Source organism: Leucothrix mucor DSM 2157, assembly GCF_000419525.1.
Taxonomy (GTDB): domain Bacteria; phylum Pseudomonadota; class Gammaproteobacteria; order Thiotrichales; family Thiotrichaceae; genus Leucothrix; species Leucothrix mucor.
In genome coordinates, this window is record NZ_ATTE01000001.1 from 2,014,142 (window position 1) to 2,129,484 (window position 115,343).

A 115,343-nucleotide genomic window follows, 5' to 3' on the forward strand; every position below is an offset into this window, starting at 1 on the left:
GCGAAAATGGCGGTCATGGGTGATAACGGCTCGGGTAAAAGTACCTTCTTACGCTGCCTGATGAATGAATTGGATGCTAATGACGGCGTGATCAAATGGTCTGAGAATGTATTGATCGGCTATTGCCCACAAGACAGCAGCCGTGAGTTTGACAATGACCTGACGATTTTCGATTGGATGTCTCAGTGGCGCACCGCCAAGCATGACGATCTGAAAGTACGTGCCATGTTAGGCCGCTTACTATTCACTGCCGATGATGCGAACAAGAAAGCCCGCGTCTGCTCGGGTGGTGAGAAAAACCGCTTATTATTTGGCAAGCTAATGATGATGGACACCAATGTGTTAATCATGGATGAGCCAACGAACCACTTGGACTTAGAAGCCATCGAAGCATTGAATGCTGGTTTGAAACATTATGACGGCACGCTGATTTTCGTCAGCCATGACCGTGAGTTTGTTTCATCGCTGGCAACGCGTATTCTGGACATTAAAGACCGCAAGTTGGTCAACTTCCAAGGTACTTACGAAGAATATCTGGCACACCAAAACCACAGTCGGAAAGTCGTCGCTTAAGCCATGCTTGTCGCTGTCATTTGTATTGCCGCCGTTTTCGGTGCCTTTATCGCTGTGTTGCTTAAACGCTTAGCCGAAGGCAAAAACGCGCAGGCTATTATCGATGATGGCGACCCGAATCACCCCGATACCACGGTGATTCATGCCATTGAACCAAGCTCGACCGATGTGAAAACCTTGTACCAAGTATTTAGCTGGGGCCGCGAAGCCACGGCTGAATACTTGTATTACGGGGAAATTGATAGCGCCTATTTACAGGAAGATGGCACCGGCAACTTAGACGGTACGCGCTTTTATGCCGAGGTCAGCGTTAGCTTTGAAGCCGATGCGTTACAAGCTGAGCAGGGAAATCTGCAAAACTACCGTCGCGCAGGCGTTAAAATGCCACGCTTCTCATTAGATACTGAATTGGGTTATGCCGATTTCAGCAATCTGGTACCGTCTGATTTTGTCAGCAGCTCACCGCGACCCGGCTATGCCAGTTTGTTGGCCATTAGCGATGTGGATTACAGTGTGTTTGAAATTAATGAGGTGGCAGGGAATGCATCCTTTAGATATGTATGCATTGAGCCTGAGCGGGTTACCACCATCTATCTGCAAGCTGGCGAACAGTTTGCCACTGTGGATTGGATGTACAACCACTTCCAAGAACTCGTAGAGAAATACCAAAGCCTGCCGATGCACACTTACACCGGCGCGACTCGCGAATAACTCGCCTCAGCTGACCCAATCACCGGGGTCAACCCGATAATAATTTTTCAACTCCGCAAACAAAGCTGGGTGCTTCGCTAGTAGCTGCTTTGGCTTTTCAAAAAACGTCTCAGTGACTACTGCAAAAAACTCTGCTGGCTCGGTTGCACCGTACTGATCAATCAATGTTTCATCGCCATGATAAGCTGCCTGCCGTAACCGCTCAAATTCCGTAGTCAGTACAGTCGCCCAGCGTTTGGATCTGGCAGAACTTCCTAAAAATGGTGCGCCATTGGTTGCGCCCGTTGCATGATCGAGTTGATGCGCAAACTCATGGATTGCTACATTAGCGCCATCATCGAATTTTTGATTGCCACGCAACACATCATCCCACGATAAAATCACCTTACCATTACTCCACGACTCACCCAGTAAGCCACGCTTTTGCGAAAAGGCTAAGCCGGCCGAATCACGCGTTTCACGCTCAACCAAAAAAGCATCGGGATACACCAGAATGTAACGCAAGCCAGAGTACACATCAGTGTTCCGATTCAGCAGTAGTAAGCAGGCCGAAGCCGCAATGGTGACCCGCACTTCATCGGTAATTTCAAAATCAGCACAGCCAATAAACTGCTTATCATGCAAAAAGCGCTTAATCCGCTGCTTCATTTGCAGCTGCAAATCGGTGGGCATTCGGCGAAATACCGGAAAGTTATGCCGCAGGGTTTTACGCCATTCTTCGGGGAATGGTTCATTCATCGCTTTGTAAAGCTTGTACCGAGGCCAAGCAAAGGCGGCAATCGCACCAAGCACAATCAGTGCCATTAAGATGGTCGATGTATCGGGCATATCAGTATCCTGTTTCGGCACATTATTGCGCCCTATGCCCAGATAATTTTGTCGCCATCTACCGTTTTCAAGGCCATGGCCGATCAGTGGCTATTCAACACCCTATTCAAACCACTAAGGTTGCTCTTCACGCCCATCGGCATAGCGCGCAAAACGACCTTGTGTTTTGCCATGTGATTGCTCCGCTTCAGGCCACGGCCAACCGCCAAACTGAGTCGCTTGATAGTCTGCAAAGGCTTGTTGTAGCTCGGCTTTATTGTTCATGACGAACGGGCCGTATTGCGCAACCGGCTCGTTAATGGGGCGACCCTGCAGCAGTAACAATTGCGCCCCCTGCTCACCGGCTTTTAGTGCAACGCTTCTATCTGAGATTAAATCGATGCAATGATTAAGTGGTATGAATTTTTCATCCAAGGAAAGCCCCGCACCATCGTAATAATAGAGTCGACGATTCAAACCCGATGAGGCGGCTGGCAAGGTCCACTGTGCATTGGCATCCATATCGATAATCCAGACGGCAACTTCATTATCCGCACCGCTGGCCCAAGAGTCTGGCGGAGGCGCTAAGGCATTCAGCCCTTCCAAATCCCCAGCCACAATTTTTACTCGTGTTTCGCGTTGGCTCTCATCCTGTGAAACTAGTTGTGGTGTTTGCTCACTCCAGAACATTGTAAAATGCGGCTCGACCATTTTATTGACCGAGGGTAGATTCAACCAGATTTGAAATAGCTCCAACGGGTTGGGCTCGGCCTCATCTAACAAAGGAAACATTTCAGCGTGTTGCACGCCTTTACCGGCAGTCATCCATTGCGTATCTCCATTGCCATAACGACCGGCTGCGCCCATTGAGTCCGCATGATCAATCAAGCCTTGTGTGGTAACAGTAATTGTTTCAAAACCACGATGCGGATGCGCCGGAAAGCCCGGCATCGTCTGACCATGATACATCCGCCAATCATCACCATTGCTTGGCATAAAATCCTGACCCAACTGATGGCCTTGCAAAGACGCATCAGGCCCTAATTGCGCATTAGCTTTTGGGTAAAAATCCAGATGATGCACGCAAAAAAGAAACGGATCAGGCGTTTGCCAAATCGGCTCTAATGGCATAGTTTTAACAATCGTATCTGGCATATGCGGCATCCCTAATTTTCAATAAAATGTACTACACTTGATTTAACTATCTTTACAGGCCTAACCTATGAAAGCAATTACCCCGATATTATTGAGCCTCGCACTTCTGGCCCCACTTAGCGGCACAGCGGCAGAGCAAAAAATCGACTTGGCACGAGTGGTGAGCGCTGCCACGGGAGACTGGAATAAGGATGGCATGATGGATCGTGCCTTTTTGGTCGCACCAGCAGGCAATGATGATTCGGACGTAGCGCTGCATATCTATCTTGGCGAGCAAGGATCTCCTCTGCCAAAGCTTGAGATTGTTAAGCCCAATTTAGTCTGGTCGGGCGCCATGTGGGGAACAACGCCATCGCTAACGATAGGCAAATCCGGCTCGCTGGAAGTGCATAGCCAAAATGAAGCGATCGGGCGTAATCGCTGGAGCCAAAAGTTGACGCTGGCTTACCGCAAAGGCGCATTTGTGGTCGCAGGCTACACGTATAACTCTTACGATACGCTGGATTTGAGCGCCGGCTTAAGCTGCGATGTTAACTTGTTAACAGGCGGCGGAATCAAAGATAAAAAGTCATTCAAGATCGCAGGTAAAATGACTAAATTGGCAGACTGGTCGGAAGCTCAGGTACCCGCTCAATGTCAGGAATAAACACCAGCTGAACAGACTCCCGGAGTACCACCGTTAGGCTAGTGGTACTCCCCTTGAAGCCGAATAAGTATACACTGCATCTGTTGGAAATTTTTAAGACCTCGCCCACCCCAAGCAGGCCATCAAACCCAAGATGAGAGTGTTAGCCATGAAGATAAGTGCCCATCGCCACCAGAACCAACAATGTAGTATTTTTAATAACTATTTAAAGTTAGTCGGCGAGATTGAAGAGTCAAATACCCTGCAACCACTGGAACAATCAAAACTACGAACCCTGAAAAAACTGCTAAAAAAACACCGCTGTAATGCTAACAATCGTAAATACATAAGTATTTGATCACTAAAAAGTGACAACGTTGACAACTAGAATATAAAAAAGCGGATGGCTCAAAAAACCACCCGCCAAGCTTACTAAGCGCCAAAAATTAACGCGTGATTAAGCCGTAAAATAATCATTCGTCTTCTCAAATACGCTACCGGATAGCGGATGCCGCTCAATGCTTAATACATCCACCAGCTTCTGTGTTTGTTGAATAATCTGCGGCAATTTCTCCTTCTCATCCAGTAACAACCAAATGCAACTGCGCGCGCCCTGCTCGCTGGCAATAGGCATCACCATAATGCCTTCCAGATTGTATGAACGGCGCGAGAACAAGCCACACACATGCGACATCACACCGGCATGGTTATTGACAATTAGCTTTAACACCGACTTGGTTGGAACTGCTGCCGACGTTGTATTTGAATCCATGATTTGTGCACTCATTATGCCTCTCCTCCGATCATATCGCGGTTTGCACCACCCGGTGCCACCATTGGGTACACCATCTCTGTTTCACTAATTGGAATATTGATTACGCAAGGACCATGTTCCAGCAAGGCTTCGCGCAGATCAGCTTCCGGATCATCCGATTGGCCAAGATCAATCCCCTTAACGCCCATCGACTGAGCCGTCATTGCAAAGTTAACGCCTTGCTGAAACTTTACTGAGCTTAAGTTCTTATCATAAAACAAGGTCTGCTGCTGGCGAACCAAGCCCAGATGGCCGTTATTTAGGATAATGATTTTTACATCCAGATTTTCTTCAGCGGCTGTTGCCAACTCCTGAATATTCATCATGATGCTGCCGTCACCGGAGAAACAAATACTCTTCTGCTCAGGCTGAGCCAAGGCAATACCAATCGCGGCTGGTAAACCAAAACCCATGGTACCTAAGCCGCCGGAGCTAACCCACTGGCGCGGACGGTTGATGGGATAAGCCTGTGCAACCCACATTTGATGCTGACCAACGTCAGTGCTGATATTGGCGCTATCATCCAGCATTGAAGCCACTTTTTTGATCGCACCATAAGGGCGGAACAACTCATCCGAACCATCCAAAATTAAAGGGTGCGCTTCTTTTAACTGCTCAACACGCTGCTGCCATAATGGACGCTCAACCGCTTCCAGTTGCTCATTGGCAATCGTCAATACTTCACCAACATCGGCCAAGATAGACAGCACTGGATTCTTAATTTTGCCGATTTCACTTTGGTCGATATCAACATGCACAATTTCAGCATTCGGGCAGAAGGCTTCAACTTTACCCGTGGCGCGGTCATCAAAGCGTACGCCCAAGCCAATCAGCATGTCGCACTCTTCTAGGATGTAGTTGGTGTAACGAGCACCGTGCATTCCTAACATACCCAGCGATAAACGATGGTCCGCTGGCAAAATCCCCAAGCCCATAAAGGTTTGAACCGTTGGAATATCTAACTTCTCAGCAAACTCACGCAGTAACGCCGATGCGCCGGAGTAAACAATACCGCCACCAATCATCAGTACTGGACGATGTGCTTCACGAATCTTCGCCAACATCGCTTCAACTTCCTGCACATCAAAATCGGGTGCTGGAATCGCAACACCTGGCTCTGGCCACTCGGTTACATCGATCAGCTGATTCTGAACATCTTTCGGTACATCAATAGAAACCGGACCGGGACGACCGGATAGCGCAATACTGAATGCCTCTGGAATCACTTGTAATAACTCTTCAGCCGAGCGAACAACCCAGTTATGCTTAGTGATTGGCAGCATCAACCCGAAGGTATCGATTTCCTGAAAGGCATCGGTACCAATCATTTGCTGAGGAACCTGACCGGTAATCGCAATTAAGGGAACAGAGTCCAGATTCGCATCAGCTACCGCTGTGATCAGGTTGCTGGCGCCAGGGCCAGAGCTTGCAAAACAAACCTGTGCCTGACCCGTTACCCGTGCCATACCCTGAGCAATAAAGCCTGCGCCCTGCTCATGACGAGCCAGTACGTGCTTGATATTGCTGCCCACTAAAGAGTCATACATTGGCAAATTGGCACCACCGGGAATACCGGCAATGTGCGTGATGCCCTGACGTTCCAAAAGCCGAATAATCAGTTGGGAGCCGGATAAGCGCTGCGCCGCCTGTGGCTGTGGGTTATTTGCTGAATCCATCGTTGTTTCCTCTGGTGTCTATTCTTAAAATTTCGGGTAAAAAAAAACCCTTCGACTTTCGCCGAAGGGTTTTTAGAATTTGATGTCTAATAAACCGCTACGGCATAGCCTCGTAGACCACGACAGACACCACCACGACCACTACTGCTGATAGCAGAGCGTGCGTTGAATTGATGATGTTTAGCGATGAGTTCATTAGTGTTTTACGTGTTTAATTTGGTAAGTGAGGCAACCGTATAATAAAAATAAGTAGCCGGTCAAGCCAAAAATTCGCTTAATAATCCCCGTCCAAATAGACCCATTTGCCATTCTCCCGCACAAAGCGGCTGGTTTCATGCAGCTCAGCCGCCCCATTAGGCGCTTGATAGCGCGCAATAAACTCAACCACGCCGGTCGCATCCAGCGCAGTGCCATACTCTGTGCGCAGGATTTCCAATCCTAACCATTGGGTATCATTATCTTCTTTTAGCGACTTTTTAGAGGGACGGGTTTGCTTGCTCCAGCTTTTATATAAATACGCCCCGTCTTTTAACACAAAGGCGCTATAGCGTGAGCGCATTAGTATTTCAGCGGATGGTGCCGCCTTACCATTGTGATAAGGCTGACAACAATCGGCATATAATCGATCGGACTGACAAGGACATTGCATTGGCATATACACTAGCTGGATGAATTAAACGGCCACTTTAACGTTTGCCGGACGTACCAGCAACCATGCAAGTAATACTAACGCCAAGGCGCCGCCATATAACATCGAAAGCCCCAAACAGGCTGCAAAGATAATGCAAACCACTAAGCCCAGCATAATCATTGGACGATGCTTTGTTGGTAACAAGCGCCAAGCCGACAACATGGAGGCCGCGTAAATAAACACAAACACGCCATTAGTCCAACGCACCATGGCTTCAAACGGCTGCGACATTAAATAAGCGCCGACCATAATGCTCACTGCCACACATTGCACCGCCATTAGCGCATTACGTGGTACGCCGTGTTGGTTTAAGGTGGTTAGCTGTGAAGGTAGAATGCCATCCTTACTCAATACCCACGCCAAGCGTGCAGCACTGGCAAAATACACATTCACCGTCGCTAAACCACTGGCTACACCCAACACGGGAATAATCCAATTGCCATACGGCCCGAGCAACAGGCTAAAAGCATCCACCATCGACAACTCTGCATTAGGCGCAAGCAATGACAGATAGGTACAGAGAATATAAATACCTCCCACCAGCACAATGCCAATCATCACCGCAGGCACAAAGTCTTTCTTAACATCCTTAAACTCGGCGGATAAATGCGTGACCGCTTCAATACCCAGAAAACTCCAGATAGCCAATGCCACCGCGCCCATTGCACCATTTAAATTGCCGCTAGCGACTGGCTCAACCGGAGTGACTTCGCTAAAAAACAACGCCAATAACATCGCAGCCACAACGGCTAGGATCGCTACCGTTAGCAGTAATTGCGCTTTGCCGGAAAGCTGCAAGCCTCGTAAATTCAGCAGAAATAGCACACCAATCACTGAGACTTGCACAATAATGGATTGCAGCGGTGACAAGGTAATTAACGGCTTTAAAAACTCAAAGGTCATCATCAACGCGGCAGGTGCGCCTAATGGCACCACGCACAAAAACATCAGACCCACCATGTGGCCATAGCGCACACCGAACGCTTCCTGCACAAAAAACGCGGGTCCACCTGCGTGTGAAAAGCGACGCCCTAATTCGGCAAACACCCACGCCAAGGGTAAAATTGCCAATACCAGCAACACCCAGGTCCAAACTGCCAAATCACCCGCGCTATCAATCGTCAGCTGAGGGAGAATAAACACACCGGTACCTAATAAAGTTGTCGCCATAAGCCCAACACCTTGCCAGCGGGTGATCGTTTGATTTAGGCTTCCCATGTTATTATTCCCTTCATTAAAAATGGCCTCAGTATACGGCTGCCTTGCGCGGCACATTCACGGAATACACCGGCAATTTGCTTTAATTTCAGCGGCGGGCACGCCATAACGTCGTCAGGTTTAACAGATGGATGTATTTGATCAGAAAATTCTCAGTGAATTGCAGCGCAATGCCCGCCAAAGCGTTTCGGCAATTGCTGAAGCCGTTAATCTATCGCGCTCGGCGGTTTCCGATCGCATCAAGCGCATGGAAGATACTGGCGAAATACTCGGCTATCAGGTCATTTGTAAACCCAGCACTCGGGGATTGGTAAAAGCCTATTTTGAAGTGCGCCATGGCGGCTATCATTGCGAGGCAATTGCTGGGCGCGCGATGAAAATCCCCGGCATTAAATACTCACATGGCATCAGTGGCGATCTGGATTTGCTAATGTATGCAGAAGCCGAATCCATGATCGACCTGCACCTAATTCGCGCGCAGTTGGATAAAATACCCAAAATTGGCAAAGTCACCACCCACATTGTGATGACGGAATGGCTTGCCTAAGCACAAACTAAATTCCAAACCATTAGGAATGGTTTGAATGAATGCAATGAATTTGATTTATACCCTGCCGCTACTTATGATACTGGCAGCATTTTTACCTTGAATTAACTAACGGTACACACTCATGAGCCACAATATCCTCATTCTGCCCGGCGACGGCATCGGCCCGGAAATCATTGATGAAGCAGTCAAAGTACTGAATGCTTTAAAAGCAGAAGGTAGCCTCGATATGGAGCTGCAATTCGCTAAACTGGGCGGCAGCGCTTACGATGCGGAAGGCTCACCTTATCCGGAATCCACTCAAAAATTGGCAAAAGCAGCCGATGCAATTTTGCTTGGTGCAGTCGGTGGCCCACAATACGACAAACTGGATCGCCCACTGCGCCCTGAGCGTGGTTTGCTGGCAATTCGTACTGATTTGGAATTGTTTGCCAATCTGCGCCCTGCGATTTTGTATGAAGAGCTGGCAAATGCCTCTAGCCTGAAGCCTGAAATCGTTGCCAATCTGGATCTGATGATTGTGCGCGAGTTAACGGGCGGTATTTATTTTGGCCAGCCACGCGGTATCGAAGTTAATGAAGACGGCGAGCGTTTCGGCTATAACACACTGGTTTATAAAGAAAGTGAAATCGAGCGCATCGGACGCGTTGCCTTTGATATCGCGATGAAGCGCGGCAAGCGTCTGTGCTCTGTTGATAAAGCTAACGTACTGGAAGCCACTGAGCTGTGGCGTGAAGTCATGGAGCGCATCGGCAAAGAATATCCTGAAGTCGAGCTTAGCCACTTGTATGTCGACAATGCGGCAATGCAGTTAGTACTGAAGCCAAAGCAGTTTGATGTGATGGTTACTACTAATATGTTCGGTGATATTTTATCGGATCAGGCGTCTATGCTGACCGGCTCGATTGGTATGCTGCCATCGGCTTCAATGAATGCGTCTAAGCAAGGTTTGTATGAGCCTAGCCATGGTTCTGCGCCAGATATCGCAGGCCAGAGTATCGCTAATCCATTGGCGACTATTTTGTCTGCGGCAATGATGTTGCGCTATAGCCTTGAGCAAGGTGAGCTGGCGGATCGTATTGAAGCAGCCGTGAAGCAGGTATTGGCTAACGGACTGCGTACAGCGGATATTTATGAGGAAGGTACTCGCAAAGTGAGTACGACTGAAATGGGTGATGCGGTAGTGGCTGCATTGACTCGTTAAGATTGATGGGCATCCGTGCATTGTGCGGATGCCTTTGAGGTTAAAATTACACAGGCTCAGTTGATCTAAAATTGCCGCATCTTCATGCTCTTCCTATTCGCCCAGCAGGGATGGCTCTCTTAGGATTAATTGGGAATTGCGCATCGCAGCCAACGCATCTAAATTTTCCACTAGCAGTCCGGTTATCTTGAAGTATTTCGATGACTCTTTTTCCGGCACAACTAGGGCAGGCATAATGTTCTGGTGTACCTGAATACTTATATACAACCGCACCACCCGACGTTTCCGCAAGTAAGTACTGAGAAATCCTCTTTTCCCAGTCATCAGCCTGAGAGATTGATGTCATAAGCTCAGCATTTTTGGTTTGCAGTCGAAACAACTCTTCTCTCATAACAAATAAAGTATCTTGCGCTTCACCAAGTTTCGACATCACCTCATCAACTCTTTCCTTTGTCTCAGCTTCAATTTTCATGTCATATATTGACTGTAAAATAGCCTTACCGGTTTTTAACCCCTCATACGCTGCGGTGATACTTGAAAAGTCCATTTTTGAAGCCTCCTTTTATTAACAGAATGTTGCAAGTCATTATCAACCAGTACTTATTTAATCACATAAATAAAGCATGTAAAAAATAAAACATTCATTACAAGCGAGTATTTTTTTCACAAAAGTGGTAAATTTAAGCATCTGAAATCATGAAAGCGATTGTTATTGAGGTCGTAGTCCCAATACGAGAGTACGTAGTCGACTTACTTGAGAAAGAAGGCTTTTCATGTGTGGCTTGACGAACTCTCCGGCTCAACAATGATTAGAAAAGTACGTGCTAAGGGTATCAACTGCCCTATTCTAATCCACAGTGCCAAAATGTGCTGGTTCGACGTCATAGAGGGATACATGACAGGTGCAGATGATTACATGTTTATGCCTTCCCATCCTCATGAATTTTTATCGCGCATACGCCATTTAATCTCAGGTAATAACCCGGTGAGACCAGAGGAGCTATTAGACGCTAGAGCGACAATGTCAGGCGCACAAAAAAGAGAGTCACTACCCACGGAAGATGCGTGGCTAGCGATGGAAAAGGAACAACCATTGCAAGGGGTTAGTAGCAGAGTAACCTCAGAAAACCCGAAAAAATAGCATTCAATTAAATGAGAAAACCAATAATCACTAAAGCTAAACCAGAGGCAAGAATTAACCCACCTTTATCATTGATCAACTTTGGACGTGCTTCCTGAGGTTTTTTAACGCTAACGCCCCAAAAAGAGAGCAATGCCGCCCCAATAATGACAAGTAAATAACCCATATCTGTATCTCCATTACGTGTACTAACTATTTATCGGTAGCCGAATAGACTCTTCTCTTGATAACTATCGAGATGGTGTGTTCATTCTATCAGACAGCGACTATCGATTGGATAAGCTTTTCTCCAAGACCGGAACAGCAGTATACCTGCTTCCTTGATACAATACGGGATGCTTAAACAAAATAGCGTAGAACCTACCACTGATTTAGGTGGGTATTGGCTTTTTAAGATTTTAAATAAGTCAGAAGTGACTTTGAGGATTGTTCTTTAAGCATGGTGCCTGGAGCCGGAATCGAACCGGCACGGTGTTTCCACCGAGGGATTTTAAGTCCCTTGCGTCTACCAATTTCGCCATCCAGGCAATACTGAACTGTACTGCAAGATACTTCGTAAATTGTGGAGGCTAGACCCGGAATCGAACCGAGGTACACGGATTTGCAATCCGCTGCATAACCACTCTGCCATCCAGCCTTAAAATATTTACAAAGGTGAAGAATTTGGAGCGGGAAACGAGATTCGAACTCGCGACCCCAACCTTGGCAAGGTTGTGCTCTACCACTGAGCTATTCCCGCAACAATTAAAACATGGTATTTGTGCTTTATGTCTCTGCTAAGTGTGGTAAACCGAAGCAAATCATAATGCCTATCATCTCTGGAGCGGGAAACGAGATTCGAACTCGCGACCCCAACCTTGGCAAGGTTGTGCTCTACCACTGAGCTATTCCCGCGTCGAGGTGGCGTATATTACGAATGTCGGTCGTATCTGTCAACCGATGATATTAACTTTTTTCAAACTTTTTTCTTTGGCGCTTAAAAATCCAATTTTGAACTTTATGTTCGTTGGATTGCCTTAGGAGTGATGTATAAGGGATAGCCGCCAATCTCCCCCCGGACTAGCGCGCTTTTCTGGTTTCCATATGACCGTTATTTTGTTGCGTTGGTCACTATATAGATACGCATTCGATGTAAAAACGCTATCTTGTTTTGAGGTTTTGTAAAATCTTCCAGCAACTAACAAGAAAATATGGAATGAAATACATCATTTTTTATCAACCAGATACAAGTTATCTATGGTTCATCGAAACTTAGCTTTACCTTGATCAAAAATAAGCTATAATCCCCGCGCTTTTGGCACCTTATGTGCTAGAAACGATTTAGGGGAAAATAACGTTCTACAAATAACCCTCCCAAATACCTAGATGGATTTAGCAATGACAGCACAAATTACACGCAAATCTGCCCTTCCTGTTGATGGTGTTGAGCCATATGTTCCTGCTGCAGATGAGGAATACATGAATGAAAACCAAATGGCTCACTTCCGTGAGATTTTGGTTAAGTGGCAACAGTCTTTGGTTGATGAAGTTAACCGCACCGTAGATCACATGCAGGAAGATGCTAGCAACTTCTCTGATCCAGCTGACCGTGCGACTCAAGAAGAAGAATTCACATTAGAACTGCGCGCACGTGACCGTGAACGCAAACTAATCCGTAAGATAGAGAAGACCATCAAGCGTCTGGATGATGACGACTACGGCTTCTGTGATGCCTGTGGTATCGAGATTGGGTTGCAGCGTCTGGAAGTCAGACCAACTGCTGAGCTCTGCATCGACTGCAAAGCGACTCAGGAAATCAAAGAGAAACAACTGGCTAACTAATTGGAGCCTAATCCGAGAGGATTATGACTCCAGCCAGATAAGAGCGGCCATTCTGCCGGTGCGTGATTCGCGCCGGTAGGAGTAAAATTGGTCGGCTTGCGCATAGGTACAATGCGTTCCACCATAGATATTATCACTGGCGATGCCAAATCGCTCTAGCCTCAGGCGTGCCAACGCATACAGATCAGCTAACCACTTCCCTGCTCCATGCACTTTAAACGCCTGTTCAGAGGATGGTTGAGACTGTACAAAAGCTTCGCGCACTTCATCACCGACTTCAAAGTGCTGCGGCCCAATGGCTGCGCCCATCCACACTAAAATATCTTCTACCTTGCAATCCATGGCTTGAATCGTGGACTCCAATACACCCGCTTCCAAACCACGCCAGCCCGCATGCGCACCAGCAACTACTGTGCCTTGCGTATTGCAAAAGAGTACAGGTAAACAGTCTGCAGTCATAATCGCGCAAACCTTTGCAACGCCTTTGGCTACCGAAGCGTCGGCCTGTGTGGCCTGCTCTGCTTCGCCCACGCTAGCTACCGTCGTGCCATGTACCTGAGTTAACCATAACGGCTCATCGGGCAATTGCAGTTCACGGCGCACAGTCTCTCGGTTACTTAATACAGCCCGCGGGTCATCATCGACATGATCACCCAGATTTAACGCATCAAATGGGGCTTGGCTAATCCCACCGCTACGGGTAGTCATCACCGCCCGCACCGCTTTGGGCGCAGGCCAGTCAGGGTAAATCCAGTCTTTGACGCTAGATTGGCTCACTCGGTGCCGCCTCCAGGATACTAATTAGTTTGTGCATATCCTCTGGCATTTCCGCTTCGATCGACAGTGGCTCACCCGTAATCGGATGCTCCAAGCTCAAGCGTCTGGCATGCAGCGCTTGTCTTGGGAAATGACGCACGGCTTCAGCTTGCTCAGCATCTAAACCAGACGGTATCCGCAAGCGACCACCATAAGTACGGTCACCCACAATCGGATTATGACGGTGGCTTAAGTGAACACGAATTTGGTGTGTACGGCCTGTTTCCAGGTGTACCCGTAATAATGTGTGGTATTTCAGGCGCTGCTCAATGCGAAAATGCGTAATGGCATGTTTACCACCTGTCTCAACAACCGCCATGCGCTTGCGATCAGTATGATGACGGCCAATATTGGATTCAATCGTACCACCAGAGATCAGCTCACCATAAACTAACGCTTGGTATTCGCGGCTAATATTGCGTTCTTGCAAGGCTTCGATCAGCGCATAGTGCGATTTCAAATCCTTAGCAACCATCATCAAACCGGTCGTGTCTTTATCCAAGCGATGCACAATACCAGCACGTGGCAGGTCATTTTGCGTATCGTTGTGCGCTAGCAAGGCGTTCATTAACGTGCCGCTCCAGTTTCCTGCGGCGGGATGAACCACTAAACCGGCTGGTTTGTTTAATATCAACAGATGTTCATCTTCGTAACGGATATCTAATGGTATATTCTCAGGCTCGAAGTCAGAACGCTGGATTGGGGTTACTTTAATTTGGATACGCTCGCCACCAATTACTTTTTCTTTGGCGGATAGCACACGGTCATCAATCAGGATATCCCCTGCTTTTAGCCACTTTTGAAGTTGGCTGCGAGAGTATTCGGGGCATAGATCGGCAATTACCCGATCAACTCGCTGATTGAAACCGGATTCCGGAACGATAAGTTCAATAATTTCCACGTCTGACATTGATGGTCTATAATCACATTGCTAAATAATGTGGGGATTATACGGCATATCATCGTGCGCATGTCGTAATTCGCTTGCGATGCAGTGTATAATTCTTGTTTAAAGGTTGACGGGGAGCTAACAGAATGGATCTGCGAGTACGTTCCCACCAATAATCATAATTAAGAGTCACAGACTATGAACCGATGGAAACTTCTGGCAATCGCTTCACTGGCAATAAGCCTTTCGGCATGTTCAATGCTGAGCCAAAATAAAGATAAAGAGACAAAAGTTGACAGCACAGTGAGTGCAGAGCAACTGCTAAAGCAAGGACGCGACGCCACTAAAGCCAGAGATTACGAGGCAGCGATCAAAAGCTTTGAATCATTGGAAGCACGCTACCCTTTAGGTAAATTTGCAGAGCAAGCGATGCTTGAGTCGGCTTATGCCTATTACAAGTATGATGAGGCGGATACCGCTCTGGATACCATCGACCGCTTTATGCGCATGTATCCTCGTAGCGCACGAATTGATTATGCGCTGTACTTACGCGGCTTGGTTAACTTTAACCGTGGCGGCAGTATTGTTGACCGTATTTTCCCAAGAAGCTTCTCGGATCTGGACTCAGTCCGTAAAAAGGAGGCCTTCCATGACTTCCAACGCCTGCTGACTCGTCACCCTGACAGCAAATATGCACCGGATGCTGCGAAGCGACTGGGCTACTTAAGAAATACATTGGGCGGTACTGAAGCGAATATCGGTAAATACTACATGAAACGTGGCGCGTATCTGGCTGCTTTCAACCGTGCGGAATACACGATTAAGCACCATCAGGGAACACCTGCAGTGATTGATGCCTTGCAGATTAAAGTCTGTGCAGCACGTGCGCTGAAACGGGAAAAAATTGCTAGTGATGCGATGCGTGTATTGCAGCTTAACTTCCCTAACAAGACGGAATTCAGCTGTAACTTTAATTAATCAGCTGATTACACAGTAAGAACTAAAAAGGCAGCGAATTAATCGCTGCCTTTTTTTATGGATGCCTTTCTGCTTTCGCTAACTGGCTAACTGGCTAACTGGCTAACTGGCTAACTGGCTAACTGGCTAACTGGCTAACTGGCTAACTGGCTAACTGGCTAACTGGCTAACGCATGATTTTCCACTGCTTTGTTATAGATAGCCACGCTCAGCAAATGAAACTACTTCATCCCCAATCACAAAATGATCTAACACGCGCACATCCACCAAATTCAACGCTTCTTTCAAGCGATCAGTAATCCGATGATCTGCCTGACTAGGTTCAGCAACGCCCGAAGGATGATTATGAGCAAAGATTATTGCCGCCGCATTATGATGAATCGCATGTCTAACCACTTCACGCGGATGCACACTGGCACTATCAATCGTTCCTCGAAACAGCTCTTCATACTCAATCACACGATGCTTATTATCCAGAAATAAACAAGCAAAAACCTCATAAGGATAGCCGCGTAAACGATGCGTCAGATAATTACGAACCGCATTCACATCTGTCAACGCCTCGCCATGCCTGAGCTTCTCCTCCAGATAGCGACGACTCATTTCCACCACCGCCTGCAACTGCACAAACTTAGCCTGACCCAAACCTTTGCTTTGACAAAAGCGAGCCTCATTCGCGCCCAATAGCTCACGCAAACCGCCAGCATCGCTCAAAATGTCTCTCGCGAGATCAACAGCAGTCTTGCCTTTAATCCCGGTTCTAAGGAAAATCGCCAACAACTCGGCATCTGAAAGTGCCTCAGGACCACGTTGCAGTAATTTTTCGCGTGGCCGATCTTCAATTGCCCAATCTGTAATTGCCATAGAGTTTATTTTTCTTAATTTTGGTAGAATTAAAGTATGACCAAATTATCTGCTAAGAACATCCTTATAGGGATAAGTGGCGGCATTGCAGCCTATAAATCTGCCGAGCTTGTCCGTTTATTCATTAAGTCCGGAGCCAATGTGCGCGTCTGTATGACGCCGGGTGCGCGTGAATTCATTACGCCACTCACATTGCAGGCGCTCTCTGGCAATCCGGTTCACACGGCGCTGCTCGACCCTGAAGCCGAAGCAGGCATGGGGCATATTGAGCTGGCTCGCTGGGCTGACTTGATAGTCATAGCCCCTGCGACCGCGGATTTGATGGCACGCTTACGCATCGGCATGGCGGATGACCTATTAAGCACACTGGTGCTTGCCACCGCAGCACCGGTGCATATTGCACCTGCCATGAATCAGCAAATGTGGGCGCATCCTGCAACACAGGAGAATGTGAATATTCTCAAGCAGCGCCATCATATTCATGGGCCAGCCGCCGGCGAGCAAGCCTGTGGCGATGTGGGCTATGGCCGCATGCTGGAGCCACAGCAAATTGTTGATGCCGTAAGTGCCACACTGGAGCTAACCCACACTCCAAGACCCAAGACGTTGGCCGGTCATCGACTATTAATCACAGCCGGTCCGACACGCGAGCCGCTCGACCCTGTACGCTACCTTACCAATCGCAGCTCAGGTAAAATGGGCTATGCAATTGCTGAAGCAGCCGCCTCAATGGGTGCTGAAGTGGTATTGGTTTCAGGACCGACTCAACTCGATACGCCTGAAGGTGTTCGCCGAATTAATATAGAAACTGCCGCCGAAATGCTTGAGGCAGTGACTAGTGAAGTGCCGGGTACCTCGATTTTTATCGCCGCCGCCGCCGTTGCAGATTATCGCTTGAAAGAAGTCGCGACTAAAAAAATGAAAAAACAAGGATCTGCGCTACACTTAGAGTTAGAACAAAACCCTGACATTCTGGCCAAAACCAGCTTGGGTAACCCCGATTTATTTACGGTCGGTTTTGCTGCCGAAACGGATGACGTGATTCATTACGCTTCCGGCAAGCTCAAACGTAAGCAGCTGGATATGATCGTTGCCAATCAAGTCGGCAACGGTAAAGGCTTCGATAAAGACAGCAATCAGGTCGATATCCTCACCGCTGCCGGTGGCCACTTTACGTTACCAGAAGCCAGTAAAACTCAGCTGGCCTTTGAGATTCTTGACATTATCAATACCGTTTACCAACAAGGACAAGTACGACTCACATGATTCCAAGCATCGAGTACAAAATATTAGACCCCAGAGTGGGCGACACAATTCCATTACCAAGCTACGCCACTGATGGCTCAGCGGGTATGGATTTACGAGCCTGCCTCGATGATGCGCTAGTGCTTGAAGCTGGCCAAACGGAGTTAATACCCACGGGGATCGCAATTCACATTGCAGACCCCGGCATTGCAGCAACCATCCTGCCACGCTCAGGATTGGGCCATAAACATGGCTTAGTATTGGGCAATTTGGTGGGATTAATTGATTCTGATTATCAGGGTCAGCTATTTATTTCCTGCTGGAACCGAAGCCAAACGGCTTACACGATTGAACCTGGCGACCGCATAGCGCAACTAGTCTTTGTGCCTGTGTTACAAGTCAGCCTAAAACCCGTCGATAGCTTTGATAGCAGTGAGCGTGGTGCAGGTGGTTTCGGACACTCAGGAAAACAATAATGATTAAAATAATACCTATATACCCCCGAGTGGAGCAGTCTTATGCAACCTATTCAACCCGAGATTTTTCGTGCCTATGATATTCGTGGCAAAGTAAACGAAGAGTTTTTCCCGCCGGATGCTTATGCAATCGGCTTGGTGATTGGTCATAACTTACTAAAACAAGGCCGATGCAAAATCTTGCTCGGCCGTGATGGCCGCTTAAGTAGCCCCATCATTAAACAGAGCTTGCTGAGTGGCTTGCTTGATTCTGGCTGCGATGTAGTCGACCTGGGCTTAACCCCTACTCCGGTCGCCTATTTTGCATTGGCACATCTGGAGATTCCGGATGCTGTCGTTGTCACGGCCAGTCACAACCCCGGTCATTACAACGGCATCAAAATGGTTATGGATAGCGCCCCGCTGTCTAAGGAAGCCATTCGCCAGATTTATGATTCGATTTTTGAAAAGCAATTCTCGGCATCTGAAGTCGTCGGTCAGCATCATCACTATGACACGATTTTGGACGACTACAACCGTGCAGTGATTGCTGACATTAAGATGAGTAAGTCCTTAAAAATCGCGGTCGACTGCGGAAATGGCGTGACGTCATTACATGCAGAAGCGCTATTTAAAGGCATTGGCTGCGAAGTCACCCCCTTGTTTTGCGAGTTAGATGGTAACTTTCCGAATCATTCGCCAGATCCCACTGAGCCTGCGAATCTTCGTGCGCTGCAAGAGCTGGTAGTTAAGAACAAGCTGGATATCGGTATTGCCTTTGATGGTGATGGCGATCGCGTGATTGCGGTCGATAATCAAGGCAAAATCCTTTGGCCAGATCGCATTATGATCCTGCTGGCCAAAGCCATGCTTAAAGAGAATCCCGGTGCGACGGTGGTTTGCGATGTGAAGTGCAGCTACCTACTGAATAATGCGGTGCAAGAAGCTGGCGGTGAGATTTCCTTATGCCCAACCGGACACTCGCACCTAAAGCGCCAAACACTGAAACACGATGCCATTTTGGGTGGTGAGTTTAGCGGCCATATTATTCTGCGCGATCGCTGGTCCAACTACGATGATGGTTTATATGCAGCAGCCCGCTTAATAGAGCTTCTAGCCAACTCCGAACTCACTTGCGAGCAACAGTTTGCTGAGCTACCCGATAACTACAGCACACCAGAGTACCGGCTTGATCTAGGCAATGCCACAGCGGCGCACGCCATGATTGCCACGCTGATTAGTAGTGCACACTTTAATGATGCCACGCCCTGCATGATTGATGGCATGCGGGTTGACTACAATGATGGCTGGGGCCTAATGCGCGCGTCTAATACCAGTCCGGACCTCACCTTCCGCTTTGAAGCGGCGACTGAGCAACGATTAGAGGCGATTAAAGTACCATTTCGGGATTTACTCCGCGAGGTCGGAATAAAAGCTGATTTGCCGTTCTGATTGTTTCATAATGAGCTTTTTACTAACCCAGTTGATGCCATGACAGAAACCACTAAGCATGATGACATCGGTAGTATTTTAACCGAAGCCCTTCCCTATATTCAGCGCTATGCTGGCAAAACCATCGTAATCAAATACGGTGGCAATGCGATGACGGACCCTGAGCTGGAAAAAAGCTTCGCTAAGGACGTTGTACTACTGAAGCAAGTCGGCATCAATCCAGTCATCGTACATGGTGGCGGCCCACAAATTGCCAGCTTGCTCAAGCAACTTGGCAAAGAAAGCCATTTCATCGACGGCATGCGCGTTACCGATACGGAAACCATGGATGTGGTTCAGATGGTACTGGGCGGTCTGGTCAATAAGCAAATCGTTGGCATGATCAGCCAAGCCGGTGGCCGTGCGATTGGTTTAACCGGTAAAGATGGCAACCTGATTCGCGCTAAGAAGATGCACATGGAGCGCAAAGCCGGTGTTGATTTACCTTCAGAAATTATTGATCTGGGGCATGTCGGCGAAATTGTCAGCATTAACCCATCTATTCTGAAGGTGCTGGAAAATGAGTCCTTCATTCCAGTCATTGCCCCGATTGGTATGGGCATGGATGGCACCTCCTACAATATCAATGCTGATATCGTCGCAGGTCGCATTTCTGCAGAGCTTAAAGCGGAGCGCTTGTTACTGCTGACCAATACACGCGGCGTACTGGATAAATCCGGTAACTTGCTGACAGGGCTGGATAGTAAGGCGATTCAAGACCTTATTGATGACGGCACCATCCAAGGCGGAATGTTACCTAAAGTAAGCTGTGCACTCGATGCAGCATCAGCTGGCGCAAGCTCATCCTGTATTATCGATGGCCGCGTAGAGCACGCTGTACTATTGGAACTACTGACAGACCAAGGTATTGGAACCCTGATCCGTCAGTAAAGTACCGCGTTAGCTAGAATGCAAACTTAGATTTCCAGTCCTTTTAACTTATAGTGATAAATTGGGACTGGAGTCTGTAGTGGGAAAGAATCCTCAAGCGGAACCGGACGGCCACGATAACCTGGCGTCACATCAAAGGTATTTGCATCTTTATTCCAAACCAAGTCGTAATTAACCTTGCGGTCAACATTCACTGGATTGTACTCGTGAGCGCCCAACGACCAGTGTAAGGTCGGGGATTCATCAATCACGATTTTTGTCTTTGAAAAGTGTGCGCTACCGGCCCATACCACGCCCGGTAATGCGATTAATAGTGCTACATACTTGATACGCTTCTTCATAGCCATCTCCTAACACGGTTTTTATAGTCCAGATACTTTTGCCCGAACTTTTTTGTAAGTATTATTTCTTCCGGAATAATCTGCTGTGTCGTCAGTAACACGATAAACAACGGCAATCCCAGCAATGGTGTAACGCTTCCTAACCAGAGTGCAAATCCCAGCAAATTCGTCAACAAGCCCAGATACATGGGGTTACGGGTGTATTGATACAAGCCCCCATCGACAAGTTCCTGCGAATTATCCGGCTTCATTGGGTTGATTGTTGTTTTAGCTTTGAAGAACAAGGCAATGGCCCACAAATCAAAACTAACCCCAACTGCCAAAATGAACAGTCCAATCATATTCCACGGTTCATGTAGCCACTGCGCTATTGGCATCCATTGATGTAAAAACCACATCAGGGCTGCAATTGACAGAGTATAAACCGGCGGTGGTATCTTAAGCTTAAACATTTTGGCCTTAACTACTCACATGCTCTATTGATTAGGCAGCGAATATGAACCTTTGTTCACCCAATGGCAACCTCTCTATCTTCTCATACCCCTAGAATCAGACCAATTGAGCTTACAAAACTTTACAAAGTGGTAATCCAATTTTGTATTTTTTGCTGTTCTTCTAGTAATAACGGTGAATCAGGGGGCATTGGACGCACAGTATCGTGAAATAAACGCTCTTCAATCAAGCGCATACCTTCGTTTTTCAATAGCCACTGGCTAGGTAAACGCATGGCTTCCACCGTATTAGGCAAGGTATGGCAACTTTGACAACGGGTTAAAAACACCTGTGCTGCCGCCTTATCTATCACTGCAATCGTTGCCTCATTACCAATACCTGGCTTATTCGTTGGCTTAGCATTGTAAGCCTCGCCTCTGGCAATTCGTAATACCGCCTGATTAATATCATCCACCATCCAGATCGCACCATCATCTGCTACGGTAATCCCAACGGGTCGCCCCATTGGTCGAATTCCTGAGACGGCATCCATTTGGCTGATCACTTCATGCGCCTGTGCAATGTTTCCTGATTCGGGATACGCACGCCGGGTGAAAAGTGGATTGCGTCCGGGGTGATTATCATCAATAAAATAATATGCCTGCTTTGAGCGCTTCGGCAAACCAAAGCCATCGACCGCATAACTGACCAAGCGATGACCCGTATCGCGGTAGCCATGCCATGCAACTAGCAGGCTATTTTTCAGCTCTTTAAACATATCACCATTGTAATAACGCATATCTAATGGCGCGGCATGAGCTGGCATTAATACCCAAGGGCGTCGGTGCTCTCGGCGGTCTGCACAAATTTTGCCGCCATGCGTTGGCCAGAGGTGACTGACTTGATCGTTGTCATAACAATACGGCCAGCCATAAAAGCCACCATCTTCCAGCACATTAATCTCCTCAAATGGCTGCTCAGCGCCGGGTAAATCTACACTGTTCTCAGCCTGCAATAACACACCACTGGGGTGACTACTCAGCGCCATGGAGTTGCGCAAGCCACGGGCGATAACTTTAAAAGTAGGAGACCAGCTATTAGTGGCCGCTTGATAAGCGTAACGGCGAACGGCTGCATTGGTATTGGGCGTGTCATTAACTTGGGTACAAAACACCGCACGCGCATCAGCCTTGCAGTCATCGCTCGGCGCGCCCACATTCACAATAAGATTGGAGTCTTTATCAAATATAAAATGTGTGAGTGGATGGCGGTGCGCTTTCCAGTCGGGCAAGTTTCTCACCACGCTCTGCACACCAACCGCCCTATCATTACGAAGACGAAAGCGGAAAATGCGGTTGGATTCACCCACATAAAACTGACCTTTGGGGCCAATCTCCAAGCCATGCGGCAACTTAAGGCGGCTCAGTATTGAGGTTAACGTCGCGGGCTTTTTAGAGGCATCCAGCAGCCAAACATGACCTCTGCCACGCTGCCAACCACCCATATCGGTAATCAGGAATTTCGGTTTGCCGGGGACTTGCACAATGCGGCGCGGCTTTTTCCAGCCATAGGGTTTGCTCCCCTGCGCCACCACACCCACACAAACGTTCTCAGCCGTGCCGACTTGGGCTTGCGGATAGCCATCACACAACTGATCGAATACGGGGTAGTTTTCTGCGAAACACAGGGATGTAAAAAACAAACAATTAAAAATTATTAAATATTTCATAGGCTGACCCGACACTGCGTATAGTTTAAACTTGTTGCAATAAAGACTTCTCCGCCCCTGTCCGCTGCATCATACAGGCAGGAATAACCAACAAATAGTATAAATTACAACGACAATCACTATGACTTCTCAACCTTCTATTCGCCCGATCTTTCTACTTGGCTTTCTGATGTGCGCAGGCATGATCGGGGTCGCTCTATTTGCTCAGTACTATATGTTGCTGGACCCTTGCCCCTTATGCATCTTTGCCCGCGTAGCGACCATGGTTATTGGTGCAGTCTTTTTGTTGGGTGCGATACATAATCCATCAGGCACTACCGGCCGCCGTGTTTACGGTCAGCTGCTAGTACTTGCAGCCCTAGGCGGCATTGCGATTACCGGTCGCCACTCTTACCTGCAGCACCTACCACCAGAGCACGTACCTGCTTGTGGCCCGGGTTTAAGCTATTGGATTGATAACCTTCCTGCTTTTGATGTATTTAGCAAAGTGTTTCAAGGCAGTGGCGAATGCGCCGCAGTCTCCTGGAGCATGTTCGGCCTAAGCATTCCGGAGTGGACTTTAGCAGTCTTCGCAGTGTTCATGATATATGGGCTCAAAGTTCTCATCAAAGGCCGCTAAGTAGTGCTACAATGCGCCCCATTACGCTATTGATAAGAGGATTACACCATGGATGTCATGGATAGAATTAAGAGTGCAGTTGAAGAGAACCCAGTCATCATTTTCATGAAGGGCTCTCCAAAATTGCCACAGTGTGGTTTTTCAAGCCGTACAGCACAGGCGCTAATGGCTTGTGGCGAAGAGTTCGCTTATGTTGATGTGATTCAGGATATGGAAATTTTCCAAAACCTGCCACGTTATGCAGATTGGCCTACATTCCCACAAGTATATGTGGGCGGCGAGCTGATCGGTGGTTGTGATATCACACTAGAAATGTATGAAAGCGGTGATTTATTGCCAGCAATCAAAGCAGCCCGTACTGCCGCTGGTTTGCCAACAGCAGATTCTGCTGAAGGTTAATCGCTTCATCTGTTTTAAAAAGAGCCTCGCCTAGTGCGAGGCTTTTTTATATCTGCACATAATCTGCAAAGCTCCCCCATCCTCACGCAACAAGTCCTCCGTACACTAACTCCATCAACTAATTTGGAGTGCTGTTATGGAAATAATATTTGGAATTTTCGCATTGGTCGTACTGGCCGCCCTTGGCATAGGGAGCGTGATGGTATTGCTGTTTTTCGCCCGCAAAATGGGACTGATGAATTCACAACCGGTGGTGGTCGACCCTGATAATCCGGATGCTCCTGTCAGCGCCAACAGAAACTTCCAACTGCCTCCACTTAAACACTTCAGCCAGTCATTAGTCTCTCGCTTTGCCTTGGTCGCAGTACTCAGTTTACTGATGAGCATTCCGTTAACCCTGGTAGAAAATGTGGTGTATGAACGCGGCCAGCTCTACAACTCAGTACTCAGCAGCATTGCCAGCACCTGGGGGCAGCAACAGCGCTTATCCGGCCCAGCTTTAGTGATTCCGTATACCGAGAAATTTATCAATGAAAGCGTACTCACGGACAAAGATGGCAATCAGCGCAAAGTGAATAAAACCACCTACCAACAGCGCACCGCAATTGTATTACCTGAAAGCCTTACCATCGACAGCCAACTCAATGGCCATGAGCGCAGCCGTGGGATTTATAAATCACTGGTGTATAGCGCCGACCTCAGTCTGAAAGGTCAATTCAAGCGTCCGGATATCGAAAGCCTCTCCAGCAATATCGACACTATTCACTGGGATAAAGCGTGGGTTATGCTGGGCATTTCAGATACTCGTGCCATTAACAAAGTCTCAGCGCTTAACTGGAATAACGATGCTTTAGATTTTGAACCGGGCACTCGCCTGACCAAGCTCATTCAACAAGGCTTTCATGCACCGCTTAAGTTGGATAACACTTCCAAGCTCTACAACTACAACTTAACCCTCAACTTAAACGGCAGCGGCGGATTTTTCTTTGAGCCCTTTGCCAAAACTACAGATGTAAACCTAAAATCCGACTGGCCACATCCAAGCTTTCAAGGCAGCGTATTGCCCAGCGAGCGAGAAATTAGCGATAGCGGCTTTAGTGCACATTGGTCCATTCCCCACTTAGCCCGTAACTACCCGCAGCTTTGGGTGGTTGAAGAGCAGCAATTTGATCTGCATGAGTTTAGCGCTGGGGTGAATTTGTTTGAACCGGTGTCGCTATACTCGCAGATCACTCGCACCATTAAATACGGCATTCTGTTTATTGCCCTCACCTATATCACTTTTGTGATCTTTGAACTCGGCATTAAGCGACGTTTACATATGGTGCAATATGGGGTGATTGGTTTAGCGCTGACCATGTTCTACCTCAGCTTATTGTCTCTGGCTGAGCATATCGACTTTATGCGCGCTTATATTGCGGCGGCGGTGTTGATTAGCGGGATGATCAGCCTGTACGCCTACTCGGCAGTGCGCAGTGCCTCGCGAGCGCTCTTGGTATTTTTATTACTCAGCGGCTTGTATACGATTTTGTATTCGCTATTAAAACTGGAGGATTACGCGTTATTGGTTGGCACGCTGTTATTACTGGTGATCTTGGCGGTGGTGATGTACTTCACCCGTCACATTGCTCAGGAAAAAGCGACGGATCAGCAATTAACAGATGACTAACTAAACCCCACCCGAATTCTTACCCGTAGGCGGCGAAAGGTATCTTTATCTAAGCTGCCTGCGGGGAGAATCACGGTGTAACGGCGCTTTTCAACGGTGAAATTCATAATCACCAACAACGTGCTAACAAAACTATCCGGCATCAACTTCGCCAGTTGCCAATCTCCCGCATAACAACGAATCGCCCACTGCCCTTGCCCATCCTGGTTAATCTCCAGTACCGAGCGTGGCAATTGCTGCCAATAGTGTAGCTTTATAAAATAGCCTGCCAGTGCTACACAAAACAGCCCCGGCAAAATCGCCAGATACCAAGGCCATGGCGTAAACCAAAACACCATTACCGAGATAAATAACAAAGGGAGGATAATCAATAAAGCGGTGCTGCGAGAAACTGGAATCTCCAGTCGTACCGGCGCACTAAAAGGTGAATCCAGTATCATCTGGATAGCACCCGGCAACGCATATTGATTCGCATTATGTAGCGCACAATCACAATCGCTTAGTGATCAGTCACGACCAGCAATAGCCGGCTCTAATAAATGCGCTAACACTTCATCCCGCGAGCCACGGAAATAAATCCGCTCTTGTTTATCCGAGATTTGGTAGTCATACATCGGGTCGTAATAGTCCAGCAGCAACTCACCAAACACTGGTGCAAAGCCATCGTAATTACGCTGCAGGGCTAACTGCTTTGTGGCACCTTTCATCATTTGCAACATGCGTGAAAAACGCACGCCACCTAAGCGTTTGTGCAACTTCGTCAAACTATCAATCAGATGCTTTTCGAGTTTCTGCAGGCCTTGATACTCACCAAACTGGCGGCAATATTCCAAATGAATGTCTTCTGCATATTCCTGAACGGTAATGCCAACACGGTCTTCATCCGGCACTTCCAGCATCACCATTGGCGACTGATTCATTTTAAGATTCAACACCACCGGCACATGCAAGGAGCCCACATTGCGACTTTCATCTTCCACTATCAGCGTTGTGTAACCGGCTGCTTCCGCTTTTAACAGTGCAATCGCTACGCCATTTTCAAAATTGATTTGAGAGGGCTGTGGCGTAGTGGTCGGGCCAAACGCCGAGCCACGGTGATTGGCCAAGCCTTCTAGGTCAATACTATGCGGAATTTGCTTTAACAAGCGCGTTTTTCCGGTACCACTGCGCCCGCTCAACACCACAAAGTTCATCTTATCGACTAGCCGTTCCGTGCTATCTAATAAAAACCGGCGCAGCGCCTTATAACCACCATCAACGCGGGGGTAATCCACAGCACTGTTTTCATAAATCCACTGCTGAGTCGTGCGCGAGCGCAAGCCACCACGGAAGCAATACAACACACCTTCCGGATGCTGCTCAATAAAGGCATTCCAGGCGTGCAGGCGAGCTTCTTTAATCTCACCACTGACCAATTTATGGCCCAGCGTAATCGCCGCTTCCTGCCCATCTTGCTTGTAGCAAGTCCCCACGGCTGCGCGCTCGTCATCACTCATTAGTGGCAAGCTACTGGCACTGGGGAAACTACCTTGGGCGAACTCCACCGGTGCACGCAAATCAATCATCGGGACATCGTTTACAAACAGACGCGCAAAGTCGTCACTGGTCAGCGTTTTCAACATGGCTCACTGCACCGTGCAGGAAAAAAATCGCATTATACATGATAGTGAACAGAGGAATGCCCGGATGCGTGTATTTTGTAATGCGTTGCGGTAGACTTCGCGCATGAATCAAGAAGCCCCCTTAAATCCCGCAGTAAACCCCGCTGACACCCGCGTAATCGTAGGCATGTCTGGCGGCGTTGACTCGTCTGTGACCGCCCTGCTACTGCTTGAACAAGGCTATCAGGTTGAAGGTCTGTTTATGAAAAACTGGGAGGAAGACGATACTGCTGAGTATTGCTCTGCCACCGTTGATTTGGCCGATGCGCAAGCCGTGTGCGATAAGATTGGTATCAAGCTGCACACCGTCAACTTTGCCACGGAATACTGGGACAATGTGTTCGAGTATTTCCTTGCAGAGTACAAGGCTGGCCGCACGCCAAACCCAGACATCATGTGCAATAAGGAAATCAAATTCAAAGCGTTTCTGGAATTTGCCGTGGACTTAGGCGCTGACTATATTGCCACTGGCCACTACGCTCGCGTGGGCCGTGAAGATGGCAAAGTGCAGCTACTAAAAGGTCTGGATGACAATAAAGATCAAAGCTACTTCCTGTACACCTTAGGTCAGGATCAGCTGGCGCGTACCCTATTCCCGGTTGGCGAGTTAGAGAAAAGCAAAGTCCGCGAATACGCGATCAACGCGGATCTGGCGACGGCTAAGAAAAAAGACAGCACCGGTATTTGTTTTATTGGTGAGCGTAAATTCCGCGACTTTTTGCAGCGTTTTTTGCCGGCGCAACCCGGTGACATTGTCGATACTGAAGGCGAAGTGATCGGACGTCATCAAGGCCTGATGTATTACACCCTTGGCCAGCGCCAAGGCTTAGGCATCGGCGGCCTAAAAGACAGCGGTGCTGACCCCTGGTTTGTGGTAGATAAGGATTTAGAGCGCAATCAACTGATCGCCGGACAAGGCCATCACAATGAGCGCCTCTTGAATTCTCAATTAATAGCCTCACAATTAGACTGGGTAGCCGGTGAAGCACCAGCGGATGAATTTACGGCCAAAGCCAAAATTCGCTATCGCCAAGCTGAGCAAGCCTGCCGTGTCAGACGGCTGGATAACGAGCAATGGGCGGTGTGCTTTGACGAGCCACAACGCGCCATTGCACCCGGCCAGTCCGTAGTGTTTTATCAGGACGATGTGTGCCTAGGTGGTGGCATCATTGATTCCATGCAAAAAACTTGTAAATAAGATACTCTCGACAGTCATTAATCCCTAACAGACAGATATTTAAAGACATTGGAACATTCAACACGAAATCGCACCATTGCTCTGGCAGCACTGTTTCAGTGTGTCGAGGGCGTCATGCAACTGGCTAACAAAGGCGTTTGTGATGAAGCCTTGTTCGAGTCTTGCGTTACCAGTATTTTGATCGATGATGCCATCAGCGCGGAAGCGTTGTACGGCGGCCTCGGACCACTGAAACCTGGTCTGAACGCGCTCATCAATCAACTGGGTAATCGCGGCGATGCCCCTGATGGTGGCAAAGGCCGACAGCTGGATGCGACTCAATATGCAATCAGCCTGATGGCGCTTGAAAAGAAGCTGTCTAACAATCCCGACGTGTTTAAGCGCGTGATTGATGGCATTGCTGATGCGCAGCGCCAGCAGGAGTTCTTCTCACCAACACACACCAATATGATTGCGCGACTGGCTGAGCTATATGCCACAACCATTAGCACCATTGGCCCACGCATTATGATTCGCGGTAATCAGGACTACCTGCAAAATACCGAGAATGCAGCCAAAATGCGTAGCTTATTGCTGGCGGGTATTCGTGCAGCGCTGCTGTGGAATCAAGCCGGTGGTACGCGCTGGAAGCTACTGTTTGAGCGCGGCAAAATGCAGCGTGAAGCTCATGAATTACTAAAACGAATCTAACCATTCGAATTAGACACATAAAAAAGGGACTGAGTAATCAGTCCCTTATTTGTATCTGCAATAACCTCAGCAATTAAGCAGGCATTGCCTCAATGGTTGCGATGGCTTTATCGATACGCGCCAAAGTGCGCTCACGACCAACCAGGCTCAAGGTTACATCCAAGCCCGGAGACATTGGCGTGCCAGCAACCGCTAAACGCAGTGGCGGGCCCACTTTACCCAGTTTCAAATCCATCGCTTCGCAACTGGCTTTAATCGCGGATTCAATCGCTTCAGGATTCCAATCGCTTAACTCACTCAGCTGATCGCGAACCGTCTTCAAGATTGCATCAACACCCGGCTTGAACTGCTTGCTCAGGGCTTTCTCGTCATAGGCTTCAAAGTCTTCGAAGAAGTAACGGCTACTAGACACCAGATCAACCAAGGTCTTAGCACGATCACGCTGCGCTTCAATCACATCAGTCAGTGCCGGACCATTGCTGGTGTCCAGTTTTTGATTATCAAGATGCCACTGCAACTGCGCGGCAATATTCTCTGCTGGCAATGTCTTCAGGTATTGCTGGTTCATCCAGATTAATTTGTCAGTGTTAAAGGCTGATGGCGCGCCATGCACATCTTCAATCTTGAAAAACTCCAGCATTTCTTCCAGCGTGAAGATTTCCTGATCGCCATGCGCCCAACCCAAACGAATCAGGTAGTTCAACACCGCTTCTGGCAAGAAACCATCGTCGCGATATTGCATAACGCCAACCGCACCATGACGCTTGGACAGACGCTTTCCATCATCACCCAAAATCATTGGCACGTGAGCAAATTCCGGCAAAGTCGCCCCCAAGGCCAGCATGATATTAATCTGGCGCGGAGTATTATTGATGTGATCATCACCACGAATAACGTGAGTAATATTCATATCAAGATCGTCCACCACAACGGTTAAGTTGTAGGTTGGCGTGCCATCTGAACGCGCGATAATTAGGTCATCCAACTCGCGGTTGTTAATGACAATCTCGCCTTTAACCAAATCATTAATCACCACATCGCCATCCAGCGGATTGCGGAAACGAACGACTGGGTCAACGCCTTCAACAGGCTCAGTACGATCACGGCAGCAACCGTTATAGCGTGGCTTTTCTTTATTCGCCCACTGCTGCTCGCGCATCGCATCCAACTCTTCGCGACTGCAATAACAATGATAAGCATGTCCGGAATCCATTAACTCCTGAATCACTTCAGCATAACGGTCAAAGCGATGAGTCTGGAAAATCGGACCTTCGTCATAATCCAGTCCCAACCATTCCATACCTTCTAAAATCGCCTGAACCGACTCATCCGTCGAGCGTTCGCGGTCGGTATCTTCAATACGCAGTGCAAAAACGCCATTCATTTTACGGGCGTGAAGCCAGCTATAAAGCGCGGTGCGAGCACCACCAATGTGCAGGTAGCCGGTAGGACTTGGAGCAAAACGGGTTTTAACGGTCATGGTAAATATCAGGTCAGCTATTTGAAGGGTGAAGCGTAGCAGGTTCGGGGTGTTAGCGGCAACGGGAAATCAGGTACTTGCATCATCAACATACGATTTTTCAACGGCTTGAATCGCCGCTTTTGTTGTATAGTTCTCCCTCACAATGCTCTCTACACCCATAACGAGGCAAATACTCATGCGCGATGGCACGATAAAAAGACTCCTTGGCACCGAGCTTCCCATTATTCAAGCGCCCATGGCCGGCGTTCAGGATAGCGCCTTGACCATTGCCGTGAGTGAGGCCGGCGGCTTAGGCTCGCTACCGTGTGGATTGTTGAACATTGAAACTATTGTCAGCGAGCTTGCAACCATTAAACAAGCCACTGATAAGCCGTTTAATCTCAATTTTTTCTGCCATGAGATGCCCGCTTACGATGAGCAGAAACAAGCACGCTGGAAGGAAGCATTATCACCCTATTTTGATGAGCTGGGTATTGAGCTGAAAAGCAGCCCCAACAGCGCCACTCGCATGCCATTCAATCATGATATTGCCGATGCCATTGAGCCGTTTAAACCTGAATTCATTAGTTTTCACTTTGGTCTTCCCTCTCGCGAGTTAGTTGCCCGCTTAAAACAGTGGGGAACCAGAATTGTGTCTTCTGCGACTACGGTTGAAGAAGCCCTATGGCTTGAGTCCAGAGGGGCTGATGGCATTATCGCTCAAGGATTTGAAGCGGGAGGCCATCGAGGCATGTTTCTATCCGATGATATATCGACTCAGGTTGGGCTTGCCGCACTCGTGCCTCAGATTGCTAGCAAGGTAGGCGTACCGGTGATTGCCGCTGGCGGCATTGCTGATAATCGTGGCGTGGAAGCGGCTTTATTACTAGGTGCCAGTGCTGTTCAAATTGGTACCGGCTATTTGCTGTGTACCGAGGCTAAAACCTCCCAACTACACCGTACTGCGATACAAAGCGACCAATCCAGCCATACTGCACTAACCACGGTATTCACTGGCAGGCCCGCCAGAAGCATTGTTAACCGTGCGATGAAAGAACTGGGGTATATGGACTCACCCGCACCGGCATTTCCTTATGCCTCGATTGAGATGGGGCAATTACGCGGGCCTGCGGAGAAACTGGGCTCAGCTGATTTCTCGCCACTCTGGTGCGGACAGAACACCTCCGGCTGCCAAGCGATTGCGGCAAGGGAGTTAACCTTATTGTTGGCGGGCAAGGACTAACCTGAACAAGATAAGCCACCTACCAAATCACAATTAGAATACCTAATAAATCCCAGCTCGAATAGTGTGCTTGTATCCGCGCTGTTTGACATTTCACGCTACACTCAACGCTCCCAGAACCCACCGGAATGACACATGCCCTTTCACGGAGTACGACCTGAGCGACGCTATTTATTCCATCCATCACCAGTGAGTGATGTCGGCGTGAATGATGCGAATGTCTGGCGTCTGAATCCAGCGCATCGACACGTTTATAACAAGCTGCATGTTGCGCTATCGCAAGGCCTGATTGCTGCACCGAGTGGCGTTAGCCCGATTGCCATGGGACTTGAACCGGAGCACGCTTGCTTTGTAAAACCCATCACCAATTTAGGCGGTATGTCGCTCAATAGCTTCGCAACCACCGCTCAGGCATTGACTGATGCCACTATCAATGGCACTGAAAACACAGCTAGCAACTCAGCGGCTGGCAGCTTTTGGTGTGAGTTTTTATCCGGTACGCAAACCAGTACCGACGTTTTAGTGCTAAACGGCGAACCACAGTGGTATGGGCACACAAAAGCCGCTGATCAACGTGATAAAAACCGCCCTATTTACTGGCTGATTGGCGCAGATTGTCAGGACTCAGAAGCGCATATCGAAACCTTTATTCGTCGCGAATTAGCGGACTATACCGGCTTGTGTAATGTCGAGATGATTGGTAGCCACATCATCGAAGTCCACCTGCGCGGGTCAAATGCCTTTTTTGACTATTACCCCGATGCCTTTATGCAGGCGTGGGTGAATCTGGTCGATCATCAAACATGGCAAGGCTTGGAGCCCATTAACCAAGGTTGTTTGTACTCCCTATTTGGCGATTGGACGCTCCCTGACAATGCCGAGCAACTGGTTGAAGCATCCGGTGCGCGCCTGTATCGCGATGGAATGATGGCTGATCGGGTAGGAATCATTTTTGCGGATTGTCCTGAAACTGCGCAGTCTATTGAGGCACAGTTAAAACAATCAAGTTGTTAGATGCATAACTAATCAGCTCGCTAAACAATGAATATTCCATGCTAAAAAAACGTTTACTTGTGATATTCATCTCTCTGTGGGCCAAGTACAAGCTTGCATGCAAATTAAGTTTATAATATAAGCATGGCTGACCCACAAAGGTTCCTACCATGTCCAGTCTAATCCATACCATATACGCTAGCCGAGCCGTTAACGACTTTTCACAAGATGACATTGTCGATTTACTATCGAAAGCGAGAACGAAAAATGCATCGCTGGGTATAACGGGCATGCTGCTCTATGACGATGGCTCTTTCTTTCAGGTTTTGGAAGGAGAGGAAGCGGCGCTTGATCAGCTATTCAGTGAGATCTCCGACGACAAACGTCACCAGCAGGTCGCCAAAATCATTTCAGAAGCCATTCCAAAGCGACAATTTAGCGACTGGAGCATGGGCTATGCGGCGATTTCAAGTGATGAGTTAAAAACCATCGAAGGCATGAATGACTTTTTCACTGAGCAAAACTGCCTTGCAGAAATAGATGCCGGACGGGCTAAAAAATTACTGAAAGCTTTCGCTCAGGGTCGCTGGAGACTGGACTAGCAATGTCCACGCCTGCCAGCCTAAGCAATATCGACTTTTCCCATGCATTTCAACCTATTGTAGATATCGATGAAGGCAAGATTATCTCGTATGAGGTACTGGTAAGAGGCCCTAACCAAGAGTCTCCGGCAACTGTATTTAGCCAAGTGACTAAGCAACAATTCATGGACTTTGATCAGCTGATCAGGGAAAGAGGCATCGCACAAGCTGCCTCACTTGGACTTAGCTGCTGCTTGAGTCTCAACTTTACACCCGGCGAAATCCTATTCGCGCATGGCGCTTATGTTGAGCGCACTATTAGCGTTGCAGAACAACACAATATCCATGCACATCAGCTCATTATCGAAATCACCGAAAGTGAGGCAATACTGGATTTGCCACTGTTAGCAGAAATCATCAACAAGCTACGCCGCAGTGGTATAGCCATCTCTATTGATGACTTTGGATCGGGTTATGCAGGCTTAAGCCTGCTTGCAGATATTCAACCTGACCAGGTAAAAATCGATATACACCTGATCAAAAACGTTAATAAAAACGGCCCTCGGCAAACCATTGTAAAAGCCATTAATAATATTTGTCTGGATCTTGGCATTGACGTGCTGGCAGAAGGCGTCGAAAGCCACGAGGAGTTTTTATTTTTAGAACGTGCGGGAATATCGCTGTATCAAGGTTGGTTTATCGCACGACCAGCATTTGAATCCCTGCCACTAACGTTTGACTTAAAGCCTTAACAAACGCTTCCCACCTACTCCCCAACTCTTGCGACTATCGTTTGAATCACAGCGGCTATTTACATGTAAGCCATTCGACCAAGGTATCCATATCTTCTTCTACTTCATCATCGGTTTGAGTTATTACGGAAATACCCAGGCGCGATACATGCGTTATAAAACCGGCAAGCGTCATTTTTGCCAAGCTTGCAGCGCATACTAGAGACAACTCACCATCCTTGAATAAGGTGGTTGCAAGGGCAATACGCACATCTGGGGTATCGAATGCTTTGATTTGATTAATAGTTATCATTGCTAGACCTCAGGAAAAATCAGATAGGATTATCGTATGGTAAACTTCACAAAATAGCCATTAGGCAAGTTGATATAAGATGGCCCAGTTTCTGGCAGTCTCTGCTGTTAACCAATAGACTATAGCCACAACCTAAAACTAATGGGAGGCAATACAATGACAAACGACAGCGTATTAAACAACGGACTTAAAATGCCTTGGCTAGGATTTGGCGTTTTCCAGATTGACGATGGCGGCTCGGTAGAAGGTGCCGTTCGCACAGCGCTAGACGTTGGCTATCGCAGCATTGATACCGCCGCCATTTACAAAAATGAAGCCGGCGTTGGGCAAGCAATTAAAGACAGCGGCATTGCCCGCGAAGATATCTTTCTAACCACCAAGGTCTGGAATGATGCCCAGCGTGATAACAGCGTTGCGCAAGCCTTTGAAGATAGCTTGGAGCGCTTAGGAACCGACTATGTGGATTTGTACCTGGTACATTGGCCAGTGGCAAACTGCTATGAAGCGACATGGAAAGAGATGGAGAAGATTTACCAAAGTGGTCGCGCTAAAGCCATTGGCGTCAGTAACTTTCAGATCCATCATTTAAAAGACATTCTAGCGACGGCTGAAGTGGTTCCGGCCGTTAATCAGGTAGAGTTTCACCCACGACTACGCCAGCCAGAGCTGATGAAATTCTGTAAAGATAACAAGATCCAACTCGAAGCATGGAGCCCGCTCATGCAGGGGCATTTAGGTGAAGAGTCTGAGATTGTGGCGTTGGCAGAAAAGTACGGAAAGTCGCCTGCACAGATCATTTTACGTTGGGATATTCAGCATGAAGTGGTGACTATTCCAAAATCAGCCACGCCAAGTCGCATTGCAGAAAATGCTCAGGTGTTTGATTTTGAATTGTCGCAGGATGATATGGCGGTATTGGATGCGCTAGATCAGGGAAAACGTTTCGGACCTGACCCAGATACTTTTGACTTCTGACTAGGCAAAAAAGCAGAGGTCTCGTCATCGTTCTGACTGATGAGACCTCACTCTACGAGAGAGATTAGGCCGCTTTTTTAGCTATCTTCTTAGCTACTGCGCGTGCTTTCTTGTTGTCGCCCTTCTTGATTTTCTTCAGCGCTTTCTTAGCCGCTGCTTTTACAACTTTCTTGCTCTTAGAGACTTTTAAGCCTGCTTTTTTAACGGCTTTCTCTGCGAACTTTACTGCTTTTTTCTTGGCATCTTTCTTGTTTAACTTAGACACGTATATGTCTCCTTTCGATAATTGAGACCAAACAATAATGTATATACATAGTATAGTCAAGTGAAGTACAAAATTGTAGGGCCGCCGGTATGGCAGCCCTCTTTGCAATGACTACTACTTCATAGCCTGAGCAGGCTACAAGGAAAAGCCTAATTAACAACCGTCAGGTACGTTGGCCATTGACCACTGTTAACCATTAAAGCCGTATCAAATACTCTTTGCATCTTCTCTTCCTGAGCATCTGCAGTGGCCGAAAAGTTAAAAAGCTGCTGCTGTTTAGTCTGCACTTTAGGATTCCAGTACCCCATTCCTTGGTCAAATAACAATGTACTTTTTCTTCCAGATGCCCACTCAATTTCCATGCTCCTGCCATGTTGTAAGTCGTAAGTCTTATCGAACAACTGAACAGTAGGAGTTATTCCGAAGGCACCGGAGAACAACATCTCTATGCAATTGGTCAGATCACTATCTCTTATCCAGTCGTGCTTTATTTCACGACTCGGATATGCCGCATTCACCTTAGGTCTTAAGGTTCTAATCTCGACACTCTCCAACTCATCACCACTTAGAAGCTCAATAAATCCACTCAATAAAACAGCTGACCACGGTGACTTAAGGTATCGATCAGAGTAAACAATTGAACGCACCTGATCAGTCTTCAATAAATCAGAAAACTCTTTTGCATAAGACTCAAATAGCTTGGAAATTCGATCACTTACGCTACTGACAGGGCCGTTTAGTTCCTCAGTAATCACCATGACCGATGTACCAGATGCAGGCTTAATCCATAGAGAAGTATCAACAGGGTTAACTGCGATAGGTTCTAACTCATTTGAAGTTGCCCAAGTATCTGTCTTAGAAGATTGGAGCCAAGTGTCACCGGGTATCAAAGGCTCAGGGTTGCTACAGAAAAGCGTATGACACCCCTCCTCAGAAAAGACCTGCAGAATCAAGTTGGCATCACTACTGTGTATTGCTTTATCAAGCTCTACTATACGCACCCCAAGCTCAGAAATTCGAGACAGATCCCTTTGAATCTCAGCTTCGAAGGCACTTGCTGATTCGATACATAGCTCTACACTTACTTTATCAACCAACTGCCAACGTAATACCTGATCTCTAAACCCAGCAAAACCTAAGTCCCATTGACTAATGTCGTTACTGAGTAAAAGACGAATCGTGACTTCAGAAGATTTACTTTTTAACGTATTAATAGATCTTCTGATGTACTGGTTGGCACCTCTGGAGCAATATGTAGCACCGGGAATATCTTTAAGGGCGTCCGGTAAAGATAAGAATGACAGATAATCACTTTCTTCTAGCCACTGCTTTGCAGCTTTTCTGTCTAACTCTTCTTGCTCAACTCTACTGTCTTGTGATGCTAAGCAGGCAGAACACACATTGTCACAATCAGCTATACAATTTAGCTTTTCCTTTACTGATCCGATGAGACCGACCAAATCATCAAGACCTGCTAATACAAAACCAGCTCCACCGCTAGCCTGATCGAACACCTGAATAACTGAGCGTTTAGAGCCCGTTTCAAGATCTCGATTTACTCTATAACTGAACCCCATTTCAGAACTAGAGATCCCCAAACGATCGGCTAGTGCATCACGAAGTGCTACCGCTATAGTTGTAGCAACAACCTTATCTTCAGCAGAATCACTCAGCCACTGCCCAGTTTTTGGATTCTTTAAATATAGCTCTAAAACATCTGTCGTGATTTGGTAGCCAAGGTATATATTTGGTTTGACTGCCTCACCGGAACAGCTTTGTTCCTTATCACTGCTAACGCTCCCTCCGCCTATGGGCTTATGCATTTCATCAGGTTGCAAGGCTTTAGGCACATTACCTTCATTCGTCATTGACTCTGCTCGTCCACAACTCATGCATACCGCATAGCCTTTTTCGTGCTCTCCAGATGAATTATAAAAAACGCGACCGTCATTCCCATATTGAACATGACCGCAGCGAGCATCAGGCAGCGAAATTGACTCACCAATTAATTGAATAAGTGGCTTCTCTACGCGAATAAATTTTTGTGATGAAATGTCATTGCCCGGAGAGTCATAAAAATCAGTCTGGAAACCTGCTGGACGTAAGACCTGCTTTTGGTTTTTCGAAGAAATTTCAGTATCACAACCATCGCAAGTCAGGTTTTCACTATTGCTGTAAGCATTTTCTTTTAAGCCACTAGCCCCACAATTAGTACAACGCCAAGCAATATCAAACTTCTGAGCTTCATTGATTGCGCCTCCTGCATGCCATTGTAAACTAACACCAACTGAGCGATACACTTTCCCATCAATAACGACTTGCGCACCAGGGGCATACTCCCTAATTGCAACATCTAACCCCCGCGAAGGCAGCTCTTTCCACTTTCCAGTATTATCCTCCCGTCCTTCATTTTCTTTCTGTTTTTGTTTTTGAATAAAGTCATCCATATTATAGGTATTCAGCGTAACAACATCTGTTGGAAAACCATAAACTGGAAGGAATGTACGAACAGAAAGGTCTCGTAAAAGGTATTCACCCCCGTGCCTCGTAAGCTCTAAGGATAATGCCCTTTTATAAGCATTCTCCTTAGCATTCCCAATGAGGAGGTTTAACTTATCAAAATCAGTTTTCCATCTGGTTTGAATACCCCCAATCAGGTCAGATGCATCAACAAAAAGCTCCTCTAAAGAACGCCCTGAGATACCGGTGCCTGCTGTTAACTTAGCGACTGCAGAAGCGACCTCTCCTGAGTGTGAGGCTGATTCCAGCCAGTCTCTAAACCTCTGACATGGAGAGTTTTCCCCGCTATAAAACCAGCTCACTGTAAGTTTTATATAATCATCACTAGGCTCAATAAAGGTTCGAAGAAAGTATGAGAGTAAATATGAATTCACATGTCTTAATACAATCTTATCCGAGCTTAACGTAATACTGGGTGCAGGAATTTTTGTGACAAATGGCCATACCGGGTCATTGAAAGCCCGTCTATTATGTGGGTCCGCTTTGCATAAAGTGTATGCAATAGCCCTAGACTCGCTTCTTCGCCCGGCACGACCCGCTCGCTGTAAATAGTTTGCCGGATGAGGTGGAACATTATTCATTACAACAGCTGATATGCCGCCAATATCTACCCCCATCTCCATAGTCGTTGAGCAGTTCAGAACATTAATTTTTCCTCGCTTAAATAGCTCTTCATATTCCTCCAGACGCTCTGAGGTTTGCTGTGCGGAGTGTTCTGCTGTTCTATAGTAAAATCCCCCCTCAACTGTTCTATCGCTAAGATCTGTCCACAGACTCTCGCTCCTTAGCTCATCAACCTCCTGATCTTGACTAACAAGTTCTCGGATTTGAACTAACTTTGGTACAGCACTGCTATTAGGTCTAAATTTAGACAGGTCGGGCAACTTTACTTTCTTACATCGGTAGTCGACATCAGTAAGGATTTTTCGTGGTAGATAAGGTGTTAAACCTCTGAAAGTAGTATCAATCAGGCGATTTGTTTCACTACAGACCCAAGCTTCTCTAGGTAATGAAAAGGTAATTTTATCCAATAGCAGTTGATAACCCTTATCAGTTCTCACCAAAATATTTACATTATCGCTAGTCAGAGCCTCCCAAGCAGACTTTAACCATAAATTCAGCTTGTTTTGGTCTTCCCTATTTGTCATGTCAAGGTTGCAACCAGTAGCTAAGAGCTTGATTAATCTAGATGCACTATTCCCCTTAGCCTGAGGCCACATCTTTATTGTATTGCTCTCATCTGTATTTGATTCTGGCGGAAACAAGGATTTTGGTGAAAACTTTGAGCCCATCCAGAACCTGATGGTGTTCTCAAGTTTCAAATAAGTATTTTCACGAACAAAGAAGTCTAATGTCACTTTAAGAAAATCTTTCCAGTCACTTAGGCTTAACCGTCCTTCTAAACTAACATCTCCTTGTATTGGAGATATCGCTCTCGTTTGCTCCCAGTACTGAGGAGCATGAGATACATTCGATAAACCCTCATAATTAACCTTAATAATTCCCAATGTCTCGGTGCTGTTCTGGTTTTTAGGTCGTCGCGCATACTCTCTTGCCAATAAAAGGCGGGCAATGTATCGACCAGTATTATCCTCTGACAGAATCTTCCGGTTAATTGATATATTGTAATCAAGAATATATTGACTAACATCGGTACAACCGGAAAGCTCGCTTACCATATCTTGCCAGTTCATTTCTGCAGCTTCTGGTCGTGAATCACTATCAATTAGCGCCTCAGCCTGCTTTCTAAAAACTGCAGCACGATCAGACATTCCTTTTAACTCAAAGGTTTCAGCAAATGTTATCAAATCATCATAAGAAAACTCCCCCATGGGGGAGTTTGTGATCTTTGAGTCAACATTTTTTTGATTCTCTGCCAAGATCTCAAATACCAATCCTCTTAACCTTGACCGCTCAGCTTCCTGCTGCATTCTTACCGCCATTCTTGCCGTGCCTTGGCGACTATCGGTAAAGGTAATAAGTTTGCGTCCACGCCCAGGAAGTTCTTCAGGTGACTTTCCAGCACAATCCTCTTTATCTGGATCTGGGCAATATTCTAAGACCGTAGGAACCGCATTCGCAGTGTAAAAAGGAGATCCTAAGTATAATTGACGATACCAAGAACCAAACTTGGAGGACTTTGCGTCACAGCGGCTACATATAGACTCTGAATGATTAATATGGGAAAAGCTGATTGAAGAGTTACTCTGATTAAGTACACCAAACTTAAGGCTCTCAGTATCCAATGAGCTTTTGCCATACGATTCATTTTTACAGTTAATTCCCGCAATGACTTTTTTCGTATCATTTGGTTGAATATCTGGAGCTGAGTCTGAACTACCTTCAAAATCCTCACTATCTGATTCAGAATTTAGTGAAAACTCATCCTCAACATAAGTGCTGATTTGCTGAAGCTCTCCTCCCTTATCTTCGGCAAGTAAATGAGGCTCCTTACATCCCTTACAAAACGTTAGTTCGTAAACAGGTGACCCACATGAACAACGTGACTTATGAGCAGTGTAAATATTTCCAAACGACCACTTTCCTAAACTCTCTGGTTTGGCTGTACATTTGGGGTCAATGCAAGCCCACAGACCATGTAACATCTGCTGAAAAAGATGAATCCGAAGCTTAAGAAAAGGTGCTGACTCGATACTAGGCTTTGTGCCTGTCATTAAATCTAACCACCCAAGAAGCTCCTGCTGCTTCTCTGTAAGAGATTGTCCCTCCAACCTATCACCGAACTCATTTACCAGTTCAGACAAATCAAGTGGACGATTTTGTTTCACAGCACCATTTAAACTACCCTTAAGAATGTATGTTCTCAGGTCGTGAGACAGCCTGTTATTAATTAAAGCCGTGAACCTACTTTCTGAAACTTCAGAGCCGAGCTCTATCTGTGATATTTCATCAAAGCTTAAGTTAGATAACTTTTCAGGAAGCGAGATTTCATCCCAAATTCTCCTTCCACCAATAACAACAACTTGATTTGTAGAAACCCCTGCCAAGTCTGCTAAGTACTGTGTCAACTGTTCCTTAGCATCCTCACCTGCGATAGTTGCAGAAGTGGCGACAAAACGAATATCTTTCGCGTCTCTGCCAAATGCCTCAACAACCCTACGTAGCAGTAATGAGATCTCAGCAGCTTGGGACCCAACATAGGTATGTGCTTCATCCAGAACAATCCAGCGCAGAGATTTGGCTTCTTTTGAAATACTAAGGATTGGGCTATCTACTTGCCTCACCAACATGTATTCCAGCATGGTAGCGTTTGTCATTAAAATGGGGGCTGGTTCTTTTCTTAATAGCTCGCGAGAAAGAATCTGATTAGGCTTTTTCTTTTGCTCTTTTCTAACACGGTCTGACCTCTCCTCTGTTTTACCGTTGTATAAGCAAAAACGTAGGTCGCTACCATAGGATTTAGTCCAGGCATCGAGCCTTTCCTGCTGAGAATTGATCAGTGCATTCAAAGGATAAAGAAATAGTGCTCTCACTCCGACCAGAGCACCCTTTTGATTAGCTCTTTCCTGAATTAAATCCTCAAGTATGGGAATCATGAAACACTCGGTCTTACCTGACCCCGTTCCACTTGTAATGACTGCTGACTTAGGCTGCTTATCTAACAGTGTTTCCCAAGCCTGAATTTGATGCTTGTAAGGCTTTAGACTTCTTGGAAAATCATAGGCATCAGCTTTCTCCAAATTATCAAGCAAGCTTCTTGATAAAAGCGTTCCTTCTAAACTTGCCAATGATATTGCTGACGGCTCCCAGCCAAAAGTGTGCTCAAAAACGGGGGCTGCCAGAAAGCACCCATCAGAACCCAGCTCATCATTCATCTGGCTTGCAAGGTGCTGCCTGAGCTCTGCATTATTGATACCTAAAATACTTAATGTAGCCTCTCTGGTGCGACTGAGGCTTTGGTTAATTAAGTCCTTGAAGAAGTACATAAGCGATTAATCCTTATCGTTTTTATTAAGTAAATATGAGGTAACAAGTGCATGAGCTGGCCGATACCAAGAGGTCCTATCAAAGTCTGATATTTTTCTGACAAAGAACTTTAGCTCGGCCATCGTTGAGTTCATTTTTAAGTCAGCAATACTAGATTTTCCTGAGGTTACATAAGCCATAAATATAGGCAGGTAAACCACTGAATCTTCATATTTTTCAAGAGGCAGTGCCTTAATTTTCTTTGAAAAATCTTGCTGTTCAACCCACGCTGAAAGTTCACCATTCAAATACTTTGGCCAAAGAGTGTTTTGATAGCTTTCATGAAGAGTGTCCCTCCACATAGGCAATATCAAGTCAGGTGGCAGACTTGTAAGCACCTCATTATTGCCACTGCTAAGGTAGTGTTCCACGCTCTCAAAGCCAGAAACGATGTTCGAAAGAACGGCTTTTCTGTTATCAACCATGTCATTAATAACAAATTCTGGAAGCCCCATTCCCCTCAGCCAACGATCATAATTTTTATAGGCTTGGCTCCAAATAGGTAAAGAAATACTTTCCCAGATTATCGACAACTCATCACGCATCCGGTCACTAAATAACTCATCAACCTCAAGGCGTAAAATCGATACTGCTAAGGTTAGTGGATTGCGTGAAAGTGAAAGCCAACTCTCAAAGGTAGACAGTGGTAGGTGATCAAATTTTCTTTTAATATCATCTAAATATTGCCACCCACTGTGATCAAGATCACTTCCCATTTCGGCAATTTGGTCATCTATTACATGTGGATTATTCTGAGGGTGATAAAGCCGCGCAGCCTCATGTAAGGAGTGAATTTTAGATCCGGAAGAATAGGTATTCGAAGCCGGTTGGCCGACTAGCAGATATGGCCTGAACTTGACTCTAGACTCTGCTTCTGGATAGAGCAACCAAGGCCCATCTCTATACATGGAGTCATCTGTGACAAATCGGCCAGTACCCACTCCCTGACTTGTTAGTTCACGCAATTCAATGGGGGTTTGCTTGGGATCAGAAAGGAGCATTGCGGAGACATTTACTCCACTAGCCACTCTACCAGTCGTGAAGTCAGATGCAGTGAAAACCTCTGTGCTATCTTTTGCGATAGACCCGTTATATCTTTTAATATTGACTGTCATTAAGCGACGCTGAGGGCTTTCAACCGTTAGCTTGACATAGGCATCCTGACTTTCCATCGCAGCCAATATCTGTCGTAAATCATTTTGATACGCAAACAAATTAACAGAAAGCGGAACATCACCCGATTTGAACAACCGGTAATCAAGATAAACGTTAGTGCTGAAGTTCTTATCCTGCAACTCCATTCTCAGATGAAAGGACTGTGTTTCACCTACAGAAAATAGCAATATACTCAAGCCAATCAGATCTTCTGGGATCAAACTTTCGGACGTCAATATATTGTTACTGGAGTCCAATAATCGCGCTCCCTCATAAGGAAAAGGTAAGCGTAGTATTACTGGCTCAAGAAATTCACCACCTTTAACACTTAATTGAAGATTAGAGGGTGGTACTGCGTCTCGATAAGAAAGTGAAATAACCGATCGCCCCTCAATAATCTCTAAGCGGGAGCTGATATTTTCACCCATGACGCCAAACTTACACTCACCTCCCCCCATAATTTCAAGGCGAGCTGGGCGAGTAGCATCACCGGCAAACAAACGGACTTTAAAGCTTTCAGGTAGTACACCGAATTTTCTCCTGAATAGAATTTCACCAGAGCTATTTTTAAGCGTGTAATTAAAGACCCCACCTATCTCACGCCGGCTTTTAGCAACTAACTCTCCATTAATATACTCATAAACAGAACCTTCATTGCTCTTTTGGCACAGCTTTGGCCATCCCAGATAGACAGCGTTAGGGAGGGAATCAAAATCAAGCAGCTTTCCATCCAATGCAAACGTTTGAGTTACAGAAGGATGATTCAAACGAACTCTAAACTTATCACTTCCCAGAAAGATTGATGTCTCCTGGCTAAGCAAAACCCAGCGAACACCATCAGTTTGTATATGCTTTATTTCTACACTTTCCGCTGGAGTAAAGTCAGCATTAGGTGGAAGCCGCACTAAAACTGCTGGTTGCCTCAAGGAACAACTCGCATTTGCAAGCAGTTCCTGATCACCACTTACCTCAAAAATGACCGGTGCAGTTTCAAAGTCAATAGAGCTGGCATCAAACTGAGTTTGATAAATGGCAACACCGTTATCCATCAAAGCCAAAGAAAGTGACTCACTACAGTCTCTTCTTTTTAACACTACTGGTGCTCTCGGTAGCCGTACTTTCAGCTCAGTACCATTTTGTACTTCACCATAGACAATGCTACCCCGAGCAATAAGCACACTGCCCTCATAGAATGCCATTTCAAGACGAGTACTGCTTAGAGCCGAAATATCAACCGGAAAGGTTACCGCAATAGGCGTAATGAGTTGTGCCTGTAAATCCCAGTGACCTTCAACTTGTCCAGCAATACTGTGCGTACACCTGAAATCATTCGGTGTCTTTTTAATGATTTCATTTTCTGCCTGACGCTTACTTGCATCACGCAACCAGTCCGTAATCAGGTTTTTAGCATTAGCTTCATTAAGTGGTAGAGGAAAATCTTTTTTCCAGCGGGGCTCAGCTTTATCTAAAAATTCAACCGGATCTATTTCTTGCTTCAAGCTGGGATACTTTCCTGCGAGATGCATCAGCTGTTCAATCACACCTGCAAGCAATTGTCGGGTTTCAAGGTTGTGAAAGGTATAAGGCAAGTCTTGCTCATAACTGGCAATCATGTCACTCGTCGTGCCTAAACTGGCTTTATTGCTATGGTAATTCTTCAAACCCTTTCTGATTACACGCCCAAAGCCGTGTGTTTCGCTTTTTATCAGCGGCCAAGGCAGCCCGCCCTCCAGAAATAATGAGCCAATAAAATTCCGACCTTTTTCTGTACGACGTATTGGCCTTTTCCAAAAGCTTTCTAAGCCATAACTTATGAGTTCACTTCTTAGACCTTGCTTAAAATCACAACCTAATGACTTATCTGCCCACTCCCACGACCAGCTACCCTCTTCTGCTCCGTAGTCGCGCCGAAACCTTTCTGCTACAAATAAACAATAGAGCTCAGCCCAATGCTTACCTTTGATCGGGTCTGTAGCGAATCTAATATTGGCGATTAACTTATTTTTCAGGCTTTGAAATTCCTCAAATGTTACGTGATAACTATACAAAGGCTTACCAGTTGGCCCAGCAAAACATTCACGAATAAAGAGAAACTCACTCAACCAAGCCTTCATAAACTAGATCCTCGGCTTATTTTCAAGCCAACTGTTTTCATATAACAGCAACAATAAGACGCCAAAAACTACTAATATTTGCCGCTTCTAATAAATTATCAACAATAGAACATACCCCTTTCAAAAAAAATAATAAACAATGAGTTAAGGACATAAAATTTAATATGTAATCAAACAAATAAGTGGTACCTCTTATGAGCTCTAAGATTTGATCTCTTAAAGAGTAAGAAATACCACCTATAATGGCTCTATCATTCCAAGCGCACCGTGCTATTCATCAGTCCTTCCAAGCCGCCATACACCTTCAGCTCACAAATATTGCTGGTAATACTTTCCAGTACTTCCAGCTCTTTCAAGCGCAATAGCACAGGATTACCTTCCATCAATTTGGCCGTATTATGCAGCGAACGCGTGGCCTGAGTTTCTTCACGACGACGAATCAAATTCGCTTCAGCCTGCTTTTCAGCCGCTACTACTTCAATCAGGATTTCCTTCATATCACCTGGTAACACGATATCTCGCACGCCGACCTTTTTCAGGTCAAGGCCATAGGCTGACACACTCTCCAGCACTAGCTCATGCACTTGCTGGTTTAGCAGGTTTTTATCCGCCAACAATTGGTCCAGCGTTTGAGTCGAGACCACGCTGCGCAATGCCAGCTGCAGTTCACGATACAAAAACGCCTCATGATCTTTAATCGCATCACGGACTTTAATGGCATCCAATACCTGCCACGTCGCTGAGACATTAATCCGCAGGCTCACCTTGTCCTTGGTTAAAATCTCCTGACCATTCACCTCCATGGTCTGCAAGCGCATATCCATCATCTGCAAACTCACATACGGATTAACCAACCACCAGCCATGCTGGCCTTCTTGCAAAACGGCATGACGCACACCGCTCACCAATAAGAAACCGATATGTCCTTCCGGCACATAGCCCAGCGTGTACAAGCAAGTCACCAGGTGGCTTTTTAGCAATGGCTCACGGGTTTTCGCCAACTCATCCGCCAAGCTAGCGCTCAACAGATAGCTATTGCTGATATCCAACGTGCGAAACTCCAACTCGCGCTTACCTTTCCAATACGCGCCACTACGACCTGGTGCGGCGATGTCTTTAAGCACGCCGGCTTCGTAAAACATTCCAATAGCTTGCGGGCCAGTTTCCCAGCTCATCACATGCTCTGTGAATGCCTCCGGGTGCAACTCGACCAAGTGCAATAAATCCTGATCGACGCGTCGAAACTCATTACTCACCGCATACTGCTGAATACTGATCTCACCGCGTAAATTCCAATGTTCATAACAGCCCGGCGTTAAAATCGCCTGAAACTGCTGATTTTTAAACAGCAATCCGCGGTGTGATTCCGGAATAATTGTTTTCATTTTGAATAACATGCTGCTTCTCCTGCAAAATTCATAAATAAAGTCGGCATAGCCTTCACACCTGAACGAGCGTCGATATTTACACTAAACGGGGCTAAGCGCCGGATGCCTCATAACAAGGTATTGACGGTCACTTGCCGCACTTAATGGACCCATACCAAAGGTCATTCAATGTGCTGGATGCCTGCTCAGTGCCGCCGACTCAGTGTGTTGCCACGCTGCGCCCGCTTTACCTAACAAACATCCCGAAGGCTATTGCCTAGTGGCCCTTTCGGGCAGTTAAGACAACTGGGAGAGTTGTTTTGCTAGTTGGAATCGAACCAACAACCGATTGATGATGAGTCAATTGCTCTACCGCTTGAGCTATAACAAATTGCCGTGCTTTTCGCACAGCGTGCTATGACCCTACACAGCCGATACACAGCCACTTTCAGAGAAAGCCTGTGTCAGGCAGGTATACAGAACCTGCTCCGCTGGCCAATGCAGTTAACAGTCATAAATAATCTATTGCACGGCACGTGCCAACTTTAGAATTAAAATCATAAATAACTGAAAATTAAGGATTATTTATTTTTCATCCTCGAAAGGCCAAAACACCAAAATTGAACTAATTATTTTTTCAGATAAATTTATACGGTTTTAGATATACTGAATTAAATCGAACTTAGGGTTACATTATGACCAGTAACGTCATCATCAGTATTTTGGGTAGTAAGCTTGATCATCGTGGCTTTGGTCAGAAGCGATTTGAACGCTGGCGACCCAATGTTGCACTAGCTCAGCACCCTGAGTTACCCATTGATGAGTTTATTCTGCTGTATCACCCCGACCATGAAGCGCTGGCTAAATTAACGCTGGGAGATATCAAAGAGGTGTCGCCTAGCACCAAGCTCACCGGTATTACGCTTAATATCGACGACCCTTGGAATTTTGAGCAGGTGTATGGCGAGCTGCACGATGTGATGAAGCGCATCTCTTTCGACCCTGAAAATCACAATTACTACACGCACATCACTACCGGTACGCATGTCGCGCAGATCTGTTTGTACCTGTTAACCGAGGCGCGCTTTATTCCCGGTAAGTTACTGCAATCCTCACCACTCAAAGAAGGCAATGGCGGCTCTTATCAAATTATTGATTTGGATTTATCCTGCTATGATCAAATTGCGTCACGCTTTGCGGCCGAGGCGCGCCAAGGGGTTGACCATTTAAAAGGCGGCATCCAAACCCGCAATGCCGCTTTTAATAAAATGATGGCGCAGCTGGAGCAGGTATCGATTCGCTCGACCGCACCGATTTTACTCACTGGCCCGACCGGTGCCGGTAAATCGCAATTGGCGCGTCGTATTTATGCACTGAAGCAGAAGCGCGGTTTGGTCAGCGCTGATCTGGTGGAAGTTAACTGCGCGACCTTACGCGGCGACAATGCTATGTCCGCGCTATTTGGCCATGTAAAAGGGGCCTTTACCGGTGCCTTAAATGCGCGTACCGGCCTGCTGCGTGAAGCCAATAAAGGTCTGTTATTTCTCGATGAAATTGGCGAGCTGGGGCTGGATGAGCAGGCCATGTTACTACGGGCGATTGAGGATAAGGTCTTTATGCCGCTGGGCTCCGATCGCAATATCAGTAGCGATTTTCAACTGATTGCCGGCACCAATCGCAACCTATTCCAACGCGTTAGCGAAGGCTTGTTCCGCGAAGATTTACTGGCGCGTATCAATCTTTGGACCTATGAAATCCCCTCGCTAAAAGCGCGGCAGGAAGATTTAGACCCCAATATCGACTATGAACTGCAGCAGTTCACCCATAAAGCGGGCCACAATGTGCGCTTCAATAAAACTGCGCGCAAGCAATACCTTGATTTTGCCCACTCCGGCGAAGCCAGCTGGCGCGCCAATTTCCGCGATTTAAACTCCAGCATGACGCGCATGGCGACACTGGCCAGCGGTGGGCGCATTACCGAAGCAATCATTGCCGATGAAATCGTACGCTTGCAATCAGACTGGGCAAACCATGAAACAAAAGCTTCAGGCAGCACCTCGGTAGCTGACACTCTGCAAAGCATTTTATCCGATGCGGCAATTGCCGAAATCGACCTGTTTGATCACGCACAACTGGCCCATGTCATCGAAATTTGTCGCGGTAGTAAAAGCATGGCCGAGGCCGGTCGTAAACTGTTTAATGTGAGCCGAGAGCGCCGTAGCAGCAGCAATGACAGCAACCGGCTCAAAGTCTATCTCAACAAATTTGACTTAGAGTTTAAGCAGCTCACGGCCAACTGATATAAACCGCCACAAGAATTGCTCATTTAAGTCAATTCTGATAATTTGACGACGAAAACCAATACGTATTTACAGTTTCCGAGCGTCTATAACCTATGGCTACTTTGAAAGACATCTCCCGTCACCTCAATTTGTCGGTGACAACTATTAGCCGTGCGCTAAATGGCTTTCCCGAAGTCAACGAGGAGACTCGTCTACTGGTTGTAAAAACAGCAGCGGCGATGAACTATCGTCCGAATCAATTTGCACAGAAGTTAGTCACCGGCCGCTCGGGCATGGTGTGCATGATTATTCAGGCCTCACCGGATTTGTCCGCCAATATTCACTTTATGGAGGTGGTCACCGGCTTATCGCAGTATTTCTCCGCGCACGGCATGCACTTTATTTTGCATGTGAGTACCGAATTTGATGTGCTTGCACCGTATCGTTCAATGACTGCTGGCAATTTGATGGATGGCTACATCCTCACGCACCCGACTCCAAATGATCCTCGGGTTGAATTTTTGCGTGGAAAAAATGTGCCATTCGTTATGCATGGCCGCTTGGATGAAGACAGCGACTATCCGTATTATGATATTGAGAACTATGGGGTGTCCCGACAGGCGACCGAGTACTTATTATCAATAGGCCACCAACGAATCACTCTACTCAATGGGCCTGCGGAATTAAGCTTTGCCAAGCAACGAAAAGCGGGCTTTTTAGATGCGATGAGTGCATCCGATATGAGTGATGCGGATATTATCGATGACATGAGCGGGGTGCAGGTACATCACGGGCAGATGACTGAAGAGTTCGGCCACCGCACTGCCAAAGCGGTTCTTTCCAGAAGCAATACTATTCGTCCCTCGGCCATTATCTGTTCTAATATTTTAATTGCCGAAGGCGTATATGAAGCCGCAAAAGAAATGGGCTTGAAAATTCCGGAAGACCTTTCGGTGATCGCACACGATGATGACATTCCATTACATCGGGCTAATGAAATGAAACCACCGCTCTCAGTGACCCACTCCGCTTTGCGCGAGGCACTGGAGCCACTGGCCAATATTTTAATGCGCCGAATTAAAAGTGAAGAGTCGATTAAGAGCTTGCAAGAAGTGGCGCCTACCAAGCTAATTATTCGAGAATCAACGCGCTTGCTTTTCTAAGATCACCAAAGCAATACCGCCCAGTATCGCGACACTGGCTAAGGCCATGCGTAGCGTTAGCGGCTCAGATAACAGAATAACACCACCAATTGCAGCAATCACCGGCACACTCAGCTGCACGGTCGCAGCGGTGGTGGATTTCAGCAGCGGCAAAGCGGTATACCAAATCGCATAGCCCACACCCGATGCCAGCGCTCCAGAAGCAATTGCATAGCCGACTCCGGCCATATCCAGCGACCAGTAGGAATACATCAAAGCACTTAGCAGCAAAGCCAATGGCACAGAGCGCAGGAAGTTGCCAGCCGTGACCACCGTCGCATCGCCCGCACCACGGCCACGTAAAGAATACACACCCCACGCCACACCAGCGCCCAACATCAGCACCGAGCCAAATAATGGTGGCGACTCAAGCCCCGGCAGCATCAAACCGATCAGCCCGCCAAAAGCCATTAACAAGCCTATCAACTGAATGCCCCGCAAGCGCTCGCCACGGTAAATACCATAGCCAATCATCGTGACTTGCACCGCGCCAAATAACAGTAGCGCACCAGTACCCGCCACCAAACTCACATAGGCATAAGAGAAGCCAGCAGCATAAGCAAATAACGCCAACGCCGACCACCAATTGCCGCCAACAGCATTTTGCCCAGCACCCTTATCTTCTGCACGACTGGCCCGCAAGCGCACAATTAACCACAACACTAAGGCACCGGCGATCAAGCGAATCGAGGTAAAACTCGCCGCATCAATCTCAGTTTGATTGAGCGCTGCGCGACAGAGCAATGAGTTACCGGCAAATGCCGTCATTGCCATTACAGTGAGTGTGAGCGCCTGGGAATTCATTCTGGTTCCGCCCAACGAATCAGCCATAACGCACCCAAGCCACATATCAGGAAGCCCATCACTAATGGCATTACCGAGTTATCGTAAAACATACCGATGGCAATCCCGAGTGGCACCGAAACTAGCGTCGATAAGGAACCCACGACTGCTGCACCAATCCCCGCAATATGCCCTAATGGCTCCATCGCCATGGTGTTCAAGTTACCGAATAACATTCCCATGCAGAACAAAATCGCCACCAGATAGGCCATAAACAACAACAGCGGCGGATTGCCATCAGTCAGATACACCGGCAACAAAAACACGAGCGATAATCCAATCACGCCCAACATGGCACAGCGCGATAAAAAGCGCATGCCAAACTGCATAACGAGCTTGGAGTTCACAAAAGAGGCCACACCAATCGCCAATGCCAATACCGCAAAATACAGCGAGAACTGCGCGCCTAAGCCGTATTGCTCCTGTAAAACAGGCTGCGCGGTGCTTAAGTAGGTTAAAAACGGCCCGGAAACCATACCAACCGCGAGGGTATAACCCAATGCCGCACGGATTCTGCAGACCTCAATAAGCCCTAACCACACTTGCTTAAACGAGAATGGCTTGCGGTTTTCAGGAGCCAGCGTTTCCGGCTGTCGTATGGAGAACCACAGCGTTAAGATAAGCGCTAACCCTAAAAACGAGCCGAAAATGCTACGCCAGTCCGCGATATACAGCACCAGTTGGCCAAGCGCCGGTGCTAACATCGGCACCAAAATAAACACCATCATGATGAGTGACATGACGCGAGCCATAGCACGGCCTTCATATTCATCACGAATCAGCGCCATCGGCACCACGCGCGGCGCAGAAGCCCCAACCCCCTGCAATACGCGCCCAATCAGCATCGTATTGAAATCAGTCGCAAAAATAGACAGCAAACAGCCCAGCATGAAAACCGTCATGCCCGCATACAAGGCGACTTTACGACCAAAGCTATCCGACATTGGCCCAAATAATAGTTGACCAAATGCCATCCCCAAAAACACCATGGAGACAATCAACTGAGTATGGTTAGGGTCGGCGATGGCCAAGTCCTGACCGATAGCCGGTAAGGCGGGCAACATGCCATCAATGGTTAGCGCAACCAAGGAAGTAGTCAGGGCCATTAATGCGATGAATTCCACAAATGGCAGCCGTTGAGACGGGGAGAATAATTTCACAATTTTAGTATCTGCTAAAATTCTGCTGATCATAACAACCTTGGAAAAGAACAGCAAAATGTTATGCTACTGAAATAAACACTGGTTAGTATCCACCGTTTCTCCCAAAAATATCGCTAAAAAACAAATAAGGAAATGCGCTAATGAGTCAAGACGTTATTGATGCCAAAGTCTCCCCTACTCGCCACCTCGGCGTTTTATCAAAAATGGAAGTCAACCGCCTGCTAGATCGCAGTAAGGGTGATGTGTATCGTTTGTATCGCAACTGTTCACTGGCAGTGCTGAACTACGGCGACTTTTCCGATGATGCCGAAGCGCTCATGCAGCGCTTTGCAGACTTTGACATCAACATAATCTCGCAAGAGCGCGGGATTAAACTGGAGCTAAGCAATGCTCCCGCCAATGCTTTTGTGGATGGCGTGATGATTAAGGGTGTTAACGAGCACCTGTTCTCCGTTCTGCGCGACGTGGTTTACATCAACGATGTGATTTTGGATAACCCAAAATTTGATCTGAATAATTCGGACCTCATTACCGATGCCGTCTTCCATATTATGCGCAATGCGGATGTGTTGCGTCCCGGCCTGAGCCCTCAGTTAGTGGTTTGCTGGGGTGGTCACTCGATTTCCCGTTTGGAATATGACTACACCAAAGAAGTCGGCTACCAGATGGGTTTGCGTGGCTTAGACATTTGTACCGGCTGCGGCCCTGGCGCCATGAAAGGCCCAATGAAAGGGGCTACAGTTGGTCATGCCAAGCAGCGTAATGTCGATGGTCAGTACCTGGGTATTACCGAGCCTGGCATTATTGCCGCTGAATCGCCAAACCCCATCGTGAATGAGCTGGTGATTATGCCGGACATTGAGAAGCGTCTGGAAGCATTCGTGCGCACCGGTCACGGTATTGTGGTATTCCCTGGTGGCGTGGGTACGGCGGAAGAGATTCTGTATATTTTGGGTATTTTATTGCACCCGGATAATCAGGATATTCCATTCCCATTGGTGTTCAGTGCACCGGCGACCTCAAAAGATTACTTCACTCAAATCGATGAATTCATTGGTGCCACGCTGGGTAAAAAAGCGCAGTCGTTATATGAAATCGTGATTGATGATCCGGTCAAAGTCTCACGCATTATGACGGAAGGCATGCAGGAAGTGCGCGCTTACCGTAAAGCCAATGGCGATGCTTATTACTTCAACTGGATGCTTAAGATCGATAAGATTTTCCAGCACCCGTTTGAGCCCACGCATGAGAATATGCGCAATCTGCAACTGCATAAGAATCAGGAAAGCCATGTACTGGCCGGTGCGCTTCGCCAAATGTTCTCCGGTATTGTTTCCGGTAACGTAAAGGAAGATGGCCTGAGAGCGATTAAAGAGCACGGCAAATTCGAGATTCAAGGTGATCCGGATATTATGCAGCGCATGGATGCCATGCTGACCTCATTCATCGCCCAAAAGCGCATGAAAATTGATTCAGCAGAGTATGTGCCTTGCTACACCTTAGTTAAATAGGTCGGTACTGCACATCTAGCCACTTAAGTGAGTCTGGATTTAAACCATGCTCGCTTGGGTCAAGCTAACGTTTATCAGGCTCACTAGCCACCAATACACTATCTAAATAGATATCCAGCAAGGCTTGACCGTCTTGCTGGAGGTCGACCGGGCTGCACGTCTCAAGATGGTGATGAATCAGTCCAAATAAATAGCTCAATAAACCACTCGCTAAGGCTTCATTACTCAAGCTCGAACGCAACAAATTCAAGCTACGTAACTGCCCAAACGCCCCACTCAATCCCGTCCAATAATCCGACTGCTTCTCCATTAAAAACTGATTTAATGGCGTTTTTGCGTCACTAAACTCGATGCAGTGCATTAATATACGTAAGGATTGTGTGTATTTCGGGTCATTCAATACGTGATCCAGCACGCCTTTTATCGTAAACCTAAAATCCGCTTCTGCCTTTTCCGGCGCTAAGCTACTCAGGCTTTTCATAAACGCCGCATGCGCCTCGCCCGCCCCTTCCTGCCAGAGCGATTTGATAATGTCGTCTTTATTATCAAAGTGCCAATACACCGCACCCCGCGTCATACCGGCATGCTCAGCAATTTTGTTTAAGGTCGTGCCTGCAACACCTTGCTCAATAAACAACTGAGAGGCAGAGTCCAATAACTTTTGATAGGTGATTTGTTTATCTGTTTCGGTTTTTCTGGCCATGTAGCATTAGCTTTAATTGCGAGGGGGATGAAGGATTGTATACCGCTTCCAGATAAGTCGCACTAGTTAACATACAAGCACGTATGTATAATCGACTGCTCTATTGAACATGCTACCTGCTTGAGACCTGATAATGACTCTAAAAAATGCCATTTACCGATTACTACTGATCAGCCTGATCCCCGTATTACAGGCTTGTCAGCTCGATTCAACAGCCGCTGAGCAAGCAGAAGAAGCAAAACCGGAACCCATTCGTCCCGCATTAGTTTTTACACCAATTCGGATGAGCGGTGGTTCTGAGCGGACATTCCCAGCCGTTTTAGAAGCCACTGATCAGACCAATATGGCATTTCGGGTGGCAGGCCAACTCACCAAACTAACGGTTCAGCCCGGACAGTCCATCAAAAAAGGCCAACTAATTGCCCAACTGGATGACACCGACTTTCGCACCACGCTAAGCGACTATCAGGCAAAGTTGGATCTGGCATCCACGCAGTACCAGCAAACCTATGGTTTGTACCAAAAGAACTATATCGCCAAGTCACAGTTAGACTCTGCTCGCGCCGCATTACGCAGTGCCGAAGCCGCCGTCAAGCAAGGCAAAAGCAATCTGACTTACACCACGCTACGCGCACCCTTTAGCGGTGTAGTTGCTCATGTCAGTGTGGAGAATTTCCAGTTTATTCAGCCACAGCAAACCATTATTCAAATTCAGCGCTCTGGCGACTTAGGCATTCGTTTCGATGTGCCAGAGTCCGTCTTTACGCAAATGCGCCAAGTGAAAAACTACCAATCGCTGTGTGGTACAGTCAGCTTTAGCGCCTCTCCAGACTCTTACAAAGCCTGCTACAAAGAGCATGATTTAGTCCCTGATGCCCTCACCCGCAGCTACCCGGTGCTGTTTAATCTCGAAGTCCCAAAGAATGTGACCTTGCTAGCAGGTATGAGCGCCAATATCACCATCGACCTCAGCGCCATCAGCTCCAATATGGATGATCGCAGCGTATTAGTTCCGGTAGAAGCGGTATTTGATCAGAACAATTCACAGTTCGTATGGCGCGTAGAGCAGGATCTGAAATTGCACAAGCAGCCGGTTAAAGTCGGCGGCATTAGCAATAATATGATTCGCATTACTGAAGGCCTAAGCACCCAGGATCGTATCGTCGCGGCCGGCGTCAGCTACTTAGTTGAAGGCCAGCAGATTCGCATTTATGAAAAAGAACGTGGTCTATAACAGGAAATAGCGATGAGTATTGCGGAAAGCTCGATCCGGAACAAAACCGTTAGCTGGATGGTCATCGTGTTGCTGATTATCGGCGGCTACATTTCCTTTCAGGGATTAGGACGATTAGAAGACCCGAACTTCACCATTAAGCAGGCGGTGATCGTGGTCCAATACCCTGGCGCCTCGGCTCAGGAAGTAGAAGAAGAAGTCACCCTGCCGATTGAAAATGTCGTGCAGCAGCTGCCCTATCTGGACAAAGTCACCTCCACCACCATGAATGGTCTTTCCCAGATCATGGTGGAAATGAAGAGTATCTACCGTAAAGATGATCTTGCCCAAATCTGGGATGAGATGCGCCGTAAAATCCGCGATATGGAAGGCAGCCTACCCTCCGGTGTCAGGACGCCAATCATCAACGATGACTTCGGCGATGTGTACGGCTACTACCTTGCCATTACCGGCGACGGCTACGAATACAACGACATCGAAAACTACGTCGACTACCTACGACGCGAGTTAATACTGGTTGATGGCGTTGGTAAAGTCACCGTGGGCGGCACCCGTTCGCGCCAATTGGTGATGGAAGTTGACCGCGCCAAAATGAACTCACTAGGGTTATCCGTCACCACCCTGCAGCAGTTACTCGCCACTCAAAGCTTAGTCACCAATGCCGGTAGCATCCGCGTTGGCAGTGAATACATTCGCATTAAGCCCACCGGCACCGTCTCCAGCGTGGATGATTTGCGCAACCTGACCGTTGGCCGCAATGGCGATCAACTCGTCTATTTAAGCGATGTCGCCACCCTAAAGCTGGACTACGTCGACCCACCCAGCCACATCTATCACTTTAACGGCAAGCCCGCGCTCACTCTTGGAATCTCATTCTCCAGTGGTGTAAACGTGGTGAATGTCGGTAAAGCCGTGCGCGACCGCATGGAAGAACTCGAATACATGCGCCCGCTGGGCATTAATATCGGCACCATTTACGACCAACCATTACAAGTAGAAGCCTCGGTTGAAAACTTTGTTATTGGCTTGGCCGAATCCATCGGTATCGTTATCGTGGTTCTGCTGGTTGCCATGGGTTTGCGCCCTGGTATTTTAATGAGTTTTGTCTTACTGCTGACCATTGCCGGCACCTTTATCGTGATGAAAATGGCCGGCATCGAGCTACACCGAATATCGCTGGGGGCGCTGATTATTGCGCTGGGGATGTTGGTGGACAATGCCATTGTCATCACCGAGGGGGTCATGATTGGCCTGCACAATGGCCTCACCCGAATTGAGGCCGCCAAGCGCATTGTTAAAAATACCAGCTGGCCACTGCTGGGAGCGACGGTGATTGCGATTACCGCCTTTGCGCCAATTGGCTTGTCGCCCGATGCCAGTGGTGAGTTTACCGGCAGCCTATTTTGGGTACTGCTGATCTCGCTGTTCTTAAGCTGGATATTGGCCATCACCATTACCCCCTTCCTCTGCTATTTGATGTTTAAAGAGGAAGCCGGTAAAGCCGAGCCTGGCGAGCAATCTGACCCATACAAAGGTATTTTTTACCGCTTGTTCCGTGGACTCGTGCGCTTCTGCCTGCGCTTCCGCTGGTTCACTGTGCTGCTGATTATGCTGATGTTTGCCGCCTCGATTGTGGGCTTTGGTCAAGTGCGCCAAGCCTTCTTCCCTGATAGCCCGCTGCCGATGTTTATCGTCGATTACTGGCTACCGGAAGGCACCGACATTCGCGCCACCGAGGCCGATGCTGGCAAACTGGAAAAGTACGTCACCTCGCTGGATAGCGTCGAAGCCGTGACCACCACCATTGGCCGTGGTGCTGAGCGCTTTATGCTGACCTACAATGTCGAGTTTAATGCGCCAAGCTATGCACAGCTGATTGTGCGGGTGAAATCGTTTGATGATATCGAACCTGCCATCAACCAACTGCGCAACTACACCACCGAGCACAATCCGCAAGCCTTTGTAAAATTTGGTCGCATGGCCATTGGCCCCGCCACCAAAGCAAAAATCGAAGCCCGCTTTATCGGCCCTGATCCACAAGTCTTACGGGCGCTGGGTGAAAAAGGCTTAGAGATTATGCGCGCCCAGCCGAACGCCATTAACGTACAGCAGGATTGGCGCGAGCGCAGCAAAGTCATCCGCCCCGTATTTAATGATGAGGAAGCACGACGCTTAGGCATTAGTAAATCGGATCTGGATAATGCAATTGCCCTGAATGTGAGCGGCCTAAGTATCGGCTTATATCGCCAAGGCTCTACCTTGCTGCCGATTGTATTGCGCCCACCGGAGAGTGAGCGCGGCACCGTCGAGCAGTTGAAAAACATTCAGGTGTATAGCCAAGCGCGCCAAGCGTATGTGAGCATTGAGCAAGTCATTGACCGTATCGATGTGGTCTGGGAAGACCCGCTGATTAAGCGTCGTGACCGCAAGCGCACGCTCTCAGTACTGGCTGATCCGGACACCGACAAAGGCAGTAACCCGGTCGCGCTGCTGGCGCAAGTCCGCCCTGCTTTTGAAGCAATTCCGCTAGAGCCCGGCTACTCACTGGAATGGGGTGGCGAGTTTGAAGCACAGGCCAAAGCCAATAAATCGGTGTTTGCCTTCGTGCCGCTCGGTGCCTTGCTGATGGTCGTGATTACCATGTTCATGTTTAACTCACTGCGCCAAACGCTGGTGATTTGGATAACCGTGCCGCTCGCCATTATCGGCGTGAGTGCCGGTCTGTTGATTATGAACACGCCCTTTAGTTTTACCGCGATGCTGGCGGTGCTGAGCTTAAGTGGCATGGTGATCAAAAATGGCATCGTACTGGTTGAGGAAATCAAGCTCCTCAATGAGGAAGAAAGTATGCCGTGGATTGAAGCCATTGAACAAGCCGCCGTCAGCCGGATGCGCCCTGTCACCATGGCGATGATCACCACGGTGCTTGGGATGATCCCGCTGCTGCCCGACGTATTCTTCCGCCCGATGGCCGTGTCGATTATGTTTGGCTTGAGCTTTGCCACCATCCTCACGCTGATTATGGTGCCGGTGTTATTTGCCCTGTTCTATCGGGTGAAATACCGCTCCCCCGCGCGCATTGCCAAGGATGAAGCGAAAGCGGCAGCTAAGCTTGCCAAGAAGCAGGCGAAGATCGATGCCAAGATTGCGAAGCAGCGAAAAGCAGCAGAAAGTTAATAGATTTGCAATAAAGTAAAAGAGAGGCTTGCATGGCTATAAAAATGCTTTTATAATCGCCAGCCTCTTCGCCGCAATAGCTCAGTTGGTAGAGCAACTGACTTGTAATCAGTAGGTCCCGCGTTCGATTCGTGGTTGCGGCACCAAGATATCAAAAGGTCACAATGTTTACATTGTGGCCTTTTTTTATGCCTGCGATTTGTGAATCGGTATGTCTCGAAAAGATTAGAATTGCAGCTCAAACCAAAACCATAAATAATGGAGCCAGTCCCCCAAACTCTATCTAAAAGGTGCGCTCCCTTGCCAAATTCAACAACTTCACAAAATGACTTCGATCTTATCGTTGTGGGCGCAGGTATGGTTGGCATGTCGACGGCGCTGTGGGCGCAAAAAGAAGGCTTAAAAACGCTGATCTGTGATCCCAATCCAGCGGGCTCTGGTACCACTTACGGCTCGGCTTGCACCATCGCAACCTATGCGTGTATCCCCGTCAACAGCCCATCGATATTCACCTCGCTACCGCATTTATTGACCAGTCGCGAAAGCCCCCTCAGCTTCAATATCGGCTACGGCGTGAGCAACCCGCGTTGGATGCTGAGCTTCCTGAATAATTGCCGCGCATCCCGCGTTAAACACATCAGCGAGGCACTTGGGCAATTTCTAAAACATACAGATGCCGGTCTCGACCCACTGATTCACGAGGCGAATGCACAGGATCTGGTTGTGAGTAATGACTGCGTGTATGTCTGGTCCAGCTGTGCCGGTTTTGAAAGCGCCAGAGACAGCAATGCGATGCGTGCGGCACAAGGCGTGGTGTTTGACGAGTTAAGCTCAGATGAGGTGCTTAAACTGGAGCCTAATATTAAACAGCCTATTCATCGCGGACTGCATTTCAAAGGTGCACGACATATCACCAACCCACAGGAACTGGTTGGCCGTATGCAAACGCGGTTTGAGGCGCTGGGCGGGACAGTCATGCAACACGGTGTTGAGCGTTGCCAGCCCGACGCCACTGGGGTAACTGCCTATCTAACGGATGGCACAGAGATCCGCGCGGATCGATTAGCACTAACTGCCGGCGCGCGCTCACGTCAGATTAAAGGCACCGGCGCTGAAAACCTGCCGCTAGGGACTGAACGCGGCTACCATATTCTGTATCGCAATCACGGCGCTCACGTATCACGTCCGGTGGGCTGGGCCGAAGCGGGCTTTTATGCCACGCCGATGGCTGATGGATTACGCATTGCGGGTACGGTCGAGATCAATGCCATCGACGCGTCCTTCAATACCAAATGCACCGACTACCTGCAGCGTAAATCACATGATATGTTTGGTGATTTGGGATCGCCTGATGACACGTGGCTTGGGCATCGACCGACTATGCCGGACTCTCTGCCGGTGATAGGTAAATCAAAGACTTCAGAACGTGTGATATTTGCCTTTGGGCATCAACATATCGGCCTTACCTTGGGCGGCGTGACGGGCAAGATCGTGACTGATCTTGCTCAGGGACGGGAGCCATCTTGTGACATTAGCGACTTTTTGCCTCAGCGCTTCATCTGATAATTTGATTTACATCAACACAAAAGCCCCCACTCATTGTCTATAATGAAACTGTAGTTACAAGGGATGACTTTATCGCCTTGTATAACCAAGAGGAGTTTTCATTATGTATCAGAACATATTAGTCCCAGTCGCTCCCTACCACCCAGCCAATACCCAAGAGGCCATTCGGCTGGCTCAGGCACTGAGAGCTGAAGGTGGGAAAATCACCTTAATCTCTGCACTGGATAGCATCCCTGCCTATGTCGTCGATTATTTACCCGAAGGCCAGCTGCAGAAAAACCACGCAGACGCTAAAGCCAGTTTGCTGGAAGATTCCAAAGGCATTAGCGATGTAACGATTAAAGTTGTCACCGAAGAAGGCTCTGCCGGCTCGACCATTGTTGAGTATGCTAAACAGCATAAATCGGATTTGATTATTATCGCCTCGCACCGACCAGGCTTGCAGGATTTCTTTCTTGGGTCTACCGCCGCGCGAGTGGTTCGCCATGCGCCTTGTGCGGTGCATGTTGTTCGATAACTGACTCAAGAGGCCGCAATGATTTCGTTGTGGCCTTTTTTTGTGACAGAGCTATTGGCGATATGACTCAATTGTCTGCCCACTAGACTCACTTAGAGCCGCTGTCTGACATGCTGGCAGCGCTTATCACGGTAAGAACGACACCTGAAACTATCCACCAATTAATGCCACCGTGAGCTATTGGTTTAGAGGCCTCTGTACCTGACTCTTCTGACTTTACAGATGATCTCACATGGCTACAGCCTATAGTGACCGTTATCAAAGCCGCGATAAGTACACTGGATACAAATTTCATAAGTAGCCCCTAAAAAGTAGAACATTAAACTGAAACATTAGAATCTCCTCAAGCCATCACTAAACACGCCGCGCTGTTCAACTCTTTGATTATAAGCCTCTAGCGCTTCACTGTTCTGCTCCAGCCACTCAGCACGCTTTTTCTCGGCCAGCACTGCCACAAGAGCCTGTTCCAGTACTTTTGAAAGGTTAAGCTTATAGTGTCGCGCCTCCTCTAAAAGATTTTCATTAACATTTAGCTTCAAAGAGCATGTGGTAGCTGTTGCGTCATAAATTAATGCCTTTTGCATAAAGGTCTCCTAAATCAATATTTATTGTGTTAGCGTTATCACTTTTATGTATTAAAAATAATTAAGCCTATAACTTCCAAGCACAAAAAAACCCTAAAAACTTCACAGTCTTTAGGGCTTTAATATTATCTTAAAAAACAGTAATGATTAAACCATTTATTTTGGCATTAACACTGTATCAATTACATGAATAACACCATTGCCTGCCATTATATCGGCGGCCACTACGGTAGCATCATTAATCTTAACGCCATCCGAAGTATCAATCATCACATCAGAGCCTTGTACAGTTGTCGCCGAACTCAATTTAGCCACATCGGCTGCAGTGACTTTTCCAGAGACCACGTGATAGAGAAGTACATTTCTCAGCGCTTCTTTATCGGCAATCAGGGCCTGCAGCGCGTCTGCTGGCACCTTGGCGAAGGCTTCATCGGTGGGTGCAAACACGGTAAATGGCCCATCGCCCTTGAGCGTATCCACTAAGTCAGCGGCTGTCGCTGCGGCGAGTAGCGTGTTGAAGGTACCTGCACTGCTAGCGGTATCGACAATGTCTGGCTTGGAGTGGGCCATCACCCGCATGAAGCCACTTTGCTGCTGGCCGGTTGAGTAACTTGTTTTCATCGCTTTGTCGGCATAATTACAATCATCTGCCGATGCTAATACTGGAACGGATAATAATAATGTCGCAGCTACAGAAGATATAAATTTAACGTTCATTTCTCTCACACCTCTATTAATAAATAAAATAAGGGATTGTGCTGTCACGAGAAAATAATAGTTCGAGATTAATTAAACCGTCTATAAACCATTATCTAAAAAAGGTAAATAAACTACCTTTAAAATATTATGATTAATTAACTTTAATGTTAGTTTTAATCGCGAAGTGACTTTTATCTTGAGATTGCTATGGCGAAAAATAACGCAGTTAGCTAGGCAGTCAGCGTTTTCTGCTAACTAATGTTTCAAAGAGTTAACATATTGTCGATACTCTTCTGAACCTGTCTGTGGTAAAACGACCGAAACTATGCCGCGATTAGGTTTCCCCAAGCTAATGCCAAATAGCCCGGAGTTGCCGCTCACTCCAAACCACAATGCTCACCAACAGATGGAAACCCACTATGCACACCGTTAACGTCGAATCGGAACTTGAATACAGTATCGCTTCACCCTCCAGTTTTGTCTTCAATATTGCGCCCGCTTTTACCCAGCATCAAATGATCTCAAATGAGAACCTGACCGTTTCTCCAGACACTAATATCGAATGGTGCATGTTGAATCAACTGGGCGTGCGAGGCATTCGGATCAATGCTGGGCCTGGCGACTTTAAGATTCGCTACAGCGCCACGGTGGCGTTATCGCCGGAAGTCGATCAGCCAAGTTATCTAAATGAAGTACGCCATCCGGTGATTCCGACCGATGTGCTGCCATACTTAAACCCTAGCCGTTATTGCGAATCCGACCGCTTGGGGCGCTTTGCCGCGAAAGAATTCGGGCATTTGGATGGCGGCTATTACCGCGTTCAGGCGATTTGCGACTGGGTGTTTAACCACATTGACTACATCTCTGGCAGCACCGATGCCTCATCAAGCGCTTGCGATGTGCTCATCCAGCGTGCGGGAGTGTGTCGCGACTTTGCACATGTCAGCATTTCATTGTGCCGCGCATTGGGCATTCCGGCGCGTTATGTTGGTGGCTATGCGGCCGGTTTAGAGCCGCCCGATTTCCACGGCTTTTTTGAAGTGTATTTAAATGAAGACTGGTACATGTTTGATGCCACCAAAATGGCACCCGTGAGTGGCTTTGTGCGCGTTGGCATTGGCCGCGATGCAGCGGATACCTCATTTGCAAGCATTGTAGGACAGGCGACTTTTGTCTCCATGCGCGTGAGTGCGGTTGCGGTAGATTCCAGTCAGCCCAGCCCTGATGATGCTATTTCAACGGCATAAGACTTCACTCTGAAGCCCTATGCCATTGGGTCTGGACGTAATTAAGCCTTGCGCTCCAGACCTAACCAGTAGTCCAGCGACAATTTACCCGGCCCTGCAACCACAATAGCAGCAGCCACTGCAAACCACCAAGACGCAGGATTCATCCAATGCGACCACTCGGGGAATACAGCCAGCTGGATAAAGGCAACCATCGCGACGATTCCCAGCGCAGCAAAGCGGCTAAATAATCCAATAATCAATAACACCGGCAGCACAACTTCCATCACGCCCGCGGTTACCGCTAGATATTTGATGACGGTGACGGTGGTTGAGCCATCCACATATTCCAGTGTTTCAGGATTGCACAGTTGCAGTGCGCCGGCGCGTGGCTCTTCGGGACAAAAAAACTCATACATAAACAAGTCATACACACCGGGATCAGGCTTTAAAAATCCGCTCCATTTGGCAAGGCCAGAGAGGATAAACACATAAGCAATCTGCACACGCAAACCCAGCATAACGATCGGTTTAAACCATTGCTCGATTCGCTCAAAGAAGCCACTGTAAAGGGAAGTTAAAAAGCTCATAGGGGTAGTCTCGAATTTATTGTTAGTTTGTTGATGGTTATAGGTCTTTAGGATGATTCAACAGCGGCTTTGAGTTGTAGCAGCTGTGCATTGAGCAAGTCGGCAAACAGGCTGGATAAATCAAAACTTTCATCGACCTCGTTAGCGGCAGCCGCGGCCTGATCGAAATTTGTGTGTTGCAGCATTTGCATAAAGACTGCTTCTGCGGCGTTTAACGGTCGGGCTTGTACCCTGCCATCTAGCTGCCAGAATAAAATGGTGGTGGTGTTTAACTTTAGCTCTATGGCAGAGTCCGGAGTTTGCTCGCCAAAGCGCAAGGTGCTCCAGAGCTCCATTAAGTCATACTGCAAGCTCACTAAGCGGCTGGAGTCGACTAAGGCTAATGGCAATGCGCCAAGGTCTTCGCCTTGCGCAATCAATGCCTGAACCTGCTCCAAGCTTAAAAAGTCTTCGCCATTGGCATTCAACGCTTGCAACCAAGCCTGATCCAATGCGCAGATATCAGTTAAATACGGGTACTGTTTAACGATCGCGCCATGACGCTGATTTAGGTATTCAATAAAGCTGAGCGTGGCATATTCATCGCTATCCACCCCAAAACCATAGCCAACTAAAGTCGCAGTGGCGGGAGGATTTTCTTGCACATAAGCAGCAGCCAGTTGCCCAAAAAACTCCTCACCCAGTAGCACCGGCAAGCAGGGTAAATTACTCTGTAACGCGCCAATGCTGGCTTTAATATAGCCATTGCGATAAACACTGAGAAACGCAGCCGGTCGACTACCGTCTAAAAACGGCAATACATCATTCTGGTTACCAGAGTGCATAAACTGCGTAAAGGCATTAATATAATCAGCATGTGTGTTTTCTGAATTAGCCATTAATGACCGCCTGCTGTTTATTTATTTCAGCACTATTTAATAATAAATCCTGTGCACGATTTCGCTCATTCATTAATTCAGAAAACTGCGGAATATTATCATCGCGCTCTAATAAAACGGGCTTAGTGCCCAGTGTTTTAATTGTGGTTTCTAATAATGACCAAACCGCTTCATCAACCGGTGCAGCGTGGCTATCAATCAATAATTCATCAGGGTAATTCTGGTCCACATCAAATCCTGCAATGTGAATTTCACCGACTTTCTCAGGCGCTAATGCATTTAAATAAGCGATTGGATCAAGGCCGGTATTCTGCTGGCTGAGGTAGAGGTTATTCACATCTAACAGCAAGCCTGCGCCAGTGCGCTTGAGTGCTTCCATTAGAAAATCCGCTTCATCCATATCAGATACGAAGTCTAAATAGTTGGTGGGGTTTTCTATCAAAATACTGCGGCCAATGGCTTCCTGATAACGATCAATTCCCTCGCACAAACAGGCCAGTGCCTGCTCCGTTCTGGGTAGTGGCAACAGCTCGGCAAAGTAAGCGTGCTGGCTAACTGACCAAGTTGCATGCTCTGAGACCAGTACCGGATTAAAGCATTTAACCAGACCTGCGACTTGAGCCAAGTGCCGTGTTGTCAGGGCTGAAGGCTTATCCGTGTAAGAACCTAGCGAACCACCAACCCCATGAAAGCTAAGCGGAAAGCGTTCGGATATTGCTTGCAGGTAACGCAGCCTTGGGCCGCCATCCACAAAGTAATTTTCGGTATGCACCTCAAACCAGACATCCGAATCGATGCTGGTTTGAGCCTGAGTATCAGCAAGGGAAAGTGCTTCGTCGTAGTGCTGGGGTTTTAAATTCACCCCAGCACCAAACAAGCGCTGCTGACCCGAATCAAATGGAGGGATTTGATTCGTCATGGCTTATGGCAGGTTGCGATCTAGTTCAGTTTTAGACGCTGGGCCTTCTGGTGTGTTGATGAACTCGCAGCTGCCTTTGGGTGCATAAGTCCAGGCGTTTCCTTGGAAATCAACGGTTGAAGTACCCTGACAGCTAGTGCCTGCACCGGCTTTACAATCGTTCTCTGCACTCAATGCAATTCCGTAGCATTTATCTTTACGGCCTGATATTGCTGCGCCGCCAACCCAAGCATTAAAACTCTCTTTTACATTCGTTGGGGCTTCAGCCGATATTCTTAATTGATCATTGGGTTTTGCATTGGCAACAGAGCCTACTAATGCTAATGCTGCGCCGGCCATTAATGCTTTGCTAATTGAGTTACTCATAACTTCCACCTTATAAAATTAATTAAGTTGTTTAATTCATAACATCGTTTCAATGTTGTTTCTATTTACGCGAGGCTTGTTTTTTTGGATGCTAAATAATTTACTTTTTTTAATGTTGTATGATTTTCTGGTATCCCATGCACTACACTAAGCACTATTATCTCAATATAAAATTCACCAGTCAGGGAGAAAAATCATGTCTGCAATTGATCAGTTAATACAGCCCCGCACCGAAGATCTTGGCGAGTTTTCGGTACGCCGCATGTTACCCAACGCCAAGTGCCGCGCGGTTGGTCCGTGGGTATTCTTCGATCATATGGGGCCGGCCGATTTCCCAGCAGGGCCGGGTATTAATGTGCGCCCTCATCCCCATATTAATCTGGCGACGGTCACTTACTTATTCGAAGGTGAAATTTTGCACCGCGACTCTTTGGGCTGTGAGCAAGCCATTCGCCCCGGTGATATTAATCTGATGGTGGCAGGCAGCGGCATTGTGCATTCTGAGCGCGAGCGCCCTGAGATGATGGAGTCCGACCGTCGCTTACACGGCTTGCAACTGTGGTTGGCATTGCCCGAGGCCGATGAGGAAACGCCACCGGAGTTTTTGCACTATCCTAGCAACGACATTCCCGCGCTCACTTTAAATGAGGTTCCAGTGCGCGTGATGCTGGGTAGTGCTTATGGCGTCACCTCGCCAGTTAAAACCTTTGCAGAAACCTTGTATGTAGAAGCCACGTTGCAAGCCGGTCAGCGCTTGTCGATTCCCGATGTGGACGAGCGTGCGGTGTATGTTGCAGGCGGAGAAGTTGAAATTAATGGTGAGTTGGTGCCGGAATTCGCACTGGCCACATTAGATACTGCGTCAGGGCTTGAAATTATTGCCAAACAGCCTAGTAGAATTGCTATAATCGGCGGTGAAAATATTGGACATCGTTATGTATGGTGGAACTTCGTTTCCAGCCGTAAGCAACGTATCGAGCAAGCAAAACAAGATTGGGCCGAAGGACGCTTCCCCCTAGTCCCCGGTGATGACGCGGAATTTATTCCACTACCCGAGAAATAACCCCTGCTTGATACACAGCGCATAGTTCCGATGGCCTTTTAACCGTCTTTTAGATAATCCAGGTAAAACCATGAGCTTAAAAAAACAGGTTCTTAAATCACGTCCGATTTGTAAAGTCACTTTTCGGGTCAGCAAAGAAGCCGCCGATGGCGCTAAAACGATTTATGTCGTAGGCGATTTCAACCATTGGGATGAAACTGCCAGCCCGCTAAAGCGTTTAAAAAGCGGCGAATTCACCACTATGCTAGAACTGGACACCACTCGCGATGAGTATCAGTTCCGTTATCTTTATGATGGCGAAAACTGGGAAAATGAGTGGGAAGCCGACGGCTATGCTGATAATGGCAATGGCGGCGAAAACTCGGTGGTTAAAGTCACTGCTGACGCTTAACCGCAACACGTTAGAATCTCGCATGGCATCTCAATCGGGATGCCACGCGAGGCTAATTGCTTTATTTCAGCTTGAGGTCTGGCGCTTTTAATAGCTCAGAAACTGCTCTAACACTGGCCTCCAGTGCCCCTTCCAAATAGCCGTTAAACCGGCTGCCATTCGGTGCCGTCTCGGTCCCTGACCAAATTAATCGCTGCGACCAACCCGCTTCGACAATCTGTTGAATGTCATTGCTTGGGTGCGAGGTCATCATTTCCTGATCTAGCGCTGTCGCGGTTAGCCGGTCTTTAGCCCAATCTTTGAAGTAGATATCCAACGGCGTTGCAGCCTGTTCACCAAATAATCGTACCAGTTGCGCAATAGCCGCTTGCTTTAAAGCCTGCTGATCGCCGCGATGCACTGCCGGAATACCCATAAACCCAAATAACGCCGCCGGGCCATCACCTGCCGGAGAGGCATCGTGAATTTCATGCATCGGGCCAACTTGGCTCACGCAATCACCAGAGAAGCCTTGCTCCAGCCAGAATGGGGTTTCGTAAAAGGCAAGGAGTTTGGCATGACCTGCCATCCAAGTCTGTACGCCATTGAGCACGGTAACGCGTGGTTCAGGGAGCGCTGGTGCAAAGCAAATTTGCTCAACAGCAACACGAGGCGGTGCGGCAATCACCACAGCTTCACAGTTTAGCGTGATGGGCTTGCCATCTAAGGTTACAGCGGCGCGAATGCCTGACTCTTGAGCGTCAATATATTCAAGCTGGGTTACTAAAGCATTGAGCATGACAGTGTCAGCAGACAAGCCCTTTTCCAAGGCCGAAATCAACTGCGCATTGCCACCTCGCATACGGTAGGAACCCGCCATGGAAATGCCCTGAATACCACGCACAATCTTGCCTTCTGCATTTTCATACACGGCATCGCCCGTTTCTTGCTGCATAAAAACGGACTCGGTCAGGCCTAATTCCTGAACCAGATTTTCCATATGGGATTGACCAGGCCAGAACCAAGCGGGGCCCATATCGTAAGCAGGCAGGCTGTCAGTGTAGTCAGCCTGCTGCCAATTGCGTGACATAATCCGCCCGCCCAAACGAGGACGCGCTTCCAGCAGTTTGCAGTCAATGCCCTGCTGAGCCAGCGTATAAGCAGTGTGTAGGCCGCTTATGCCGCCGCCGATAATGAGTACCTTTGTGTCCAAGCGAGCATCCTCGATTTACAGTGTGTGGCAATGGTAGCACTGTACGGGAGGACACAAAGGATTTGAGGTTGAAATTGTTACAGTGCAGGCAACGGTGGCAGTTTCTGGCCTAACCATTTTTGTGACAACTCATCCAGCTTAGCAAAGTTGATTAATATCAATGCTATTGAAGTACAGAAGAAGAACACTGCCGCGAAGTATCAAAACACCAGAATACCAACATCTGGTCGTCATTAATTTACTTAGAGGCACGTACTGTTGAATTTACTTTTTATACTTATCTTTGTCGTCGCCATAATTATCGGCTTGGCGCTAATCGCCATCCACCTAGGCTTTCGCGCGCCCCGAAACAAAGAACAAAGCACTCCGAAGGATATCGGCATTGAGTATCAGCAGGTACAAATTCCCACGCCCTCCGGCAAGCAGCTATTCGGCTGGCTCCTACCCAAGCCCAACTCCCATGAAACCCTCATCATCCTGCATGGCTGGGGCAGCAATGCCGAAATGATGCTGCCTATCGCCGTGCCATTTTATGAAGCCGGAATGAATGTGCTGTTATTTGATGCCAGAAGCCATGGCAAGAGTGATGCGGATACCTTTTCATCCTTACCCCGTTTTGCTGAGGATCTCGGTAGCACCATTGACTGGTTGAAACAACGCCATACAGCCGCCGAAAAAATAGCGCTGCTAGGACATTCAGTGGGTGCCGGAGCGGTATTACTGGAAGCATCGAAGCGCGATGATATTTCGGCGGTGATCAGCCTCTCGTCATTCGCCCATCCCGCGTGGGTGATGCAGCGTTATTTGCAGCACTTTCACATTCCCGCGCCATTTCGGAAAGTTGTTATGCGCTATGTGGAATGGGTGATCGGGCATCGCTTTGCCAGCTTTGCGCCGCTGGATACCGTGTGTAAAATTCAATGTCCGGCGTTACTCGTACATGGCAAAGATGACACCACGGTAACGGTGGATGATGCGCGGGCGATTATGGAAAACTGCCCGAAGCCGCATTTAAGCCTGCTGGAAATTGATGATGCGGGACATGACTCCGTGGAGAAAATTGAGGAGCATGGCTGGGAGCTGGTGGCCTTTTTGCGTAAAGCGGGATTTGATTGTTAACACTGCTACGTCAAACAGCCATCCCCCATTGAAATCAGATAATTATTCTTGCCTGACTTCTTCACCTTATACATCAGCTCATCCGCCTTCATTCGCAAGCTTCTGGCAGTACTCGCGCCATAGGGATACCCCGCTGCACCAATACTAACCCCAACCCTAAGCTGAAAGCGGCCATACGTCACCGGCCGACTAATCACCTCAACCAAGCGCGCGCACAGCTTTGAAATATCGGTGATGTACTCAACCTTTTCAATTACCACCAAAAACTCATCGCCGCCGGCTCGGCAGGCTGTATCTGATGACCTGATGGTAGAAAGGATTCGCTTCGAAACTTCCTTGAGCACCACGTCCCCCGCTTCATGACCGTAGGTATCATTAATCGCTTTGAATCCATCCAAGTCCAAAAATAGCAACGCCGATTGATGACCGCCCTTTTCAGCTGAACTAATCACAAAATCCAACCGCGCATCGGCAAGCCGAAGTGATGGCAAGCCCGTTAACGGGTCATGATTTGCTAAGTGTTCGATCTTTTGCTTTTGCTCTTCGATGATTTCATTTCGGTGCTCCAGCTCACTGAGTAAAGTGACGATTCGCTCTTGCAAGAAGGACACACTCAAACCGATCAGGCAGAAAAATATCAGCCCAGCCACCAGCACAACCACCCAAGTCGAGAGCGAGGCCATATAGTGCTTATCGCCACTGGGAACCACGCTACCGGCGTAAACAAATAAGTACATGCAATAGCCATAAACGGCCAGCACCAGCGGCAAAACAAACCAAGTCACTCGCTTATTCAGGTAAAACAATGGCAACATCAAACTAAACACGGCAGCAAATGCACCTCCACCTACCAAGCCGAATTCACTCAGTTCAACCAGCGCCTCGGCAATTCCCAGTCCCATGTAGCAGTACACTTTTGCCGTAAAAGGGATTCGATTGCCGAGTAGCAAAATTAAAAAAACGACGGCAATAATCACGTAATCTGCGTTACATAAGTTTGGCCATGTTTCGTTATGCGTGCGAAAAACAGAGGCGGGAATCGCAATCAATACGAGTGGAAGCAGGTAAACCGCTAAACGGTTCAGCGCCTCTACTTTAAAATCTTCCAACTGCTGCTGAACATTTTTGGAGGTTTTTTTATTTTTCATAAGTCACGAAGTCGCCGCTAATTATTCTGCGTTAGAATTATTTCTGATGTAGCCCCGCCACTAACTTCTTAAAATGCACAGAATTTATGCGAGTCTAAATTGATTATGAATTGATCATTGTAGACTACCATCCAGCATAATATAAAGGTTTATATGTTAACTATTTAAGTGACCCCAACATCAGTTCCGGGTTTACCCATTGATCATATTGCTCAGCACTGATCACTCCGCTTAGGATGGCTTCCTCACGCAGTGTCGTACCATTTTTATGTGCTTTCTTGGCTAGCACTGCAGCTTGGTCATATCCAATTTCTGGCACAAGTGCAGTCACCAGCATGAGTGATCGATTAAGGTTGTTACTGATATTCTCCAAGCGCGGATTTATCCCCGCAACGCAACGTGTATTAAATGACTCCACCGCATCGGTGAGTAGCTCAATGGATTGAAGCACATTGTAAGCAATCATCGGTTTGTACACGTTCAGCTCAAATTGACCTTGGCTGGCGGCAAACGCTACCGCCGCATTATTACCGTGAATATGCGCACAGACTTGAGTCAACGCTTCGCACTGTGTGGGATTCACTTTGCCCGGCATAATGGATGAGCCCGGTTCGTTTTCCGGCAATGCCAGTTCGCCTAAACCAGCACGCGGGCCAGAAGCCAGCAGTCGAATATCATTCGCAATTTTATAACAAGCCATCGCCGCGACATGAATAGCGCCATGTACCGCCAGCACGCCATCGTGCGCTGCGAGCAAAGCAAATTTGTTGCTCGCCGTTTCAAAAGCATAACCACTGTCAGCAGCTATTTGTTGTGCGACCTGCTCTGCAAAGCCAAGGCTGGTATTCAAACCCGTACCCACAGCCGTACCACCCTGAGCGATCATCAACAGTTCAGAGCTGCTTTGTTTAATGCGCATAATGGCCGCATCAATTTGAGCAGCATAGCCAGAAAACTCCTGACCCAGCGTTAGCGGCGTTGCATCCTGCGCATGGGTACGACCAATCTTAATAATTGAAATCCACGTTTCCGCTTTCAGTGATAAGGTTTCCTGAAATGACTCCAGTGACGGGAGCAAATTTTGGTGTATCGCATCGACAAATGCGACATGCATCACCGTTGGAAAAGTATCGTTCGATGACTGCCCCATATTGACGTGATCATTGGGATGTACTGGATTTTTAGAGCCTAACTCGCCCTGCAAAAGCTCAATGGCTCGATTTGCAATGACCTCATTAGCATTCATATTGGTTTGCGTGCCGGAGCCCGTTTGCCAAACAACCAAAGGGAAATGATCATCAAGCTCACCATCCGCAACCTCATTGGCGGCTTGCACGATCGCATCGCCAATCGTTGAGTCTAATCCACCCAGCGCCATATTGCTCTTGGCCACAGCAGCTTTAACCAAACCAAAGGCACGAATAATGGGACGTGGCATGCGCTCATTGCCGATGGGAAAATTAAGCAAGCTGCGCTGTGTTTGTGCGCCCCAGTAGCATGATGCCTCTACATCGATTTGACCAAAACTATCGGTTTCAACTCGTACTGCCATCTTAATGCTCTCATCCGTTGATTTCGTCGACCCTAGCAAAAGGGGGAGGAGTATTATCCTACCCCCTTAGCATCGGAATGGTCTAATCTAAATCAATTGAATGAGAATGGCACCACCCTGTGGGGTGAACGCCATCACTTGCGGTTAACGTTTCTAGCCACCGACATTCACAAACACCTGAATGGCATTGGCACGGCCTTGAGCATCGCTAATGGCATACCAAAAACTATCCATACCAGTAAAGCCAGTGCGTGGCTTGTAGTTTAGTTTGTTATTTACCGCCGCGACTGTCGCGCCATTGACCGAGTACTGGTTAACATCCAGAATGCTCAAACCAACGCCGGTATCGTTTGCCAACACATCAATCGTCAGCGCTGTGTTTAGCCCCGTGCTAACCGTCTCGCTAATAGCTACCGGATAAGGTGCTTCACCAGTCACATTAATAGTCACCTGACCACTATTTAAGCGACCTTGGAAGTCCATCAACACATACCAGAGCTTGTCCTCACCCACAAAATCTTGCTTTGGCGTGTAGACAATTTTACCCGTGACAATCGACACCCGACCACCGCGTAATGACCAAGGATTAGAGCTGGAAATACTCAAGCCCACACCCGTATCGTTAGCCAGTACATCAATAGTCAGCTCAGTGTTCGCAGGCGTACTCACGGCATCATTCACGCCAACGGGGTATGGATTAGTATCGGCAACGGCTTTCACATTCCATAACTGAGGCAAGTGGCTTGGGATAAAGTTATAGCTGATGGCATCGGCATTGACCGCATTTTCACGACGGTCCAGCGCTTGTGACTTACAATGCTGCGGGCGGAAGTTAAACTGACCACCATTGCGGGTGAGAATCCAACGGCGGTTTTTACCTACATCGGAAGTCGCTCCGGAGATCGTACTTAAGTTAGCACAGGCCGAATTCTCAACTTCTAAGAAGCGACCGCTAAAGGTATTTTGGATGGTATAGATACGGCTGCCAAGATGCTTAATCTTCCAGCGCTGATCATCCCAAGGGCCAGCGTTAACCATGCGTGATTTGAAACTATTCCAGCTTGGTGCGGCTAAGCGTTGCTCGGTATCTGGCGCTTCTAACCAATACTCCCCATCGGCCAGTAGCGGCGCAACAAAGGCATCCCCCACGCGGACAACTTTAGAAATACTGGGAGTGCCGGCTGCATTCATTGCAAACAGCATGTAATTGCCCGGTGGTGCCAGATTGCGGCTTGGCATTTTAACTGAGTAATTGCGCGGCGCATTCACATCAAAACTTAAGGGTACACGGCGTTGTTCGTTATTCACACTGTGCGTTGCAGAGCTGGCGCGGACTAATGACATTGAGCTGATATCTGTGTCAGTAATCACATTGATATAGCCATCGTAGGTGGCGGTAGTCGGTGCTGAGGTAATAACAGGACGCGTGGCTAAAGTGCTGCTGCCCTCATTAAACAAATATGGTGGCGAGTAAATTTCCGCATCGGGATGGTTCGTGGTACAGGTGTTACACAGGCCGCCACCGCCAACAAAAATACGTCCATCATTCAGCAAAATAGCGCTGCTGTGATAGGTGCGTGGTGTGGCCATTGCGGCTAGCTGAGTCCAGGTTTTAGTAGCAGGGTTCCACAGTTCTGGCGTAAGTACCGCATCTAAATCAGAGAAGATGATGGTCTTTTTCATGCCGCCAACCACAAACACTTCACCGTTAGGTAACACAACCGAATTATGCAGCGTGCGGGCAAAGGCCATGTTCTGCACTTCTTCAACCACTGGCGTGTCATTATTGATGTCGATAATGTGCGTTAGTTTCGTACCGGGATAGCCGCCGCCATAGGCTTCTGCGCCCCCTACTTTCAGAATTTTGCCAACATCGTACATCACGGTCGTGCCGTTCATGGAGTACGGATCATTACCGCGAGTTCCAGCGTTGACGACTTTATTCGCGCCATCCGGGTCAATCCAATGCATATTCCGACTTGGGCCTGCATGGAAAATTTTTCCGTTAGGTGCCGCCCACAGCCACGCGTGGTTATCATCACGGTACTCGCCTTGTGGCTCCTCTTCCGAACCATCGCGCACCGTGGCATCGGAGGTGATTTCAGGGTAAGCCACCCAACCGGACTCCTGCGTCCATAACTCGGCGTTCTTACCGCCAATTGGCCCACTCCATGAGCCGCCCAGCGTAAACACCGAGCCATCACCCATGGTGACATTGCCTTGGTAACCGCGAATCGTGTTCATCGCTTCACCTGCTTCCCAATTGCCGGTCGCGGGATTGTAAATACTAGTTTTGTCGTTACCCGAACCACCTGCGACTAACACGCGCCCATCCGGCAAGTTATTAATACCCGGACAAAACATATCGTGGCCGGTATTGCTAACGAGTACCGTGGATGAGGTTTGGTTATAAGGGTCGAAAATAGAGGTATAGGTTTTGCCCTCATTGCCGCCGAAGGCGAGTCGGTCTTTGGCTGACCACGTTAGCAAATTGCCATCGGGCAGATTGGCCACCGCCACCGGCACGATTTCCATTGGAATAACGTTAGTCCAGCTACCGCTTTGAGAGTTGGCCAGTGCATTCGCTGATATCGCCAATGGCATCAGCAGCAAAGCATGGCGTAGTAATTGTGTTTTCATAGTGTGAGTCCCTTCTTCCTTTAGGCGAGCTGATTCAATAAGCAACTAAATGTTGGGGGAGTAAACATTCAGCAGATTTGGTTATTGTTCAGTCATTATCAAAGACACTATCCTTGGATTGTCAGGCATGGAACAGGCACAGAGCTATAGGAGGCTATTGAGACGTGACAGACGGACGGTAGCTAAAATGAAAAGCCGCAAGCATCCACCGACCTCAACCCATTTCTGCTAGACTAAAGATTAATCACACAGGAGGCCGACTATGAAAAAACTAAAAAATGAAAAAGAGATGGTTAAAAAGGCAATCGCAGAAGGCGTGAAGTATGGCGAGGCGCGTGGCGTTGTTGAATTTGAACCCACTGATTCTGCGGCGGATAAAATTGAGTATATTTACCGTCTGTTAGTGCACGATAAAATCATTCAGCCTTTACCTAATGATCAGATTTCACAGCTTTCGATGAAGCACCGGATTGCGATTTGGGCGTCTAAGTTATAGCGGCCAATCCAGAAGACAGGTATTAAATGATAGACCGTTTTTGGCTTTGTCTACAAATCTGCCAAGGCGGTCGAGCCGAAAATCGGACTAGTTTTTCAGGGATGGCGACGCTATAATTTGTATTGCAATGTAAGTTTAATGCAATACATATGAGGTGATAATCATGAAGACTGCAGCCATCAATGCACGTATAGCCCCTGAGCTAAAAGAAGATGTTGAGTCCATCTTATCTCGTCTTGGCATGACAACAACGCAAGCAATTACCATGTATTTTGAGCAGATCAAGATGAAGCGTGGTTTACCTTTTTCCGTCACCTTAGCCGATGATGCTGAGCTGCAAGCAGCCACGCCACAGGCTAAAGGCTGGCCCGAGGGCTATTTCGAGAGCTTAGCTGCTTGGGAAGGAGAAGATATTGTTCGACCGGATCAAGGTGAATACGAAACGCGCTTGGAGTTTGATTAATGTATTTACTGGATACAAATACCTGCATTCAAATCATTAATCGCCCTACGGGTGTCGTTGCAGAGCGGTTCCGTCGACACGAGCCTCATGAAATCAATTTGTGCAGTGTTGTAAAAGCAGAATTATATTACGGAGCCCGAAAAAGCCAGCAGGTGGAATCAAACCTTGAACGGATGAAGTTCTTCTTCGCACCATTAGGAAGCCTCCCTTTTGATGATCGTTGCGCCGCAGAGTATGGTCAAATCAAAGCGATCTTGGCAGCTCAAGGCCAGCTGATTGGGCCGAATGATTTACTGATTGCGGCTATTGCTCGTGCTTACGACGCCGTGTTTGTCACCAATAATACTCGTGAGTTTTCTCGGGTCACAGGCTTACGTTTAGAAGACTGGCAATCCTAGGTACTGCCGTTAGCAAATTTTAGGAGATACATGCCCATATGACATTGCGTGTATTTCCCCCTAACAGTGTTATATTGAGGCTCCCCAATCAACCATCCACCTCAGCTCAGTCTGTTGCGTGGTGGTTCCCCTCAGGAGCGCTGCATGCAAATCATTTCAACCAACGTCTACGTCGGGCCTAACGTCTTTGCTTTATTTCCAGTCATTCGCCATGTCATCGATATTGGTGTGCTGGAAGACTACCCTTCCGTCGTCTTGGGTGATGCATTTATTGATGGCTTGGTTAGCGCAATCCCCAGCCTAGCCGAACACGGTTGCTCCTACGGTGAGCCCGGTGGATTCTTGCGCCGCTTGCGTGAAGACGAAGGCACGTGGATGGGCCACATCTGGGAACACGTCGTGCTGGAATTACAAAGTTTGGCAGGCTCCGATGTCACCTTTGGTAAAACGCGCAGCGCCACCAAGCCCGGCCAATACAATATGGTCTTTGAATACCGCCAGCGTGACGTGGGCTTAGCCGCCGGAAAACTTGGTCGCAGCTTACTGATTTCCTTGTTACCTAAGGAGATTGCCAAGCAATTACATACTGACATCGATGCAGACTTTAATTTTGAAACCGAGCTGCATGACTTTATCCGCTTTGCACAACGCAAAGAATTTGGCCCGAGTACCGCCTCATTAGTGCATGCCGCTGAAGCGCGCAATATCCCATGGATTCGCTTAAACAATTACTCGCTGGTGCAGTTCGGGCAAGGCAAACACCAACAACGCATTCAAGCCACCATCACCAGCCATACCAACCACATTGCAGTTGAAATCTCCTGCGATAAAGAAGACACCCATAATTTGCTAAGCGATTTGGGCCTGCCAGTGCCACGACAACAAATGATTCACAGCGCTGAGCAAGCCGTAAGAGCCGCTAAGCGAATTGGCTTTCCGGTTGTGGTTAAGCCACTGAATGCCAATCATGGTCGCGGTGTATCGATCAATTTACGCAGCGATGAAGAGGTCACTACCGCCTTTGATTTTGCCCGCACCCAAGGCACCAGCCGAGCAGTATTGGTGGAATCTTACCTGACCGGAATGGATCATCGCATGTTGGTGGTCAATGGCGAGCTGGTGGCGGTTGCCAAACGCGTTCCAGGACACGTCACCGGTGATGGCAAGCACACGATTAGCGAGTTAATTGAGATTGTAAACAGCGACCCACGACGAGGTGTGGGTCATGAAAAGGTATTAACCCAGCTATTAATGGATGACCAAGCCCAGCGCTTGTTAGCCAATGCCGGCCACACGCCAGACAGTATTTTGGATGAAGGCAACATTCTCTACTTACGGGATACCGCCAATTTATCAACCGGCGGCACCGCGATTGATATGACCGATCAGGTGCATCCTGATAACCGTGAAATGGCCGTGCGTGCGATTACCGCTGTTGGCTTGGATGTTGGTGGCGTGGATTTCCTAACCTCCGATATTACCCAATCGTATAAAGATGTCGGCGGCGGGATTGTTGAAGTAAATGCCGCACCAGGCTTCCGCATGCACGTAGCCCCAAGTGAAGGCCAGCCACGTGATGTGTCGGGCAAAGTGATTGACATGCTGTTTCCACCCGGCACGCCGAGCCGCATCCCGATCGCCGCAATTACCGGCACCAATGGTAAAACCACCACCTCAAGAATGCTGGCGAATATCCTGAAATCCTCCGGCCATATTGTCGGTATGACCTCGACCGATGGCGTGTATATCGACGGCAAGCTGTCAGTAAAAGGTGATATGACCGGCCCTGCTTCCGCGCAGATTGTATTGCGTGATCCGGCGGTGGATTGTGCGGTCATGGAAACGGCACGTGGCGGTATTGCGCGCTCCGGTTTGGGTTATCACGAAACTGATGTGTCCGCGATTTTGAATGTGCAGAGCGACCACCTCGGCCTGCGCGGCATCAATACGCTGGAAGAGCTGGCAGAGATTAAGCGCATCGTGGTGGAGGTTGCCAATGATACGGCTGTGCTCAATGCCGATGACCCACTCTGCCTGAAAATGGCTAGCCACACTCGCGCCAAGCACATTTGCTATGTCACGCTGAATATTCAACACGGCTTGGTACGCGAGCATATCCGCTCCGGTGGCCGCGCGGTGGTGCTGGAGTCCGGCATCAATGGCGAAATGATTACCATCTATGATAAAGGCGCACACATTCCGCTGCTCTGGACGCATTTGATTCCCGCAACGCTGGAAGGTAAAGCCACGCACAATGTGCAAAACGCCATGTTTGCAGCGGCAATGGCCTTCAGCTTAGGCAAATCGCTGGATGAAATCCGTCATGGTTTACGCACCTTCGACACCAGCTTCTTCCAAGCTCCGGGTCGAATGAATGTCTACGATGAGCATGCCTTCCGCGTGATTCTGGATTATGGCCATAACGCCGCCAGCATCACACAAATGTCGCAACTGGCTACCAAGCTGGAAGTCGCCGGTAAGCGCATTGTGGTCTTGGCTGGCCCTGGTGATCGTCGTGATGAAGATCTGGTGAATATTGGTAAAGCTGCGGCGGGACATTTTGATCTGTATATCTGTAAGGCGGATGATGACCGTCGCGGACGTGGCGATGATGAAGTACCACAGATGATTGCTGCCGCATTGCGCGAAGCTGGGGTTGCTGATGAGGCGATTATTATAATCCCCGATGAGCAAGAGGCGATTGATCAGGCCTTAGCTAAAGCTGAGCCTGACGATTTACTGCTGATTTTTGGCGATGCCATTACGCGAAGCTGGAAGCAAATCACCCGCTTTAACCGCGAGCCAAATGCGGATGACGAATTAGAGGATGTTGTCGATAGCACCAAAAACGCCACCAAGCCGCCAAAGGTTGTGCCGATGCTGGATAGTGGCGAAGCAGATCCCTTTGTATTGGAAGCGGGCATGAAGCTGGTGAAAGACGAGCGCGGTGTGCGTATTGAAGCAACCGATAGCGAAGACTCGGATTAAGCCCATGACTGATAAAGATTTAACCAACTCAGTAAGCGATGCCAGCAATGTGTCAGCGAGTCATCCAGTATTTACACTGGATGACTCGCGCCGCCTAACGGGTAAGAACTTTTTTATGGATCGACCCGGTGCAGTGATCGATGCCTTTGTTGAAGGTGTCGATAAGCAGCAAGTGGTCGATGTCTGGCTGGCACAGTTAGCGCCGTTATTATCTGCAGTCGATTGGCAAGCTGAGCAGCGCATTTACCGGATTTTTGAGGATGGCGTCTCGCTCGGATTTTCTGCGCCGATGGATGCTTTATATGCGGCGACTGAAATCAATGAAGCGGCATGGGCTTTAACCGTTGAGCAATTGCTTAATAGCAAAACGGTTTCTGAGATCACGCTGACTGAGCTAAGCAAAACCCTGCTTAATACACTTGAGGCCGAGCGTAATCCAAAGTTACTAGCCATTATGCAAGCGGCTGAGCAACACAAGGTCGATTGTTTGGTGGATGATGATTTTGTGTCGTTGGGCTATGGGCGCAGCGCTGAAGTCTGGCCAGTGCAGAAGTTGCCTGATCCAAAGCAATTGGATTGGTCGCATTATAAAACCATTCCCATGGCGCTAGTCACTGGCACCAATGGCAAATCAACCAGCGTGCGCCTGACCTCGCATATTATGCAACAAGCCGGTTTACGCTGTGGCGTCACCTCCACCGATTTCATTCGGGTGGGCGATACCATTATTGATAAAGGTGATTACTCAGGTCCGGGAGGTGCGCGCTTGTTACTGCGCCATCCGGAAACTGAGGTGGCTGTGCTGGAAGTGGCCCGCGGTGGCTTATTGCGCCGTGGCTTGCCTATCCCTCAGGTCAATGCCGCGCTAGTCACCAATGTCGCCTCCGATCATTTGGGCCAATATGGCATTAATACCGTCGCCGCACTCACCGCCGTGAAAATGCTGGTCGCCAAAGGAGTGGCTAAAGATGGCACGCTGGTACTCAATGCCGATGATGCAAACTTAGTGACTTTTGTTAAGCAGTTTGCCGCTCAGGAGAAAAACTACTTAGCGCCGGTTTGTATTAGCGATGGCGACAGCAGTGAAGACGGTATTACCGTGCAGCCAGCTGCCCTTCCCGCTAAAATCACTTGGTTCTCGCTGGATGAGAACAATCCGGTTATTGCTCAGGCTAAAAGCAAAGGACAAGCCGTGTGCTTTGTTCGTGACCAGCAGATTATCTATGTAAGCGCTGATGGCACGGAAAACCAAATCGTCGCAGTCAACGATATTCCAATGACGCTGCAAGGCGCAGCCATTCACAATATCCAAAATGCTTTGGGTGCCGTGGCGCTAAGCACCGCCTTGGATGTGGACGCCAGTGCAATAAAATCAGCCCTAATGAGCTTTAATAGTAATGCCGCGGACAACCCGGGGCGTGGCAATTTATTTAGTTATCATGGCGCGCAAGTCATGCTCGATTTTGCACACAATGTGCATAGCATGGATGCCATGGCAACAACGCTGAAAAATATGCCCGCCAGCCGCAAGCTCCTGCTATTGTGCCTGCCCGGCGATCGCAGCGATGAAGAGGCCCGTGCCATGACTTTATCTGCAATGGCGATGAACCCCGATGGCGTGTGGGTGTGTGAGCTACCTCCGTATCTTCGTGGCAGAGCGTTAGGTGATATGCCTGCTATCATTGCAGCGGCAGTGCGAGAAACTGGGTTGGCGCAAGCTGCAATTCAGCAAGCAGATAGCCCGTTAGCGGGATTCTCCGACATACTTGAGCAGCTGCAAGCGGATGATCTGGTCTTTGTGATGGCATTGAGTCAGCGGGATGATATGGCTGCGCTACTGAGTCGATAAAAAAGCATTTCACTAAACAGCGACAAAGCGCCATGACTTGCCAATTACAATAGCCTGTCATAGCCAAAAATTAATTTAAAGCGGTCCCGATCCGCTTACAAAAACACTCTAGAAAGGATAAGAAAACAGTGACGGGTTTAACCATTTTGCGCAATGCCAATGTCTATGCGCCACAGCCATTGGGGCTAAAAACCGTATTAGTTGGCGGTGGGAAAATACTGGCCATTACCGATGAGGCGCTGGAGCTACCCGCTTCAATCGTCGCCGATGATATTGACCTGCAAGGCCGCATTCTCACGCCCGGCTTTATCGACGCCCATGCACACATTACCGGCGGCGGAGGCGAAGCAGGCTTTGCCACACAAGTGCCCCCTGTGCCACTCAGCCAGTTCACCGCGTTTGGCGTAACGACAGTAGTTGGCTTGCTTGGCACCGATGACACTACCCGCAGCACGGGCAATTTGCTATCGCGAGTCTATGGCTTACGTGAAGAAGGCATGAGCGCCTACTGCTGGACCGGTGGCTATCATTACCCACTCACTACGCTGATGGGCAGCGCGCGTGAAGACATTGTCTATATGGAACCCATCATTGGCGTCGGTGAGTTTGCAATTAGCGATCACCGCTCCTCACAGCCACAGTTTGAAGAAGTGATCCGCATTGCCAGCGATGCACACGTCGCCGGATTAATGACCGGAAAAGCGGGCATTGTGCATTTTCATCTGGGCGATGGCTCACGCAAACTAGCGCTGATCAAACGCGCGCTGGCAGAAACCGAGCTACCGGCACGCGTGTTTAACCCCACCCATGTCAACCGCAATAAGCCCTTATTTGACGAAGCTTGTGAGATGTTATCGCAAGGTATTTATATCGACATTACCGCATTCCCAGATGATGCGGTGGATGATGGCTGGAGCGCCGCAGAAGCTTTATTGCTAGCAAAGGAGCGTGGCTGCCCGCTAAAGCAGATCACCATTAGCTCCGATGGCGGCGGCTGTATGCCAGCCTTTGATGCAAGCGGAGCTGTGGTGGCAATGGACTTTGGTCGCTCAGAAACGCTACTCGCCACTTTAAAAACAGTCACAGCGCAAGGTATGGCACTGGAGGATGTGCTATCCTCGCTCACCGCTAATGTGGCTCATTTGTTACGCCTTCCTGCCAAAGGAAAGATCGCAACAGGGGCCGATGCTGATTTGCTGGTGTTAGACGCCGATTACTCGATCAACGACGTAATGGCGCTGGGGCGCTGGCATCTGCGGGATAAGGCATTAATAATGAAAGGCACTTTCGAATAGGGGTTTGTATGTGTCCAGCTAAAGTTAAAGGTGATGCAGTGCGTGGTTTTGTTATCCCGGTCGGGGGCGCAGAAGAGCGTTTTGACGATCCGGTGATTCTGCAACGGTTTGTGGATTTATGTGGTAGCAGCGATGCGCGTATCGTTATCATTCCAACGGCCTCGCAGCTGGATGAAACCGGACCGAATTACGAACAAGTCTTTCATGATTTGGGTGCGGGAAATGCGGTGTCATTACCAATTAATACCCGCGAGGAAGCCCGTCAGGATGACTACCTCGACACACTCATGCAGGCCAACGGCATCTTTATTACCGGTGGTAATCAATTGCGCCTGTCGACTATTTTAGGTGGCACACCGATTGCGCAAGCCATTCGCCGTCAAAATGCCAAAGGCGTACACGTGGCTGGCACTTCCGCAGGTGCGGCGATTATGCCAGAGCACATGATTGCCGGCGGCGCGAAAGGCGCATTGCCGACCGCAGAAGGCGTAACCTTTGCGCCGGGCTTGGGCTTATTAAATAAAGTGATTATCGACCAACATTTCAGTCAGCGTAATCGTTTGGGTCGTTTGCTCTCTGCAGTCTCATACAACCCCTTTGCATCAGGCTTAGGCATTTGTGAAAACACTGCGGCCTTTATCGGACCTGATGATGTGCTGGAAGTGGTCGGCGTCGGTTCGGTCACCGTGATTGATCCATCCGAGCTGGCGCACTCGTCAATGGCAGAAGCCAGCGGTAAAGAAGCCATCACCCTACTCGGCGTGAAAATGCATATCCTATCGCAAGGCGCGACTTACAATATTTCGACACGGGAATCGCAGCCACCTGCCTCTTGTTAATCCCCTGATTCTGGCCTAATCTCTTGCAATGATATCCAATCTAACGCCCGCCACAATCTTTTACCGCTTTACAGTCCTCGCGGTAATGGCTTGTGTGTTGGGGGTTATTGTTTCGCTGGCGGCCATTGCCTTTGTTGAGGCCGTCGATTGGCTCAATAATGTGCTACTCATTTCTCCCCGCACACGCGTACAAGTCCAAGACCCGCTGCTACTCACTGCCGCCACTATTTTGGTGCCGACCTTAGGCGGTGTGGTTGTTGGCTGGCTACTGCAATATTGCTCCAAAACCAAACGCCCGCTAGGCCCACCCGATAGTATTAAAGCCGTGCAGTTGCGCTGTGATTTACCTGACTCACGCTCAGGCTTAGTCTCGACAATGGCGGCAGCCATCTCATTGGGATGTGGCGCATCGGTTGGCCAATATGGCCCGATGGTGTATTTGGGCTCTTTATGCGGCGGCTGGGTGGCAAAGCTAAACCTACAGATTCCCAACTTACAATCGATCGCCATTGCCAGCGGTGTGGCGGCGGCTATTTCCACCGCTTTTAATGCCCCCATTGCCGGCCTTATTTTTGCGCATGAAGTGATTTTACGGCATTACTCCTTACAAGCATTTGCACCAACCACCGTGGCGGCTGCTACTGGGTATGTGGTCGCCAATGTGATTTTCGAGCGCCCTGCACTGTTTTTGGTGGAATTTCCGGGTGTTGAAAATGGCTATGAGTTCGGCTTATTTGCAGTGCTGGGTGTGGCTTGCGCGGCACTGGCTACCGTGTTTATGCGCCTCACCCTATCGATGTTTAAGGTTGGGCAACGCTTACCGCTTCGCCCCATGTATCGCCCCGCACTGGCAGGATTACTCGTTGGCTTAGTCGCACTGGGATTACCCGATGTGCTGGGCATGGGTAATGAAGTGCTACGCTTTGCCACCATCGAAGGTGCCTTCACCAATTCAGAGCTCGCCTTGCTGGTTTTCTCCAAAATTGTGCTTACTGCAGTGTGCGTTGGCTTTGGTTTTGCAGGCGGCGTGTTCAGCCCGGTAATCCTGATTGGAATCCTGTTTGGAGCCTTATTCTGGTCGCTACTCGAACTCATCGGCGTGCCAAACTCCGGTCTGGCAGTCTATGCTATTTGCGGCATGATGGCATTGGCCAGTCCGGTTATCGGCGCGCCATTAACCACCATTCTTATCGTCTTTGAACTCACTCAAAACTATCATTTAACCGTTGCCGCGATGGTGGCGGTGGTGTTTGCTAACCTCCTCGCCTTCCGCTTATTTGGTCGCTCTATCTTTGATGTGCAACTCGCTGGCAAAGGCATCAACTTAGCCTCGGGGCGTGATCGCGCCATGCTTGATGATTGCAAAGTGATTGATCGCCCGACAGGCAACTATGTCGCCTACAATATTTCACTCACCGTGGCAGAAGTTATCCAAGCTTTAGTTAAGAAAGGACACTCCGAAGCGGCCATTATTGACGATGACGGAAAGTATCGCGGCATGTTACGGATTCAGGATGTCATCGGCCAAGCCGACAGCGCTTCTCTTGAGAGCCTGCTATTTAAAGACTGGCCACAGTTTGATGAGACCACTACCATTTGGGAGGCGATGAAACAAGTTGAAGGCTTTGTAGGCGAAGCCGTTCCGGTGGTTTGCGCCAATGGCCAACTGGTGGGAATGATCACAGAAGCCAACCTAATCGTTGCCTATCTTGAAATTGTTCATGAGCTAAGGAAGGAAGAAAATGCAGCAGTCTGAAGCCCGTGTTATCCCAAAACTATCTTCATTGTTATGTGGTGTGGCACTCGCGCTGCTCGTCAGCTCAGCAGTCGCCGACGAGCAACCAAGCATCACGATTTCAACCTGGGGTGGCGCGTATCAGGCGGCTCAGCAGCAAGCTTTGTTTACGCCCTTCGAAGCACAAACCGGCATAAAAATTAACACCCAGCTGCAACAAGGCGGGCTGGATATGCTCACCGGCGACAATGTGCCTGACTTGGTCGATATGGAAGAAGCTGACGGCCAGTTAGCCTGTGAAAAAGGCTTATTGCACAAGATGGACTTTGTACCGGTAGTTGCCCCTGAAAAAGCGGGACTATCAGTTAAAGACGATTTTCTTCCTAAAGCGTTTTTACCCTGCGGCGTGGCACACATGACCTTCGCAACCTTGGTCGCATTTAATACCAATGCCTTTCAGGATGAAAAGCCATCCACCATTAAAGACTTCTTTGACCTGAAACGCTTTCCGGGCAAACGTGGCTTACGTAAAAACTCCGGCACCATTTTAGAATGGGCACTCATGGCCGATGGCGTTCCGATCAGTCAGGTTTACGACTTACTAAGTACCGAACGCGGTTTACGCTTAGCGTTTAGACGACTGGAAAGCCTGCGCGGAAATATCGTCTGGTGGGATAAACCAGAAGAGCCGGGGCAACTCTTGTCCGAAGGAAAAGTCACCATGAGCTCAGGCTACAATGGCCGTTTTTTCGATGACCAGACCAGTAATAAAGCCATCACCTTGCTCTGGGATGGCCAAATTATTGATCGCAGTATCTGGGTGATTCCAGCGGCCATAAAAAAGCCAGGTCCTGCACTCACACAGTTTATTCGCTTTGCCACACAGCCCAAACAAATGGCGAGGTTAGCCGAACGCATTCCCTATGGCCCTTCGCGATCAAGCGCGCTGAAATACATTGGCAATCACCCTATCGAAGGAACGCTAATGATGCACCATTTACCGACCAATCCGAATCACTTGAAACGCTCGCTGTTTAGAGACACAGGCTGGTATGCAAAAACGGACACACTACGCAGCCAAGCGTTTGATCGTTGGCTGTCGCTATCCAAAGGCCTACAACACTCGCAGTAAAGAGGCCTTTGGCAGCTTCTATTGACTATTATTCTTTATCTAACTTCTCGATCATCGCTGCAGTAATCAAACAAATACCGGACTTGGTACGTCTAAAGCGCTTCGCATCTAATTCAGGGTCTTCACCAACTACCAAACCTTCAGGAATGATGACTCCACTATCAATCACCACATTGGTTAGCTTGGCGTGACGCCCAATCACTGCATCTGGCAATACCACCGCACCCGTCAGGCTTGAATACGAATGAGCTTTTACGCGAGTGAATAGCAAGCAACGCTCCAGCTGAGCACCAGAAATAATGCAACCACCCGACACCATTGAGGAGACCGCATTACCACGGCGACCTTCTTCATTGTGAATAAACTTAGCCGGCGGCGTCAGTTCGGAGTTAGTCCAAATTGGCCATTCGTTATCATAGATATCAAGCTCAGGCGCAAAATCGGTCAGATCCATATTGGCCTGCCAGTAAGCATCAACCGTTCCAACATCGCGCCAGTAAGGCTTAGGCTCAGAGGCACTACGCACACAAGAGCGGCTAAACGGATGCGCAACCACTTTGCCATTTTTAACCAGATCCGGAATCAGATCGTGACCAAAGTCATGCGTAGAATCGGGATTCTCGCTGTCTTTTCTCAACAGGTCCATCAAGAACGCTGTATCAAATACATAGATTCCCATACTGGCTAAGGCCAGATCAGGATGACCAGGCATCGCCGGTGGATCAGCGGGCTTTTCAATAAAGTCCAAGACACGGTCAGTATCATCCACACTCATCACACCAAAGCCGCTGGCTTCATCGCGCGGTACTTCGATACAACCGACGGTGACATCAGCGCCACTTTCGACGTGCTGCTGAATCATCACCGAGTAATCTTGCTTGTAAATATGGTCTCCTGCGAGCACCAAAATATACTTAACATTATAGGCTTCGATAATATCAATATTTTGAGTTACGGCATCGGCAGTACCCTTGTACCAGTCGGTGTCGTTCATGCGCTGCGAGGCGGGTAAAATATCTAATGATTCATTGCGCTCGGCACGAAAGAAACTCCAGCCGCGTTGCAGGTGACGAATTAAGCTGTGTGATTTATATTGCGTTGCAACGCCAATTCTCCGAATCCCGGAGTTAACTGCATTGGATAATGCAAAGTCGATAATTCGGGTTTTTCCGCCGAAGTAGACTGCGGGTTTCACTCGCTTTTCTGTCAACTCTTGTAAACGGCTGCCACGTCCTCCCGCTAAAATGAATGCCATGGTTTGCTGTGCATACTGTTGTGGCTTTTTCCCCATCATTCCTCTCCCTTTTGACTTCGTTAATGATACTTTTTCAGGCAACTAACACCTAGTTATAGCCTATACCTAAATGGATACGTTTTCACAAAAAGTTATCCTAAAATGTTATTATTTCCGCCCGAGGAGATCATTAATTTAGAGTGCCAGTTATTTATGAGCATAATCCAGTCCAAAACTATCAGTCAGAAGGATAGATCCAACGAAAAACTCCCTGAATTCAGCGCCGCTGAGATAGGAGCCATCGCCCATCTTTACCGAGGCGAAGTTTACCGATCGACCACCTGGCGAACGCGTTTGGATAACACCACCAACTGGGCAATCGTCACCACTGGATTGGCACTTTCAATTACCTTTGCCAATAAAGGCTCTACCCCGCTGCCGATGATTTTAGTGGGATTATTGATTACTGTTTTCTTGTTTTTTGAAGCGCGCCGTTATCGTTATTTCAATGTGTGGCGAGCCAGAGCGCGGCTGATTGAAACCGAGTTTTACGTGCCGCTACTGCGCAGGGAAAGGCATCAACACGATGCCGAATGGGCTGAGCTACTGGCCCACGATTATTGTCAGCCCCAGTACCATATCAGCTACATAAGAGCGATAGGCCGCCGCTTACGTCAAAACTATATTTGGATTATTAGTGTTCAGGCGATCGCTTATTACGGCAAGCTGCTGATTCACCCTACGCCATTAGAGCATTACCAGCAGCTGTTTCAGCGTGCCGATATTGGGCCAATTGCAGGTGAGTGGGTCATTCTAGGCGGCTTTATTTTCCATACCATTTGGGTGTTGCTGGCGTATATCACTTGGCGGCAGGATTTGGCAGATCGCAAGCGCCGAAACAGCGATGTTGCAATGGGATGAGGTGATAGGGTTTAGATCAAAGGGCTTGAGTAATGCTCTTAATGCTCAGGCCGCTTGCCTAGCTTCTTAGCGACATACATGGCGTCATCCGCGATATGAATTAATGCTTCCGGCGTAGTTGCATCATAAGGGTACAGGGAGATTCCAATACTGGCACCTAGTACCGCCTCTTCATCCCCTAAATCAATCGGCTCTAACATCAGATTATCGATCTTTTTCGCCATGGCAGTGACCTCGTTGATGCTTTTCACATCCGACATGACGATGACAAACTCATCACCGCCATAGCGAGCCACGGTATCGGATTCGCGAAAGCAGGAGAGCATTCTTTCGGCTATTTTCTTGAGGATTTTATCACCCACTAAATGCCCGAGCGTATCGTTAATGGGTTTGAAATTATTCAGATCGAGAAACAATACTGCGACTCTTGTGTGATTACGATTTGCTCTTGCCAAGGCGTGACCAAGGCGGTCCATCAGTAAAGCCCGGTTAGGCAAATTAGTGAGCATATCGTGGTTGGCCATATGCTTGATCGAATCTTCTAATTTTTTACGCGTTCTCATACTCCAAAAAGCACAAAACAATGCCAGAAAAGCGAGAGCGACAGCAATGCCTAAACTTAAGACCCACTTCCAGTGCTGGTGGATTGCTTCAATTAGCGTCACCTGCCCGTAATTTTCATAAGGGCTCACTTTTAAGGTCTTTAGCAACTCATGAACACTGTTGTAACTTAAAGGAACCGTCCACCCTACATACTTACCTGAAACCGCTGCAGCATCCGCTGGCTTAATATCCATCAGCGCACGAGCAACACTATTGGACAGTTCGTTTGAGGCTTTAGGGAATTTGGCAAATGGCCACTCAGGATACAGGCGCGTGGAATGCTTGAATGGATAACCCGCAGTCTTTCGCTCGCCAAGCACCCGAAAATCATCTAAGTTGATCTGCCCATCAGCGGCCATACGCTCCAGCATATCGGTACGCACTGAGCCGGCATCGACAAGACCATCGCGCACCGAGATCACGATTTTCTCCTGCACGCCACCGCTGAACGTCAGCGAAGCAAAATCCTCGAAGGGATCAATGCCATAATGTGTTTTAAGCTCACCCCAAGCCACTCGCCAGCCGCCGAATCCGCCTTCGGAGACCGCCATAAAGCTTTTACCCTTAAGGTCGGGAATAGTTTGTATATCTGTATGATCTGATCGCGTAAAAATCACCGAGCCAAAGCTATTCAGCGCCAGATTCTTACGCTTATTCATCAGAGTTAGAATACGCGTTGCGCTAAGCTCAAACTCCATTTGTGTGTATGAGGAAGGACTGGTCAGCACAAAATGAAACTCGCCGCGAGCTGCCGCAGCGCTTAAGCCTTCAATACTCTCATAGGGAGATAATACAAAATGATGCTCAGGAATCCGGCTGTTTAAATAATCAACCGTCGGCTGCCACTTCTTGATTCCTTTCTCGATACCGCGATTGGCCCGCACGCCGATGGTAATCTCATCAGCAAAAGCAAAGTCCACAGACAACACGAGCAATGCCACAACCAAGCAGTTGCATAGGTATTTGGACCAGTGTTGTAAAGTAAGCATTTCCTGTGTTCCTACGTGCATCAAGTTGGGGTAACGCTGATAATGATAGAATACCCAACACAAATACGAGCTTAACGCACGCAGAAAAACCTTTTAAAATATAAGGACACCTTGAGCAAAGTGCCCTTATAAAGCCGAAATTACAGCCTGCCAAACCTCAAATCACACAAAATTCATGATTAACCAGAGGAAAGAGCACCCCATTAATGCCAACATCGGTCCATCATTGGTATGTGGGCTGAATGCTTCGGCAACCGTCATAATAATCGGCAGGAAGATCAATGAAACCAGCAGCTGTGTACTGGTAAACAAATCGTGATACATCAGCAATACAACAATCGAAATGATATACACCATCGCGCTGCCTTCAAGACTTCGCTGGAAATCACCACTCCAAAACTTACCGTCGTACCACAAAGAACGCGTGCGGTATTTATGCCGTCCAAAACGAATACCGACAGGCTCGGCCAAGCCATCACCAAATTCATTAATCAGGTTCGGAATCATAATGATGATTGACGCTTTACCAAATAAAACGATAAAAGGCAGATACACTATGAATCGAAGAATATCCTCCATCATGTCGTAGCGCAGCGTATAAGGCCGGTCCTCTATGCGGTCCCAGGCAACAAAGGCGTAAGCCAAAATTGGGAATTTACGGCGCACCACATTCCACTCCGTCACAATGGTTTTGAGTTGGTCTAAGAAGAACAGCATGCAAATGATATGCACGGCATCTTTTCCGCCGACTACAAAAAACAACGTAATGACATAGATTTTGAGTTTACGCCATGGCCTCAGCGCGAGCTTTCTCACATAGTTAATTTTTATTTTAAAGCGATGGATACACCACGAGAAAATAACTTTACCTAATAGCTCAATAAACACGGCAAAGATAAAGGCATAATAAATAATTGGATCAATCTCGGGAATGACTCCCTTTATCTCAAGCGCCAGAAGAATGCCGATACCGGTGAGGTAAACCGCCAAGGCAAAATAGATAAAGGTATTCTCCCCTGCCCAGTCGTACTTCTTGTTTTTTAATCCGTATGGATCAGCAAATAATGTTTTGAAATAAATGTCTCGCGACTCGTGTGCAGACATCGTTGCTGATTTCAAACCACGCATTTTTTCCAGCATCGTGCTTATATTTTCCATTTAACCTCCATGATTTTGATAGGGACATCCTGTCAATCGGTTCATATGACTTCCATACCCATAGATTAAGCCATAATTCGCCGTTATGAATTTTAGGGTTGGAATGGAAGTGACGATGAGCCTAGGCCATCATAGGGTAAGCAGAATAGAGGTCACAAGAGTGCTGGAAAGCCAAACTTAGGCAAGTTGCAGGTAGCTCATTGTGTTGTCTTTCCTCCAAACTAGCCTATAACTAATTTTGTGCAACTGCCTATCACTAAACTCCGTTAAGGATAGGCACATGAAAATGAAAAAACTTTAGCAATCTATTAAAGTTCAGAGCTCTTCATCAGTTACTTCGTAGCCAAAAATATCTACACCTCTAATTGGTGTGTCTGATGGACCGAAGATCCTTGCAAACTTCATCTGGCTAGTGACCTCCCCTTCAATCAAGATAAAATAAACGGAGGATTGTTGGCCATCTTCATCAGTAAATGAAAACTCGATAATATTTTCAAGCGAGGGGACTTGCGCAAGCGTCATCTGGGTTTCGTATTTTTTCTCACTACCATCTTCCTGCTTGCATAGCTCTTTTCTAACCGCTGTAGAGCCGGTGATTTTTATGGTTCCCCTACAGATATCGGCTGTAACCGAGGAATCACGGATAATTAGCCCATCCAGGTCCGCCACTTTAAACGGTAACGCCTTTAGCAGCTCACCGACACCACCTTCACCATCGGATTCCTCGGCGACCAATGTATACTGATTACCACTGATACTAACAAGACTAACAACACCTGAATCACTCTGTGATCCTGGCGGATAACTAATCAATAATTTTCCATCCGTTATCTGCCACGTATAATCATCAGTATATGGGTCGGGAGCATCACTAAACTCACCGTCACCCGCACTAAACTCGGTACCTGTTCCGTCGCTTGCAAAACTGAGCACGAATGGCACATCAGTTGAGACAAAGACTTGCGAGTTAATTTCATCGATCGTTAAATCCTGTAAGGAATTGCCTAGCCAGCTAGTTCCAAGATAACGGTTTGGATCGTATTGAATATCACCGACTCGAGTGGTCTCCAGAGTATCAAGGTGGGTGAGAAGTGTTTGCCGCTTTGAATCTGCGTTAATACTGTAAGTAACCAAGTCACCGGTAGAAGCGATTGTGGCATGCTCAACTCCATTCGGATTGTTCAAAACCTGAGTAAGCGTATTTTCCGAAACGTTTTTCACCATGTAGCGGTTTTGGTTTCGATTTTCCGACCAACCGATTATATTGCCGTCATCCGAGATGCTTGGGTGAAATAGGCGTTTTCTTCGAGCAATTTTACGAATTTCTTTATATTTTTTGTTTTCAATATCGTAGCGCATTACGGCAAAGTAGCTTGGGCGGAGTTGCACAAAGACCATCCATTTGCCATTAGCACTCAGGCTAGGCTGAACGAAGGGGCTGGCACTTGCTAAAGATCGTGTTATCGGCAAACCACCATCTGGGTTTTCAATACCCATTAAGATGGCCTGACGACCATCGGCTAAGCGTTGCTGCCAAGCAATGATGCTACCATTCCTGTCGGCGGTGACATCCACATCATCGGTATTGTTATTGGTGACTTGGTAAATCGACTCATCCTCTCCAGGATTGAGTATGTAGATTTCATAGTCTCCTCGCAGAGATTCTTTCATTGAAAATACAATACCAAAACCGCTGGGGCTACACGCAACTGACTGAATCTTTCGGTTGTTACTTACTCCAAACAGCGTTTCTACTGTATCCGTAGCCAAGTCATACTGATTGATTGACCACTTCAGGCTCCCGTTTGGTGTATGAACGATATTGCAGACTTTGCCCCAAACTTTAGCTCCAGCGTATTCCTTACTTAATAACACCGGAGAGTTAGGTATAACAGTGTCAGCCTCCGTTCCATTAGTAGTCTCAGCATACTCAGGAGCTTCTTCAATGCTTGAGGGTGGAAGCACCTTCATTTTCACATTTTCTAAACTCTTGTCGCCAAATGCTGCCTCAGGAAAGTCTGCAATGGCTAGAGAGCTTGCGAGCATGAGGCCAAGTATTGTTGAGCCTAAAAGGATTTTATTCATATAATGTAAGAAGCTAGTTAATAAGGTTAAATAAATGTAACATATGGCTTATCCTTAGGCTAATTTTGTTTTCTTTTTATCGCTAATAAGCAGCCATAGCAGGCCACTTAAACAAATTCAATTCCCAACCACCTCTAAAAGTGTATTGGTAAGAGTCATCAACATATTGAAAATAATAATCACATACGAAGATAAAATGGCTAACCTTGGTTCGGTTCAGCTGCGTGCATTTCAGGTAGTTCAGGAGTTGAAACAACACATATCACTCGAAGTAAAACCACTGTCAGCCTGCGACCAAGTAAAAAACTCACTCTTAATTTTAGTAAAACTCCGTAACTACACCAAGCTTCGTCGATTAACAGGCCGTGGTAATATTTTGGTGCTGGATATTCTGGATACCATACATTTACTGGATCAACCGGCGACGATTTTTCAGAAAATTACCGGAAGTACAACCAAAAACTTATTAAAGGAGGTGGACGCAGCTATTTTTTGCAGTGATAAAACACGAAAGGCTTATCAGCACTATTTTAAGCATCCTAATTTGTGTCAAACTATTTATCATCACTGGGATAGCCGTTTTATTCGCAGGCCAAAGCCTAGTTTCGCTCAGGTAAAATCGGCTTATTTCGGGCTACCCAGAAAAGCCCATCTCGCAGAGAAGCTATCAGGAATCGACTTTCATGACCTTCGTTCATTCAACGATATGAAGTCTGGGGTGTTTGATCAATATAATGCTCATTACATCGTCAAGCCAGATGAGGATTATTATCAATATGAACCTCTAACAAAAATAGCGACAGCGGCTTTTGCTCAATCTCCTGTGATTGCAAAAAAGGATCATGAGCAAGAGTTGCTCACAAAAGACTACCCATATTACATTTCCGGAATGACTGAAAATGATATTCTATCGGTTATAGATAAAATGCAGCTGACCTACCAAGACAAAGAATGGCATGAAGCCACTGCTATAATGGAAGATGTCTATGTTAGGACATCTCTTCAGCAAATCGCACAAGATTATTTGAAATTCATTAACCAGTTTATGAAGTAGATACCTCTATGTCCTCAATCGCTCAGGAACCCATCAGAATATTTGTCGCCACTTCACCAAACGGAGAAGATGCTGAAGCAGAAATGGTGTTGGAATACTCCTTAAGGAAGCACACTAGTAAACCGCTCGATATCACATGGATGCGCCAATCAAGAGATCCGCGTTCGATCTGGCATTGCGGCTGGAGAGGGTGGAATACACGTAAATGGGCGACTCCGTTTACCGGCTTTCGCTGGGCGATTCCTGAAGCCTGTGATTTCAAAGGTAAAGCCATTTACATGGATGTGGATATGGTCAACCTGCATGATATCAATGATTTAATATCTCTTGAGTTTGACAACAACAAAGCGATAATGGCTAGAACGGGCTTTCGCTGGGATTATGAGTTCTGCGTCATGCTAATGGACTGCGAAAAGCTTCAAGACATCATCCCTCCCTTAAAGCAACTGCGTAGACTGAATAGTAACTTTCGAAATGTGCACCTGAAACTTAAGGAAGCTGACTGCATCCAGGCTCTGGATCCACGTTGGAATAGTCTCGATGGAGATGATTACACGGTTGATGAAATTTGGCATTTACATTACACCCACATGGCATCACAACCTTGGAAGCCTGCATGGTTTACAGGAATTCCAGAGGAACATAAAAGATCCGAAATTGCTGATCTGTGGTTTCAATATAAAGCAGAAGCAATGGCAAATTCTTGGTGGCCAAAAAAGCCATCGCCTCCGTTTGGGAAATTCAAAATCCGCAAAAAAAGAAAACCGAGAAGCTAGTGTTGGGAGACTGTAACTTCCTCTCGATAAAGAGTATCCATCTGCCGGGCAACGCCACCGCTTCCATCCGGTGAAATGATGGATACTGAATACTGTCCTCCGGTTGCAGCCAATAAGTGGATCACCCAAGCCGATTTAGCACCCGGCTCGCTTATAGTCACTACACCATCATCCAACTCCCAGATAAAAGCTACTTCATCAGCACCCGAAGTATAGCGCACACCACTCCCGTTATTTCTAAACCAGAAAGTCATGGATTGATCAAGGCTTCGAAGGTGCCTCCCCGTCACTTGATTAAGCTCAAAGCCACTACTTCGCAAGCTACCTAACCAGTTATTCGACAGATAACGTATTGGGTTCGTTAAGGTTTCACCGATGATGGTAGTATCCAACGTGTCTATTTCCATCAGATACGTCTGTGCATGACCGGAGGTATTAACACTGTAAATTACGTGCCTACCATCCCCAGAAAGCACTGCGTGTTCAACACCATTAACCTCATAGATCACATCAGTCGTGATGTCCTCCGTCAAGTCCTTTACCCGGTAACGAAGCATTGAGGTCCGCTCAGACCAACCCACTTTATTACCATCATCCGTAATACTTGGGTGGTAGAGCTTTTTACGACGCGCGATCACTCTTACTTCTGTGTACGTCGTATTCAAAATATCATAACGCATCACAGCAAAGGAACTGGGGCGCAATTGCACAAATGTAAGCCACTCACCATTGGGGCTTAATGATGGCTGCACAAAGGGGTTAGCACTAGCCAGAGTAGTACCAGTGAACTCACCATTCTCTTGATACTGACGCAACTCAAGCGCCTGACGGTCATCCGGCAACCTCTTCTGCCAAGCGACCGTAAGGCCATCACGGCTACGAGTCACATCGACATCATCGGTATCATTATCCGTGATTTGAGTGACAAGCCCGCTGGTCACTTCCAGTTCATAGATCTCGTAATCACCTTGAACTGAATCTTTCATGGAGAATAAAATATTCTCACCAGCCGGATCACAAGCTACCGATTGGATGGTACGATTTTTACCCATACTATAAACGGACTCAGTCACCGCATTTGGCAGGCCCGCTAAATCATATTGGTTAATTCCCCAACGTCGCGTATCGCTGTTCGGGTCATTCACCACATTGCAGGCGTAACCCCAAAGTCCGCTACCGTTCACCTCATCAAGATCATCAGTAATGCCGTCACCGTCAGAGTCCTGAAGCTCAGGGTTTGTCTGTGCTAAGTACTCATTGAGATTAATCACATTATCATCATCAGCATCCGTAGTCGCATCAGACGCATCCAGTGGGTCTAAACCATACTCCAACTCCCAGGCATCCGGCATGCCATCGTTATCATCGTCGGTATCTGAATTATTGCCAACGCCATCCAAATCAGTATCTGACCACTCAGAGCGATCATCCGGGAATTCATCATCACGATCATAAACACCATCGCCATCGCTATCGACCGGAATCGTGTCATCCCACCACGGCCCTAACATGGACTCCTGAAACGTCATCGCTGCATCGTATTTTGGTGCTTCTGAACGAGGCTGACTTAAATATTCTTTTACGCCCCAATTACCGAAGTAATAAGGCAGTTGTGGCATCGAGTACAACATAAACAGTGTCGTGACATGCTTTGTCTCTGATTGCCAAGCGTTTAACAAATCCAAATAACGCTGCTTCATTCTGGGGTCATTATTAGCGGCTTTGATTAACTCTCTTAAATCCCCGTCGTTTGAAGTGAAATGCTGCCCTCCCTCATAGGCTAGGAGTTGCACGTTATAATCACTCGCGATTTGAGCCTGAGCTTTTATTTTTCTGATCGTGCCGCTCAGCCCATCTGTTGATGACTCCCAATCAATCACTTCAAACAAGTCATCAACCGTTTCAGCCTCTGTTGTTACCTTAGGTGCGCCAGCACATAAGTCACTCGAGCGATTCACGCAGCCTGAAAAATACGGTGCTATCGCAAGCGCATCCACCTTAGAGCGGCCTACAGCATTCTCAAACTCCAGAATTTTTTCTGAAAATACCTTGTCTCCAATTTGAGTTCCCATCACTCGAATCAGACGCTCCTTACCAGAAAATGCAGCTTCCCATAGGTCGAAAATTTCAACCGACCGCTTGGAGTAATATCTAAGCCTCGAAAAATAATCTGCCCCGCGAGCTGTATAATTTATAAATTCATCAGGTACTGTATCGAAGCCCAGCTCATTCCCTTTCAACTCCGCATAGAAATGTCCAATAAACCTGAAGTTCCAAACCTCATTGGAGTACTCAATGTATACACGCAAATGGCTATTCAGATGCTCTCTGACATATTTTGCAAACAAACGAATATAATTATCATCCGCAGCATGCGGCATGTTGAACCATGGATTCACGTTAGCCTGATTCGCCAATTCAACCGCCACCTCAACCGGCACCCCCTTTCTGGACACTCGGTTGTATACGCCACTCTTAGTCGATAACGAAGTAAGATCTGACCCACCCCAAACGGCATCACCCAGTAACGCCCGCTCATCCCAAGTATCAACATGAGTGATGCATGACTCAATCAACTGCCTCAGATTATCCTGGCAAGTAGACTGTCCGGGGCTTGCTTCCATGAGGTTCATCATTCGCACTGTATTAAAGTCTTTCAGAAAATTCAGATAGTCCGGGTTGAAGATAATCGCCTCCCGATCGTTCTTCAATCGGTCGACAAATGATGTAAACGGCTGACTATCACTGCAAGAAGATTCATCGGCAACCCAAAGGTGGTTAATGCCTTCACAGGTTCCACCAGGCATAATCACGCGAATATCCTTAATGTAATTCCCTTTACCTTCTTCGATACCGGCAACCTGTAGAGTCACTTCGGAAACACCAGCCTCAATTTTGATTATCCTACCTTGAAACCCTTCATTTTTAAGGGAAACCGGCAAGGGGCTTGCGATGACATTGCTACTAAAACCAATCTCACCTTGCCCCTCATAGAGCACAGTGTAATCACCATAGGGAATGGAACCTTCGGGTACAAGCCCAACCAGAAGCTTGGTTCTTGCATTTCCCCCCTCCTCAATACTCGTCACCCAACCTGACTGATCGGTCGTGATGCCAATAGAGAGTTCTTTGAACGGTCTGGCGATTCGGAAGATATCCACAAATGGGATCGCCAAGCCTACAGAAGATGTTTCCTCTAACTCAGAGTCAGCACTCTCACGATAACCAGCCTCGGGCTGAGGAGATGAAGTATTAATACCCAGAGAAGGCGCAAATGCGACTGTCAACGTGCGCTCTTCGAATTGGACGGTGGTTGTTTTTTGGAGTAGCTCAGTTTCTTCCTCGGATGAATCGCTAACACAGCCGGCTACTAAGCCAGATATCAAGAAAAGCATCGTTAGTAAGTAGACTTCCTTAAGTACTGCTATAGTTTTGATCTTAAAGTACATAAGCTACTCCAATAAAAAAGACACCAATCATATATCAGAAATTCATCCGATATCGACTAATGTCTTTTATTGGGTACTAAATTGAGCGGATAACAGTCGCTACCGCTCTGCTAAAGCTACTCTTGATACAAGGTATCAATCTGGCGAACCACCCCACCCTGCCCATCCGGTGAAATCATCGATACCGTGAACTGATTCCCCGTTGCGGCGAGTAGTCGGATCACGCTGACCGAGGCGCCACCTTGCTCTGTTAAGGTCAATATGCCGTTAGCTAATTGCCAATTAAACGCAACCGCATCATCACTGCCTAAGGGGTAGCGCACACCACTGCCGTTATTTTTCAACCATAGGGTCATGGATTGCTTAACACTGCGAAGGTATCTTCCGGATACTTGGTTCAGCGCAAAGCCATTACTACCCAAACTGCCCAGCCAGTTATTTGAAAGGTAACGCACGGGACTGTTTAAGGTCTCACCAATCACCGTGGTCTCGAGGGTTTCCAGAGCCGTCAGATACGTTTCTGCATGACCTGCGGTATTAACACTATAGATCACATGCTTACCGTCACCAGAGAGCACGGCATGTTCCACACCATTGACGTTATAAACCACATCGGTTGTCGTATCTTCTGCTAGATCTTTAACGCGGTAGCGCAGCATTGAGGTGCGCTCTGACCAACCGATCTTATTCCCATCGTCAGTAATGCTTGGGTGATAAAGCTTTTTACGACGCGCAATCACCCGCACTTCTTTGTACTTGCCATTCACAATGTCGTAACGCATTACGGCAAAAGAACTGGGGCGCAACTGCACAAAGGTGAGCCACTCGCCATTGGGGCTTAGTGAAGGCTGTACAAACGGATTGGCACTGGCCAGTATCGCACTGGTGAACTCGCCATTATCCTGATACTGCCGAAGTTCAACGGCTTGACGGCCATCAGCTAGCCGCACCTGCCAGGCGACAGTACGGCCATCGCGACTGCGAGTGACATCGGCGTCATCGGTATCGTTATCGGTGATTTGAGTGACAAAGCCACTCGCGGTTTCCAGCTCATAGATTTCGTAATCGCCTCGAACGGCATCCTTCATAGAGAACAGAACACTCTCACCTGACGGCGCACAAGCCACTGACTGGATGGTGCGGTTCTTACTCATGCTGTAAACCGGCGTACCGGTTGCGTTAGGGAGGTCAGCCAGGTTGTATTGGTTAATGCCCCAGCGGCGTGTGCTGCTGTTCGGGTCATTGACTACGTTGCAGGCATAGCCCCAAAGCCCTTTGTTGAAGACAGTATCTTGGTTGTCGATAATGCCATCGCCATCAGTGTCTTGTAACTGAGGGTTAGTATTGGCTCGATACTCATCAAGGTTAGTTAGGTTATCGCCGTCTGCATCAGCAGCTGCATCACTCTCATCTAGCGGGTCTAAACCGTTAGCGATCTCCCATGCATCAGGCATGCCGTCATTGTCATCGTCGGTATCTGCATTGTTCTCAATACCATCACCATCATTATCGGTTACAACTAGGCCACTAAGCGTTAGCACAATATTTGCAAACTCAAAATCATCATAATCAAGAAAGCCGGACATTTGGCTAATCACTGCTAAATCATTACTACCTAATTGATAGCCGCTTTTTTCCAGTGCGATAGTATAAGTTTTATAACTACCATCGGAGGGAGACGCATCAAGCTTAAAGGAACTACTATTCACCGATAGCATACCGCCGGTTTGGATACCTTTCGCTTTAAAACTTAGACTTGCTTTTTCATAACCATTGTATTGAAGGGCACTCACATCAAACGACTTACTAAATTGAGTTCCTTCCGTTACCTTTTGAAATTGAGAGTTAGCACTACCACTGTAACCGTCGTCCCCCAAGTGATGAACCTTAGGCTCAATCTCTAACACTACCTCATTGGCCTTAATGGGATTAATCACAAAGTCCACCTGGTAACTATCTTCAGAGCTAATCTGCAGTGTTTCCGTTGCGGGATGGTAACCTTCCTGAAAAGCATAGATTAAGTACGTCGTAGCTGAAGCGTCGTCGAAATAAGACTTATCAACCTTAATTTCGTAATTTCCAGAAGTATCAGTAACAGCGGTTGCACTCTGTTCTTCGCCATCCACTAGGTACTCAAACTTTACATTGATGCTTGGAACCGCCTCACCAGTATCATTACTAATAGTGCCTGTAATCACTTTCTTAAACGTTGCTTCTTCTTCCCCTAATTTGTAAAGTGCTTGGATTTCTCCCTCATTTAAAGTTCGATCATAGATCCTTACTTCATCAATTAGCCCATAAAAAAACTCAATCTGACCGTTACCAGGACCTGCTTGGCCTATGGTAACAGGCGTGTTTTTAATGATTAAACTACCTAGATCATTTATTACTGAGTCTCTCTTAACTTGTGAAACACCATCAACAAAAAATAATAAAGTAGTGCCATCGTAGGACATCGTCACGTTGTGCCATGTATTTGCAGTCCCCTCATATCCAATGTAATCCCAAGTTTTAGGACTTGCTAAGGTACTAACGCCTCCCCCTAATTGCTCTCCATTCTGCTCATCACCCATTCGGATTTCCCAACTGCCGCTGGTATAATACCCATTATTTACGATACCCTGATAAGTTTGAAACTGTCCCGTTCTCTTAAACCAAACCGACACTGAGAAATTTTCTCCCCAGTTTGTGTTTTTAAATGAATCAACTGATATTTTACTAGCACCATCAAAGCTCCCCGCCTTTCCAGTAATACCGTTAGCATAAGTAACTGAGCCACTCTCTACACCATCGTTTTCGTTACCAGAACTATCATTAGCATTACCTTCAAACTCGTAGTAAGCAACTAAACCCTCTTGTAAGTTAACACTATTAGAACCTCTAACAGTAACCACCAAACTATCACTTACTATCGCACCATCATCATCAGTGATGGTTAAAACCAACGTATGTTTTCCAACGGTCGTCGGGGTATAGGCAAACTCAGCCGTATTAGCTAACACCGTGTTTCCTTCTCTCCACTCGTAACTAACAACCATACCATCACTATCTGTTGCCGTTCCGGTAATCTTTATTGAAGTATTTACTACAGGTAATATTTTATCTTCGCCAGCACTAACAATTGGTGCTTGGTTACTAACACTTCCGGGATAGTCATCTTTATCTTTGGGGTCAGTGCCCTCGGTTATTTCCTCTTCGTCACTAACACCATCGTTATCGTCATCAAGATCACAAGCATCACCCTGCCCATCTTGGTCAAAATCTAATTGGTTAGCATTAGCAAGGTATTTACAGTTGTCCGTATCATTATTAACACCATCATTATCACCATCAGGTAGTGGATAATAAATGGTAATATCCACTGGAGTAACAGTAACATTGATTGGCTCCATCACAACATCAATAGGGTTCACAGTAACATCTATGGGCACATAGATAGGTTTCCCGTCAGTATGAAGGTCTAAACTAAAAACTGGTGCGCCATATAATATACATAGCGCCGACCCTAAAATAATATTTTTGAATGACATACTGGAAACCCTATTTTGAAGCGATAATCTAAATGCTACTAAACTCTTTATTCAGTGTTTACTTAGAGCCTATAATTAAACTATTAACACGATCGTAATCAGAACCAGTACTATTGTCATCCTCATAAATAGCTTGTACATCTACATATTTCAGTTTTCCAAATGTTGCTCTTGTGGCTGTTCCTGCGATTACACCATTTATGACCAACCCTATTTCATTAGAATTTTGCGTTATTGCAACGGTCATTCTTTGTCGCTCGCTAGGGGTATGAACCTTTACGCCATTAAAAGTAACTGCTAAATTTTTAAATGAAACTAAGACACTTTCTCCATTTTCTGAGGTCACTTTAATAGTTCTTGTTTTGTACTGAGAATTTCCCATCACATAAAAGGCATCAACAGAAACAGACCAATCAGGAATGGGAGTTTTTACTTCAACATTTAAAACCCCAGACTCATTTTTCGTGACGTAAGCACCATCTTCATACTTCAGATTGGTTGTCACAAAAGCTTTAGGCAGCTCATACCTTGCGCCCTCATATTGGCCAGCAATCGCTTTTGAAAAGTGCTGCGCATGCAGGTCAAATGCAATTTCTGCTGCAAAAACATTACTTCCAAGTACGCTCAGAATTCCAAAAATTGCTACTCTAGCTTTTAACGATCCCATCAAAAATACCCTCTGTAATAATTTAAAAGTCCACTCATAAAGTCACCTAGTTATACTAATTTTTTACGAGATTGCCTTCACTGTGAAATACAGGCAAATTATAGGATGAAAAAAGACAAATTGGTATCTATACAAACCATTTGAGCAAATTAAACTATTTTTTAGACTTAAAGATATAAATTCATTAGTAATACACCAGACCAACCAAAAGAGGCATCCGCTAGTCTAGTTATTTATTAACAACTAATTAATTGATAGAGAATCATAAATGCTTGATTATTAATCATTTTTTATGCAAGAATCATACTCTGTATTTTTTGGTAAAATGCTGCTTTATTTTACTGCATCAGTCAGGGTCCACTGTGAAATATGTTAATCCGTTAACTGAACAAGATCTTAAAATACTTGATTATATCTACAAAACACATACCACCACTTTGACCATCAAAAACAATGCACGACAATGGAATCACCACTGCCGTGCATTAATCAATCTACGTGCTGTTTTATCGGTAACTACTCTACATAAAACACATTAATCAGCAGAGCCTCCAACCCAATTATTCGACAAATAACGCACAGGATTGATTAACGTCTCTCCAATCACCTGCGTATCCAGCGCTTCCAGATGAGTCAGATACGTTTCCGCGTGGCTATCCGTATTCACGCTATAAATCACCTGCTTACCATCACCCGATAACACCGCATGCTCAACGCCATTTACGTTGTACACAACATCCGTTGTAATATCCTCAGCCAAGTCCTTAACCCGATAGCGCAGCATAGAGGTACGCTCCGACCAGCCCACTTTATTGCCATCGTCCGTAATACTTGGATGATAAAGCTTTTTACGACGCGCGATTACTCTCACTTCCTTGTACTGCCTATTTAAGACGTCATACCGCATCACGGCAAAAGAGCTAGGGCGTAATTGCACAAACGTGAGCCACTTACCATTCGGGCTTAGCGACGGTTGCACAAAGGGATTGGCACTGGCAAGCGTGACGCTACTTATAAGCTCACCATCAGCTTGATATTGGCGTAGCTCAAGCGCCTGACGGTCATCTGGTAATCTCATCTGCCACACGACAGTACGGCCATCTTGGCTGCGTGTAACATCCGCATCGTCGGTCTCGTTATCGGTGATTTGAGTAACTAATCCGCTTGCCGTTTCAAGCTCATAAATCTCGTAATCGCCCCGAACCGAATCCTTCATGGAGAATAAAATATTGCTCCCTGCCGGGTCACACGACACCGATTGGATGGTGCGGTTTTTACTCATACTATAAACGGGTTCAGCGACGACATTAGGCAAGTCAGCCAAGTTGTATTGATTAATCCCCCAGCGACGATCACTACTATCAGGATCACTCACTACATTACAGGCATACCCCGAGATCCCGTTATCAACGTCATCATTAATGCCGTCACCATCAGTATCTACATTGTCAGGATCGGTTCCAGCCAAGTACTCTTCCAGATTCGTCAAGTTATCCCCATCCAAATCCAATTGAGCATCCAGCGCGCTTAACGAGTTCAAGCCATACTGAATTTCCCAAGCATCTGGCATTCCGTCGTTATCATCATCTAAATCAGTTGCATCGCTAATCCCATCATTATCATTGTCGTCATTTACAGGGCGTGTGGATGTTGCGTTTGATTGGTAAATTTTTCCTTGGTCACCCACCGAAACGAAGCTGCCTCCAAAATAGACCACCGCATTACGTGTTGTTTGTACCTGGGCATCAAACGCTGTCCAGTTGTATCCATCCAATGACAGGTAGCTATCAGCAGTACCTCCCATTGCGATATACACGCCATTGGCGAACGTAAGGGCTTCTGGTCCATAGTTACTGTCAACGCTTCTTGCCAGAACAAAGCCTTGCTGTTCACTCACCCGGTATTGAATGCCCGTGTAAAAGCCTGCGCCAACAAAACGATCGTTTAAGTAAGAGATTGCGGTAATCGTTGATAAGTCACCGGAGTTATCGGCTGCTTGCCATGCTGCGCCATTAGTTGAGGTGTACAGCACACCATCGGTGTCTGAGAAACGAGTGCTTTCATTAACACCCACAATAATGAATTCATTATTACCGAAGGCAACACCGGAAAGGTCTGCTGACCCTAACGTGGAACTTGTCCAAGCGCTCCCACTGTTGGTCGACCTCAATACTCGGCCTTCATGACCAACCGCCACCAGCACATTATTATTCGCTGCGATGTCGTACAGTGGCGATCCACCATAATATTGAACGGTCCAATCTTTTGCATTACCAGCACTTAGAATGACACCAACCCACTGATTGAGACTGAAATCATAATCCTTTCCAACTGCAAACCATGTTGTGCCATTGTGAATTAACGACTCAAAGTGGAAGTTGTAAGTGGAGAAAGTGCTACCATTTTTATACTTCCAGGTAGTAGCTGCCTTTTCCCACTCCCTGCCGTTATCTGAGTGTAAAACAACAAGCCCACCAGCACCGCCTCCGTCACCGACCGCAACTAATGTATTGCCATCGGTCGCAATGGCGCTCAGGTCGCTGGATGTCATTCCACTCGCCCGCTGATTCCAAGACAATAGTGGGTCTTGCACCGACACACTCAACTCATGAGTAGCCGTCTTGCCCTTGGTATCACTTACCGTGACTTTAACGTTGTAGTCTCCCCCAACCACCCAAGTTTGCTCAACAGAAGCACTGTTTGAATGCACAACACGATCACCAAAATCCCATTGATAGGCTAGTTCATCACCATCCGGATCACTAGCAACCGCCGTAAAGGTAGCGGGTGTACGAGCATAGGCTTGAGATACGTTCTGAATACTGACGGTTGGTGCGGCATTACCCGTAAAACTGCCAAGCTGAACACGGACATCAATCCACTCACTCCCCACAGCCCCCCCTTTAGCGATAGGCGTGATATGAACGCCCGCACTGGTGTCGGAATAAGTCTGGCCGATGACGACCCCGGCATCTTGTTTATCTTCGTCATGATCAGAAAAGGAGTTTGGCGTGGTATCAATCAACCAGCTTTGTTCATAGCCTGCTGGTTGCCAGATGAGATAAATTCCGCTTTCCAACCATGGATTGCTGTCATAGTTTTCACGGTGCCCTAGCCAATAAAAGTCGCCATTACCACGGCTTATTTTAAGTCCTTGTAATCCAGTGGCCTCTTTATCATCAAAGCGCCTCACTCGGTAAGTACCGGAGCTGCTCACGGTCTGCCACTCGCTGGTGCTTAACCAATCAAGCTTACTTAAAGCCTGTGGATGAAAGTGCCCCGATTCTGCACTGCCGCTTCCCATAATGTCGTAGGAGTCACCATACTCTTCACTCAACCCATTTCCGCCAACAACGCCACCATCATCCAATGTCCAAAAATTGGCATGGAGTAAACCGTAGTTGTGACCAAACTCATGAACCACGACTCTTGGCGATGAATCGCCTTGCAGCCACTGCCGATCGCCACCAACACTTGCAAGCCCGGCATACCCTGAGCCAATACCGATTTTGTCAAAATAAATACCAACGATATCGTAGTCAGCAAGATCAATCCCACTACCTGATGCCTCAAACGCTGTGATCGCCTCATCGTATAATGTTGTACTGCCCGCAGAGACGTAATAGCCCGTCTGTCTAGGTAACCGAATAACAGAATCGCTCACCTCGGCCTGAAGACTGGTTTTACCGCGAGACATATTACTGAGCATGAGCGAGGCGCTGCCATTCAGTGCTTGCTTGAGAGACGCTTTGCTAATTGGCTCGCCACTCAGATTAGAGAAATCGATGCGGATGAAAAATACTTTTTTCTGGCTAGTCGTCCAATCATTCGACACTCTGTTCTGTAACACCAAACGCTCGCTAAGAGGCAAGCCTGTTTCCGATGAAGACTCTGTGCTAGCCGCCATTTCAAACAATATTTGAGAGCCGGTATTAGGGCCAAGCTTTTGCTCAAGCTCCAACAGTGCCCGATTAAGCTTGTCGACATTTTCCATCGCTGAAAAATAGAATACTTTGCCACCCGCAAGTGCGAGGACTGGCGAGCCACTGATAGACTCTCCAGTATAAAAATCCACTGATGTGTTTTGTGCTGCGGAGGGGAAGTTATCCAGTACATAAGACTGATCGCGACTGCTAAGTACCTGCAATGGCTCGTCACTCAGCACGGCTTCACCATCTAGCGAGATACCCTGCCCTGCGATACCTTTCTTTGAGGTGATTGCCTGGCGCTCTCCATAGCGATTTAACGTTAAATACGTTGATTCGCCTTGTAGCTTAATCTCTGTCGTTAAACCAGGTGCGCCAAGCCCCACGCTGTGGCTGCCGATTTCACCTTCATTGGGTAGAACGACTAAGTCAACTTGGCGACTAAACGGTTTTTCCACCCATTGCGCGATCTCTGGAGGAAGTTTGGCATACTCAGATAAGCTGAGTGACTGCCGCAATGCGCGCTCAGGATCACTTTTCATTAGCGCTTTTATCTTTACAGACCGCTGTTTGGCAAGCTCGACCCCTTTATCAAGGCTGGCTTGATCACTTGTAGAAGCTGCTGATTGCAACCAAGTATCGAACGCATCGACACTAGTATCCGCTTGGTCCGTTTGAGCAGAGGGATCGGCCAAAGCCTCCTCAATTAACTCACTACGAACCGTTTCGTTAGTGGGCGCCGGTACCGGCCCCTCTCGCGTCATAAAAAGGAGACTGCCAACAATGGCAGCTCCTACTATTCCGATAACGATATACTTTAATGTGACGGACTTTGATAATGGCTGCATCCCTGATCCTTAGCGTAGTAACCCTTAACGCTGCATGAACACAATCGTTAAAAGTAGATTCCCAAGCTTTGATAATAGGACATAACCAATCAAAATAGAACCGAATAACGGGTTTTTACCAATAGCAGAACTTATTACTCCAGATATAATCTCTGAATCTCAGATATAGATAGTTCTCGGTTATACATTTTAATATCATCAAGCCGCCCAGAACCATTACTCAATCAAGCGCTAACTCAGGAGGCACAAAGTTTCCTCTTAATCCAATCACACGACCAGCTGATGTCAATGCAAGCGAGGGGGTCATTGCAACAATCTCCTCATCACCTTCCCACAACACACTTATAATACCTTCCGACCAAGTTACAATCGTTCCATTACTTCTAAGAACAACTGCCTCGTTACCTGCTCCTGCAATTGCTACCGCATCATTTAACTCAGCGGGTACAGGGCCAGGGTCCTGATAAGTAGGTGATGAATAAACGATAGTTCCATCTCTCTTTAGTGCCATTATGGAGCTATCAAGATTTGTAGATATGGCAGCTATATCACTCCAGTCTTCTGGCACCTTTATAAAATCATAACCCCAATGACTCACCGTTCCATCTGACTTTAAGGCGACACCGCTCCAATACCCTGCTGCGACAGCGACCACATCACTCAAGCCTTCAGGTATCTTATTGGCTCCTATGCCATAGCCCTTCACGGTACCATCGGCGAATAAGATCACCGTAGTATCGCCGCCTGTTGCTACAGCTACAACCCCTTCTATTGGGGAATCTCCTGACCAATTAAGTTGCCCGGCAATATTATCTCCCCAGCCTACAATTGTGCCATCGGATTTCAATGCCACAAAATGATCACCAGAGGTCGAGACCGCCACTATATCACTCACGCTATCTGGTTGTGGAATTAGTGGTGATCCGTAACCGCCATATCCCTCTCCCCAATACATTAATGTGCCATCTTCTAAAACAGCAAGGTCGTCTCCAGCAATTCCGATGGCATTAACCTTCACTAAGACTTTGAAATTTGCAGTTACTTCTACATTGTTTTGCGGCATGACAAATGAACAGGTAGTTTGCTCTCCTGAGCACTCTCCTCCCACGCTTTCCCATGACTCAAACACGTAACCAGAGTCGGCTACCGCTGTTAGGGTAATTGAATCCCCCTCCTTGTAACCTTCTTCAGATTCGGGGAAAACATTGACAACGCCATTCGCTGCAAGAACCTTTATATTGTGCGTCTCAATATCTACAACTGCGCTCAACTGATTACCTAGATACTGATTTTCTGCACGAAGCACTTTTCCTAGCCGATAGGTGCTTCCCGTACGCAATACCCGCATAAAAGTCTGCCGTTTATTCGGCGCATTAATGCTATATATTGCAGCCTCACCATCACCACTTAACATCGGATGTTCCAGCACATGCTGATCAGCATGGGAAATCTTGAAAAGCCTCTCGCTGGTATTTTTGGTCAGATCAGTCAGGATTAGCCATTGATACCAATGCTCTTCTCCCCATAGCGCCTTTGTTCCATCATTACTGATACTTGGATCGACAACATCAATATTAAACAACCGAGTATAAACTATTCCTAAAGTGGTGAACTCACCAGTGGACAATTGATAACGCAAAACATGTTTTCGGTTACGCTCATTGACCAAAATCAACCACTCACCATTGTCACTTAAAGAAGGCTGCGTCATTGGATATTTGCTGCCCAGCGCGATATCTGAATAGCTACCATCCTCAGCAATAGTGCGCACAAAAACCGCTTTACGGTCATCAGCCAAACGGCCTTGCCAGGTAATAACCCGACCATCCTGACTCATGCTGACATCCAGATCGTCGGTATCATTATCGGTCAGTCGCAGGATTTCATTATTGGTCTGGTCAATCAGGTAAATCTCGCTATCGCCACCCACTCCGTCCTGAGTCGCCATTAATACTTGGCTGCCATCGGCACTGCAAGAAACGGACTGTATCGTCGTGTCTTCATCGGATACAAACACCGCGGTTTGATTATCCGTATCCAGGCTCAGATCGTATTGAAGAATGCTCCAGCGATGTTTTCCAATCGGGGTATGCAAAATATTGCAGGCCAATCCGTCGATACTAACGCCGGGGCTCAGTGTGGTTTTGCTGAGTAACTCAGGTTCAGAGACCTCATCGGCGGTACTCCCGATCTCAGAAGATATTGCAGGGACAGATGCAACCGCTAACGGATCACTCAATAACACAGTATCAGTCATGACCGCAGACACTGCCGGCGTCATGATTTGAAGTGGTGCTGCACTGGCCTTATCCAAATCCGATAATTGGTAGGGTGCATTGGACGGTTTCATAGGCGTGGTATCAGCCATTGCGGCACCAATCACGCTTATTAAAAGAAGGGCAAGTAAGCTGATTAACGAAACTTGCCGTAGCTTAATAGAGTAATGACTTATCATGAGATGCTCCCAATGAGTAAAGGTAGCTTCTCAGATTACTATTCTATCAAAGCTACGGAGCCAGAATAAAACAACTATAAGACATAAAAGTTGATATTTATCAAGATTTAGTCATAAACCCAAGAGACCAATACAAACACCCCTCAAAACTAACCTCCCCGAATGGCGTAAACACGCTTCCATTTTGAAGGCTCTGTATCATTATTTGTGCCACTCAATTCATAATCTAACGGGTCTGTATACACCTGAGAGCCAACGACTTTCCCATCCCTGAACACGGCATAAGCAGAGTCATAATAACTATCTGTATAAGGAGCCGTTAGCGTAGATGACCAGGATAGATAAGCAACAGTGAGAGGGAAAACCTCCAAGTTTCTCGCAGGATCCGTGCAGGCCCGCTCAACCACCGTAGCCAGCTCCTTGATATTTGGCATGCGCCAATCATAAACAACGGTGCCGTCATAACCCGCCAACCCCGTTGAGTTGATGCTGGACACACGACTATTAGCACTCTGCCAAGTCGTTCTTGTTGCTCCTTGAGGGGTACACTCATCGTCGGTAACGTTATCTGGTGTTCCGTTATCATCAAAAACATGTCCTAGTGGGCAACGAGTCCATTCAAACCCCGTTGCATGATCTAGTGCAATTGCTCCGTTAATGGAAAAGCGAGCAGTCGGAGCCGTCTCTACAATGGACGCCTTATTACAATACTGATCAGCACTGACAACAGAGTGATAAACAATGAATGAAAGAACAACCAGCCCTTTTAATGTATGTGTATGCATACTTAATCTCCTTTAGATAGAGCAGTAGCGATCTATCGACTACTCACTGCCCGAACAAAATGAGGAGTGACTTTCGCATCCCATGAAGAAACGCTCACCCATGCGTTATCAGCATCGAACGTTGGAGAGGCTGTCCAATAAGATGCGGATTGACTATTCGGGAAGTAGCTGGTGTCGATTGACATATCACTACCATAAATACGAAGGGTGTGTAGCTCATCCACCGTAGGCATTCGCCAGTCACTAATACCACAAAGCGCTGAGGCATTGACTCTGCGGATAAAGTAATCGGTATTACAGAACGAGCCAAGCTTATCAGCACTATACCCAAAGCAAATATCGAGAGCACCAGTATCACCCGAACTACCGCCATTATTATGTGCTTCCGTGTTGTACCAGGTAAACATATCCCCGGAGTCATGTAAGCCACCATCAGTAGTCTTAACCTCCCAGGTTAACCCGGTTACATTGTCTTTTACGCAGGCCCAGTCCGCTGCATCGGCCGCCAGAGCAACACCTTCTGAAGAAAGCTTCGTAAAACTAAATCCCCGGTAACCGTCACTATCATCGTCATCAGTAACATCTCGCCCGACCGCACCATCGACTCGATAACTCACCCCCGTGTCGTTTAACGCGATCTTAAGTGTGGATGCCACCTCATCACTCATATCTCCTATTAACCCGTCATCACTGACTGCTGCAGCCCTAAAATAATACGGCATACCATGATCTGGTGATTCAACCGTAATAAAATTTGACGTGACTGATTGAACGAGCTGTCCCTGATAAAGCGTTTGACAAGCAGATAGACTGCTAATGGGTTGTTTTGCGTAACACACGGTGTAATTTGCCGCCCCCTCAACCGCTGCCCAACTAAACACAATATTCTCACCATCAACTACACTGCCGGCCTCTTGAGGCGCAGCCACGACCGGTGCTATCGTGACAGTTACCCGAGCAGTCTCCGAGTTAACGGTTCCGTCATTCGCGAGGTATGTGAATGTATCACTGGATGTATAAACAGTGCCGGGAGTGTAACTGACGACACCATTTGTGAGTGCGCTAAGCGTGCCACTTTCAGGCCCTTGCACAATCTCGAATGTCAGTGCATCGCCATCGACATCGGTTGCGATGAGATTAATATCAACTGCTTCATTATGGGCTGTGCTGACTGTAACGGTACTTGACACTGGTGGGTCATTTTGAGGACTGATCGTAAGACTTACTAAGCCTGACGTCGAATCCAATTCACCGTCACTAGCCTTAAAAGTAAACGTATCACTACCCGCGTAATTCGCATCAGGCGTGTACGTAGTCACATTATCCACTAAGGCACTTAACGTGCCATGCTGTGGCTGACTTGTAATCGTGTAGGTAAGCGTGTCACCTTGAGGATCCGTTGCAGTCAGTCTTAGCATGGTAGTGGTATCTTCATCTAGCGTGACTGTGATGCTCTCAGGAACAGGGGAGGTGTTGGTGACCTCCTCGCTTTTTTTATCAGAGCCACAGCCGCTCATGATACCAAGTAACAATAAATACAGCGCTGCATGAGTTACTGTCCGATCACTTTTCATCTCAAATACCGGCAGTTATAGTTTGATTAAGCATAAATAGAGTACCGACTCAGTCATCGAGTCCTGAGGCCTCCTGTCCGCCCCGAACTAACCGAACATACTCATCGGCGTCCTCACCCTGCATGTAATCGTAGCCGTAGAAGAACTGGACGTGCCACGCGCTATTACTACTGTCAGCAGACGGCGAAGACGACCAATACATCCGGCTTTCTGTCGCAGGAAATACAGTCAAGTTAACTGCTGGCTCAACACAAGCTGCCTCAGCAATACTCATTAGTTCTTTTATATTTGGCAAACGCCAATCGCCTGCAGCCATTGCTAGTGCTAGTGCTTCTGACCAATTATGTGTTGTTGCACTACCAGAGCAAGTCGTGCCGTCCCAGCTTTGTCCCACCGAGCAACGCTGCCAGATTAAACCGGTTTGCAAATCAGTCACCTCATCCCCTGAGACTGAAAAACGCGTATCCGGTGTTGAAGGAGAGACACGTTCATCGCACGTTTGTGCAGTCGCAGCGACACTAAGCAATAGCAAAAGAGCCGCGAATGGTAAAAAACAAACTTTCATAATAAACTTCCTATTAACCTGGTGTACGGACACACGCACTGACAAGTCTTCATGCCTTGCTGACGTATCCTTGCAAAAAGCACAATCACTGTCCGCCACGAACTAAACGAACATAGTAGCCGCTGCCCTCATTGCGCCCGAGGGTGTTGCCAGAGTAGAAATTGACGAGCGACGCATAGTCACTAAGGTCAGCATACGGCGAGGACGCCATCAGCGAGGACGACCAATACCCGCTATTTTTTGTATTAGGAAAATAGTCCGTATCAATAGACGGATTCACCCGGTCATAACTGACAATAGAGCGTAGCTCCTCAAGCGCGGGTAAACGCCAATCTGAAGCGCCGCATAGACGCTGTGTATTAACACGGTTGATATAGGCCTCAGTATTGCAGTAACTCGTTGCGTCACCGGAGTAATAACCGTGACAGTTTTCACTGGTGTCATCAAAACCCGCAAAACCACCATCATTATTCGTATCAGTGCTATACCAAGTATAGGAGTCATCCGCATCGTGGAGGCCTTCATCGCCCACCGTGCCATTTCCACCCTGCTTAACCTCCCAGATTAAGCCCGTCACATTATCTTTGACACAGGACCAACTCTCAGCGTTCGCAAGGAGTGTATTACCATTGATATCTAGCTTGGTATAGCTAAAACCAGCATGACCATCAGAGTCATCATTATTATTAAAGTCGCGACCGTATTGGGCATCCTGGTCTGGGTAATCAGCTACGGGACAGGATAAACCGTTGGTACTGCCATCTGCGCATTGGGTAATACCGGTATCGTTGAGTTTGCCTGTGGCAATCGGTGTCTCAGCCAGAACAGTCTCCTGAAAGATGGCCATCATCTCGACATCCTTCGCTGGCATTACAAAACTGCAGTCATAAAATGTTTCGCACAGATCAGTATCCGACCAACTAACAAACCGATAGCCTACATTGGGGGCCGCAGTCAGTCTAACCATGCTACCCTCCAGGTAGCCATTATCGGATTCCGGTGACACGACCACAGAGCCGTTAGGAGCTGTAATTGTTAACTTGAATAGTTGTAGCTCTTCAAAAGTCGCCGAGACACTCAGGTTTTCTTCCGTAACAACAAGCGTGCAAACTGGCTCCTGATCACATTGATCAACACCGACCCAACCACTAAAGACATAGCCCGCATCCGCTGTTGCCGTCAGGGTTACAGTATCCCCAACCAAATACCCGTCTGCGGATTCAGGAGAAAGACTAACGGAACCGTCATCGACCACCGAAATGGCGACGCTGTAGGTATCAATCTCAACCGCTGCACTTAACTGACTCCCCAAATAACGATTTTCCGGCCAAAGCACTTTACCCAATCGAAAGATAGACCCTGAACGCAAAATCCGTAGAAAGGTTTGTCGCTTAGTCGGGGTGTCAATACTGTAAATTACCGCGGCCCCATCACCACTCAGCATCGGATGACCCAAGCCATCCCCCTCAGCGTAGCTACCCTGTAGGAGCACGTCACTGGTCTGTGTCGACAGGTCAGTCAGCACCAACGCCTGACCGACGTCGACTCTAACCCAAAGGACGTTTGTTCCATCATTGCTAATACTGGGCGCGATGACGTCGTATCGACGATTATTGATTACTTCTACAATAGTGTACTCACCCGTAGATACCTGATATCGCACGAGATGGTCTACTGAGTTTCGCTCATTCACCATGATCAACCACTCGCCATTATCGCTTAGAGAGGGTTGGGTCATTGGAAACTTACTGCCGAGCGCCACATCCGTGTAACTACCACCTTCGCCAATGGTTCTGACAAATACGGCCTCACGATCATCCGCCAAACGGCCTTGCCAGCTAATCACCTTACCATCCTGACTCATACTGACATCCAGATCTTCAGTCTCATTATCCGTCAGGCGTTGGG

At 47.5% G+C, this 115,343-nt stretch carries 92 protein-coding genes and 6 tRNA genes (2 of these 98 running past the window's edge); 45 read left to right on the top strand and 53 right to left on the bottom strand.

Annotated features, from left to right (window positions below; genetic code table 11):
* Together LEUMU_RS0108945 and LEUMU_RS0108950 are read left to right on the top strand one after the other, a co-directional pair.
* Positions 1-573: the 3' portion of an ABC-F family ATPase gene (locus tag LEUMU_RS0108945; protein ID WP_026744619.1), read on the top strand. Its footprint begins 1,035 nt before the window's first position; the window shows 573 of its 1,608 coding nt (coding positions 1,036-1,608); its start codon lies beyond the left edge, outside the window; it ends in the stop codon at positions 571-573.
* 3 nt (positions 574-576) lie between these two features.
* Entirely contained in the window at positions 577-1,284 is a 708-nt protein-coding gene (locus LEUMU_RS0108950) for a hypothetical protein (protein ID WP_022951952.1), read from the top strand.
* A 6-nt stretch (positions 1,285-1,290) separates the two neighbouring features.
* On the opposite strand, the gene LEUMU_RS0108955 is transcribed toward LEUMU_RS0108950, so the two are convergent.
* Together LEUMU_RS0108955 and LEUMU_RS0108960 are read right to left on the bottom strand one after the other, a co-directional pair.
* Positions 1,291-2,112, bottom strand: a complete 822-nt coding sequence (locus LEUMU_RS0108955) for a M90 family metallopeptidase (protein WP_022951953.1) — start codon at positions 2,110-2,112, stop codon at positions 1,291-1,293.
* Between the two features lie 114 nt (positions 2,113-2,226).
* Positions 2,227-3,246, bottom strand: coding sequence for a pirin family protein (locus LEUMU_RS0108960; RefSeq protein ID WP_211223021.1), 1,020 nt, complete (start codon positions 3,244-3,246; stop codon positions 2,227-2,229).
* A 67-nt stretch (positions 3,247-3,313) separates the two neighbouring features.
* On the opposite strand from LEUMU_RS0108960, the gene LEUMU_RS0108965 reads away from it, so the two are divergent.
* Positions 3,314-3,892 (top strand): hypothetical protein, encoded by a 579-nt coding sequence (locus LEUMU_RS0108965; protein WP_022951955.1) that lies wholly within the window; start codon positions 3,314-3,316, stop codon positions 3,890-3,892.
* 436 nt (positions 3,893-4,328) lie between these two features.
* Here LEUMU_RS0108965 and LEUMU_RS0108970 read toward each other — a convergent pair whose 3' ends face one another.
* From LEUMU_RS0108970 to yjeH, 4 genes are all read right to left on the bottom strand, one after another.
* Positions 4,329-4,658 (bottom strand): ACT domain-containing protein, encoded by a 330-nt coding sequence (locus LEUMU_RS0108970; protein ID WP_022951956.1) that lies wholly within the window; start codon positions 4,656-4,658, stop codon positions 4,329-4,331.
* Complete coding sequence (gene ilvB, locus LEUMU_RS0108975; protein WP_022951957.1) at positions 4,658-6,361, bottom strand: biosynthetic-type acetolactate synthase large subunit; 1,704 nt, start codon at positions 6,359-6,361, stop codon at positions 4,658-4,660. Before ilvB ends, LEUMU_RS0108970 begins: the two co-directional genes overlap by 1 nt.
* A 274-nt stretch (positions 6,362-6,635) precedes the next feature.
* The gene (locus LEUMU_RS0108980) at positions 6,636-7,016 is read right to left on the bottom strand and encodes a YchJ family protein (protein ID WP_022951958.1); all 381 of its coding nucleotides are present in this window, start codon (positions 7,014-7,016) and stop codon (positions 6,636-6,638) included.
* 18 nt (positions 7,017-7,034) lie between these two features.
* Complete coding sequence (gene yjeH / locus LEUMU_RS0108985) at positions 7,035-8,270, bottom strand: L-methionine/branched-chain amino acid transporter (RefSeq protein WP_022951959.1); 1,236 nt, start codon at positions 8,268-8,270, stop codon at positions 7,035-7,037.
* A 127-nt stretch (positions 8,271-8,397) separates the two neighbouring features.
* On the opposite strand from yjeH, the gene LEUMU_RS0108990 reads away from it, so the two are divergent.
* On the top strand, positions 8,398-8,817 hold the full coding sequence (locus LEUMU_RS0108990) for an Lrp/AsnC family transcriptional regulator (RefSeq protein WP_022951960.1): 420 nt from the start codon (positions 8,398-8,400) through the stop codon (positions 8,815-8,817).
* Between the two features lie 124 nt (positions 8,818-8,941).
* On the top strand, positions 8,942-10,021 hold the full coding sequence (gene leuB, locus LEUMU_RS0108995; protein ID WP_022951961.1) for a 3-isopropylmalate dehydrogenase: 1,080 nt from the start codon (positions 8,942-8,944) through the stop codon (positions 10,019-10,021).
* Between the two features lie 82 nt (positions 10,022-10,103).
* Here the strand turns inward: leuB and LEUMU_RS25310 are convergent, their stop codons facing one another.
* From LEUMU_RS25310 to LEUMU_RS0109030, 6 genes are all read right to left on the bottom strand, one after another.
* Complete coding sequence (locus LEUMU_RS25310) at positions 10,104-10,568, bottom strand: hypothetical protein (RefSeq protein WP_022951962.1); 465 nt, start codon at positions 10,566-10,568, stop codon at positions 10,104-10,106.
* 601 nt (positions 10,569-11,169) lie between these two features.
* The gene (locus LEUMU_RS28765; RefSeq protein WP_022951964.1) at positions 11,170-11,328 is read right to left on the bottom strand and encodes a hypothetical protein; all 159 of its coding nucleotides are present in this window, start codon (positions 11,326-11,328) and stop codon (positions 11,170-11,172) included.
* 274 nt (positions 11,329-11,602) lie between these two features.
* A tRNA-Leu gene (locus LEUMU_RS0109015) sits at positions 11,603-11,689 on the bottom strand.
* Between the two features lie 36 nt (positions 11,690-11,725).
* Positions 11,726-11,799: transfer RNA gene (locus tag LEUMU_RS0109020), tRNA-Cys, on the bottom strand.
* A 27-nt stretch (positions 11,800-11,826) separates the two neighbouring features.
* Positions 11,827-11,901 (bottom strand) — tRNA-Gly (locus tag LEUMU_RS0109025).
* Between the two features lie 80 nt (positions 11,902-11,981).
* Positions 11,982-12,056 (bottom strand) — tRNA-Gly (locus LEUMU_RS0109030).
* Between the two features lie 483 nt (positions 12,057-12,539).
* Between LEUMU_RS0109030 and dksA the strand changes: the two genes are divergently transcribed.
* Positions 12,540-12,983, top strand: a complete 444-nt coding sequence (dksA, locus tag LEUMU_RS0109035; RefSeq protein WP_022951965.1) for an RNA polymerase-binding protein DksA — start codon at positions 12,540-12,542, stop codon at positions 12,981-12,983.
* Between the two features lie 21 nt (positions 12,984-13,004).
* Here dksA and pgeF read toward each other — a convergent pair whose 3' ends face one another.
* Entirely contained in the window at positions 13,005-13,760 is a 756-nt protein-coding gene (gene pgeF / locus LEUMU_RS0109040; protein ID WP_022951966.1) for a peptidoglycan editing factor PgeF, read from the bottom strand.
* Positions 13,747-14,709 (bottom strand): 23S rRNA pseudouridine(1911/1915/1917) synthase RluD, encoded by a 963-nt coding sequence (gene rluD, locus LEUMU_RS25315; RefSeq protein ID WP_022951967.1) that lies wholly within the window; start codon positions 14,707-14,709, stop codon positions 13,747-13,749. The genes pgeF and rluD overlap by 14 nt, the downstream gene beginning before the upstream one ends.
* A 177-nt stretch (positions 14,710-14,886) precedes the next feature.
* Here rluD and LEUMU_RS0109050 point away from each other — a divergent pair, with 177 nt between their 5' ends.
* Complete coding sequence (locus LEUMU_RS0109050) at positions 14,887-15,666, top strand: outer membrane protein assembly factor BamD (protein WP_022951968.1); 780 nt, start codon at positions 14,887-14,889, stop codon at positions 15,664-15,666.
* Between the two features lie 192 nt (positions 15,667-15,858).
* On the opposite strand, the gene radC is transcribed toward LEUMU_RS0109050, so the two are convergent.
* The gene (radC, locus tag LEUMU_RS0109055) at positions 15,859-16,530 is read right to left on the bottom strand and encodes a RadC family protein (RefSeq protein WP_022951969.1); all 672 of its coding nucleotides are present in this window, start codon (positions 16,528-16,530) and stop codon (positions 15,859-15,861) included.
* Between the two features lie 36 nt (positions 16,531-16,566).
* Between radC and coaBC the strand changes: the two genes are divergently transcribed.
* The 4 genes from coaBC to argB are packed head-to-tail and all read left to right on the top strand — an operon-like array spanning position 16,567 to position 20,612.
* On the top strand, positions 16,567-17,796 hold the full coding sequence (gene coaBC, locus LEUMU_RS0109060; RefSeq protein WP_022951970.1) for a bifunctional phosphopantothenoylcysteine decarboxylase/phosphopantothenate--cysteine ligase CoaBC: 1,230 nt from the start codon (positions 16,567-16,569) through the stop codon (positions 17,794-17,796).
* On the top strand, positions 17,793-18,251 hold the full coding sequence (gene dut, locus LEUMU_RS0109065; RefSeq protein ID WP_022951971.1) for a dUTP diphosphatase: 459 nt from the start codon (positions 17,793-17,795) through the stop codon (positions 18,249-18,251). Before coaBC ends, dut begins: the two co-directional genes overlap by 4 nt.
* 42 nt (positions 18,252-18,293) lie before the next feature.
* A complete protein-coding gene (locus tag LEUMU_RS0109070) occupies positions 18,294-19,682 on the top strand; it encodes a phosphomannomutase/phosphoglucomutase (RefSeq protein WP_022951972.1) in 1,389 nt (462 codons plus the stop codon).
* 39 nt (positions 19,683-19,721) lie between these two features.
* On the top strand, positions 19,722-20,612 hold the full coding sequence (gene argB, locus LEUMU_RS0109075) for an acetylglutamate kinase (RefSeq protein WP_040504274.1): 891 nt from the start codon (positions 19,722-19,724) through the stop codon (positions 20,610-20,612).
* Between the two features lie 26 nt (positions 20,613-20,638).
* On the opposite strand, the gene LEUMU_RS0109080 is transcribed toward argB, so the two are convergent.
* The 3 genes from LEUMU_RS0109080 to LEUMU_RS25320 form a co-directional block, all read right to left on the bottom strand.
* A complete protein-coding gene (locus LEUMU_RS0109080; RefSeq protein ID WP_022951974.1) occupies positions 20,639-20,953 on the bottom strand; it encodes a hypothetical protein in 315 nt (104 codons plus the stop codon).
* Positions 20,950-21,294 (bottom strand): methyltransferase family protein, encoded by a 345-nt coding sequence (locus LEUMU_RS0109085; protein ID WP_245570693.1) that lies wholly within the window; start codon positions 21,292-21,294, stop codon positions 20,950-20,952. Before LEUMU_RS0109085 ends, LEUMU_RS0109080 begins: the two co-directional genes overlap by 4 nt.
* Before the next feature lie 233 nt (positions 21,295-21,527).
* Positions 21,528-23,114: a PQQ-dependent sugar dehydrogenase gene (locus LEUMU_RS25320; RefSeq protein ID WP_022951976.1), complete on the bottom strand. Its 1,587-nt coding sequence runs from the start codon at positions 23,112-23,114 to the stop codon at positions 21,528-21,530.
* 121 nt (positions 23,115-23,235) lie between these two features.
* Between LEUMU_RS25320 and LEUMU_RS0109095 the strand changes: the two genes are divergently transcribed.
* The 3 genes from LEUMU_RS0109095 to creD all read left to right on the top strand — a co-directional run bounded on the left by LEUMU_RS0109095 (position 23,236) and on the right by creD (position 25,801).
* The gene (locus tag LEUMU_RS0109095; RefSeq protein ID WP_022951977.1) at positions 23,236-23,733 is read left to right on the top strand and encodes a disulfide bond formation protein B; all 498 of its coding nucleotides are present in this window, start codon (positions 23,236-23,238) and stop codon (positions 23,731-23,733) included.
* Positions 23,734-23,781: 48 nt separating this feature from the next.
* Positions 23,782-24,132 (top strand): Grx4 family monothiol glutaredoxin, encoded by a 351-nt coding sequence (gene grxD, locus LEUMU_RS0109100; protein WP_022951978.1) that lies wholly within the window; start codon positions 23,782-23,784, stop codon positions 24,130-24,132.
* Between the two features lie 136 nt (positions 24,133-24,268).
* Positions 24,269-25,801: a cell envelope integrity protein CreD gene (gene creD / locus LEUMU_RS25325; RefSeq protein WP_022951979.1), complete on the top strand. Its 1,533-nt coding sequence runs from the start codon at positions 24,269-24,271 to the stop codon at positions 25,799-25,801.
* On the opposite strand, the gene LEUMU_RS0109110 is transcribed toward creD, so the two are convergent.
* Both LEUMU_RS0109110 and mnmH read right to left on the bottom strand, forming a co-directional pair.
* Positions 25,798-26,241, bottom strand: a complete 444-nt coding sequence (locus tag LEUMU_RS0109110) for a protein YgfX (protein WP_022951980.1) — start codon at positions 26,239-26,241, stop codon at positions 25,798-25,800. The two genes, creD and LEUMU_RS0109110, sit on opposite strands and share 4 nt — an antisense overlap.
* 66 nt (positions 26,242-26,307) lie before the next feature.
* Positions 26,308-27,423, bottom strand: a complete 1,116-nt coding sequence (mnmH, locus tag LEUMU_RS0109115) for a tRNA 2-selenouridine(34) synthase MnmH (RefSeq protein WP_022951981.1) — start codon at positions 27,421-27,423, stop codon at positions 26,308-26,310.
* A 103-nt stretch (positions 27,424-27,526) separates the two neighbouring features.
* On the opposite strand from mnmH, the gene mnmA reads away from it, so the two are divergent.
* Positions 27,527-28,660 (top strand): tRNA 2-thiouridine(34) synthase MnmA, encoded by a 1,134-nt coding sequence (mnmA, locus tag LEUMU_RS0109120; protein ID WP_022951982.1) that lies wholly within the window; start codon positions 27,527-27,529, stop codon positions 28,658-28,660.
* Positions 28,661-28,708: 48 nt separating this feature from the next.
* Positions 28,709-29,350 carry a high frequency lysogenization protein HflD gene (hflD, locus tag LEUMU_RS0109125; protein WP_022951983.1) on the top strand — a complete coding sequence of 214 codons (642 nt, stop codon included), beginning with the start codon at positions 28,709-28,711 and terminating at the stop codon, positions 29,348-29,350.
* A gap of 73 nt (positions 29,351-29,423) precedes the next feature.
* Here the strand turns inward: hflD and gltX are convergent, their stop codons facing one another.
* Positions 29,424-30,830 carry a glutamate--tRNA ligase gene (gene gltX / locus LEUMU_RS0109130; RefSeq protein ID WP_022951984.1) on the bottom strand — a complete coding sequence of 469 codons (1,407 nt, stop codon included), beginning with the start codon at positions 30,828-30,830 and terminating at the stop codon, positions 29,424-29,426.
* Between the two features lie 178 nt (positions 30,831-31,008).
* On the opposite strand from gltX, the gene LEUMU_RS0109140 reads away from it, so the two are divergent.
* The 4 genes from LEUMU_RS0109140 (at position 31,009) to LEUMU_RS0109155 (ending at position 34,381) form a co-directional block, all read left to right on the top strand.
* On the top strand, positions 31,009-32,055 hold the full coding sequence (locus LEUMU_RS0109140) for an NAD(P)H-dependent flavin oxidoreductase (RefSeq protein WP_022951986.1): 1,047 nt from the start codon (positions 31,009-31,011) through the stop codon (positions 32,053-32,055).
* Between the two features lie 135 nt (positions 32,056-32,190).
* On the top strand, positions 32,191-33,069 hold the full coding sequence (locus LEUMU_RS25330) for a hypothetical protein (protein WP_022951987.1): 879 nt from the start codon (positions 32,191-32,193) through the stop codon (positions 33,067-33,069).
* A 149-nt stretch (positions 33,070-33,218) separates the two neighbouring features.
* Positions 33,219-33,650 carry a BLUF domain-containing protein gene (locus tag LEUMU_RS0109150; RefSeq protein WP_022951988.1) on the top strand — a complete coding sequence of 144 codons (432 nt, stop codon included), beginning with the start codon at positions 33,219-33,221 and terminating at the stop codon, positions 33,648-33,650.
* 2 nt (positions 33,651-33,652) lie between these two features.
* Positions 33,653-34,381, top strand: coding sequence for an EAL domain-containing protein (locus LEUMU_RS0109155; protein WP_022951989.1), 729 nt, complete (start codon positions 33,653-33,655; stop codon positions 34,379-34,381).
* A 55-nt stretch (positions 34,382-34,436) separates the two neighbouring features.
* On the opposite strand, the gene LEUMU_RS25335 is transcribed toward LEUMU_RS0109155, so the two are convergent.
* On the bottom strand, positions 34,437-34,673 hold the full coding sequence (locus tag LEUMU_RS25335) for a UPF0175 family protein (protein ID WP_022951990.1): 237 nt from the start codon (positions 34,671-34,673) through the stop codon (positions 34,437-34,439).
* 156 nt (positions 34,674-34,829) lie between these two features.
* On the opposite strand from LEUMU_RS25335, the gene LEUMU_RS0109165 reads away from it, so the two are divergent.
* Entirely contained in the window at positions 34,830-35,648 is an 819-nt protein-coding gene (locus tag LEUMU_RS0109165; protein WP_022951991.1) for an aldo/keto reductase, read from the top strand.
* A 64-nt stretch (positions 35,649-35,712) separates the two neighbouring features.
* Here LEUMU_RS0109165 and LEUMU_RS25340 read toward each other — a convergent pair whose 3' ends face one another.
* The 5 genes from LEUMU_RS25340 to LEUMU_RS0109190 all read right to left on the bottom strand — a co-directional run bounded on the left by LEUMU_RS25340 (position 35,713) and on the right by LEUMU_RS0109190 (position 47,447).
* A complete protein-coding gene (locus LEUMU_RS25340; protein ID WP_022951992.1) occupies positions 35,713-35,913 on the bottom strand; it encodes a hypothetical protein in 201 nt (66 codons plus the stop codon).
* A gap of 149 nt (positions 35,914-36,062) precedes the next feature.
* A complete protein-coding gene (locus LEUMU_RS0109175; protein ID WP_022951993.1) occupies positions 36,063-42,380 on the bottom strand; it encodes a DEAD/DEAH box helicase in 6,318 nt (2,105 codons plus the stop codon).
* 6 nt (positions 42,381-42,386) lie between these two features.
* Complete coding sequence (locus LEUMU_RS0109180) at positions 42,387-45,689, bottom strand: STY4851/ECs_5259 family protein (RefSeq protein WP_022951994.1); 3,303 nt, start codon at positions 45,687-45,689, stop codon at positions 42,387-42,389.
* A gap of 251 nt (positions 45,690-45,940) precedes the next feature.
* On the bottom strand, positions 45,941-47,086 hold the full coding sequence (locus tag LEUMU_RS0109185; RefSeq protein ID WP_022951995.1) for a slipin family protein: 1,146 nt from the start codon (positions 47,084-47,086) through the stop codon (positions 45,941-45,943).
* A 288-nt stretch (positions 47,087-47,374) separates the two neighbouring features.
* A tRNA-Met gene (locus LEUMU_RS0109190) sits at positions 47,375-47,447 on the bottom strand.
* Positions 47,448-47,751: 304 nt separating this feature from the next.
* Between LEUMU_RS0109190 and rtcR the strand changes: the two genes are divergently transcribed.
* Both rtcR and LEUMU_RS0109200 read left to right on the top strand, forming a co-directional pair.
* Positions 47,752-49,356, top strand: a complete 1,605-nt coding sequence (rtcR, locus tag LEUMU_RS0109195) for an RNA repair transcriptional activator RtcR (protein WP_022951996.1) — start codon at positions 47,752-47,754, stop codon at positions 49,354-49,356.
* Between the two features lie 95 nt (positions 49,357-49,451).
* Positions 49,452-50,501: a LacI family DNA-binding transcriptional regulator gene (locus LEUMU_RS0109200; protein ID WP_022951997.1), complete on the top strand. Its 1,050-nt coding sequence runs from the start codon at positions 49,452-49,454 to the stop codon at positions 50,499-50,501.
* Here LEUMU_RS0109200 and LEUMU_RS0109205 read toward each other — a convergent pair.
* Together LEUMU_RS0109205 and LEUMU_RS0109210 are read right to left on the bottom strand one after the other, a co-directional pair.
* Positions 50,481-51,344, bottom strand: coding sequence for a DMT family transporter (locus tag LEUMU_RS0109205; RefSeq protein WP_022951998.1), 864 nt, complete (start codon positions 51,342-51,344; stop codon positions 50,481-50,483). The genes LEUMU_RS0109200 and LEUMU_RS0109205 overlap by 21 nt on opposite strands.
* Positions 51,341-52,543, bottom strand: coding sequence for a multidrug effflux MFS transporter (locus tag LEUMU_RS0109210; RefSeq protein ID WP_245570694.1), 1,203 nt, complete (start codon positions 52,541-52,543; stop codon positions 51,341-51,343). The genes LEUMU_RS0109205 and LEUMU_RS0109210 overlap by 4 nt, the downstream gene beginning before the upstream one ends.
* Before the next feature lie 143 nt (positions 52,544-52,686).
* Between LEUMU_RS0109210 and ppnN the strand changes: the two genes are divergently transcribed.
* Positions 52,687-54,057, top strand: coding sequence for a nucleotide 5'-monophosphate nucleosidase PpnN (gene ppnN / locus LEUMU_RS0109215; RefSeq protein WP_022952000.1), 1,371 nt, complete (start codon positions 52,687-52,689; stop codon positions 54,055-54,057).
* 64 nt (positions 54,058-54,121) lie between these two features.
* Here the strand turns inward: ppnN and LEUMU_RS27870 are convergent, their stop codons facing one another.
* Complete coding sequence (locus LEUMU_RS27870) at positions 54,122-54,760, bottom strand: TetR family transcriptional regulator (RefSeq protein WP_022952001.1); 639 nt, start codon at positions 54,758-54,760, stop codon at positions 54,122-54,124.
* A 133-nt stretch (positions 54,761-54,893) separates the two neighbouring features.
* Here LEUMU_RS27870 and LEUMU_RS0109225 point away from each other — a divergent pair, with 133 nt between their 5' ends.
* From LEUMU_RS0109225 to LEUMU_RS0109245, 5 genes are all read left to right on the top strand, one after another.
* Positions 54,894-55,994: an efflux RND transporter periplasmic adaptor subunit gene (locus tag LEUMU_RS0109225; protein ID WP_022952002.1), complete on the top strand. Its 1,101-nt coding sequence runs from the start codon at positions 54,894-54,896 to the stop codon at positions 55,992-55,994.
* 12 nt (positions 55,995-56,006) lie between these two features.
* A complete protein-coding gene (locus tag LEUMU_RS25350; RefSeq protein WP_022952003.1) occupies positions 56,007-59,171 on the top strand; it encodes an efflux RND transporter permease subunit in 3,165 nt (1,054 codons plus the stop codon).
* 70 nt (positions 59,172-59,241) lie between these two features.
* Positions 59,242-59,317 (top strand) — tRNA-Thr (locus tag LEUMU_RS0109235).
* Between the two features lie 154 nt (positions 59,318-59,471).
* Positions 59,472-60,734 carry an NAD(P)/FAD-dependent oxidoreductase gene (locus LEUMU_RS0109240; RefSeq protein WP_022952004.1) on the top strand — a complete coding sequence of 421 codons (1,263 nt, stop codon included), beginning with the start codon at positions 59,472-59,474 and terminating at the stop codon, positions 60,732-60,734.
* 106 nt (positions 60,735-60,840) lie between these two features.
* Positions 60,841-61,254: a universal stress protein gene (locus LEUMU_RS0109245; protein ID WP_022952005.1), complete on the top strand. Its 414-nt coding sequence runs from the start codon at positions 60,841-60,843 to the stop codon at positions 61,252-61,254.
* Positions 61,255-61,586: 332 nt separating this feature from the next.
* On the opposite strand, the gene LEUMU_RS0109250 is transcribed toward LEUMU_RS0109245, so the two are convergent.
* Both LEUMU_RS0109250 and LEUMU_RS0109255 read right to left on the bottom strand, forming a co-directional pair.
* Positions 61,587-61,838 carry a type II toxin-antitoxin system CcdA family antitoxin gene (locus LEUMU_RS0109250; RefSeq protein WP_022952006.1) on the bottom strand — a complete coding sequence of 84 codons (252 nt, stop codon included), beginning with the start codon at positions 61,836-61,838 and terminating at the stop codon, positions 61,587-61,589.
* 156 nt (positions 61,839-61,994) lie between these two features.
* Positions 61,995-62,555, bottom strand: a complete 561-nt coding sequence (locus LEUMU_RS0109255) for a fasciclin domain-containing protein (protein WP_022952007.1) — start codon at positions 62,553-62,555, stop codon at positions 61,995-61,997.
* 401 nt (positions 62,556-62,956) lie between these two features.
* On the opposite strand from LEUMU_RS0109255, the gene LEUMU_RS0109260 reads away from it, so the two are divergent.
* On the top strand, positions 62,957-63,784 hold the full coding sequence (locus tag LEUMU_RS0109260) for a transglutaminase-like domain-containing protein (protein WP_022952008.1): 828 nt from the start codon (positions 62,957-62,959) through the stop codon (positions 63,782-63,784).
* A 41-nt stretch (positions 63,785-63,825) separates the two neighbouring features.
* Here the strand turns inward: LEUMU_RS0109260 and LEUMU_RS25355 are convergent, their stop codons facing one another.
* The 4 genes from LEUMU_RS25355 to LEUMU_RS0109280 are packed head-to-tail and all read right to left on the bottom strand — an operon-like array spanning position 63,826 to position 66,516.
* On the bottom strand, positions 63,826-64,353 hold the full coding sequence (locus LEUMU_RS25355) for a DoxX family protein (protein ID WP_022952009.1): 528 nt from the start codon (positions 64,351-64,353) through the stop codon (positions 63,826-63,828).
* Between the two features lie 47 nt (positions 64,354-64,400).
* Positions 64,401-65,231: an HvfC/BufC N-terminal domain-containing protein gene (locus LEUMU_RS0109270; protein ID WP_022952010.1), complete on the bottom strand. Its 831-nt coding sequence runs from the start codon at positions 65,229-65,231 to the stop codon at positions 64,401-64,403.
* Positions 65,224-66,150, bottom strand: a complete 927-nt coding sequence (locus LEUMU_RS0109275; RefSeq protein ID WP_022952011.1) for an MbnB/TglH/ChrH family RiPP precursor modification enzyme — start codon at positions 66,148-66,150, stop codon at positions 65,224-65,226. Before LEUMU_RS0109275 ends, LEUMU_RS0109270 begins: the two co-directional genes overlap by 8 nt.
* 3 nt (positions 66,151-66,153) lie before the next feature.
* On the bottom strand, positions 66,154-66,516 hold the full coding sequence (locus LEUMU_RS0109280) for a BufA1 family periplasmic bufferin-type metallophore (RefSeq protein WP_022952012.1): 363 nt from the start codon (positions 66,514-66,516) through the stop codon (positions 66,154-66,156).
* Positions 66,517-66,712: 196 nt separating this feature from the next.
* Here LEUMU_RS0109280 and LEUMU_RS0109285 point away from each other — a divergent pair, with 196 nt between their 5' ends.
* Both LEUMU_RS0109285 and LEUMU_RS0109290 read left to right on the top strand, forming a co-directional pair.
* Entirely contained in the window at positions 66,713-67,579 is an 867-nt protein-coding gene (locus LEUMU_RS0109285; protein ID WP_022952013.1) for a pirin family protein, read from the top strand.
* Between the two features lie 70 nt (positions 67,580-67,649).
* The gene (locus LEUMU_RS0109290; RefSeq protein ID WP_022952014.1) at positions 67,650-67,970 is read left to right on the top strand and encodes an isoamylase early set domain-containing protein; all 321 of its coding nucleotides are present in this window, start codon (positions 67,650-67,652) and stop codon (positions 67,968-67,970) included.
* 61 nt (positions 67,971-68,031) lie between these two features.
* On the opposite strand, the gene LEUMU_RS0109295 is transcribed toward LEUMU_RS0109290, so the two are convergent.
* Positions 68,032-69,162 carry a flavin monoamine oxidase family protein gene (locus tag LEUMU_RS0109295; RefSeq protein WP_022952015.1) on the bottom strand — a complete coding sequence of 377 codons (1,131 nt, stop codon included), beginning with the start codon at positions 69,160-69,162 and terminating at the stop codon, positions 68,032-68,034.
* A 258-nt stretch (positions 69,163-69,420) separates the two neighbouring features.
* Between LEUMU_RS0109295 and LEUMU_RS0109300 the strand changes: the two genes are divergently transcribed.
* Positions 69,421-70,281: an alpha/beta hydrolase gene (locus tag LEUMU_RS0109300; protein ID WP_022952016.1), complete on the top strand. Its 861-nt coding sequence runs from the start codon at positions 69,421-69,423 to the stop codon at positions 70,279-70,281.
* Positions 70,282-70,286: 5 nt separating this feature from the next.
* Here the strand turns inward: LEUMU_RS0109300 and LEUMU_RS27875 are convergent, their stop codons facing one another.
* The 3 genes from LEUMU_RS27875 to LEUMU_RS27880 all read right to left on the bottom strand — a co-directional run bounded on the left by LEUMU_RS27875 (position 70,287) and on the right by LEUMU_RS27880 (position 75,621).
* Positions 70,287-71,429 carry a GGDEF domain-containing protein gene (locus tag LEUMU_RS27875; RefSeq protein WP_022952017.1) on the bottom strand — a complete coding sequence of 381 codons (1,143 nt, stop codon included), beginning with the start codon at positions 71,427-71,429 and terminating at the stop codon, positions 70,287-70,289.
* Between the two features lie 160 nt (positions 71,430-71,589).
* A complete protein-coding gene (fumC, locus tag LEUMU_RS0109310) occupies positions 71,590-72,981 on the bottom strand; it encodes a class II fumarate hydratase (RefSeq protein ID WP_022952018.1) in 1,392 nt (463 codons plus the stop codon).
* A gap of 153 nt (positions 72,982-73,134) precedes the next feature.
* Positions 73,135-75,621, bottom strand: coding sequence for an Ig-like domain-containing protein (locus tag LEUMU_RS27880; RefSeq protein WP_022952019.1), 2,487 nt, complete (start codon positions 75,619-75,621; stop codon positions 73,135-73,137).
* Between the two features lie 262 nt (positions 75,622-75,883).
* Here LEUMU_RS27880 and LEUMU_RS0109320 point away from each other — a divergent pair, with 262 nt between their 5' ends.
* From LEUMU_RS0109320 to LEUMU_RS25375, 9 genes are all read left to right on the top strand, one after another.
* Positions 75,884-76,117 (top strand): DUF5062 family protein, encoded by a 234-nt coding sequence (locus LEUMU_RS0109320; protein WP_022952020.1) that lies wholly within the window; start codon positions 75,884-75,886, stop codon positions 76,115-76,117.
* A gap of 163 nt (positions 76,118-76,280) precedes the next feature.
* Positions 76,281-76,580: a type II toxin-antitoxin system RelB/DinJ family antitoxin gene (locus LEUMU_RS25370; protein ID WP_051155997.1), complete on the top strand. Its 300-nt coding sequence runs from the start codon at positions 76,281-76,283 to the stop codon at positions 76,578-76,580.
* Entirely contained in the window at positions 76,580-76,978 is a 399-nt protein-coding gene (gene vapC, locus LEUMU_RS0109330) for a type II toxin-antitoxin system tRNA(fMet)-specific endonuclease VapC (protein ID WP_026744632.1), read from the top strand. The genes LEUMU_RS25370 and vapC overlap by 1 nt, the downstream gene beginning before the upstream one ends.
* Positions 76,979-77,122: 144 nt before the next feature.
* A complete protein-coding gene (gene cphA, locus LEUMU_RS0109335) occupies positions 77,123-79,966 on the top strand; it encodes a cyanophycin synthetase (RefSeq protein WP_022952022.1) in 2,844 nt (947 codons plus the stop codon).
* 4 nt (positions 79,967-79,970) lie between these two features.
* Positions 79,971-81,815 carry a Mur ligase family protein gene (locus LEUMU_RS0109340; protein ID WP_022952023.1) on the top strand — a complete coding sequence of 615 codons (1,845 nt, stop codon included), beginning with the start codon at positions 79,971-79,973 and terminating at the stop codon, positions 81,813-81,815.
* 128 nt (positions 81,816-81,943) lie between these two features.
* Positions 81,944-83,110: a beta-aspartyl-peptidase gene (gene iadA / locus LEUMU_RS0109345; protein WP_022952024.1), complete on the top strand. Its 1,167-nt coding sequence runs from the start codon at positions 81,944-81,946 to the stop codon at positions 83,108-83,110.
* An 8-nt stretch (positions 83,111-83,118) separates the two neighbouring features.
* A complete protein-coding gene (locus LEUMU_RS0109350; protein WP_022952025.1) occupies positions 83,119-83,949 on the top strand; it encodes a cyanophycinase in 831 nt (276 codons plus the stop codon).
* 28 nt (positions 83,950-83,977) lie between these two features.
* Complete coding sequence (locus LEUMU_RS0109355) at positions 83,978-85,705, top strand: chloride channel protein (RefSeq protein ID WP_022952026.1); 1,728 nt, start codon at positions 83,978-83,980, stop codon at positions 85,703-85,705.
* Positions 85,692-86,816 carry an extracellular solute-binding protein gene (locus tag LEUMU_RS25375; protein WP_022952027.1) on the top strand — a complete coding sequence of 375 codons (1,125 nt, stop codon included), beginning with the start codon at positions 85,692-85,694 and terminating at the stop codon, positions 86,814-86,816. Before LEUMU_RS0109355 ends, LEUMU_RS25375 begins: the two co-directional genes overlap by 14 nt.
* Before the next feature lie 28 nt (positions 86,817-86,844).
* Here the strand turns inward: LEUMU_RS25375 and glgC are convergent, their stop codons facing one another.
* A complete protein-coding gene (gene glgC / locus LEUMU_RS0109365; protein WP_026744635.1) occupies positions 86,845-88,110 on the bottom strand; it encodes a glucose-1-phosphate adenylyltransferase in 1,266 nt (421 codons plus the stop codon).
* Between the two features lie 153 nt (positions 88,111-88,263).
* On the opposite strand from glgC, the gene LEUMU_RS0109370 reads away from it, so the two are divergent.
* Positions 88,264-88,971, top strand: coding sequence for a DUF2270 domain-containing protein (locus LEUMU_RS0109370; protein ID WP_040504289.1), 708 nt, complete (start codon positions 88,264-88,266; stop codon positions 88,969-88,971).
* A 38-nt stretch (positions 88,972-89,009) separates the two neighbouring features.
* Here LEUMU_RS0109370 and LEUMU_RS25380 read toward each other — a convergent pair whose 3' ends face one another.
* The 3 genes from LEUMU_RS25380 to LEUMU_RS0109385 all read right to left on the bottom strand — a co-directional run bounded on the left by LEUMU_RS25380 (position 89,010) and on the right by LEUMU_RS0109385 (position 93,806).
* The gene (locus LEUMU_RS25380; RefSeq protein WP_022952030.1) at positions 89,010-90,563 is read right to left on the bottom strand and encodes a GGDEF domain-containing protein; all 1,554 of its coding nucleotides are present in this window, start codon (positions 90,561-90,563) and stop codon (positions 89,010-89,012) included.
* A gap of 162 nt (positions 90,564-90,725) precedes the next feature.
* Positions 90,726-91,721, bottom strand: a complete 996-nt coding sequence (locus tag LEUMU_RS0109380; RefSeq protein ID WP_022952031.1) for a hypothetical protein — start codon at positions 91,719-91,721, stop codon at positions 90,726-90,728.
* Between the two features lie 315 nt (positions 91,722-92,036).
* Positions 92,037-93,806, bottom strand: coding sequence for a TolB family protein (locus LEUMU_RS0109385; protein WP_157474298.1), 1,770 nt, complete (start codon positions 93,804-93,806; stop codon positions 92,037-92,039).
* A 196-nt stretch (positions 93,807-94,002) separates the two neighbouring features.
* On the opposite strand from LEUMU_RS0109385, the gene LEUMU_RS0109390 reads away from it, so the two are divergent.
* Complete coding sequence (locus LEUMU_RS0109390) at positions 94,003-94,860, top strand: hypothetical protein (protein ID WP_022952033.1); 858 nt, start codon at positions 94,003-94,005, stop codon at positions 94,858-94,860.
* Between the two features lie 8 nt (positions 94,861-94,868).
* Positions 94,869-95,636, top strand: coding sequence for a glycosyltransferase family protein (locus tag LEUMU_RS25385; RefSeq protein ID WP_022952034.1), 768 nt, complete (start codon positions 94,869-94,871; stop codon positions 95,634-95,636).
* Here LEUMU_RS25385 and LEUMU_RS0109400 read toward each other — a convergent pair.
* From LEUMU_RS0109400 to LEUMU_RS27890, 9 genes are all read right to left on the bottom strand, one after another.
* Positions 95,633-99,085, bottom strand: coding sequence for a TolB family protein (locus tag LEUMU_RS0109400; RefSeq protein WP_022952035.1), 3,453 nt, complete (start codon positions 99,083-99,085; stop codon positions 95,633-95,635). The genes LEUMU_RS25385 and LEUMU_RS0109400 overlap by 4 nt on opposite strands.
* Before the next feature lie 116 nt (positions 99,086-99,201).
* A complete protein-coding gene (locus LEUMU_RS0109405; RefSeq protein WP_157474300.1) occupies positions 99,202-102,498 on the bottom strand; it encodes a LamG-like jellyroll fold domain-containing protein in 3,297 nt (1,098 codons plus the stop codon).
* A 175-nt stretch (positions 102,499-102,673) separates the two neighbouring features.
* Positions 102,674-103,282, bottom strand: coding sequence for a hypothetical protein (locus LEUMU_RS0109410; RefSeq protein WP_022952037.1), 609 nt, complete (start codon positions 103,280-103,282; stop codon positions 102,674-102,676).
* 535 nt (positions 103,283-103,817) lie between these two features.
* Positions 103,818-108,056 carry a PKD domain-containing protein gene (locus LEUMU_RS0109415; protein WP_022952038.1) on the bottom strand — a complete coding sequence of 1,413 codons (4,239 nt, stop codon included), beginning with the start codon at positions 108,054-108,056 and terminating at the stop codon, positions 103,818-103,820.
* A gap of 220 nt (positions 108,057-108,276) precedes the next feature.
* A complete protein-coding gene (locus LEUMU_RS0109420; protein WP_022952039.1) occupies positions 108,277-110,511 on the bottom strand; it encodes an InlB B-repeat-containing protein in 2,235 nt (744 codons plus the stop codon).
* 149 nt (positions 110,512-110,660) lie between these two features.
* Positions 110,661-111,296, bottom strand: coding sequence for an Lcl C-terminal domain-containing protein (locus LEUMU_RS0109425; RefSeq protein ID WP_022952040.1), 636 nt, complete (start codon positions 111,294-111,296; stop codon positions 110,661-110,663).
* A 32-nt stretch (positions 111,297-111,328) separates the two neighbouring features.
* Positions 111,329-112,870 (bottom strand): Lcl C-terminal domain-containing protein, encoded by a 1,542-nt coding sequence (locus LEUMU_RS27885; RefSeq protein ID WP_022952041.1) that lies wholly within the window; start codon positions 112,868-112,870, stop codon positions 111,329-111,331.
* Positions 112,871-112,919: 49 nt separating this feature from the next.
* Positions 112,920-113,435: an Lcl C-terminal domain-containing protein gene (locus LEUMU_RS0109435; protein ID WP_022952042.1), complete on the bottom strand. Its 516-nt coding sequence runs from the start codon at positions 113,433-113,435 to the stop codon at positions 112,920-112,922.
* Between the two features lie 85 nt (positions 113,436-113,520).
* Positions 113,521-115,343: the 3' portion of an Lcl domain-containing protein gene (locus LEUMU_RS27890; protein WP_169446396.1), read on the bottom strand. It continues 388 nt past the right edge of the window; 1,823 of the gene's 2,211 nt are visible here — the last part of the coding sequence; its start codon lies beyond the right edge, outside the window; the stop codon is at positions 113,521-113,523.

Coding starts and splice junctions, on each gene's coding strand:
- creD (WP_022951979.1), top strand. CDS start 24,269: ATGGAAATAATATTTGGAATTTTCGCATTGGTCGTACTGGCCGCCCTT.
- LEUMU_RS0109280 (WP_022952012.1), bottom strand. CDS start 66,516: ATGAGTAACTCAATTAGCAAAGCATTAATGGCCGGCGCAGCATTAGCA.
- LEUMU_RS0109110 (WP_022951980.1), bottom strand. CDS start 26,241: ATGATACTGGATTCACCTTTTAGTGCGCCGGTACGACTGGAGATTCCA.
- LEUMU_RS0109420 (WP_022952039.1), bottom strand. CDS start 110,511: ATGATAAGTCATTACTCTATTAAGCTACGGCAAGTTTCGTTAATCAGC.
- LEUMU_RS27870 (WP_022952001.1), bottom strand. CDS start 54,760: ATGGCCAGAAAAACCGAAACAGATAAACAAATCACCTATCAAAAGTTA.
- LEUMU_RS0108970 (WP_022951956.1), bottom strand. CDS start 4,658: ATGAGTGCACAAATCATGGATTCAAATACAACGTCGGCAGCAGTTCCA.
- LEUMU_RS0109320 (WP_022952020.1), top strand. CDS start 75,884: ATGAAAAAACTAAAAAATGAAAAAGAGATGGTTAAAAAGGCAATCGCA.
- LEUMU_RS0109410 (WP_022952037.1), bottom strand. CDS start 103,282: ATGGGATCGTTAAAAGCTAGAGTAGCAATTTTTGGAATTCTGAGCGTA.
- leuB (WP_022951961.1), top strand. CDS start 8,942: ATGAGCCACAATATCCTCATTCTGCCCGGCGACGGCATCGGCCCGGAA.
- dut (WP_022951971.1), top strand. CDS start 17,793: ATGATTCCAAGCATCGAGTACAAAATATTAGACCCCAGAGTGGGCGAC.
- LEUMU_RS0109285 (WP_022952013.1), top strand. CDS start 66,713: ATGTCTGCAATTGATCAGTTAATACAGCCCCGCACCGAAGATCTTGGC.
- LEUMU_RS0109200 (WP_022951997.1), top strand. CDS start 49,452: ATGGCTACTTTGAAAGACATCTCCCGTCACCTCAATTTGTCGGTGACA.
- LEUMU_RS25310 (WP_022951962.1), bottom strand. CDS start 10,568: ATGGACTTTTCAAGTATCACCGCAGCGTATGAGGGGTTAAAAACCGGT.
- LEUMU_RS0109250 (WP_022952006.1), bottom strand. CDS start 61,838: ATGCAAAAGGCATTAATTTATGACGCAACAGCTACCACATGCTCTTTG.
- cphA (WP_022952022.1), top strand. CDS start 77,123: ATGCAAATCATTTCAACCAACGTCTACGTCGGGCCTAACGTCTTTGCT.
- LEUMU_RS0109155 (WP_022951989.1), top strand. CDS start 33,653: ATGTCCACGCCTGCCAGCCTAAGCAATATCGACTTTTCCCATGCATTT.
- LEUMU_RS0109275 (WP_022952011.1), bottom strand. CDS start 66,150: ATGACGAATCAAATCCCTCCATTTGATTCGGGTCAGCAGCGCTTGTTT.
- radC (WP_022951969.1), bottom strand. CDS start 16,530: ATGGCAATTACAGATTGGGCAATTGAAGATCGGCCACGCGAAAAATTA.
- rluD (WP_022951967.1), bottom strand. CDS start 14,709: ATGTCAGACGTGGAAATTATTGAACTTATCGTTCCGGAATCCGGTTTC.
- LEUMU_RS0109140 (WP_022951986.1), top strand. CDS start 31,009: ATGCGCGATGGCACGATAAAAAGACTCCTTGGCACCGAGCTTCCCATT.
- LEUMU_RS0109255 (WP_022952007.1), bottom strand. CDS start 62,555: ATGAACGTTAAATTTATATCTTCTGTAGCTGCGACATTATTATTATCC.
- LEUMU_RS0109385 (WP_157474298.1), bottom strand. CDS start 93,806: ATGAATAAAATCCTTTTAGGCTCAACAATACTTGGCCTCATGCTCGCA.
- LEUMU_RS27880 (WP_022952019.1), bottom strand. CDS start 75,621: ATGAAAACACAATTACTACGCCATGCTTTGCTGCTGATGCCATTGGCG.
- LEUMU_RS0109085 (WP_245570693.1), bottom strand. CDS start 21,294: ATGATTGGACTGTTCATTTTGGCAGTTGGGGTTAGTTTTGATTTGTGG.
- LEUMU_RS0109260 (WP_022952008.1), top strand. CDS start 62,957: ATGCACACCGTTAACGTCGAATCGGAACTTGAATACAGTATCGCTTCA.
- fumC (WP_022952018.1), bottom strand. CDS start 72,981: ATGGCAGTACGAGTTGAAACCGATAGTTTTGGTCAAATCGATGTAGAG.
- LEUMU_RS27875 (WP_022952017.1), bottom strand. CDS start 71,429: ATGAAAAATAAAAAAACCTCCAAAAATGTTCAGCAGCAGTTGGAAGAT.
- LEUMU_RS0109165 (WP_022951991.1), top strand. CDS start 34,830: ATGACAAACGACAGCGTATTAAACAACGGACTTAAAATGCCTTGGCTA.
- grxD (WP_022951978.1), top strand. CDS start 23,782: ATGGATGTCATGGATAGAATTAAGAGTGCAGTTGAAGAGAACCCAGTC.
- LEUMU_RS0109185 (WP_022951995.1), bottom strand. CDS start 47,086: ATGTTATTCAAAATGAAAACAATTATTCCGGAATCACACCGCGGATTG.
- rtcR (WP_022951996.1), top strand. CDS start 47,752: ATGACCAGTAACGTCATCATCAGTATTTTGGGTAGTAAGCTTGATCAT.
- LEUMU_RS0109070 (WP_022951972.1), top strand. CDS start 18,294: ATGCAACCTATTCAACCCGAGATTTTTCGTGCCTATGATATTCGTGGC.
- LEUMU_RS27885 (WP_022952041.1), bottom strand. CDS start 112,870: ATGAAAAGTGATCGGACAGTAACTCATGCAGCGCTGTATTTATTGTTA.
- LEUMU_RS25370 (WP_051155997.1), top strand. CDS start 76,281: ATGAAGACTGCAGCCATCAATGCACGTATAGCCCCTGAGCTAAAAGAA.
- LEUMU_RS25335 (WP_022951990.1), bottom strand. CDS start 34,673: ATGATAACTATTAATCAAATCAAAGCATTCGATACCCCAGATGTGCGT.
- yjeH (WP_022951959.1), bottom strand. CDS start 8,270: ATGGGAAGCCTAAATCAAACGATCACCCGCTGGCAAGGTGTTGGGCTT.
- LEUMU_RS0109380 (WP_022952031.1), bottom strand. CDS start 91,721: ATGGAAAATATAAGCACGATGCTGGAAAAAATGCGTGGTTTGAAATCA.
- mnmH (WP_022951981.1), bottom strand. CDS start 27,423: ATGTTGAAAACGCTGACCAGTGACGACTTTGCGCGTCTGTTTGTAAAC.
- LEUMU_RS25375 (WP_022952027.1), top strand. CDS start 85,692: ATGCAGCAGTCTGAAGCCCGTGTTATCCCAAAACTATCTTCATTGTTA.
- LEUMU_RS0109095 (WP_022951977.1), top strand. CDS start 23,236: ATGACTTCTCAACCTTCTATTCGCCCGATCTTTCTACTTGGCTTTCTG.
- LEUMU_RS0108965 (WP_022951955.1), top strand. CDS start 3,314: ATGAAAGCAATTACCCCGATATTATTGAGCCTCGCACTTCTGGCCCCA.
- LEUMU_RS0108990 (WP_022951960.1), top strand. CDS start 8,398: ATGGATGTATTTGATCAGAAAATTCTCAGTGAATTGCAGCGCAATGCC.
- LEUMU_RS0109270 (WP_022952010.1), bottom strand. CDS start 65,231: ATGGCTAATTCAGAAAACACACATGCTGATTATATTAATGCCTTTACG.
- gltX (WP_022951984.1), bottom strand. CDS start 30,830: ATGACCGTTAAAACCCGTTTTGCTCCAAGTCCTACCGGCTACCTGCAC.
- LEUMU_RS0109245 (WP_022952005.1), top strand. CDS start 60,841: ATGTATCAGAACATATTAGTCCCAGTCGCTCCCTACCACCCAGCCAAT.
- LEUMU_RS0109425 (WP_022952040.1), bottom strand. CDS start 111,296: ATGCATACACATACATTAAAAGGGCTGGTTGTTCTTTCATTCATTGTT.
- LEUMU_RS25380 (WP_022952030.1), bottom strand. CDS start 90,563: ATGCTTACTTTACAACACTGGTCCAAATACCTATGCAACTGCTTGGTT.
- LEUMU_RS0109225 (WP_022952002.1), top strand. CDS start 54,894: ATGACTCTAAAAAATGCCATTTACCGATTACTACTGATCAGCCTGATC.
- glgC (WP_026744635.1), bottom strand. CDS start 88,110: ATGATGGGGAAAAAGCCACAACAGTATGCACAGCAAACCATGGCATTC.
- LEUMU_RS0109370 (WP_040504289.1), top strand. CDS start 88,264: ATGAGCATAATCCAGTCCAAAACTATCAGTCAGAAGGATAGATCCAAC.
- LEUMU_RS0109290 (WP_022952014.1), top strand. CDS start 67,650: ATGAGCTTAAAAAAACAGGTTCTTAAATCACGTCCGATTTGTAAAGTC.
- LEUMU_RS0109390 (WP_022952033.1), top strand. CDS start 94,003: ATGGCTAACCTTGGTTCGGTTCAGCTGCGTGCATTTCAGGTAGTTCAG.
- LEUMU_RS0109340 (WP_022952023.1), top strand. CDS start 79,971: ATGACTGATAAAGATTTAACCAACTCAGTAAGCGATGCCAGCAATGTG.
- LEUMU_RS0109350 (WP_022952025.1), top strand. CDS start 83,119: ATGTGTCCAGCTAAAGTTAAAGGTGATGCAGTGCGTGGTTTTGTTATC.
- LEUMU_RS0109205 (WP_022951998.1), bottom strand. CDS start 51,344: ATGAATTCCCAGGCGCTCACACTCACTGTAATGGCAATGACGGCATTT.
- LEUMU_RS0109080 (WP_022951974.1), bottom strand. CDS start 20,953: ATGAAGAAGCGTATCAAGTATGTAGCACTATTAATCGCATTACCGGGC.
- dksA (WP_022951965.1), top strand. CDS start 12,540: ATGACAGCACAAATTACACGCAAATCTGCCCTTCCTGTTGATGGTGTT.
- LEUMU_RS0109435 (WP_022952042.1), bottom strand. CDS start 113,435: ATGAAAGTTTGTTTTTTACCATTCGCGGCTCTTTTGCTATTGCTTAGT.
- LEUMU_RS25330 (WP_022951987.1), top strand. CDS start 32,191: ATGCCCTTTCACGGAGTACGACCTGAGCGACGCTATTTATTCCATCCA.
- LEUMU_RS0108980 (WP_022951958.1), bottom strand. CDS start 7,016: ATGCCAATGCAATGTCCTTGTCAGTCCGATCGATTATATGCCGATTGT.
- argB (WP_040504274.1), top strand. CDS start 19,722: ATGACAGAAACCACTAAGCATGATGACATCGGTAGTATTTTAACCGAA.
- ppnN (WP_022952000.1), top strand. CDS start 52,687: ATGAGTCAAGACGTTATTGATGCCAAAGTCTCCCCTACTCGCCACCTC.
- LEUMU_RS0109150 (WP_022951988.1), top strand. CDS start 33,219: ATGTCCAGTCTAATCCATACCATATACGCTAGCCGAGCCGTTAACGAC.
- LEUMU_RS0108960 (WP_211223021.1), bottom strand. CDS start 3,246: ATGCCAGATACGATTGTTAAAACTATGCCATTAGAGCCGATTTGGCAA.
- LEUMU_RS28765 (WP_022951964.1), bottom strand. CDS start 11,328: ATGGGTTATTTACTTGTCATTATTGGGGCGGCATTGCTCTCTTTTTGG.
- LEUMU_RS0108950 (WP_022951952.1), top strand. CDS start 577: ATGCTTGTCGCTGTCATTTGTATTGCCGCCGTTTTCGGTGCCTTTATC.
- LEUMU_RS0109180 (WP_022951994.1), bottom strand. CDS start 45,689: ATGAAGGCTTGGTTGAGTGAGTTTCTCTTTATTCGTGAATGTTTTGCT.
- LEUMU_RS0108955 (WP_022951953.1), bottom strand. CDS start 2,112: ATGCCCGATACATCGACCATCTTAATGGCACTGATTGTGCTTGGTGCG.
- vapC (WP_026744632.1), top strand. CDS start 76,580: ATGTATTTACTGGATACAAATACCTGCATTCAAATCATTAATCGCCCT.
- LEUMU_RS0109050 (WP_022951968.1), top strand. CDS start 14,887: ATGAACCGATGGAAACTTCTGGCAATCGCTTCACTGGCAATAAGCCTT.
- LEUMU_RS0109355 (WP_022952026.1), top strand. CDS start 83,978: ATGATATCCAATCTAACGCCCGCCACAATCTTTTACCGCTTTACAGTC.
- ilvB (WP_022951957.1), bottom strand. CDS start 6,361: ATGGATTCAGCAAATAACCCACAGCCACAGGCGGCGCAGCGCTTATCC.
- LEUMU_RS0109415 (WP_022952038.1), bottom strand. CDS start 108,056: ATGCAGCCATTATCAAAGTCCGTCACATTAAAGTATATCGTTATCGGA.
- mnmA (WP_022951982.1), top strand. CDS start 27,527: ATGAATCAAGAAGCCCCCTTAAATCCCGCAGTAAACCCCGCTGACACC.
- LEUMU_RS25355 (WP_022952009.1), bottom strand. CDS start 64,353: ATGAGCTTTTTAACTTCCCTTTACAGTGGCTTCTTTGAGCGAATCGAG.
- LEUMU_RS25350 (WP_022952003.1), top strand. CDS start 56,007: ATGAGTATTGCGGAAAGCTCGATCCGGAACAAAACCGTTAGCTGGATG.
- LEUMU_RS25385 (WP_022952034.1), top strand. CDS start 94,869: ATGTCCTCAATCGCTCAGGAACCCATCAGAATATTTGTCGCCACTTCA.
- LEUMU_RS0109400 (WP_022952035.1), bottom strand. CDS start 99,085: ATGTACTTTAAGATCAAAACTATAGCAGTACTTAAGGAAGTCTACTTA.
- LEUMU_RS25320 (WP_022951976.1), bottom strand. CDS start 23,114: ATGAAATATTTAATAATTTTTAATTGTTTGTTTTTTACATCCCTGTGT.
- coaBC (WP_022951970.1), top strand. CDS start 16,567: ATGACCAAATTATCTGCTAAGAACATCCTTATAGGGATAAGTGGCGGC.
- LEUMU_RS0109175 (WP_022951993.1), bottom strand. CDS start 42,380: ATGTACTTCTTCAAGGACTTAATTAACCAAAGCCTCAGTCGCACCAGA.